Source organism: Chromobacterium haemolyticum DSM 19808 (assembly GCF_000711885.1).
Lineage (GTDB): Bacteria > Pseudomonadota > Gammaproteobacteria > Burkholderiales > Chromobacteriaceae > Chromobacterium > Chromobacterium haemolyticum.
Genome location: NZ_KL543995.1, coordinates 58010 through 172053 on the forward strand (window position 1 = coordinate 58010; position 114044 = coordinate 172053).

Here is a 114044-nt window from a genome sequence, read left to right on the forward strand (position 1 = left end):
GGAAGAAGTGCTGGAGCCGAAAGTCGTCGAATCAGAGGTTCCGCATCTGGACGCTGCGTTTGCGGAACCGGCGGAAGCGGATGCGGTGGCAGAGTTTGTGCGGGACGAGGCGTTGGAGCCACAAGTTGCTGAACTGGATGTTCCGCAGCTGGACGCTGTGTTTGCCGAGCCGGCGGAAGCCGAAGCGGCTGCGGAGCCTTTGTTGGAGGACGTGCTGGGGCCGCAAACCACCGAAACGGCGGCCATGCCGGAGCCGGTAGCGGCCGAGCCGGAAATGTTCTTGGAGGATGTCGAGCCCGAGTCGCTGGCTCCGGCTATGGCCGAGGGCGAGATACCCGAACTCACGGTGTTTGAGTCCGAGTCCGAGATGGGTGGAATGGGGGCCGCGGAGTTGGCGGCGGGAGCCGGGGCGCTGGCAGCCGCAGGCTTGGCGCTTGCCGTCGGCGCGGAGTCGTCGGCGGGCGAGGCGGAACAGGGGCCGGTCTCCGAGGCGGCGACGGCGCGCGGCGTGGAGGTCTTGAAGGTGTCCGAGGTGGCTTCGGCCGCCGCGGCCGCCGCGATGATGGCGCCTCAGGCGGTGAATGCGCCGCCGGGCACGGTGGCGGTGATAGACGAACAGGCCTTGCTGCAGTCCATGTATGAAAAAATGCTGCCGCGGATGAAGGTGGAACTGTCGCTGTGGTTGCAGGACGCTTTGGAGCTGCAGGCCAAGCAGATGCTGTCGGGCGTAATGCATCAGCTCAAGGAAGATTACGAGATGCTGTTTGGCGAAGCCTTGAAGGAGAGCCTGCGCCAGACAATCAACTCTTTGGGCAAGATTGAAAAGGATGGGAAACGCGATGAGTGATCGATTGTCGCATATCGTCACCAGGACCGGCGACGACGGCAGCACGGGTCTGGGGGACGGCAGCCGGGTGGGTAAGGACAGCTTGCGCATCCGCGCGTTGGGCGAGGTGGACGAATTGAACTCGGTGCTGGGAGTGTTGCTGGCGGAAACGCTGCCGGACGAGGCCAGAGCCTGGCTGTCCGAGACCCAGCACGATTTGTTCGATCTGGGCTCGGAGCTGGCGGTGCCCGGCTACAGCGCTTTGGGCGCCGAGCACGTGCAGGCGCTGGAGGCTGTAGTGGCCTTCCTCAACGAGGATTTGCCGCCGCTGAAAGAGTTCATCCTGCCCGGAGGCTGCAGGGCGGCCGCACTGTCGCACCAAGCCCGATCGGTGTGTCGTCGCGCCGAGCGCGCAGTGGTGGCGTTGGCGCAGCAGGACACGGTGTCAGACGCGGCGCGCCGCTATCTGAACCGCCTGTCCGACCTGCTGTTTGTGCTGTCGCGTTATCTGAACCGGCAGGCAGGGGAACCGGACGTGTTGTGGCGGCCGGGGCGCAAAACTGGCGAAGTCTAAAAACCTGTTCACGATCTGCCGCGCGTTGCGGAGCGTTACACGCTGAGTACGCGTTCGGCAAAAAAAAGGCAATCCTTTGGGATTGCCGTTTTTTGTGAGGGTGGCGTCAGGCCACTTCCGAGACCCGCGGCCGGTAAGGGCTATTCTGCAGCAGGGACTGGGTGGTCTGGTACTGAGTGACCGCTAATTGGCCGCTGGCATTCTGTTGCTGGGAACGGGCCACCGCATTGTTGTTGGTCTGGTTGGTCTGCTGTTCCGCTTGATTGTTGGCGGCTTGCTGCTCATTGGCCGCCGGCACCGTGGTCGGACGCGGAGGCGTCGCCGGCGGCGCGCTGGCGGCGCGATTGGCGCTTGTCGTTTCCGCGGCGCGCTGTTGAGCCCGCGGGGTGTCATTGGCCGCGGCGGCCGGAGCGGCTGAGCTGGCCAGGGCGGCGGTTTGGGCCTGTTCCTGGCTAACCCGTTGCTGGTCGCCGTTGCGGATTTGCGCGGCATTGGCCTGCGCGGTGTTCAACTGACGTTGCAGTTGCTGCTCGACGCGGGCTGTGTCGGGGTTTTGCCGGACCGCGGTCTGGCTGACGTTTTGCTGTGAAACCGCAGGGGTGGCGGACCGCGGTTCTTCCAGCGTCTTTTGCTCAGGCCGCGTGTTCTGCAGCGATTGCAATTGCTGCAGAGAGTTGAGGCTGCCTATGCTGCCGGTGCTTGCCATATCGCTCTCTCCAAACCGTGGTTGCCGTTGCCCAGGACGGTATAGAGCCCAGTTGCCCTATATCGCTGATTCTAGAATCTTTTTCGGTGGATTGCCGAATTTTTTCTGGTCCAATGGTCAGGTTTGTGGCAGTAATACCAAATCCAACATGCGTTCGGCCAGCTGATCCACGCTCAGCGGGCCTTCGGAGCGGTACCACTGCACCGACCAATGCAGGCTGCCCAGCAAGGTGCGGCGCAGCAGCGCGGTGTCGGGTTTGACCAGTCCGGCGGCGGCGGCCTCGTCCAGCGCTTGTTGCCAAAGCGCTTCGTAGCGGTCACGCAGCACGATCAGGCCGGGCCTGGCGGCAGCGGACACGCTGCGCCATTCGTACAGCATCACTTCCAGCGCCGCCTGATTGTCCCCCAGCAGAGAATTGAGATGGACGCGGAACAGCGCGGCCAGCTTGGCTCGTGGCGATCCGGCTTCGTCCAGGGCGCGCTTTAATTGCTCGGTGGTGCTGGTGATGCCCAGGGCCATCACCGCGACCAGGATTTCTTCCTTGGTGCGGAAGTGGTAGAACAGGCTGCCGGATTGCATGCCGACCGCGTTGCCCAGGTCGCGCACTGTGGTGCGTTCGTAGCCCTGGTCGCGGAACAGTATCGCCGCGGCGCGGATCAGTTCCATGCGGCGGCTGTTTTCTTCGACGGGTGCGGTATTGTCTGTGCTCATTATTGTGTTTTTTCTTGGGAGTGGACGGGCAGCAGCGGAAGCGCGGCTTGCCAGACCCGATCCGGCTCCATTTTTTCCAGGCAATCGGTATGACCGTAAGGACAGGTCCGCTCGAAACAGGGGCTGCAGTCCAGGTTGAGGGAGACGATGGCGGCCCGCGTCGACAACGGCGGCGTGAAATCGGGGCTGGAGGAGCCGTACAGCGCCACCAGCGGTTTGTCCAGCGCCGCAGCCACATGCATCAGGCCGGAATCGTTGCAGACGGCGAGCCGGGTCAGGCCGATCAGGTCTATCGCTTCTTCCAGGCCGGTGGCGCCGCAAAGGTTGACGGCCAGGCCGCCGGAGAGGCGGCTGATGTCGTCGCCCACTTCGCGGTCCTTGCCGGAGCCGAACAACCATACCGCGTAGCCGGCGGCGTCGAAGCGGCGCGCCAGCTGGGCGAAGTGTCGGGCCGGCCAGCGTTTGGCCGGGCCGTACTCGGCGCCGGGGCAGAAGGCGACCGCAGGGCGGCTGGCGTCGAGCTTAAGTTTGTCCAGCGCCGCTTGCTGGCTGGCATTGGTCAGCGCCAGCCGAGGATGGCTGAGCGGCCGCGGCAGCGGCGCGCCTTTGTCTTCGGCCAGCGCGCAAAAGCGTTCCACCATCATCGGCAGCGCCTGTTCGTCCAGTTCGCGCGCGTCGTTGAGAATCCAGTAGCGCGATTCGCCTAGGAAGCCGGTGCGCAAGGGGATGCCGGCGAACAGAGGGATCAAGGCGGATTTCAGCGAGTTGGGCAGCACGATGGCTTGGTCGAAGCGTTCGGCCGCCAGCTGGCGGGCCACCTTCCAGCGTTCGCCCAGGCGCAGGGCGCCGTGGCCGAAGGGGTTGAGGTGGGCCTTGGCCACTTCCGGCATCCGCGCCAGCAGCGGCAGGGTCCAGGCCGGCGCGAATACGTGCAACTCTAGATTGGGGTGGCGTTGGTGCAGCCTTTGGTACAGCGGTTGCGCCATGACGCTGTCGCCGACCCAAGAGGGGCCGATGACGAGGATTTTCTTCTTCATTGCAGATGTTCCGATTGCAAACCGAAACCGGGTCGCGGCGGCCCGGCTTGGGTTTGCAGACGGAGGCGGCCGGGCAAGCAAAAAAGGTGCGGCTCGCGCCACACCTTAGCTGCGTTGCCGGCGCGGGGCCAGGCTCAGTGGTGGCCGCCTGCCGGACCGTTCAGTTTGTAGCGGGTGCCGCAATAGGGGCACAGCGCTTCGCCGGTCTTGTGCACGGGCAGGAACACGCGCGGGTGGGAGTTCCAGGACACCATGTCCGGCATCGGGCAATGCAGCGGCAGGTCGTGCTGGGTGACTTCGATCACGCGTTGAGTGTTTTCTTTCTGTTCAGCCATTCTGTATTCCTTGCGGAGCCGCCGCGCGGGCGGCTCGTCTTGCTTAGTTGACGTAGGTCAGCCAGTGCTGGTGTTCGGCATCCAGTCCTTTGACGATGTCGAAGTAGCGCTTCTGGATTTCGGCGGTGATGGTACCACGATTGCCGTCGCCGATCGCGCGTCTGTCGAGCTCGCGGATAGGGGTGACTTCGGCGGCGGTGCCGGTGAAGAAGGCTTCGTCCGCGCTGTAGACTTCATCGCGGGTGATGCGCTTTTCTATCAGTTCCAGTCCCATTTCCTTGGAGATCTGCACCACGGTGTCGCGGGTGATGCCTTCCAACGCGCTGGTCAGGTCAGGAGTGTACAGTTTGCCCTTGCGGATGATGAAAATGTTTTCGCCGGAACCTTCCGCCACGAAACCGTCCACATCCAGCAACAAGGCCTCGTCGTAGCCGTCGGCGGTGGCTTCGTTGTTGGCCAGGATGGAGTTCATGTAGTTGCCGTTGGCCTTGGCCTTGCACATGGTGATGTTGACGTGGTGGCGGGTGAAGGAGGAGGTCTTCACGCGGATGCCTTTTTCCAGGCCTTCGTCGCCCAGGTAGGCGCCCCAGGGCCAGGCGGCCACGATTACGCGGACATCGTTCTTCAGCGGCGCCACGCCCAGTTTTCCGGAACCGTAGAAGGCCATGGGGCGGAAATAGCAGGACTTGAGGCCGTTGGCTTTGACCACGTCCAGGTGAGCCTGGCTGATCTGTTCCGGCGTGAACGGCAGCGCCATGCCCAGGATCTTGGCGGAGCGGAACAGTCGCGCGGTGTGGTCTTCCAAACGGAAGATGGCCGGACCCCTGGGGGTTTCGTAAGCGCGCACGCCTTCGAACACGCCCATGCCGTAATGCAGGGTGTGGGTCAGAACGTGGGTGGTGGCGTCGCGCCAGTCCACCAGTTCGCCGTCATACCAGATTTTTCCGTCACGATCAGCCATCGACATCTTGGTGTTCTCCAATATTGTGTTTTCGCTTTGCGGATAGGGTCGGATCTTGTCCGACCGTATCCAATGAGTTTATCTCGCCCTTATGACGCTGTGAACCGTTTGTCAGGAAAAATTGAGCGCTTGCTCGAATACGAGCCGCCACAGCGATCGGCATAGGCTGTAGTCCTGCTGCAAAGCCGCGTCCGGCGTCACGGTCTGCTTTTCGTTGAGCCGGGCGGCGTGCTGGAGCCGGCGATAGTGACGATAGGCGTTGCGCGCCGCTTCGGCGTCGGCGGCGGGGATCAGTCCGGCCTCGGCTGCTGTGGCCAACAAGGCGATATTGCCGGCGTTGGCGGTCAGCGCCGGGAGCGCGTGGGCATGGGCCAGGATCAGGTATTGGACGATGAATTCGATGTCTATGATGCCGCCGCGCGCGTTTTTCGGGTCTTCGTCGCGGGCGGGGTGGCTGTCCAGCATGCGTTGGCGCATCGCCAGCACTTCGTCGCGCAGCACGCTAAGCTCGCGCCGGCGGGTAAGGATGGCGTGGCGTTCCTGTTCGAATTGGGCGCCGACGTCTGCGTCGCCTGCCACGTAGCGGGCGCGGGTCAGCGCCTGGTGTTCCCAGACCCATGCCTGCTGTTCCTGGTATTGGCGGAAGGCATTGACCGAGCTGACCAGCAGGCCGCTGGCGCCGTTGGGGCGCAGCCGCAGGTCGATGTCGTAGAGCACGCCGGCGGCGGTGGCGCTGGTCAGCCAGGTGGACATTTTGCGCGCCAGCCGCGAGTACAGTTCGGCGGCGTCCGGGTGCTCGTCGTCGTAGAGGAAGATCAGGTCCAGGTCCGAAGCGTAGCCCAGCTCTTTGCCGCCCAGCTTGCCGTAGCCGATGATGGCGAAACGCGGCGTGTCGCAGTGGCGGCTGGGGATGTCTAGCCAGGCGTGGCGCAGCGTGGCGGCCAGCACGATGTCGGCCAGCAGCGAAAGCTGGTCGGACAGCGCCTCCACCGTCCACATGCCGGCCAAATCCTGCGCCACCAGGCGGAAGGATTGCGCGTGCTGGAAGTGGCGCAGCGCGTCCATCTTGGCTTCCACGTCGCCGTCGGCCTGGCGCAGCTGTTGTTCCAACTGTTCCGCCAGTTGTGGCCAGTCCGGCGTGGCGTAGAGCACGCGCGCGTCCAGCAGTTCGTCCAGCAGGATGGGATGGCGGGTCAGGTAGCCGGAGACCCAGGCGCTGGACGAATAAAGCGAGGCGAGCCGTTGCAGGGTTTGCGGGTATTCGGTCAGCAGCGCCAGGTAGGATGCGCGGCGGCTGATCGCCTCCATCAAGGCGATGATGCGCGTCAGCGTGGCATCGGCGTTGTCGAAGCGGGAGGCGACCTCGATCAAGGCGGGCATCAGCTGGTCGAACTGCTTGCGGCCGTTTAACGGCATCTGCTGGTAGCGCTGTCCTTGGGCCAGGCTTTGCAACTGGCGCGCCACTTGTTCCGGTTCGGCGAAGCTCATCCGCCGCAGCCGCTCCACCGGCAACTCGTCTGCGATGTCGCGCCACAGATCGGCCAAGGGGTGGTCGGTAGCGCCCTCGGTGGGCAGGATGAACACTTGCTCGAAGTGGCGGGTGACTTTGCGGCGCTGCTGGTTAAGCCGGTTCATGAACTGGTCCCAGTCGGCGCAGCCCATGCTGGCGGCGATGCGGGCGCGGTTGTCGGCGCCGGCGGGCAGGGTTTGGGTTTGCTGGTCGTCCAGGTATTGCAGCCGATGTTCCAGATTGCGCAGGAAGGCGTAAGCCTGCAGGAGTTCGTCGACGGCGGCGGGCTCCAACAGCCGCAGCTCGCCCAGCCGGCGCAAGGTTTCGCGGGTGCCGCGCAGTTGTAGGCTGCGGTCGCGGCCGCCGCGTATCAGCTGGAATACTTGTGCGATGAATTCGACTTCGCGGATGCCGCCCGGTCCCAGTTTGATGTTTTCAGCCCTATCGCGGCGGGCCACTTCGCGGCGGATTTGCGCGTGCAGGTCGCGCATCGCGCCGTAGGCGCTGTAATCCAGGTATTTGCGGTAAACGAAGGGGCGCGCCGTGTCGGCCAGCGCCGCCGCGTCGCCGCTGAGCGGCCTGGCCTTGATCCAGGCGTAGCGTTCCCATTCCCGGCCCTGGCTCAGCAGGTAGTTTTCCAGGGCGGCGAAGCTCATCGCCAGCGGGCCGGAATCGCCGTAGGGCCGCAGCCGCATGTCGACGCGGAATACCTGGCCATCGGCGGTGACGTCGTTGAGCAGGGCGATCAGCCGCTTGCCCACCTGGGTGAAGTATTCGTGGTTGCTGATGGAGCGGCCGCCGCGGGAGGCGCCGTCGGTGTCGCCGCTTTCCGGGTAGATGAAGATCAGATCGATGTCGGAACTGACGTTGAGCTCGCCTCCGCCCAGTTTGCCCATGCCGATGACGATCAGTTGCTGAACCTCGCCGCTGTCCTCGCCTATCGGCTCCCCGTAGTGGGCGAGGCCGGCGCGCGCGGAGGCCAGGGCCCGTTGGACGGCGAAATCGGCCAGCGCGCTAATGGTGGATACCACCTCGTCCAGATCCGCCAGGCCGTTGAGGTCGCGGCAGATCAGCCGCGCCACCACCGCCTGCCGCAGCCGCCGCAGCGCCGGGGCCAGTCTTTCGGCATCGGTCAGCGCTTCCCAATCGGCGAAGGCGTTCATCTCCGCGGCGTCGAAGCGGTGGCTCAGCCGGCTTTCCAGCCTGGCCAGCTCGGCGGGCTGGGCGGTCAGCAAACGTTGCAGATAGTGAGAGAACTCGCGGCTGCGGGCAATGGCAGCGGCCGTGTTTGCTGGCATAATAGGCCCCTACGGCATGTCAATTCTTGATGGCCACATTGTAACGGTTTGCCGCATTTGGAAAAGCTATTCTCCGTTCTGTCCCATATCCATGTGGTCAAGGTCCTGAAACGGACCTGTGCGCTGTTGGGAATGGCCGTCGCCACCGCCTTGACGCTGCTGCTGGCGGCTTTTTGCGCGTTCACTTTTTGGTTATTGCCCAATCTGAACCAGTTTCGCCAGCCGCTGGAGCGTTATCTGAGTCAGTCGCTGGGACGGCCGGTGCAGGTGGCGGCCCTGTCCGGTGAGTGGCTGACCGTCGGTCCGCGCTTTGAACTGGGCGGTGTCACCATCGCCAATCCGCAGGACGGCAAGGCGCTGACCTTGCTCCAGGTATCGCTGGAACCGTCGTGGCGTTCACTGCTGGCGCTGGAGCCGCGCTTGTCCAGCGTGGTGGTCAAGGGGCCGGCGGTAGAACTGCTGCGTTCGCGGCAGGGCGTGATCTATCTCAACGGCTTCGACCTGAGTTCCGGCCCCGCGGGCAGCGGTCTTGGCAACTGGCTGCTGCGCCAGTCCAGCCTGGAGATCATCGATGCGCGGCTGAGCTGGCAGGATGAACTGCTGGGGCTGCCGAGGCTGGACCTGAGTCAGGGCCAGCTCAAACTGAGCGCGGGTCTGTTCGGCCACGGACTGAAGCTTTCCGGCCAGCCGGCGGCGTCACTGGGCAAGGGTTTCGATTTGACCGCTGCCTGGCGCGGCGACGACATCGCCGCCTGGCAGCAGTGGTCGGGCTCGATCAAAGTGGCGCTGGACGGCGCCCGGGCGGGTTCGTGGACGCGCTATTTGCAGCAGCTGGGCATGCTGCGCAGCGGAGAGGGCAGCGGCACGGTGGAAATGTCCTTCTCCGACGGCGCCATCGACGCCTTGAAAGCCAGCGTCAACGTCCACGACGCCGCCTACACGCCCCCGGATTCGCACGAACTGGTGTTGCCGCGTCTGCAAGGCGAGTTGCAACTGACGCGTCAGCTCAGCGGCAGCTATAAGGTCAAGGCCAGCCGGCTGAGCCTGGCCAGCGCCAGCGGGCTGGCTTTCGACAACTCCAATATCGACGGCGAGTGGCGCTACGGCGAGCAGGGCTTCGGACAACTGACGCTGGACAACGTCGACCTCAGCCATCTAACGCCCTTCATCCACGCGCTGGGCGCTGATCGCAACCCGCTGTTCGCGCGCTTTTCGCCCAGCGGCGCCTTGCGCGATCTGACCGTCAGCTGGAAAGGCGCGCTGGAAGCGCCCAGGGCCTTCAAACTCAAGTCCCGTTTTGAAAAGCTGGCCTGGCAGCCGTTTGACGAACTGCCCGGCGTGGCCGGGGTCAGCGGCGCGATCAGCTTTGATGAAAAGGGCGGCCGTTTGCAGTTGGATACCGGGAAGTCCCAGGTCAGCTATCCGTCGGTGTTCGTCTCGCCGCTGGCTTTCGACAAGCTGACCGCCGATGTGGGCTGGCAGCGGCAGGGGCAGGCGGTGGCTTTGGACTTCCGTCAGGTCGCCTTCTCCAACGCGGATCTATCCGGCAGCCTGCAAGGCAGCTATCGGCATCAGGGAGGCGGCGCAGGCATCGCGGATCTGCGCGCCAGCATCGCCGGGGTGCCGGCGGCCAGGGTGGCGGAGTACCTGCCGCATGAAGTGGGCGAGCACACTTTGCGCTGGCTGCGCCAGGCCTTGCAAGGCGGGCAGCTGCGTCAGGCTACGATGAAGCTGCGCGGCGATCTGGACCAGTTCCCTTTTGCGGGCGGCAAGGGCGGCGAGTTTCTGGTGGAGGCCGAGGTGGAACGGGCGCGCCTCAGTTACCAGCCCGGCTGGCCTCGCATCGACGACATCGACGCCCAACTGCTGTTCCGCAACGAGCGGATGGAAGTGAACGCGCGCCGCGCCACGACGGTGGGCGTGCCGCTGAGCGGCGTCAAGGCGGTGATAAACAATCTGGGCGCCGACGTGCCGATGCTGGCGGTGGAGGGCCGCGCGGCCGACCGCCTGCAGCGCATGCTGGCCTTCACCACGCAAAGCCCGGTAGACGGCTGGCTGGACGGTTTTACCGGCCAGATCGAAGCCGGCGGGAATGCCAGCCTGGACCTGAAGCTGGCGATACCGCTGGCGGGCGAGCAGGGCGTGGGGGTGCGCGGCGATCTTCATTTCGCCGACAACGCCCTGCAATTCAAATCCTTGCCGATTCCGCCGCTGAGCAAGGCCCGCGGCCGGTTGACCTTCACCGAGCGCGGCGTGGACAGCCCCGGCCTGCAGTTCAGCAGCTTCGGCGGCGCGTTCCAGTTGAAGGCCAGCACCGGAGCCGACAAGCGCATGCGTTTTGAACTGGCAGGCCAGGCTGATTCTCGCCAAGTATTGAAGCAATATCTGCCAGCCCTGGCGGAGCAAGCGGCGGGCAAGTCCGGCTATCGCGCGCAGTTCGTCGTCAAGCAAGGTCTTGAGAGCCTGACGGTGGCCTCGGACCTGCAGGGCACCGCCTTCGACTTGCCGCCGCCCTTGGCCAAGGCCGCGGCGACGGCTTTGCCGCTGCAACTACAGTTGCGGCCGCAGCAGATGCGCGGCGCGCAGACCCTGCGGCTGGATTTCAGCCTGGACGGCATGCTAGGCGGACGCTTGCGTTTGAACGAGCACGGCGACTTGCAGGCCGGCGCCTTGGGCGTGGGACGCGCGCCGGGCGAGCCGGCGGCGTCCGGGCTGACGGTGCGGGTGGCGCAGCCCAGGGTGGTGTTGGATGATTGGTTGAAACTGGCGGACGGCGCAGCGCAATCCAGCGGAGGCGGCGGGCCGGGAGCCTTGTCGGCTTTGCCTGCCTTGCAGCTGGAGTTGGAAACGCCGGAGTTGGTATTGCCGGGCCTGAGCCTGCACAAGGTCAATGCCCGGCTGGGCAACCGTGAATTGTCCAAGGCTTGGACCATACAGCTACGCTCTAACGAGATGAGCGGCGACGCCAGCTATCGGCCGGAAGGCAACGGTTTGTTGCAAGCCAATCTGAGCCGGCTGGCCTTGACGTTGCCGGCGGACAAGAAGGAGGGCGCGACCGAGGCCAAGTCCGGCGGCGAGACCTCAATGCTGAACCGCAGGCTGCCAGAGATGAAGGTACGCGTTGGCGAATTGGTGTTGCAGGGGCGCTCGGTGGGGCGGCTGGAACTGGAAGCGCGTCGCGACGGCAGCGTCTGGCAGATGGCGCCGTTGCGGCTGACGACCAACGACGGCACGCTGAAAGCCACGGTGCGTTCGGATGCGCGCGGCGCCGGCAATGTCGACGCCCGTTTTGAATTGAATGTCAGCGACGCCGGCAAGCTGCTGGCGCGGCTGGGCCAGGGCGAGATTTTCCGCAACGGCCAAGGCTCGCTCAGCGGCCGCTTGAATTGGCCCGGGGGCTTGGGCGATCTGGATTTGGCCAAGGTGTCCGGCGAATTGGCGCTAGACTTCAAGGATGGGCGCTTCGCCAAAGTGGACCCGGGTGTGGTCAAGCTGTTGGGCGCGCTCAGTTTGCAATCGCTGCCGCGTCGCATCCGTTTGGACTTCACCGATGTGTTCAGCGACGGTTTCGCCTTTGATAGCCTGAAAGGCGAGGCGCAGGCGCGGAACGGCCTGTTCACGTCTCCCAAGGTGGAAATGAAGGGGCCGGGCGCCGACGTGGCGATTTCCGGAGAGCTGGATCTGGGCAAGGAAACCCAGACGCTGAAAGTTCATGTGATGCCGCGCTTGGCGGAAAGCGTGGCGTTGGCGGCGGGCGCGGCCTTGCTCAATCCGGTGGTGGGCATCGCCACGCTGGCGGCGCAGAAAGTGCTGCGCGATCCGGTGGGACGCATCTTGTCGGTGGATTACGAAGTGAGCGGTTCGCTGCGGGATCCTAAAGTGGTGCGCACGGCGATCGGTCCGATACATCAGAACAAAGGGGGAAAACCATGAAGCAAAAATTCCTGGCGGCGGCGGTGCAGATGGTGTCCGGCTCCGACGTGACGGCCAATTTGCAGCGCGCCGCGGATTGGGTCGCGGAAGCCGCCGCCAAAGGCGCGCGGCTGGTGGTCTTGCCCGAGTACTTTTGCCTGATGGGAAAACAGGAAACCGACAAGGTGGCTGTGTGCGAGGCCTACGGCGACGGCCCCATCCAGCGGGCGCTGGCGCGGATGGCGAGCGAGAACGGCGTGTGGCTGGCGGCCGGCACCGTGCCCTTGCGCAGCCCGGAGCCGCAGAGGGTGCTGAACACCACCTTGCTGTTCGACCCGAATGGCGAGGTACGGGCCCGCTACGACAAGATCCACCTGTTCGGCTTTTCCGGCCTGGGAGAGACGTATTGCGAATCCAATACCATCCGGCCGGGCGAGCAGCCGGTGAAGGCGGACCTCGGCTTTGCCGAGATGGCCTTCGGTATCTGCTACGATCTGCGTTTCCCCGAGCTGTTCCGCCAGCTGTCGCCCTATGATCTGATGATTCTGCCGGCGGCCTTCACCGCCACCACCGGCGAGGCGCATTGGGAGCCGCTGCTGCGCGCGCGCGCGATCGAGAACCAGAGCTATGTGCTGGCCTCCGCGCAGGGCGGAGAACACGACAACGGCCGCAAGACCCACGGCCATTCGATGATTATCGATCCGTGGGGGCGCGTGCTGGCGGAAATAGACAAGGGCGAGGGCGTGATCCTCGCCGAAATAGACCCGACATTGATCCAGTCGGTGCGCACCCGCCTGCCGGCGCTGGCGCACCGCGTACTCGCGTGAAAGAACCCGACATTATGCAAGATGCTTTCTCCGCGGCAGACAGCCTGCTGCTCAAGCCTTACGGCCTGGACGAGGCGGCTTTGGAGGCCACGCTGGCGCGCATGCGCCACCACGCCATCGATTACGCCGACCTCTATTTTCAATACACCCGCAGCGAGGCCTGGAGCCTGGAAGAGGGTATCGTCAAGTCCGGCAGTTTCAGCATTGATCAAGGCGTGGGCGTGCGCGCCGTGGCTGGCGACAAGACCGCCTTCGCGTATTCCGACGCCATCAGCCTGGAAGCGCTGAGCCGTTCCGCCGACGCGGTGCGCGCCATCGGCCAGGCGGGCGGCGACGGTTCCGCCGGACGGCAAACGCTGCGAGCGCCTAAACCGCTGTATCCGGCGCTGGACCCTTGTCACAGTCTGGAGGCGGCGGCCAAGGTGGCCTTGCTGGAAAAGGTGGAACGGATGGCCCGGGCGCTGGACCCGCGGGTGATCCAGGTGATGGCCGGCATGGCCAGCGAATACGATGTGGTTTACGTGGCGCGCCACGACGGCGTGCGCGCGGCTGATGTGAGGCCGCTGGTGCGGGTGTCGGTGATGGTGATCGCCGAGCAAAACGGCCGCCGCGAGCAGGGCTCCAGCGGCGGCGGCGGTCGCTTCGACCTGGCCTACTTCGACGACGAGGTGTTGGAGCGCTACGCGCGCCAGGCGGTGCATCAGGCCTTGACCAACCTGGACTCGCGTCCGGCGCCGGCGGGGCAGATGACCGTGGTGTTGGGCCCGGGCTGGCCCGGCGTGCTGTTGCACGAGGCGATAGGCCATGGTCTGGAAGGCGACTTCAACCGCAAGGGCACTTCCGCCTTCTCCGGCAAGATCGGCCAGCGTGTGGCGGCGCCGGGCGTCACGGTGGTCGATGACGGGGTCATGGAGGAGCGCCGCGGCTCGCTGGCGATAGACGACGAGGGCAATCCCACCCAGCGCACCGTGCTGATAGAGGACGGCGTGCTTAAGGGCTATATGCAGGACGCGATGAATTCGCGGCTGATGCAGGTGGGCGCCACCGGCAATGGCCGCCGCGAGTCCTACGCCCATATTCCGATGCCGCGGATGACCAACACCTATATGTTGGCCGGCCAGCACGATCCGCAGGAAATCATCGCCTCGGTCAAGGATGGCCTGTACGCGGTCAACTTTGGCGGCGGTCAGGTGGACATCACCAGCGGCAAGTTCGTGTTCTCGGCGTCGGAAGCCTGGCGCATCGAAAACGGCAAGCTTAGCTACCCGGTCAAGGGCGCTACCCTGATAGGCAACGGTCCCGACGTGCTCAACTACGTCAGCATGATAGGCAGCGATCTGCAGCTGGATCAGGGCGTGGGCGTTTGCGGCAAGGAAGGGCAGAGCGTGCCGGTGGGCGTGGGCCAGCCCACGCTGCGCATAGACGGCGGGCTGACCGTGGGCGGCACCGGCGGCTAAGAACCTGCGTAAACAGCTTCTTTGAGAAAGGCGAAGCGCTGGAGCTTCGCCTTTTTTTACGCCTATTTTCAAATTGAACAAGCAGATCATACAAATATAGAGCCAATTATCAAATCCCATGGCCGGCGACACAATGTGCTGGTCCGGTGTCGCTGTGTTGGCGACGCCGCAATCGGGAGACGATGATGAAAGCTTTGACCTTGGCGCTGGGCTTCGGCCTGGCCTTGTCCGCGGCCTTCGCCGGCGCGGCGGAAAACCTGCCGCAGCCCGCGAGAGTGTGGGCTGACCGCCCGGCCGGCAGCGCGGCGGCGATGAAACTGGCCGCGCTGCGCTACGCTGCGTTCTGGAACAGCGGCGATCCGCGCTACGCCGAGCTGGCGTTGGACCCCGACTTTGTCGACCGCACCTTGCCCGCTGGCCGCCAGCAGGGCGTGGCCGGCCCCTTGCAGGCTTCGCGCCAGTTCCGCGCCGCGGTGCCGGATTTGAAGGTGGACGTTACCGATATGGTGCTGGCCGGCGACCGCGTCGCGTTGCGCCTGCATTTCCAGGGCCATTTCAGCGGCCGCTTCGGCGACGTGCAAGGCCAGGGCCAGCCGGTGGAATTCCAGGCTTTCGACCTCTACCGGGTCAAGAACGGCCGCATCGCCGAGAACTGGCACCTGGAAGACAATCTGACCCTGATGCAGCAATTGGGCGTGGTGAAGCCATGAACGCGGCGGCCTTTTCTTTCCACGGCCAGACCGTGGCGGTGCTGGGCGGCGGCTCCGGCATCGGCCGGGCGGTGGCGGACGCGGCCGTTGCGGCCGGCGCTCGGGTCTATGTGCTGGGGCGTACCGTCCAATCCGAGGAGGACCGCGAGGGGATTCAGGCGGACATGACCGACAGTCTGACATTGGCCCGGGCCTTCGCAGACATCGGCCGCATCGATCACTTGGTGCTGACCGCCGGCGCGCGGGTTGGCGCGCCGGCGCTGGCCGAGCTGAGCGAGGTAGCGTTGCGGCAGACTTTCGACGTCAAGCTGTTCGGCAGCCTGCTGGCGGTGCGCGAAGCCTTGCCTTATCTGACGGAGCGGGCGTCGGTGACCTTCACCTCCGGCTTGTTGGCGCGCAAGTATTCCAGCGGCGGCTTGCTGAAGAGCACGGTCAACGCCGCGCTGGAGGCGGCGGCCAAGAATCTGGCCAAGGAACTGGCGCCGCGCCGCGTCAACGTGGTCAGCCCCGGCGTGGTGGACACCGAGTTGTGGGGCGAAGCCGGCTCGGCCGCGCGCCAGGCGACGCTGGCGCGCATCGGGCAGGGCCTGCCCGTCGGCCGCGTCGGCCAGCCGCCGGAACTGGCGCAAGCCTATCTGTTGGCGATGACCAATGGTTTCATCTCCGGCTCGGTGCTGGACGTGGAGGGCGGGGCCTTGTTGTAGGCCGCGCCGAAGAGAACAAGAGGACTTGAGATGTCCGATACCCTACCCATCAATCGTCGCCAGTTCCTGGCCGGCGCGGCCGCGGGCGGCACCGCGCTGATGCTGGCGCACGGCGCGGCGCTGGCGGCGACTGGAGCAAGCAAGATGACGGCAAACACAGCAAGCGGCGGCGCCTTCTGGCCGAACGGCGCGCGCCTGGCGATTTCGATTTCCATGCAGTTCGAGGCCGGCGCGCAGCCGGAGCGCGGCGCCAGCGGGCCGTTTCCACCGCTGGACCCCAAGTACGCGGACTTGCCGATGCAAAGCTGGTACGACTACGGCGTCAAGGAGGGCATTCCGCGGTTGTTGGACCTGTGGGATCGCACCGGCGTGAAGGTGACTTCGCACATGGTGGGGCAGGCGGTGGATCGCAGCCCGCAGCTGGCGCGCGAGATCGTGGCGCGAGGCCATGAAGCGGCGGCGCACGGCCAGACCTGGGAACCGCAGTACTCGATGACGCCGGAGCAGGAAGAGGCGGCCTATCGCGCCAATATCGCCAGCATAGAGCGCGCCACCGGCGCGCGTCCGGTGGGCTTCAACGCCTTCTGGCTGCGCGGCACGCCCAATACCCTGGGCATTCTGCAGCAACTGGGCTTTCTCTATCACATCGACAACGTCAGCCGAGACGAGCCGTTCACGGTGCCGGTCAAGGGCAAGCCCTTCGTGGTGGTGCCTTATACCTTGCGCAACAACGACATCGTGCGTTTTGATTCGCCGGCTTTGAGCAACGAGGCTTACCTGTCCGATTTGAAGGCTGAGTTTGACGTGCTGTATGCAGAGGCCGGTTCGCGGCGGCGGATGATGTCGATCAGCACCCACGACCGCATTTCCGGCTCGCCGGCGCGGGTCAAGGCCTTGGAGCAATTCATCCGCTACGCGCAGAGCCATGCCGGCGTCGCCTTCATGCGCAAGGACGAGATCGCGCGCTTCGCGCTGCAGGCGGACAAGGTGCCGGCGGACTGAGCCGCCGAACCATGAGACGCACCCTAAAACCGCGGAACGGCCATTGGCCGCGCCGCGGTTTTTTTACAATTGGGAGCCGGCCTCCGGCAGCAGGGCGGTAGCCGGCAGCGCCGACAGCCGCTCGCGCAGGAAGTCGATCAGCCGGCGGATGCGCAGCGGTTGGCCGCGCTGGACGGGGTAAAGCAGGTGCAGCGGCGCGCTGTCGGTGAAGTACTCGTCCAGCACCGTGAGCAGGCGGCCTTGGCGCAGATCGTCGGCGATGTCCAGCAGCGATTTGTAGGCGAAGCCCTGGCCTTGCAGCGCCCAGCGGCGGATCACCTCGCCGTCGTTGCTCTGCTGCGCGCGTTCCAGCCGCAGCGCGCGGCGCTGTCCGTGCTCGCGGTAAGGCCATTCATGCATCGGCCCGTCGCCGGTGACCAGGGTCAGCGTCGGCAGTTCGGCCAGCTGCCGCGGATGGCGGGGCGTGCCGGTGCGCGCGAGCAGCGCCGGCGCGGCGCAGACCACGCGGCGGCTGGCGGCCAGTTCGCGCGCGATCAGGCTGCTGTCCGCCGGCTGGCCGTAGCGGATGGCGATGTCGATGTCTTCGCCGATCAAATCGGCCGGGGTGTCGTCCAGTTGCAAGGCGAAATGCACCGCCGGATGCAGGCGGCGGAATTCGTCCAGGCAGTCCAGCAAGGCGTGTCGGCCCAGATCCGACGGCGCTGACAGCCGGATCAGGCCGCTGAGTTCGCTTTGTTCCCGCTGCAGCCTGTCCTGGCCTTGCTGCAGGGTGTCCAGCGCGCGCTGGCAGTGGTCGCGGAAGATTTCTCCTGCCTCGGTCAGCCGCAGTTGGCGAGTGGTGCGTTGGAACAAGCGGCTGCCCAGCGCCGCTTCCAGCCGCTGGATGCAGGCGCTGGCGGCGGCGGGGGATAGGCCCTGCTTGCGGCCGGCGGCGGAGAAACTGCCCAGTTGGGCGGCGTCAAGGAAGAGGCGTAGGTCGTTGAGTCTATCAAGCATGTGAATGGCCCAGGCGCGGGAGCGCCCGGGCAGCGAGGGGTCTAGATGGTTTCAGTATTGGCCAGCAGCCATTCGCGCGCCGCGCCGTCCACCAGCGGCAGCAAGCGCGCGCGCACCTCGGCATGGTACTGGTTCAGCCAGTCCACCTCGGCGCGGGACAGCAGGTTGAAGTCCAGGCAGCGGGTGTCGATAGGGCATAGGGTCAGGGTTTCGAAGCGCAGGAAGTCGCCGAATTCATTTTGCGACGAGGCCACGTTCAGCACCAGGTTCTCTATGCGCACGCCCCAGCGGCCGGGCCGGTAGACGCCGGGTTCGATCGAGGTGACCATGCCTTCCTGCATCGCCATATTGGCGTCCGGCACCGCGCGGGAAATGCTCTGCGGGCCTTCGTGAACATTGAGGAAGTAGCCGACGCCGTGGCCGGTGCCGTGGCCGAAGTCGATGTCGTGCTGCCACAGCGGCGCGCGCGCCAGAGCGTCCAGCATCGGCGACAGGGTGCCGCGCGGGAAATGCGCCATGGACAGGCCTATGGTGCCTTTTAGAACCAGGGTGAAGTCGCGCTTTTGCTCGGCGGACGGCGTGCCGACCGCCAGCACCCGGGTGATGTCGGTGGTGCCGCCCAGGTATTGACCGCCTGAGTCGATCAGCAGCAGGCCGTCGCCCTTGATTTCGCTGTGGGCGGCCTCGGTGGCGTGGTAGTGCGGCAGTGCGCCGTTGGCGTTGAAGCCTGCGATGGTGCCGAAACTGGGCGACACGAAGCCGGGGCGACGCGCGCGCGCGGCGGTGATTTCCGCGTCTATGGTCAGCTCGGTGACGCGGCTGCGGTTAACTTCGCTTTCGAACCAGGCGAAGAACTCGCACAGCGCCGCGCCGTCCTGCTCCATCGCACCGCGGATGTGAGCGGCTTCTTCCGGCGTTTTGCAGGATTTGAACAAGGTGCTGGGATTGATCGCCTCGATCACGCGGGCTGCCGGATTAACCGCCTGGCGCAAGCCCAGGGTGACGCGGCGCGGGTCCAGCAGCAGGCTGGCGCCGGCCGGCAGCGCGCCGAGCGCCGGCTTGGCCTGGGCGTAGGGCTGGACTTCGACGCCGTCGGCCGCCAGTTGGGCGCGCAGTTCGGCGGAAACCTTGCCTTCGCCGACGAAGAGGATGGCCTGTTGCCGGCCCAGCAGCGCATGGCTGATGAACACCGGGTTGTAGTTGACGTCGCTGCCGCGCAGATTGAAGCTCCAGGCGATGTCGTCCAGCGTGGACAGGAAGTGCCAATCGGCGCCGGCTTCCGCCATGGCGGCGCGCAAGCGCGCCAGCTTGTCCGCGCGGCTTTGCGGCGCGAACGCCGCCTCATGTTGATACACCGGCGCATCCGGCAGCGGGGGGCGCTGCGGGTTGATGACGTCTATCAGATCCAGGTCGGTGCGCAAGCGAGCGCCAGCCTGTTCCAGCGCGGCTTGCAGCGCTTTGGCAGCGGCCAGGCCCAGCGAATCGCCGTCCACCGACAGCGTCTGGCCGGCGCTCAGCGTCTTGGAGATCCAGCCAAGGTGGTCGGCGCTGGCTGCGCTGACGATCTTGACCAGCTGAATGCCGCTGCCGGCCAGTTCGGCTTCGGCTTGCACCCAGTACCGGCTGTCGGCCCAGACGCCTGCGAAGTTGTGGGTGACGATCAGCGTGCCCATGGAGCCGGTGAAGCCGGACAGCCATTGGCGGGCTTGCCAGCGCGCCGGCAGATACTCCGACAGGTGGGGATCGGACGAGGGCACCAGACAGGCGTCGACTCCGGCGTTCTTCATGGCGGCGCGCAGGGCGGCGATGCGTTGCGGAATGGTGTCCAGTTGAGGGGTTGCGAGGGTGTTCATGCCGGCTCCGGGGGATGTATGCCATGCATTCTGTGGCTAATGAAACCGAGGCGCAAGAGTATGAGCATAGCTGATGATTGCCATGTCATTTTAGGCGGGGGCGGGCGTGGGGCGCCCGCCTTCGCTCAAGTCTCGCTGTTGTCGAATTGAACCGTGGGCACGGCTTTGCGCAGGCCGCGCGTCAGGCACAGCAAATACGCCATGCCCGCGGCGAGCCAGCCCAGGCCGATTTGCAAGGTGAGCGCGGACAGGCTGGTCCACAGCCAGAGCGTCAAGGCAAATCCAATCGCCGCGGGCGAGCCATAACGCATCCAGGCGCTAAACGGATGCGGCTTGCCATCCAGCAGATAGGTTTTGATCACCGCCAGGTTGACCACCGAGAACGCCACCAGAGCCCCGAAACTGATCAGGGAGGCCAGGGTGGCCAAATCGATCACCAGCGCCAGCGTGGAACAGAGGGATACCACGAGTATCGACCAGATCGGGGTGTTGAAGCGTTGTGACAGGCCGGCAAAGATCCGGTGCGGCAAGACACGATCCCTGCCCATGCTGTACAAAATGCGCGAGACCGAGGCTTGGGAGGCCAGTGCCGATCCAAAGGCGCCGGCCACATAGCTGGCGGTGAAAAAACTGACGAAATAGGGGCCGGCGATGCGCCGCATCACCTCATTGGCGGCTGAGTCCACATGCTGGAATCTGCTGCCGGGGAAAGCCAGCTGGCTGATGGCCGCCAGCAGGATGAACAGCAGTCCCGCTCCTATTGTCGTGACGATGATGGCCCGCGGGATGTCGCGGCGCGGTTCCCGCGCCTCTTCCGCCAAAGTGGACACCGCGTCGAAGCCTAGAAAGGACAAACACAGAATGGCCGCGCCGGCCAGCACCGGCGCCATCCCGATGGCGCTGCCGTCCCCCTGCCAGGGCGCCAGCAGATCCACGCTGGTCTGAGTCATGATCTGCCGGGCCGCCAGCCCGACAAACACCAGAACAAAGACTAGCTGCGCGGCTATCAGCGCATTGCCGAAACGCGACACTGATTGAATGCCCAGCACATTCAACACCGTGACCAGCGCGATCATCGTCACGATAAAGCCCCAGGCCGGCACTTGAGGAAAGCTTTGATGCAGGTAGATGCCGATCACCAGATAATTGATCATGGGTAAAAACAGGTAATCGAGCAATAAAGACCAGCCGGCCAGAAAGCCCGTCATCGGACCAAAGCTTTTACGGGCATAAGAATAGGCCGAGCCTGCAACCGGGTAGCGGTCGACCATGCGGCTATAAGACAGCGCGGTGAAAAAAATGGACAGCAAGGTGAGCAGATAAGCCAAGGCGGTGCGGCCGCCGGTGACTTGAGTGACCACGCCATAGGTGGTGAATACGGTCAAGGGCACCATATAGACCAGGCCAAACAAAGTCAGCGCCGGCAGCGATAACACTCGGCGTAGCGATCCGGCGTAGGGAAGGGGCTGCGCGGGCTCCGTTACGGGGAACGGGGGATATCCTGCCATCATGATTCTCCTTTAGCGCCGCACACAAAACCGCGCAGCGTACCTGAGCCAAGGCGCGCCGACGCCGGCAGTACCAGGCGTACGACAAGTCGGCGCAACTCAGGATCAGGGGTTTTGTCAGCGGGTCTTATTGCCGGCAACTTCTTTGAGCCTGCAGGGAGTCTGCTGCGCGTCGTTAACAGGCTCTTGGGGCCGGCTATTGTTGTCTATGCAAGCCGCTTGATCTCCATGCGGGTTACCGTAGCAAGGCTTTCTCCGCGGCTTTGATGGCTTGCTCGAAGGTATTCGCGATGAGCTCGGCCTGCTCCATGCTCAGCGTCAAGGGCGGAGAAATGATGAAAGTGTCCGCCAGATTGCGTATCAACACCCCGTGTCGACGGCAGTAATCGGAGATATACGCGCCGAAGCCCAGGTCCAGATCAAAAGGCTGTTTGCCGACGGGGTCGGCCACCAGTTCCACGCCTATCATCAGGCCCAGGCCGCGGACATCGCCCATATGGGGATGCTTGCCCTTTATGCTTTTCAGGCGCTCCAATAAATGACCGCCTACCTTGGCCGCGTTTTCCGTCAGGTTTTCCCTTTCGATGATCTCCAGATTGGCCAGCGCCGCCGCGCAGGCCAGCGGATGGCCGGCATAAGTGTTGCCGTGATAGAAGGCCGCTGGGCTGAACTGGCGGGCGTCGCTGGAGTGAAATGCCGACTCCACTCTTTGATTCATCAGGGTGGCCCCCAGCGGGATGTAGCCGCTGTTGATTCCCTTGGCGAATACCATGATGTCCGGCTTCACCCCCCAATGCCGGCTGCCGAACAGGTTTCCAATGCGGCCGAAACCGGTGACCACTTCGTCCGCGATCAGGAGCACGCGATAGCGGTCGCACACCTCGCGCACCAAGGGCCAATAATTGGGGGGCGGGACAATGACGCCGCCGGCGCCTTGCACCGGCTCGGCAATGAAGGCCGCCACGGTGCCGGGGCCCTGATGGAGGATTTCCCGCTCCAGCAATTGCGCGCATAAGCGGCCTAGGGTTTCTGAATCGTCGGTGTAGGGGTTGCGGTATAGATGGGGGGTGTCCACTTGGCTGAAGCCCGCCAGCAAGGGTTCGTAAGCCTGGCGATAAGCGGTGCTGCCGTTCGCCGACAAGGCTCCCAGGGTGACGCCGTGGTAAGCCTGCTTCAGCGAGATGATTTTATGGCGCTCAGGCTCGCCGCATTGCCGCCAGTACTGGCGGGCCAGTTTAAACGCCGCTTCATTGGCTTCCGAGCCGCCGGAAGAGAAAAAGGCGGCGCTCATGCCTTCGGGCTCGGTCATCCGGCATAAACGCTCAGCCAGCGCCATGGCCGGCTGCGTGGTGGTGCCGCCAAAAATCGAATAAAAACCCAGCTGGTTTAATTGTTGGGTGATGGCCTCCTTGATTTCTGGATGGTCGTGCCCGACGTTGACATTCCACAAGCCGCCTTGCCCATCTAGATAGCGTTTCCCGGCTTGATCGAAGACATGGCAACCCGAAGCGCGATCGATCCGCAGCGGCGGATGCGCGGCAATATGGCTGGCATTGGCGAAGGGATACAAAAGATGGCCGGTAGGATGGCGATTTGCCGTGCTGGTCATGATGTTTTCTCCTCGGTTTTACGTTGCGGCGCCGGCTTGTTCCGATGGTCGGCGTTCTGTTGTCCTATTGCTCCTGGTTCAGCGTCATCCACACCCCCTTGGTCTGGGTGTAGGCCAGCAAGGCGTCAAAGCATTTGTCGCGGCCATTGCCGGACTCTTTCCAGCCGCCGAACGGCAGTTGCATATCGCCGTCCATATAGCTGTTGACGTAGACCATGCCGGCTTCTACCTCGCGCGCGAAGCGATGCGCATGGTTGAGGTTTTGGGTCCAGATGCCCGCCGCCAGGCCAAAGGGGCTGTCATTGGCGATGGCGATGGCCTGGTCCAAGCCGGATACCGGCATCACGCAGGCCACTGGGCCGAAAATCTCTTCTCGCGCTATGCGCATGCCGTTGTTCACGCCGGCGAACACGGTGGGGTTGACGTAGGCGCCGTGGTCCAGATGGCGCGGGGTGTCGCCGCCCAGCAGGCATTGCGCACCGGCTTGCCGGCCCAGCGCAATGTAATCCAGCACGCGCCGCTGCTGGCCGCGGCTCACCAGTGGGCCCATGCTGGTGGCGGGGTCCAGCGGGTCTCCCGGGATGTGATGCGCGCGCGCGGCGTTTAGGAAGGCTTCGAGAAAATCGGGAAGAATGCTTTGTTCCACCAGCAGGCGGGAGCCGGCGCAGCAGATCTGGCCTTGATTGCCGAATACGCCCATGGCCGCCCAACGCGCGGCGGCCTCCAGGTCCTGGACATCGGCCAAAATCACATGGGGGGATTTGCCGCCGCACTCCAAGGACAGTTGCTTCATATTGGACTGGCCCGCGTAGCACAGCATCAGCTTGCCCACTTCCGCCGAACCGGTGAAGGCGATCTTGTCGACATCCTGATGCAAGGCCAACGGCCGGCCGCAGCCAGGTCCATCGCCGGTCAGCACATTGAGTACCCCGGGCGGGGCGCCCGCCTCAATGAAGAGCTTGGCCAGCCATAAAGCGCTGAGCGGAGACTCTTCCGCCGGCTTGAGCACCACGGAGTTGCCGGCCGCCAGCGCCGGCGCGATCTTCCAGCAGCTCATCAGCAAGGGGTAATTCCAGGGCACCACGCAAGCCACCACGCCCAAGGGTTGGCGCAGCACAAAGCTATGGATGTGGCTGGCGGTTGCTCCCACCGTGCCCAGTACCTTGTCGATGGATTCCGCGGTAAAGCGCAGGCACTGCACGCTCAGGGGCAAGTCCACCGTCAGCATCTCGCTAATTGGCTTGCCCATGTCCAGGCAGTCCAGCAAAGCGAAAGTGCGTTGATGTTGTTCGATCAAATCGGCGAGCCGATTGAGGACGGCCATACGCTCCCGCGGCGGTCGTCTGGACCAGACGCCGGACTGAAAAGCGCGCCGCGCGGAATTGACGGCGATATCCACGTCCTGGCCATCGGCGCTGGGCAGCTTGGCCAGGGTCTCGCCATTGCTTGGATTGACGCTGGCGAAGCGCCGGCCGGAACGCGCCTGACGAAAGTCCCCGTCAATGAACAGCCCCTGTTCCAAGGGCAGTGCCTTGGCCAGGGCGCGCCAGTCGTCGGCTAAGAGAGGTTCAGCGGACATATTCGGCTCCTGAGTCTAATAAGTGGGGAAAGGCGCCCAGCGATTCAAACTGACCGGCCAGCGACAGCAATTGCCGGTCCGCCCCGCGCGCGCCGATGAATTGCAGCCCAACCGGCTTGCCTTCCGAGCTCAGGCCGCAGGGGACGACGCAGGCGGGATGCTGGCTTAGATTGAGCGGGAAGCTGAAACCCGCCCACTCTGTCCAGGCAGCGCCATCGCCGGCCGGCTGTCGCGAGGCGATGGGGAAGGCCGTCAAGGGGGTGGCCGGCGCTAGCAGCAGATCGAACCGGCTCATCGTCTGGTCCATGAAGGCGCCAAATTCGGCGCGCCGGGTTTGAGCCGCAACCAAGTCCGCCGCGCTCAGGGCCAGGCCGCGCTCGGCTATTGCGACAAAGCCAGGGTCCAGTTGCCCGCGCAGAGCCGGCTCCACCATGGACAGCCGGTTGGCCGCGCCGCTGAACCAGTGCTTTTGGAAAACATCGAGCAGATCGATATCGGGAAGTTCGAATGGCTGGATCTCCACTCCCAATGAGCGCACCAGATCCAAGGCCCGCTCTATGACCGCGGCCACTTCCGCTTGCAGCTGGCCGCAGGCCGGGATGGACCAGTAAGCCACTCTGGCCCGGCTTAGCGCCAAGGGAGGGAAAGAGGGCTCGCCGCCGATGGGCTGATGCCAGTCACGCAAGTCGCGTCCGCTCATCGCGTCCAGCATGGCGCTGACATCGCCGACGCAGCGCGCAATCGGCCCGATATGCGCCAAGGTGCCGAAGGCGCTGCCGGGATAGGCCGGCACCCGGCCAAAGCTGGGTTTGTGTCCAACCAGACCGCAGAAGGCCGCCGGGATGCGAATGGACCCGCCGCCATCCGTCCCTAGGTGCAATACGCCCGCTCCGGCCGCGGCGGCCACGGCCGCGCCGCCGGAAGAGCCCCCCGGCGTCAGTTCAGGTCCCCACGGATTGCGCGTAATCCCGTGAAGCGGATTATCGGTGACGGCTTTCCAGCCGAATTCCGGCATGGTCGTCATGCCCAGCAAGACGGCGCCGGCGGCGCGCAAGCGAGCAACCGACGGAGCGTCGCTGCCGCAAACCGCCGCGCTGCTGCTGCGGCTGCCATAGCGCACGCTCCAGCCTTGCACTTGAACGATGTCCTTGATCGTGGCGGGCACGCCATCGATGGGAGACAAGGGACGCCCCCGCCGCCAACGCTCATCGGCCGCGGCGGCGGCGTCGAGCGCGCCGGCGCTGTCGATAAAAGCGAAGGCGTTGTAACGGTCTTGGACCGCCGACGCCCTGGCCAGCGCCGCTTCCGCGACTTCAAGCGGAGAAAGGCTTGCCGCGGCGTAGCGGCTGGTCATGTTTTGCACGTTCAGCCGGCAGAGCGGCGACGCGTCCGACAGCGGGAGTGTGTGGATGGATGACATACTAAGCCCCCAAGGTAAGGTGCGGCGTGGCCGCTATGGCATGACTGGGCGGTGGTGTTGTTTTGTGATGATGGTAAGCAAACGAGGCGGCGCGGAAAAACGCATTTTTCGCGGCAAGTTGCGCTGTTTTTATGTGTAAGAGCCTGTTACGCCGCTGAAGCACGGCAGACTTTCAACAGGCTCCCAAATGCCAGCTTAGGGGAGGGGACATGAATATTTCGATTAGACAAATACGTTATGTCTATGAAGTGGCATTGACGGGAAGCATCGCGGCGGCGGCGGAGGCGATACCGATTTCCAAATCCGCCTTGCTGAGCGCCATCATTCATGTGGAAAACCAAATAGGGTTTCGGATTTTTGAACGCCGCCCGGCGCGTGGCGTAAAAATCACTCCGGCGGGCAAGCAGTTCATGCTGGCGGCGCAGGATATGTTGGAAGCGAAGTCGGCGTTTAATCGTTGCATCGCCAATCTGACGCGGCCGGGGACCGTTCAATTGCGGATTGGCTGTTTTGAGCCGTTTGGCGCCTTGTTCATGCCGGATGTGCTGAAACGTTATATACAGGGTCAAGGCGAAGTCGACATCCAGCTGCGGGAAGGAGACCAGTCGCAACTGCGCAGCTGGTTGGCGGCCGACGAGGTGGATTTGATCGTAACCTACGATATCGGCTTTCATTTGGACGAGGAGGTCAGCCGTATCTGCAAGGTGCCCTGTCATGCCTTGCTGTCGATACAAGACCCGCTGGCGGAGCAAGAGGCGGTCTCGTTGGCGGATTTGGCGCTTCGGCCGCTGGTGTTGCTGGATTTGCCGCAGACGGCGGCGTATTTGTTGGCCTTGTTCGAAATATCGCCTTGTCAGCCTCATGTGCGCTTCAGGACGCGTTCGTATGAAACCGTGCGCGCGGCGGTTTCCGCGGGATTTGGCTGTTCCATCCTGAATATGTGCCCGTCCGGCAGCGCCACTCGGGACGGGCCGGAGTTGATACGACGGCCGTTTGCCGATTTCAGCTCCGCGCCCACGCTGATTGTGCAAGATAAACATGGCCGGGAAAAACCCGCTTTCATCCAGGACTTTATTACCGCGACGCAGCAGCATTTTCGCCAATTGGGGCCGGAGGGTTTCGCCGTGGCGACCCCGGCTTTGGCGGCGACTCTTTTTCAGGTTTGAAGTATTCATTCAACCATTTAGAGCCGCTGACAAAACCTTGCGGAGAACCTGAGCCAAGGCGTGCCGACGCTGGCATTACTTGGGTACGGCAATCCGGCGCACCGCGGCATCAGAGGTTTGTTAGCCGCTCTAAAAAGCGATTGGAAACCGTCGCCCATGCGCAGAGCTTGACGCCCGGATGGGTATTTTATCTCCATGGCAAGCCCGGATGAGGGCTATACTGGAGCCGGCATCGGCACCGCCGATGCATGCCAAGGAGCTGATCATGAGTAAATCAAGACACAGCAGCAAGGAAGCCAAGAAGCAGCCATTGATGACCCCCAAGGAAAAGCGGGCGGCCAAACATCAGAAGAAACACGGGCCGGACGGGGCGCCCATTATTGTCCCCCACTAAGACGAGCGCTGCGGCGATGCGGCTGGCTTGATGTGCTGAGCGCCTCGCTGGTTTTGATCCCTGCGCTGTTTTCCTTCACGGTCCATCCGACCGTCTACGCCGGCCAGCGGGCCGGCCAATCGTCCAGACCTCCTGCCATCGCGGCCAGGAGGTTTTTGTTTGGCGGGGGCGGTTTCAGGGCGTGGACATGTGCCCGGGTCGGAATATGCCGTCTTGATTTTTTGCGGCGGGAACGATAGCTTTACAGGCTTTGTTCGGGTCCAGTCGCCGTGAGCGCGGACTTAGCACCTGTTTACGATCTCGCGAGCAATGGCGAGACAAGGCGATAACGGCTGAAAAGCGGAGTGTACACATGGTACATGATCATTTTGAAGCCGCTTTCAACGCCGTATCGCCGACGCGTAGCAGATCGTAAACAGGTTCTTAGAGCACGGGAGCAAACGATGCAGCAGGCATTCGAGGTGACGGGCTATCACGCCCATGTCTATTACGACGCAAAGCAGCAGCCGGCTGCGCGGCGGCTGCGCGAGGCGGTGGCGCAGCGCTTCGAGGTGGAGTTGGGGCGCTGGCGCGAGCAGGCTTACGGGCCGCACCCGGTGGGCGCTTACCAGATCGCTTTCGCGCCGGCTTTGTTTGGCCAAATCGTGCCGTGGCTGATGTTGAACCGGGAGGGGCTGAGCGTGCTGCTGCACCCGCTGACTGGCGACGATGTAGAGGATCACAGCGATTTCGCCATGTGGCTGGGCGCGCCGCTGGAACTGAATATGGCATTCCTGCTCCAGCATGGCGACAATGCGCGCTCAGGCTGAACCTGCCCGCGAGTACAAAAAAACCCACCGGAGCCGGTGGGTTTTTTGTTTGCGCGAAACGGCTTAGCGACGTTCCACCGCCAGCGCCACGCCCATGCCGCCGCCGATGCACAGCGTGGCCAGGCCCTTCTTGGCGTCGCGGCGCTGCATTTCATGCAGCAGGGTGACCAGCACGCGGCAGCCGGAAGCGCCGATCGGATGGCCCAGCGCGATGGCGCCGCCGTTGACGTTGACCTTATCCGGGCCCCAGCCCAGTTCGCGCGCCACGCCCAGCGCCTGAGCGGCGAAGGCTTCGTTGGCTTCCACCAGGTCCAGTTCCTCCACCTTCCAGCCGGCTTTGTCCAGCGCCTTGCGGGTGGCGGCCACCGGGCCTATGCCCATGATTTTCGGCGCGCAGCCGGTCAGCGCGTAAGCCTTGATCGCGGCCAGCGGCTTCAGGCCCAGCTGGTCGGCCTTCTGCGCCGACATCAGCAGCACCGCGGCGGCGCCGTCATTGATGCCGGAAGCGTTGCCGGCGGTGACGGTGCCTTCTTTCTTGAATGCGGCGCGCAGTTTGGCCAAGCCTTCGGCGCTGGCGTCGTGCTTGATGAACTCGTCGTTGTCGAAAGCGACCGGATCGCCTTTGCGCTGCGGCACCAGTACCGGGGTGATCTCGTCCTTGAACTTGCCGGCTTTCTGCGCGGCGGCGGCGCGTTGCTGCGAGGCCAGCGCCAGCGCGTCCTGCTCTTCACGGCCGATGCCGTACTTCTCTGCCACGTTTTCGGCGGTGATGCCCATGTGATAGGCGTTGTAGGCGTCGGTCAGGCCGTCGTTGACCATGGTGTCGATCAGTTGAGCGTTGCCCATGCGGAAACCATCGCGCGAGCCGGGCAGGATGTGCGGCGACAAGGACATGTTTTCCTGACCGCCGGCGATGACGATGTCGGCGTCGCCGTTGGCGATGGCTTGAGCGCCCAAGTGAACGGCGCGCAGACCGGAGCCGCAGACTACGTTGAGAGTGGTGGCCGGAGTGGTGACGGGCAGGCCGGCCTTGATCAAGGCCTGGCGAGCCGGGTTCTGGCCGCTGCCGGCGGTCAGCACTTGTCCGAGAATGACTTCGCTGACGTCTTCCGGTTTCAGGCCGGTTTGAGCCAGCAGCGATTTGATGACGGTGGCGCCCAGTTCCGGGGCCGGGATCTTGGCCAGCGCGCCGCCAAAGCTGCCGATGGCGGTGCGGGTTGCTGCGACAATCACGACTTCCATGTTTTTCTCCGTCTCTCTTCAATGTGACCGCGAAGGTCGGTGTGTCGGCCAACGCGCCGCCGGCGTTGGAAGCGGTAGGCGGTGCGTCTTTGGAATGACTGACAAAACTCGGTTTTACGGCTGTGGCAAGGCGCATCGGCTTGGGCGGTGTTCTAGTTTCTTGACCCTATCCCGCCGACGCGTTGCCGATCGTAAACAAGCGTTTACTGCAGGCTGGCCACCACGCTGGGCATGGCCTTGGCCAGCACATAGCTGCCCGGCGCCGCTTGCAGCGGCGGGAAGTCTTTGCTGCCCAGGCTCTTGGGCGCGGCGACTTTCTTGCCGGATTGCGGAGCCAGCCAGGCGTCCCAGTCCTTCCACCAGCTGCCGGGGCGGCTTTCCGCGGTTTCCAGCCAGGCGTCCGCGTGTTCCGGCAGCTTGTCGTTGACCCAGTAATTGCGCTTGTCCTTGGTCACCGGGTTGATCGAGCCGGCGATATGGCCGGAGGCGCCCAGCACGAAGCGCCGGGACGGCGCGCCGGTCAAGTAGTGAATGCCGGAGTAGGCGGAACTCCACAGCACGATGTGGTCTTCGCGCGCGGCGAAAATGTAGACCGGGATGTCGATCTTGGAAACGTCGATGGGCACGCCGCACAAGGTGATGGAGCCTGGTTTGGTCAGCGCGTTGTTCATGTAGAACTGGCGCAGCATGAAGGTGTGCATCGGCAGCGGCAGGTCCACCGCGTCGTTGTTCCAGTATAGAAGGTCGAACGGCGCCGGCGTTTTGCCCAGCAGGTAGTTGTTGACCACGTAGTTCCACACCAGGTCGTTGGCGCGCAGGCTGGCGAAGGTGCGGCCAATTTCCTTGCCGCTGATGATGCCGCCGGCGGCGATTTTGGCTTCGCGGCTGGCCACCAGGTTCTCGTCGATGAAGTAGGAGATCTCGCCCGGCTCGGCGTGGTCTATCAGCGAAGTCATGAAGGTGGTGGAGTCGAAATACTTGAGCCCGCGGGCCTGCAGCACGCACTGGGTGGTGGTCAGGATGACGCCGCCGACACAGAAGCCCAGCGCGTTCATGCTGTCCTGCTTGCTGATCTTGCGCACGGTTTCCGCCGCGGCGATCACGCCTTTCTCGATATAGCTTTCCCAGGTGAAATGCTTCATCTCCGGTTCCGCCGAGCGCCAGCTGATCAGGAACACGCGGTAACCCTGGGCCACGAAGTGGCGCACCATGGAGTTGTCCGGCTGCAGGTCCATCAGGTAGTACTTGTTGATGCAGGGCGGCACGATCAGCAGCGGCTTTTCGTAGACTTGGCCGGTGGTGGGGGTGTACTGGATCAGTTCGATCAATTCATTGCGGAACACCACTTGGCCCGGGGTGACCACGATGTTCTTGCCGATCTCGAACTGACTTTCGTCCGACATCGAGATGTGCCCCTTCTGGAAGTCCTCCAGCATGTTCTTCATGCCGTCGACCAGGCTTTCACCCTTGGTCTCTATCGCCCGTTTCATTACGTCCGGGTTGGTCAGCATGAAGTTGCTGGGGGAGACCGCGTCCAGGTATTGGCGGGTGGCGAAGGCCAGCTTGTCCTTGGCCTCTTCCTCCAGCTGGGCGTTGTCCACCAGCTCCGTCATCCACTTGCTGGTGAGCAGATAGCCCTGCTTGAGGAAGTGATAGAACGGGTGTTCGTCCCATTCCGGAGAGGCGAAGCGGCGGTCGCCCTTTTTCGCCGAGGCGTCGCCGTTGGCGGCGGGCGCCTGGCCCAGGAACTGAGACCACAGATTCATCTGCTGCTGATACAGGCTGCTTTGCCAGGCGAACAACTGACCGGCGTTGCTGAGCATGGCGCCCCAGGCGTTGGCCAGCGGCAATTCAGCATTTCCAGGTTGCGGGGGCAGCGGCAGGTTGTTGACGAACTGCTGCATCCATTGTTGGTTGGCCTCGGATAGGCTGGCGAAGAAACTATCCAGCGGGTTTGTACTTTCTTGGGTCAAAGCTGTCTCCTGAAACGTGCCGAAGCGTTATCGAAGCTTTCCTGCATTGGACCGTGTAACAAAGTGTGCGGTCGCAAGGTACGCCATGACTGTAACAGGGTTGCATGACATTTTCACCGGGAGGAGGACGATAAGGCGCGTCGAAAGTCGCATCTTGTTGCCGCAGTGCACAATCTGCCTAGCTGTCCTTTCGGCCTGGCATGCCGGGAGGATGGAAATTATGGGATAATCGCGAAGATTAAATTGACGTTGGACTGAACGGGAAAGGATGGTCATGTCGGCATTCAAGGCGCGCTTGGGCGAAGAGGACGTCGCGGTGGGCAACATCTTCTGCATTGGGCGCAATTACGCCGCGCACGCGGCGGAGTTGAACAACCCGCTGGAAGACGAGCCGCTGGTGTTCTTGAAACCGACTTCGGCGCTGGCCGGTGAGGGCGTGCCGTTGCGTCTGCCCAACTATTCCAGCGATGTGCACCACGAGTGCGAACTGGTGTTGCTGATAGGCAAGGGCGGCCGCGATATTGCGGAATCGGAAGCGCTGGATCATGTGGCCGGCTACGGCATCGGTCTGGACATGACGGCGCGCGATGTGCAATCGGCGGCCAAGAGCAAGGGCCATCCCTGGACCAAGGCCAAGGGCTTTCCCACCGCCGCCTGCCTGTCCCGGCTGACACCGGCGGCTCAGGTGGCCGACCCGCAGCGGCTGAGCTTCGAGTTGCGCGTTAACGGGGAGCTGCGTCAGCAAGGCGATACCGGGCTGATGTTGTTCCCTGTGGCGGCCATCATCGCCTATCTGTCGCGGATCTACGGCCTGCAAGCCGGCGATCTGATCTATACCGGCACGCCGGAGGGCGTGGCGGCGGTGCGTTCCGGCGACAAGCTTAGTTTGAAGCTGGATGGATTGGCCTCCGCCGAATGGAGCGTGCTCTAGATGGCGGCCTCGGGCGAGGACGCTGGCAAGGTCCGTCTCGACAAATGGTTGTGGGCGGCTCGTTTCTTCAAGACCCGGCAACTCGCGCACGAAGCGCTGGAATTGGGGCGGGTGCAGGTCAACGGCGACAGGGTCAAGGCGTCGCGGGTGGTCAAGGAGGGCGACCAACTGGTGATGCGCATCAATCAGCTGGAGTACCGAGTCGAGGTGCTGGCGCTGAGCACCCAGCGCCGCCCGGCGCAGGAGGCGCGGCTGCTCTACCGCGAGGACGAGGCTTCGCAACGCGCTCGCGAGGAGCAGCAGTTGCTGTTGAAAGCGGAGCGCGCCAGTTTCCCGCACGGCGATGGGCGTCCCACCAAGAAGGCGCGGCGGGAGATCGGCAAGTTCAAAGGGCAGTTCTGAGAGCCTGTTCAAAGTCCGCTGCGCTATTCCGCGCGCTGTTTTACGTTTTCAACCAGGAGTCCGCTTAAGGGCCGAGCTTCACATCATGCCGTCTTCCGCGTCACCCGTTGTATCCCTGTTGCCGTTCAGCCTGTTCTATTTCAGCTATTTCGCCTTTCAGGGCCTGTTCAGCCCGTTCTGGGGGCTGTATCTGGAGTCGCTGTCCTTCTCTGCCTGGCAGATCTCGGTGTTGATGGCCTTGTCCACGTTGGCGCGTATTGTCGCGCCGGGCTTCTGGGGCTGGTTGGCGGATCGGCGAGGACGCCGGCGCACCATCATCTTGACGACTTCTCTGTTGTCGGCGGCGGCCTTCCTGCTGGTAGGGCTGGACCGCGCCTTCTGGTGGGTGTTCGTCAGCCTGGCCGTGTCGCATTTTTTCTGGGCGGCGGCGCTGCCCCTGGTGGAGGCCAGTACAGCCCACCTGACACGCGCGCAGCCGGGGCGTTACAGCCGGGTGCGGGTCTGGGGCTCGATAGGTTTTGTTTGTTTGGCGATGAGCGGCGGCTTGCTGCTGGACCTCATCGGCATCGGCAATCTGCCGTGGGCGCTCTGCGCGTTGTTGGGGCTGGTGGCGGCGGCGGCCTGGCGGGTGCCGGAGGTGGCCGCTGAACGCAAGAACGGGCAGTCGACATCAATGGCCGCTACGCTGCGGCGGCCTGAGGTGATGGCCCTGTTTGGCTGTTGTTTCCTGATGGCCTTCGCTCACGGGCCTTACTACACCTTTTTTTCCATCGGCTTGAAACAGGCGGGCTACGAGCAAGGCGCGATCGGCATGCTGTGGGGCCTGGGCGTGGTCAGCGAGGTGGCGGTATTCCTGCTGATGCCCAAGATCATGGGGCGCGCCCGCCTGGAAACGCTGATGCTGTTGTCGCTAGCGGCGGCGGTGCTGCGTTTCGCGCTGATCGCCGCCGCCGCGCAGCTGGCGTGGGTGGCGATCAGCGCGCAGTTGCTGCACGCGCTGACTTTCGGCCTGCACCACGCGGCCTCGGTGGGGCTGATCCATCGTATGTTCGACCCACATCATCACGGTCGCGCTCAAGGCTTTTACATCATCGCCTCGTTTGGCGTCGGCGGCAGCGCCGGCGGTCTGATCGGCGGGCTGGTGTGGCCGCATGGCGGCATGGCGACGACGTTCGCGATGTCGGCCGTTGCCGCCGCGCTGGGCGTGTTGCTGTGCCGGCGCTGGTTGCGGCCGGCGGCGTTTCAGGCCGGCTGATCCAATATGGGCACGATCTGCTGCGCGTTGGCGATACAGTGTTGAACACGGTTTCGAATTTCTCAGCCGTTTTCGTCTTGTCTCGCCTTAGCTAGCCAGATCGCGAGCTGGCTTTAAGAGCTCAGGCGGCACGAAATAGCAGCTGTCGCCGTCAATGCCGGGCAGTTCGATCCGGCCCTGATAACGCAGGCCGATTTTCTCCAGCACGCGGATGGACGCCTGATTGTGCGGCGCGGTGATGCCGACCACCACTTCGTGCCCCAACTGCTCGCGGCCATGTTCTATGGCGGCCTGCGCGGCTTCGCTGGCGTAGCCGCTGCCCCAGAATTGTTCCAGAAAGGCGTAGCCGATGTCCGGATAGGCCAGGCCTTCGCGCTTGACCAGACCGCAGATGCCGACTGGAACGCCGTCCTCCAACCGCTCCACCAGCAACAGGCCGTGGCCGTGCTTGCGGTAGCTGGCTTGCGGGCCCTCCTCGATATAGCGCAGCGCGCCGAGCAGGTCGTGGGCGTTTTTGTCGCCGATATTGGCGATGAAGGCCGGCTCGTTCAGCAGCTTGAGCATGAAAGGGGCGTCGCTGGCGTGCAGCGGGCGCAGTTGCAGTCTGGCGGTGGCGATGTGATGCATGGCGGGTTCGTGTTTCACGGGATAAGGTCGTAAAAAAAGCCGACGGCGCGCAAGCGCCATCGGCTTTGATGCTAACAGGCCAGCGGCTCAGCACTCAACAATATTCACCGGCACTTCGATGACGTTGATGGCCAGGCCGCCGCGAGCGGTTTCCTTGTACTTGGTGCTCATGTCCATGCCGGTGTCGCGCATGGTCTTGATCACCCGGTCCAGCGACACGAAATGCTGGCCGTCGCCGCGCAGCGCCATGCGCGCCGCGTTGATGGCCTTGACCGAGGCCATCGCGTTGCGTTCGATGCAGGGCACTTGCACCAGGCCGCCCACCGGGTCGCAGGTCAGACCCAAATTGTGTTCCATGCCGATCTCGGCGGCGTTTTCCACCTGTTCCGGGGTGCCGCCCAGCACTTCGGCCAAGGCGCCGGCGGCCATCGAGCAGGCCGAGCCCACCTCGCCTTGGCAGCCTACTTCGGCGCCGGAGATGGAGGCGTTGAGTTTGAACAGCACGCCGATGGCGCCGGCGGTGAGCAGGAAACGCACGATGCCGTCGTCGCTGGCGCCGGGCACGAAGCGGGCGTAATAGTGCATCACCGCCGGGATGATGCCGGCCGCGCCGTTGGTGGGCGCGGTCACCACGCGGCCGCCGCCGGCGTTTTCCTCATTGACCGCCAGCGCGTACAGATTGACCCAGTCCATGACCGTCAGCGGGTCGCGCAGCGCTGCTTCCGGCGAGGCCAGCAGTTTGCGGTGCATGTCGGCGGCGCGGCGTTTGACTTTCATGCCGCCGGGCAGGATGCCTTCGCGCTCGCAGCCGCGCTTGACGCAGTCCTGCATCACTTGCCAGATTTTCAGCAGCTCGGCGCGCACTTGTTCCTCGCTGCGCCAGGCCAGTTCGTTCTCAAGCATGATCTGGCTGATGGACTTGCCGTGGCGCTGGCACAAGGCCAGCAATTCCGCCGCGCTCTTGAACGGGTGCTTGAGCTCGGTGACCCCCGGCGGGGTAAAGCCGGCGTCGATGGCGGCCTCGTCGACCACGAAGCCGCCGCCCACAGAATAATAAGCGCGCTTGGACAGGCTGGCGCCGGCGGCGTCGAAGGCTTCGAAAATCATGCCGTTGGGGTGATAAGGCAGGGTTTTCTTCTTGTGCAGGATCAGGTGCTCGCCCTCGACGAAGGACACGGTGTGTTTGCCCAGCAGCGCGATGGCCTTGCTTGCGCGAATGGCGGCCAGCATGCCGTCCACCGCGTCGGTGTCTACCAGGTCGGGTTGCTCGCCCTGCAGGCCCAGCAACACCGCAACGTCGGTGCCGTGGCCCTTGCCGGTCGCGCCCAGCGAGCCGAACATTTCGGCGCGCACACTGGCGGTTTGCGTGAGCAACTCGTCTTTTTCCAGCCGGGCGATGAATTGGCGCGCGGCGCGCATCGGTCCAACTGTGTGGGAGCTGGATGGGCCGATGCCTATCTTGAACAAATCAAAAACACTGATGGCCATAATGCTTCTCTTTAAGGGCTGTGTCCCGGTAACCGGGTTGTTGTGAGGATGGCCTGGGCCGTCCTTATTATTGTCGTTGTCATGGTTTCGCATGGCTGGGGCGCCGGGCGTGCCAGCGCTCCGCCATCTTGCGGCAGCCGGGCAATCTAGACAAGCTGGAGGCCGCTGTCAATTTAGAATTATAGAGTCAGGACTAAGTTGCGTTGGGGGTTCGGCGAGTTGAAACCGCTTCGCATTCGGACGGCATGGGCCGGGCGGGCGGGAGGCCCTTTGCGCAAGGCGAGGAGGGGGCAGGGCATGAAAAAGCCCGGGCGAGCCGGGCTTGGGGTTTAGACTGCGGCGGCGGTGAAGCGGCGGCGCAGATGCTGTGGTTTTTCCAGCTCGTCGACGATGGCCACGGCCAGGTCTTCCACGCTGATGTCAGCCGGCTTGTCGCCGTTGAACAGCAATTGATCGCCGCCCAGCCGGTATTTGCCGGTGCGCTCGCCGGGATGGAGGAAGGCCGGCGGCGAGACGAAGGTCCAGTCCAGCGTGCTTTCCTCGCGCAGGCGACGCAATGCTTCGCGCACGCCCAGCGCGCCTTCTTTCCATTCCGCCGGAAATTCCGGAGTGTCCACCAGTTGCACGCCGGGCGCCACTTCCAGGCTGCCGGCGCCGCCCACTTCCAGGAAGCGCTTGACGCCGGCTTGCTTGACGCCGGCGACGATGGCGTCGTGGCCCTTCACCGCCAGCGCCTGGATATCGGCCTTGTCCCAGCCGGGGTTGAAGGCGCTGACCACGGCGTCGTGGCCGGCTACGGCGGCGGCGATCTGGCCGGCTTGGTAGGCGTCGGCGGCGACGCCGCTCAACTGCGGGTGTTGCGGCAGTTTGGACAGATTGCTGACGATGGCGCTGACTTGATGGTTGCGGGACAGCAATTCTTGCAGGATGGCCGAGCCGACAAAGCCGCTGGCGCCGATCAGTGCGATTTTCATGGGGATTCCTTTTCGCGATAAACAGGGGGCCGAAAACCCTGACGTAATGGTTTTACGAGGGCCCCAAACATAATGAAGTTTGATGGCGTTCAGAATAGCAGCTTGATTATAGAGCGATAATCCAGCAAAAATAGCATTGATAGTTTAGTTGGGCTTAATAAATGGATGCATTACGACGCATGGCGGTTTTCGCCATGGTGGTGGATAAGGGGTCGATGAACGGCGCGGCCCGCGAGCTGGGCATGACGCCATCGGCGGTGAGCCAGCATATCAGCAAGCTGGAGCAGCAGCATGGCGTCAGTCTGCTGCACCGGACTACCCGCAAGTTGACGTTGACCGAGGCGGGCAGCCTGTTCTATCAGGGCTGCGCCGACATGCTGGCGGCGGCGCAGCTGGCCGAGCAGCGGCTGCTGGAGCTGCGAGACGCGCCGGTGGGCGAGCTGCGCATCGCCGCGCCCACAGGCTTTGCCGGCGCCTTATTGAGCGAGGCGCTGACGCCTTTATTGAGCGCGCACTCGGGTCTGAAGTTGCGGCTGTTTTTCCACGATGAGATGATAGACCTGGTGGACAACCGCATCGATCTGGCGCTGCGCGCCGGAGTGCTCAAGGACTCCAGCCTGGTGGCGCGCCATCTGGCGGACTGGCCCAATGTGCTGTGCGCGTCGCCGGCTTATCTCGCCCGCCAGCCGGCGATCACGCGGCCGGAGCAATTGTCCTCGTTGCAATGGGTGGCTTTATCGGATCGCAAACTGGGTTGGTTGGCGTTCGAGCATGCGGATGGAAGCCGCTTTACCCTTGAGCCGGACGCGAGGCTGGTCAGCAACAACATCGTCGCCGCGCGCCAGTTCGTGCTGGCCGGCATGGGGGTGGCGGTGCAGCCGGAGCCGGAGATACGGCAAGAGTTGGCCGACGGTCGCTTGCTGCGGGTATTGCCGGAGTGGAGCCTGCCGCCGCTGGCGATCTACGCGGTGACGCCGCGCCGCGATATCCAGCCGGCGAAAGTACGCTATGCGATTGAGGCGCTGCGCGCCAGCCTGTGCAAATGAAAAACGCCGCCGGCAAGGCCGGCGGCGTGATTGGAACGGCAGTCGTTCAGGATCAGAAAGCGATCTTGAAGCCCACGCCGAATGCTTGCGGGTCGTTGCCGGCGGTCAACGAAGCGTTGCTGGCGCCCAGATTGCTATCGTATACCGGGTTGTTGGCGAAGTTGGCCTTGGCTTTGGCGTTGTTGCTGATCTTGGTGTAGTAAGCCAGCACCTGGGTGGTCTTGGACAGATTGTAAGTGCCGCCCAGAGTCCACTGCTTGGCCTTGAAGTCGTCGCCGTTGACGCCGGCGCCGACATTTTTCAAGGTGCCCAACTGGCCGTAGGACAGCTTGACCGAAGCCGCGCCGAAGTCCTGACCCAGAGCGATCAGCCAGTCGTCTTGCTTAACTTGGCCGCCGCCTACCTGGTCGTAAGTGCCCCACTCGTAGTTGCCGCCGACAAAGGTGCCGGTGTCGAACTTATAGCTGGCGGCCAGGCCGTAGAAGGTGACGTTCTTGCCGGAGTTCAGCGACAGGACCGCAGGGCTGGAGTTGTTGTACGAGTTGGTATTGGCGATAACGGCGGTATCGTACTGGCGATCCCAGGCGGCGGCCAGGTTCAGGCCTTGCCAAGTGTAGCCCAGGCCCAGGGAGATGCGTTTGGAGTCGTTGCCGGACACGCGGCTCTCGTCCACGCCCCAAGACGCGCCCAGCTTGAAGCCGGCCCAGCTCGGGGAGAAGTAGTGAACCGAGTTGGCCAAGCGGGCTTCGCCGCGGCTGTTGACCGAGCTGCTGCCGAAGTTGTCGGCGGTGGTGTTGACCATCAGGTCGGTGCCCAGCGCGCTGTTGCTGCTGCCGGTGAACATCTTGTAAGCGGAGTCGTGTTGACCCAGGACTACGCGGCCGAAGTCGCCGTTGTCGAGACCGATGAAGGTGTTGCGGGTGGCGAAGGTCGCGCTCTGACCCTTGTCGTTGGTGCCGCCTTGTTCGAAGTTGCGCAGGCTGTTTTCCACCTGCCAGATTGCCTTGGTGCCGCCGCCGATGTCTTCAAAACCCTTGAAGCCGATGCGGGAGTTGTGGTCGACGATGCGGGTGCGGCTGCTGTACTCGGAACCGCCGGAGCCGGTGGCTTTGGACGATTCGATGCCGCCGCTCAGGAAACCGTAGATGGTCACGTCAGCGTGGGCGACAACGGGCAAGGCGAACATCGCGGCAACCAGAGCTGCCAGATTTTTCTTTTGCATCATGAATACTCCAAGTCTGTTTTGCTTTAATTAATCCGGGTGTCGGCTCCATGTCGCGCAAGGTTTCTTAACAAACCAAACTGCGGTGTCGCCACAACACTTGTCTTAGTTTAGCCACAAAATATGACGTGGATGTTGCTAATCTGTTGCTTAAAGATAAATCGGACAGGTGTGGTGTTGTAATTACGCCAAGAATTGGTTCGGGTAGACCTCGTCCAGCAGGGTGCGGCAATCGACGATGCGCAGGTCGTTGTCCTTGGCGAAATCCATTAGAAAGCAAAACACCTGGGGGCTGATTTTTTCCAGTTTCTTATCCACCGCCACACAGCGCACGCCATCCAGCATCATCGGGCGGACATGGGCGTGGTAGTGCAGCTTTTGATCGTCGAAGGAGGCTAGGATGCCGGCCAGGCGTTCGGCCCAGTCGCTGGGGCGAAAGGTGCGCCCTTCGGAAGTGATGCCCTGGATGACTATTTCGTATGGATTGCAGATCATGGCGGTGGACCGGAGTGTTTGCTTTTGGTTTAGCCTGTTTTTTATCGTCTGCTAAGCGATTTGCGCTTAGCGTTTTATGTTCAGGCGTTTTGTTTGTTGCTGAATATTTAGTATTTTACCCGAAAATCAGATGCGCTTGAATGGCGGCAGCGAGGCGAGCAGCCGCTTGCCGTAGCTTTGTTTTTGCAGCCGGTTGTCCAAAATGGTGACGCGGCCGTAATCGCGCTCGGTGCGAATCAGGCGGCCGACGGCCTGCACCAGCTTGATCGAGGCTTCCGGCACCGTCAGTTCGATGAAGGGGTTGCCGCCGCGTTTCTCTATCCAGCGAGACAGGGTTTTGCCCACCGGGTCGTCCGGCATGGCGAACGGCAGCTTGGCAATAATCACATGCACGCAGCTTTCGCCGGGCAGGTCCAGCCCTTCGGAGAAGGAGTCCAGGCCGAAAATCACGCTGGGCTCGCTCTGTTTCAGTCGTTGATGGTGTTGTTCGATCAGCAGGCTCTTGGGGATTTCGCCCTGAATCAGCAGCCGCTCGCGCAGCGCGGCCGGCAGGCCGGCGGCGACGTCTTGCATTTGTTTGCGGGAAGAGAACAGCACCAGGGTGCCGACCGGCTCCTTGAGGTCGATCAGTTTGGGCAGCCATTCGACGATTTCGCGGGTATGACCGCCGGCGTCTTTGGGGCTGGCCAGCATGGGGGGTAGATAAAGCTCGCCCTGTTCACCGAAGTTGAACGGGGAATCCAGCGCCACACAGCTGACTTCCGGCATCCACTTGAGGCCGGTTTGCGACAGCAGCAGTTCGAATTCGCCTAGCGAACGCAGCGTGGCCGAAGTCAGGATGGCGCCGGCGGCGCGGCGCCACAGGTTGGCGGCCAGGCTGGCGGCGGCGCTGACAGGCGATGCGGAGAACAGGTAGTCCCCCTTGCCTTCGGCGCGGCGGGTGATCCATTTGGCGATGGGCGGGCTGGTGGGCTCTGTTTCCTTCTCGAACAACTCCCACACCGCCAGCAACTGCTCGGCGCGCGCGGTGAGAAAGCCTAGGTCGGAAGCGGTCTTGTCGACTTGCGCCGCCTCGCCGCCCTTGTCCTTGCGCGCTTCGCCCAGCGCGTCGGTGAGCTGGCTCAGCTGCTTGAACAGGGAGCGCGCCGAGGTGGCCATATTGGCGGTGGGGCCCTGGAAGCGTTCCGGGAGCACGCCGTCTTCTATCAGCCAGGTGGGTTCCAGATTGTCGCTGGAGGCGGCCAGCGCGTCTTCGCCTTCCAGCAGCCACAGCCATTCGGTCAAGGTTTCGCTGCAAGCGCTGGCGGCTTCAATCGCCTGACTGACGATGTCCACCTTATTGGTCAGCGCTTCCACGCGGATGGCGGCGGCGGCCACTTTGTCCAGCCAGGACATGGCTTGAGCCAAGGAGTGTTCGGCGGAAAACTGGTTGACCGCCTTTTTGGCCAGGTGGTGCGCCTCGTCGATACAGTAGTAACTTTCTTCCGGCGCCGGCAGGATCACGCCGCCGCCCATGGACACGTCGGCCAACATCAGGTCGTGATTGGCCACCACCACGTCCACGTTTTCCAGCACGTCGCGCGCCAGGTAGAACGGGCATTCCGGCCGGTTCGGACAGGCGGCCTTGAGGCAGCCGTGGCGGTCGTTGGTGACGCGGGACCACAAACCGTCGTCTATCACGCTGTCCCAGGCGTCGCGGTCGCCGTTCCAGCGGCGGTAGTAGAAGGCATCGGCCAGCTGGCGCAGGGTTTCGATTTCGCCGGCCTCCGGCTTGCGGTCCCACAGCGCCAGCGTCGGGTCCAAGTCCAACAGCTGGCCCTGGGCGTTTTCAGCGGTTAGCGCGTAGATGCGTTGCGGGCACAGGTAGCGGCCGCGGCCCTTGGCCAGCGCGAAGGTGAGCGGCAGGCCGCTGTTCTCGACGACGAAGGGCAGGTCGCGGTTGACCAGCTGTTCCTGCAAGGCGACGGTGGCGCTGGTGACCACCAGTTTTTTGGCGCGGGATTTGGCCATCACGCCCCCGGCCAGCAGATAGGCCAGGCTTTTGCCAACCCCGGTGGGGCCTTCGATTACGGTGATGCTTTCGCCGGCGCGTTCCGGCCAGTCGTCGCCTTCCTTGTCCTTGCTGCGCGACAGGGCGTTGGCGATTTCCGCCAGCATGCGGCGTTGCGCGGCGCGCGGGCGAAAGCCCGGCAGGTTGTCGGCTATGGTCCGGTAATGGTCGCGAATGGCGTCTTTTTCAGCAGGGGTCAGCATGGCGGCGATTGTACCGCAAGGGGGCGGCCTTGTCTGGCCGCGCCGAGCTTGCGTTGAATATGGGGAAACCCTGATGTGCGACTGCAAAATGACGCCGACGCACGGATGTGGATAGGATAGGCAAATATAAAAACAAGCGAAATTGCGCGAGCGACTTAGGCAGACAAATCCATTAATAACAGCGCAAAGCAACATCAACAGGAGAAACCCAATCATGACACCCGTTAGCCGAGTGCTGGTGGTCAGCGACGACGCCAAATGGCAGGCCGATGTGCTGGCCGGACTGGGCGCCGCCGCGGTCCGGCTGGAAAACCCTTACGGTCTGACCTTCGTCGGCGTTGCGCGCAGTCAGGACGCGCTGGATTTGATCGCCCGCGATGGCGACGTTCAGGTCGTGCTGGTGGACAAGCAGTTGCAGGAAAAGGGCGTCAGCCAGCCGGCGGCCCAATTGGCCAACCGCATCAGCGCCTTCCGTCCGGAAATTTCACTCTACGTTTTGTTGTTCGACGATGACGAGCGCGCGTTGGTGGAGGACCTGGCCAGCCACGCGGTGGACGGTTACTTCTATCGCGACGAGCTGGATTTTCACGGCTGGTTCCGCATTCTGTCCGCGGAGCTGGCGGAGAAGTCGGCGACGCCGTTCTACGACAAACTCAAGCAATACGTGCGCATGGCCAAGGATTCCTGGCACACGCCCGGGCATTCCGGCGGCGATTCCTTGAAAGGCAGCCCCTGGGTGGGCGATTTTCATGATTTCGTCGGTGAAAGCATGCTGCGCGCCGATCTGTCGGTGTCGGTGCCGATGCTGGATTCGCTGCTGCACCCGACCGGCGTGATCGAGGAGGCGCAGATGCTGGCGGCCAAGGCCTTCGGCGCCAAGCGCACTTACTTCGCCACTAACGGCACCTCCACCTCCAACAAGGTGATCTTTCAGACCCTGCTGGCGCCCGGCGACAAGTTGCTGTTGGACCGAAACTGTCACAAATCGGTGCACCACGGCGTGATCCTGTCCGGCGCGCTGCCGGTGTATCTGGATTCCTCCATCAACAAGCAGTTCGGCATTTTCGGCCCGGTGCCCAAGGAAACCATCTTCGCCGCCATCGATGCCAATCCCGACGCGCGGGTGCTGATTCTGACTTCCTGCACCTACGACGGCCTGCGCTACGACCTGAAGCCCATCATAGAGGCCGCGCACGAGCAGGGTATCAAGGTCATCGTCGACGAAGCCTGGTACGGCTTCGCCCGCTTTCATCCGGCGTTTCGGCCTACGGCGCTGGAATCCGGAGCCGACTATGTGACCCAGAGCACGCACAAGGTGCTGTCCGCGTTCTCCCAGGCCAGCATGATTCACGTCAACGATCCCGGCTTCGACGCCCACCTGTTCCGGGAAAACTTCAATATGCATGCGTCGACCAGCCCGCAGTACAACCTGATCGCCAGCCTGGACGTGGCGCGCAAGCAGGCGGTGATGGAAGGTTACCGGCTGCTGGATCGCACGCTGAAGCTGGCGCAGGAGTTGCGCGACAAGATCAACTCCACCGGCGCCTTCCGGGTGCTGGAGCTGTCGGATTTGCTGCCGGAGGAGGTGCGCGAGGACGGCATCCAACTGGACCCCACCAAGCTGACCGTGGACATCACGCAGTCCGGCTTCACGGCGGACGAGCTGCAGCAGGCGCTGTTCGAGCGCTACAACATCCAAGTGGAGAAATCCACGTTCAGCACCATCACGCTGCTGCTGACCCTGGGCACCACCCGCAGCAAGGTATCGCGGCTATATGACGCGATGCTGCGCCTGGCCAAGGAAAAGCGCCCGCCGCGGCCGCTGGGGCGGATGCCGGAGATACCGCGGTTTTCCCGGCTGGCCAGCTTGCCGCGCGACGCTTTCTACGAGGCCGGCGAGCGACTGCCGCTGCTGGACGACGACGGCCGTCCCAACGCGGCGCTGGTTGGGCGCGTCTGCTGCGACCAGATTGTGCCCTATCCTCCCGGCATTCCGGTGTTGGTGCCCGGTCAGGTGATAGACGACACTATCCTCGCCTATTTGGCGCGACTGCAAAAAACCCAGAAATCCATAGAAATGCACGGTTTGGCCGAAGACGGCGGGGAGTTTTTGCTGCGGGTGCTCAAAGAAGGGGAGCTGGCGCAACTGCCGGGACGCGCCTTGTTCAAATGAATGCTTGTCAGACAGGCTGATTTCCGATAAATATAACTCTTGTCGCAATTATGTAAATCATGCGCTTTGCGTAGACATGTTTGCGACGCCTGTGAATGACTTGAGACCAGCGTGTAGTAATGTGCCATCGCGCATGAAGGACACTGAAACGGTGTCGAACGCGCGGTGGCTTTTTTTTTGAAATGGAGCACCATGACGTCCCCTAGGCATTACCTGCAATTCAGCGACCTGACCCACGAGGAATATCGCCACCTCTTTGAGCGCAGCAAGGTCCTGAAGCGACGACGTAGCGACGGCCAGTTGTACCAGCCGCTCGTCGGCAAGGTGATGTCCATGGTGTTCGAGAAGAATTCCACCCGTACCCGCGTGTCTTTCGAGGCGGGCATGGCGCAACTGGGCGGCCACGCGATGTTCCTGGATTCGCAAAGCTCGCAGATGGGCCGCGGCGAGCCCATCGAGGATACCGCCCGCGTGCTGTCCCGGATGAGCGACATCATCATGATCCGCACCTACGAGCAGGCGCTGGTGCAGCGTCTGGCCGCGCACTCCAAGGTGCCGGTGATCAATGGCCTGACCAACGAGTACCACCCGTGCCAGATCCTGGCTGACATTTTTACCTTCATCGAGCAGCGCGGCTCGATAAAGGGAAAAACCGTGGCCTGGATAGGCGACGGCAACAATGTCTGCCGTACCTGGCTGCAGGCGGCCAAAATCCTGGGTTTCAAACTCAAGGTGGCCACGCCGGTGGGCTTCGAGCTCAAGGCTTTGGATGGTCAGCACTACGGCCCCGAGCATTTCGAACCCAGCCATAGCGCCAGCCACGCGGCGTCCGGCGCGGATTTGGTGACCACCGATGTGTTCACCAGCATGGGTTTCGAGGCGGAGAAAGAGGCGCGCCTGGAGGCCTTCCGCGACTATCAGGTGACGCCGGAGCTGATGAAGCTGGCCAAGCCGGACGCGTTGTTCATGCACTGTTTGCCGGCGCATCGCGGCGAGGAAGTGGCCGCGGCGGTGATAGACGGGCCGCAGAGCGTGGTTTGGGACGAGGCGGAAAACCGCATGCACGTGCAGAAGGCGCTGATCGAGTTCCTGCTGCTGGGCCAGCGTTACGACTGAACTCATGATGCGGGCGAGCGCCCGCCGTTCGAACGATTCGGCGAGACCGCGCAGCGCGGGCCGAATCCGGTAATTAATGGATTTGAAAGAATACAAAATGTCTGACATCAAGAAAGTGGTATTGGCGTACTCCGGCGGTCTGGATACTTCGGTGATTCTCAAGTGGCTGCAAGACACCTATCAGTGCGAGGTGGTGACTTTCACCGCCGACATCGGCCAGGGCGAAGAGGTGGAGCCGGCGCGTAAAAAGGCGGTGTCGCTGGGCATCAAGCCGGAAAACATCTTCATCGACGATCTGCGCGAGGAGTTCGTCCGTGACTTCGTGTTCCCGATGTTCCGCGCCAACGCCATCTACGAAGGCGAATACCTGCTGGGCACCTCGATTGCGCGGCCGCTGATCGCCAAGCGCCAGATTGAAATCGCCAATCAGGTGGGCGCCGATGCGGTGTCGCACGGCGCCACCGGCAAGGGCAACGACCAAGTGCGCTTCGAACTCGGCTATTACGCGCTGAAGCCGGACGTCAAGGTGATCGCGCCGTGGCGCGAATGGGACTTGCTCTCGCGGGAAAAACTGCTGACTTATGCCGAAACCCACGGCATCGACATCAGCAAGAAGAAGGGCGGCGGCAGCCCGTACTCGATGGACGCCAACCTGCTGCACATCTCCTACGAAGGCACGGTGCTGGAAGATCCGGCGGCGGAGCCGGAAGAAGATATGTGGCTGTGGACGGTGAGCCCGGAGAACGCTCCGGATCAGGCCGAATACATCGAGCTCAGCTATGAAAAGGGCGACATCATCGCCATCAACGGGGTGGCGATGAGCCCGGCCCAGGTGCTGACCGAGCTGAACCGCCTGGGCGGCAAGCACGGCATCGGCCGGCTCGACATCGTGGAAAATCGTTACGTGGGCATGAAGTCGCGCGGTTGCTACGAAACTCCGGGCGGCAGCATCATGCTCAAGGCGCACCGCGCGATCGAGTCCATCACTCTGGACCGCGAAGTGGCGCATCTGAAGGACGAACTGATGCCCAAGTACGCCCAGCTGGTCTACACCGGCTACTGGTGGAGCCCGGAGCGTCAGATGCTGCAAGGCATGATCGACGCCTCCCAGGCCACGGTCAACGGCTGGGTGCGGCTGAAACTATATAAGGGCAATGTGATCGTGGTGGGCCGCGAATCCAAGACCGATTCCTTGTTCGATCCCACCATCGCCACCTTCGATGAAGACGGCGGCGCCTACAACCACGCCGATGCGGCAGGCTTCATCCGCCTGAACGCGCTGCGGATGCGGATTGCCGGCAACGCCAAACTGAAACGCGGCTAAAGCTCCGCGCTTGGTCCGAAAAGCCCCCGCTGGGGGCTTTTTTTAATGAAAACTCGATATGGAAACCAATAATCGATCCAACGCCTGGATTCCCTGGGCCTTTGTGCTGCTGTGGAGCACCGGCTTCATCGGCGCCAAGTTAGGCCTGCCTTTCATCGGCCCGTTCACCTTTTTGGCGATACGGATGGGGCTGACCCTGCTGTGCTTCGGCGCGCTGATCGCCTGCTTCCGTCCCGCCTGGCCCGGTCTGGCAGCGGCCAAGCACCAATGGGCATGTGGCGCCATGCTGCACGGCCTCTATCTGGGTGCCAGCTTCGCCGGCATCAAGCTGGCGGTGCCGGCCGGCATCACCGCGCTCATCGTCGGCCTGCAACCAATACTGACCGCGGTGTTGAGCTGGTTGATGGGCGAGCAGCGGCTGAGCCGGATGCAGTGGCTTGGTCTGGCGATAGGCTTTGGCGGCGCGCTGCTGGTGGTGTTGGGAGGCAAAGGCTTGCAGCTAGGCGCCAATCCGGGTCTGTGGCTGACAGCGCTGGCCTTGTGCGCAATCACCGCCGGCACCCTTTACCAGAAGCGTTTTGGCCAGGGTGTGCATCCGCTGACCGGCGCCTTCCATCAATACCTGGCGGCCTTCCTGATCACCGGCGCGTTGGCCCTGAGCCTGGAGCGCGGCGCGGCCATCCATTGGAACGCGCAGCTAGCGCTGGCCTTGGGCTGGAGCGTGTTGGCGCTGTCTGTGCTGGCCATCCTGCTACTGATGCGGATGCTGAAGGACGGCGAAGTCAGCAAGGTGGCCAGTTACTTTTATCTGACGCCGGGCCTGGCTGCGGTGCAGGCATGGTGGCTGTTTGATGAACAGCTGAGCGCGTTGGCGGTGGGCGGCATGTTGTTGGCCGCGCTGGGCGTCGCCCTGGTGTTGCAGCGGCTGCGCTGGCGTCGATAACCGTGCGCGGGCATTGAGCCAGCGGGCGATGGCGAGTATCTTATTACGGTTAGGCGGAGCTGAGATTCAAAGCCTCCGCCGGCTCGTTATCGGCTGTGGACGCAAAGGAAAACAAGTGTCGGAAGAACAATTCACCAATATCTCGATGATCGTGTGCTTGGGCGGCCTGATCATTTTCATGGGCTTCATCATCTGGGACCTGGGCAAGAAGGCTCAGGCCGGCAAGATGGGCATGTTCATCCTGTTTCTGGTGCTGGGTTTCGGCGTGTCCGGCTTCCTGTTCAAGAACGTGCTGGTGGAGTTCCTGATCCAGAAGTAAGAACCTGCTTACGATCTGCTGCGCTTCGTGAAACTTGGCACGGTGAGTACCACTTCGAAATGCTCATGTACCATCTATGCATTCCGCTTTCTCAGCCGCTTTCTCAGCCGTTTTCGTCTTGTCTCGCCCTTGCTCGCGAGATCGTAAACACGTTCTAAGGCTCGCGATACCGCGAACAGCCGGCAAGCAGGCTTGCCGGCTTTTTTATGGCATCCGGAGAACCCCTGGCTTCTAGTGGCCGCGGCCCAGAATCAGCTTCAAGCCCAGCAGAATGAATACGCTGCCGGCGGCGCGGTCCAGCCACTGACTGGCGCGGCGGCTCTTGGCCAGCCATTGGCCGATGGCGCCGGAGAAATAGCCGAGGAAGCCGAAAATCAACGCGCCTTGCAGCGTGAAGACCAGGCCGAGCACGGCGATTTGCAGCCCGGCAGGGCCTTGAGCCGGGTTGACGAATTGCGGCAGGAAGGCGAGGAAGAACAACACCACCTTGGGGTTGATCGCATTGGCGATCAGGCCTTTGCGGAAGGTGGCGGTCAAGGGGGTGGCGTCCTGATTGGCGGAGGCCCGGAAGTGGGCGCCGGGGCTGCGCAGGGCCTGCCAGCCCAGATAGATCAAGTAGCCGCCGCCGGCAAACTTCAGCAGGGTGAAGGCCAGCGGCGAGGCGGCGATCAGCGCGCTGACGCCAAGCGCGGCCAGCACCGTGTGGTTCAGGCAGCCCAGCGCGCAGCCCAGGCCGAAAGCCACGCCTTGGCGGCGGCCGCGGGCAATACCCTGGCTCAGCACCATCAGATTGTCCGGACCGGGCGACAGCGTGATCAGCATGGCGGCGGCGGTGAAGGCGAGCAATTGTTCCGGGGTGACGAGCATGGGCTTCTCTGGCGGTGGTTCGTGTCCGGATGATTCCGTATTTGCCGTCGGGAGACAAGCGCTTTGTCCTGCCGCGCCGGTCTCCCGTTTGGACTTGGCGTTCAGCCGGCCTCGTCAAGCGCGCTTTCGATTTCGCGGATATGCGCCTGATGGCCTTGGATACGCTGGCCGGTGGGCGGCCCCTTGAATTGTTTGCGCACGCCCAGCGCGAACCAGAACAACGCCAGCATCAGCAGCAGCGCGATGGTCAGGTAGAGCACTTTCTCGTTGGGCGGCTGCATGCCGACGAAGACCAGCACCGCGCCGCCCAGCGTGGCCAGCGCGGCGATGGGTTTGGAGGCTCTGCCCAGATTGAACGGTCCCTTATGGGTCCAACTGCGGCCTTCGGCGAATAGCCCGGCGGCGGAGGGCAGGATGTAGGAGATGTACAGGAACACCGCCGCGCCGGTGGACAATACCAGGAAGGCGTCGCCGTACAGGGTGACGGCGATGGCCAGCACGGCGCTGACCCAGATCGCCGGACCCGGAGTGCGGTGCTGCGGGTGCACCTGGCGCAGCCAACGCGAGGCCGGCAGGCCGCCGTCGCGGGCGAAGGCGTACATCATGCGCGAGGTTGAGGTCAGGCAGGCCAGGCCGCACAGATAGTTGACCAGGAAGATGCCTATGCCCAGCGCCGCTTTCAAGGCCGGCGGCAGCGCGTTCAGCAGCAAGTCGAAAAAGCCCATTCCGGCTTTGACCCCGGCGCTCAGGTCCGGCAGCACCAGCACGAAGGCGCAGATCATCAGATAGCCGAATACGCCGGACCACAGCACGGAGCGCAAAATGCCCTTGGGCACGTTGCGCGCCGCCTCGCGGGTTTCCTCCGAGGTGTGAGCGGAGGCGTCGTAGCCGGTCAGGGTATAGACGGTGAGCAACAAGCCTGCCAGGAATACCATCACGGTGTTGTCCATCCGTGGCCAGGCGCCGCCGTCGGCGCCGCTGAAGTTGTGGAAGGTCCACAGTCGGGAGAAGTCCAGCGGTCCGGGCGCATAGATCAGCAGCGAGACTACCAGCGCCAGGGTGACGATGAAAATCAGATAGCCGGACAGATCGGTCAGCCTGGTGGTGAGTTTGATGCCCAGGTGATTGAGCCAGGCCTGGCTCAGCGCCACCACGGCGAGGAATGCGGTCTGATGGCCCCAGCCCAGGTGTTCCGGATTGAGGCCCAGCAGCGGCGCGACCAGAGTTTTGAAGAAGGGATCGTAAACGCCGAAGTTGACAGCGGCGGTGACGAAGATCAGCCCCAGCAGATTGATCCAGGCGGTGGTCCAGCCCAGGCCCTTGCCGCCCAGGATGGACGCCCAGTGGTAGAGCCCGCCGGCGGTAGGGTAGGCGGAGGCGATCTGCGCCATCGCCGCGGCGACGATGGCGGCGAACAAGGTACCCACCGGCCAGCCTATGCCGATGGCCGCGCCGCCGCCGGCGCTGAGCCCGGCCGGGAAGGCGGTAATGCCGCCGGCCAGCACGCAGATGATGGAAAAGGAGATGGCGAAGTTGGAAAAGCCGCTCATGCGTCGGGACAACTCCTGAGCGTAACCCATGCTGTGCAACAGTTTTTCGTCCTCGCCGACGGGCGCGGACTCATGCCGGACTGGTTCCATGATGTTCCTCTCTCATTGTGTATGTCTGTGGTTTTCCGCCTGGGCGCGCGTACGCGCCGGCGCCCGAACGGCGGCGGAGGCCGGCCGGGTCCTGGCCCGGTGACCCGGGCTTCGTGTCTATGTCTGGGGCGAGGTGCGGCTACGCTCAGCCGGGCGGCGGACCGCCGCTCATGGTGACTAGCGCGTCGAACAGTCTTTGCTGTCCGTCGTCGCGCTCGGCGGAGAGTTCGGGGTGCCATTGCACCGCGATCAACTGGGGGAAACCGGCGATTTCTATCGCCTCGATCACGCCGTCAGGCGCCCAGGCCACCGGCACCACTCCCTGGCCGGGGCGGTCTATCGCCTGGTGGTGCCAGGACTGGGTGAGGACTTCGGTGCCGATCAGGCCAGCCAGGCAGGAGCCGGCGGCGACGCGCACCGGGTGAGGGGTTGGTGCGCGCGGCGGCGCGCGATGGGGCACGGCCTCGCCCACCACGTCCGGCAGGTGCAGGTGCAGGCTGCCGCCCAGCACGGTGTTGAGGATTTGCAGGCCGCGGCAGATTGCCAGCGTCGGCAGTTTGCGTTGCAGCAGCGCGCGCGCCAGCGCGGTTTCAGTGGCGTCGCGCTCCGGGCTGAGGTTGTAAATGGTGGGATGGCCGCCGCCGTCGAAGCGGGCGGGGTCGATGTCGCCGCCGCCGATCAGCACCACGCCGTCCAGCTTGTCCAGCCAGCTGTCCACCATGTCGGGGCCCAGCGCCGGCAACTGCACCGGCGCGCCGCCGGCGCGCGCCACCGCCGCCACGTATTCCTGCGGCGTGTGGTAGCCGTGCTCGGGCGCCGCCGGATAGGTGGTTAGGCCGATCAGCGGGCGCCTCATCACAGCCTGCCTTGCTGCGCGGCGAGGAAGATCGCGCGGTAGTCGTCGGCGGACAGCGGAAGCGGGTTGCCGCCGTCGCTGGGGTCGGCCTTGGCCATGCGGCCGATGTCGGCGGCGGCGTCCGCGCCGATGCCGATCTCCGCCAGGGTGTGGGGAATGCCCAGGCCGGCGCGCAATTGCAGCACCCAAGCCAGGAAACCGTCGAAGCCGGCGTCGGCCAGGCCCAGGTAGCGGGCGGCGGCGGCTAGCCGTTCGGCTATCGCCGGCCGGTTGCGCACCAGCACATAGGGCAGCAGCACGGCGTTGGCCAGGCCGTGATGGGTATCGAACACCGCGCCTATGGGGTGTGCCAGCGCGTGCACGCCGCCCAGGCCTTTCTGGAAGGCGGTGGCGCCCATGATGGAACAGGACAGCATCTGGGCGCGCGCCTCCAGATTGCCGCCATCGGCGTGGGCCGCAGGCAGCCAGTCGTGCGCCAGCCGCATACCTTCCAGCGCCACGCCCTGGGCGATGGGGTGGTAGAACGGGGAGCAGAAGGCTTCCAGATTGTGCACCAGCGCGTCGACGCCGGTGGCGGCGGTCAGGGCCGGCGGCAGGCCGGCGGTCAGTTCCGGGTCCGCCAGCACCAGCTTGGGCAGCATGGCCGGGTGGAAGATGATGACCTTGCGGTGCGCGGCCTCGTCGATGATCAAGGACGCGCGGCCCACCTCGGAGCCTGTGCCGGCGGTGGTGGGCACCGCCAGCGTGGGCGCGACGCCGGCGGGGTCCACGCGAAGCCAGTTGTCGCCCACATCCTCGAAGTCCCACAGCGGGCGTTTTTGTCCGGACATCAGCGCGATGGCTTTGCCCACGTCCAGCGCGCTGCCGCCGCCGACGGCGACCACCCCGTCGTGGCGGCCGTCGCGGAAGGCGGCGACGCCGGCGTCTACGTCGCGGCCCACCGGGTTGGGGCGCATATCGCTGAACAAGGCCGTCTCCAGGCCGGCGCCGCTCAGCAGGGACTGCAGCCGCGCCAGCATCGGCAGCCTGGCGAGGCCGGGATCGGTGACCATCAGCGGGCGGCGCATGCCCAGTTCGCGGCACAATGCCGGCAGTTCGGCGGCGCGGCCTGCGCCGAAGCGGATGCTGGTCGGATAGTTCCAGTTGCCTTGCAGTTGCATCGCCTTACCCCTTGAGATGGAAAGATTTGACCCGGGTCAGTTGCTGGTAGCCCAGCGTGGACAGGGACACGCCGCGGCCGGTGTCTTTGACTCCGGTCCAGGCCAGCGCCGGGTCAAGGTAGTCGCAGCGGTTCATGAACACGGTGCCGGTTTCCAGTTGTTGACCGAGATGGACGGCGGCGTCGCGGTCCGCGGTCCAGATCGAGGCGGTCAGGCCGTAGGCGCTGTCGTTCATCAGCCGCAGCGCCTCCTCGTCGGAGTCCACCGCCATGATGCCGATGACCGGGCCGAAGCTCTCCTCGCGCATCACGCTCATGGAGTGGTCCACGTCCACCAGCACCTGCGGGGCCAGATAGGCGCTGCCGGGCGCGTCGGCGGCGAAATGACCGGCCGGAATCAAGGCGCGCGCGCCGGCGGCCAGCGCCGCCTGGATCTGTCCGCGGACGAAGTCGGCGGCGCCGGCGCGCACCATCGGTCCCAGATTGGTGTCCGGGTCCAGCGGATGGCCGAAGCGATAGGTGCGGGTCAGTTCGACGAAGCCATCGACGAAGTCGCGGTAGCGCCCGCGTTGCACATAGATGCGTTCGATGCCGCAGCAGGACTGGCCGGAGTTGAAAAAGGCGCCGTCCACCAGATTTTCTATCGCCGCCGGCAGGTCGGCGTCGGCGCGCACATAGGCCGGATCCTTCCCGCCCAGTTCCAGGCCGACGCCGATGAAGCGCTCGGCGGCCGCCCGCTGCACCGCGCGGCCGCCGCTCACCGAACCGGTAAAGGCGACGAAGTCGATTTCGGGCGCCGCGGTTAGTTTCAAGGTGGCGGCATGGTCCAGCTCCAGGGTCTGGAACACGCCGATGGGCAGACCGGCGGCGGAGCAGGCCTGGCGGAATAGGTCGGCGATCAGCGGGGTTTGCGAGGAGTGCTTGAGCAGCACGCAGTTGCCGGCGGCCAGCGCCGGCGCGATGGTGTTGACGGCGGTGAGGAAGGGGTAGTTCCATGGCGCCAGCACCAGCACGGTGCCCAGCGGTTCGCGGCGCAGCCAACGCTCAAAGCCGGGCTTGGGCGCGGGGTGGAGATCGGCCAACGCTTCCTCGGCGATATCCAGCATATGGCGGGCGCGTTCGGTCAGGCCGCCGATTTCGCCAGGGGACTGGCGGATGGGGCGGCCGATCTGGCGGGTGATGGCGTCGGCGCAGTCGCTCTTGTGGGCGATCAGCCAGTCCACCGCCTGGTTGATCAAGGCCTTGCGTTCGGCTAGCGGGGTGGCGCGCCAGCCCGCCTGGGCGGCGCGGGCGGCGTCCAGCGCGGCCTGGGTCTGGACCGGGCTGGTATAGCTGCGCTGTAACAGCACGGAGCCGTCCAGCGGGGTGATGACGGAGTAGTTTGCGCTCATTTAAATGATCTCGAAGTAGCGTTTCAATTCCCAGTCGGTGACGTGGCGCTGGAACTCGCGTTCTTCCCACTCGCGGGTGGCGGCGAAGTGGTCGACGAAATCGTCGCCGAACCAGTCGCGGGCCGCGGCGGAGGCGCGCAGCGCCTGAGCGGCTTCCCACAAGGTGCGGTGCAGTTTCAGGTGGGGCGGGGCATCCAGCAGATAGCCGTTGGCGCTGACAGGTTCTTCAGGCTCAATACGGTGTTCGATGCCGTAGAGGCCGGCGGCCAGGCCGCTGGCCAGCGCCAGATAGGGGTTGCTGTCGGCGCCCGGCAGCCGGTATTCGACGCGTTGCGACTTGGCGCTGCCGGGAATCGCCCGGATGGCCACAGTGCGGTTGTCTACGCCCCACAGCGAGCTGGTGGGCGCCCAGTAACCGGGCACCAGCCGGCGGAAACTATTGACCGTGGGCGCGGCCAGACTCATGAACTCCGGCATCAGCCGCTGGATGCCGCCGATGAAATGACGCATCGCGTCGCTGATCGCGTGTTCGCGTCCCGGCTGGTGGAAGGCGCTGTCGCCGCCGTCGCGGCGGCGCAGCGAGATGTGGATGTGGCCGCCCTGGCCGGATTGCTCCTGGTGCCACTTGGCCATATAGCAGAGCATGCGGCCCTGTTTTTCCGCCAGCACCTTGGAGAAGGTCTTGAAACAGACGGCGTTGTCGGCGGCGCGCAGAGCGTTGTCCACGCACAGCGCGGCTTCCAGCGCGCCGGGGCCGGTTTCCTCGTGCAGGCCTTCGATGGGCATCTGCATCCGCTCGCACAGATCCAGCAAGGCGCGGTAGAAGTCGGTGTTCACCGAGCTGCGCAGGATGGAGTAGCCGAAGGCGCCGCTGCCCAGCGGCTTGGGGTGTTGATAGAGGCGCTGCTGCAACGCATCGTTGTCTTCGTCCACCGCCAGAAACTCGTACTCGAAACCGGCCAGCACGTCGAAACCCATGCCGCGGGCGCGCTCCAGCACCCGGCGCAGCAGGCCGCGCGGACAGAGGCTTTCCAGCCGGCCCACCACCTCGCCCTGGACGAAGATCATATCGCCTTCCAGCGGCAGGTCGCGGCAGGATTCGGGGATCAGCCGCACCTCGGCGTCGCCGTAGCCGCGGCCCCAGCCGGTGAGCAGGGTGTTGTCGTACAGCTTGTCGCCCACGTCCCAGCCGAACACCACGTCGCAGAAACCGAAGCCGCCTTCCAGCGCGCACAGGAATTTGTCGCGCGACATGTATTTGCCGCACATCACCCCGTCCATGTCCACCAGGCCCACCTTGATCTGACTCAGGCGGCGTTCTTCGATCAAAACCTTCAAATCCGCGATTGTCTTTACGTCGCGTGCTTCCATCGCTGTCTCTCCCTGATTGCCGCGGTCTAATGTCCCCGATACCGGCCGAGCGTTCATCGTCTGGCTTGCAACTATCTGTTTTGATAGCGGTTTGTGGCTGCCTTTTGGGCCGTCCCTGGTCGCCGTCATGTTGTTTGGGTAGTATTATTCGTTAAAAAAAAATGAATCAAGCCAAATTTGTAATAAATATTAGAATCTGGGGCGTAGTGTGGGCGCAATGACACAATGCCGTTTTTACACTGGCGCTGTTATGCTGCGCGGCACGATGTCAGTCGTGCATTGCCAAAGGGGCAACAGAATGAGCCAAAGCCGCTCGATCGCGGAACAAGTCCGCGCGCTGTTCGAAGCGCTGACCCCCACCGAACGCAAGGTGGGACGGGCGCTGCTGGCCAATTATCCGGTGGCCGGCTTGGAAACCATCGCGCAATGGGCGCAGCGCGCCGATGTCAGCGGGCCGACGGTGCTGCGCCTGATCGGTAAGCTGGGCTTCGACAATTACGCCGCTTTTCAGGGGGCCTTGCGCGCCGAACTGGAGCTGCGGCTGCAATCGCCGTTAATGCGCCACGACCCGGGGCAACTGCAGGGCGATCACGATTTTCTGGCCAGTCACGCGGAGCGCATCGCCGATTTGATGCGCCAGACCGCGGCTCAAGTGCCGCGCGCCGAGTTCGACGGCGCGGTGGACTTGCTGGGCGAACGCAAGCACCGGATCTGGCTGCTGGGCGGGCGGCTGACCGACCCGCTGGCGGCTTATCTTTGTCACCATCTGAAAGTGGTGCGGCCGGACGTGGTGCATTTGCGCGGCGTGCCGGCGAGTTGGGCGGATTCGCTGGTGGACATGGGGCGACAGGACGTACTGGTGATCTTCGACATCCGCCGTTATTGGGACGACGCGCTGCGCATCGCGGAAATGGCGGCTCAGCGCAAGACCAGCGTGCTGCTGTTCACCGACCAATGGCTGTCGCCGGTGGCGCGGGTGGCGCGCTACACCCTGGCGGCGCACACGGCCGGCCCGGCCGGCTGGGATAGCAACACACCGTTGATGATGTTGGTGGATGCGGTGATCGCCGCCTTGAACGCGCGGCATTGGGATCGCATCAGCGGCCGGCTCAAGGAGGTGGAAGCGATGCGGGCGCGGCTGGGCGAAGGCGAGGAGGGGGCGGTCGAGTGACAAGGGCGGGGCCAGCCTCTAAAATGGCGGCATCAAGCATTATTAGGAATATTTCATGCCGTCTTTCGATATCGTGTCCGAAGTGAACAAGGTGGAAGTGCGCAACGCCGTGGAGCAAGCCAATAAAGAAGTGTCCACGCGTTACGACTTCAAGGGCAGCGACGCCCGTATAGAGATCGGCGACAAGGAGTTGACCTTGTACGCCGACGCCGAATTCCAACTGGATCAGGTCAACGATATTCTGGTCAACAAGCTGTCCAAGCGCGGCGTGGATGTGCGCTGCATGGAGTACGGCAAACTGGAAAAGGTCAGCGGCAACAAGGTGAAGAAAGTGCTGACGGTGAAGGAAGGGCTGGAGTCCGATCTGGCCAAGAAAATCGTCAAGCTGATCAAGGACGCCAAGCTCAAGGTGCAGGCCAGCATCCAGGGCGAAGCGGTGCGCGTGTCCGGCGCCAAGCGCGACGTGCTGCAGGAGTGCATCGCGCTGATGCGCAAGGAAATCGCCGACGACAAGGAAAACGGCTTTCCGCTGCAATTCAACAACTTCCGCGACTGAACGCCGTTGTTAGATGTGAAAAAGGAGCCTGTCGGCTCCTTTTTTCATGGGCTGCGCCTAATAGGCGGCGGCGCGACGCAATTGCAGCCGCTCCCATACCAGCCGCGCCTGTTCCTCCTCGGCGGCGCCGGTGGGAGGCAACGGCAGCCGGCATTGCCCTACCGGCAGGCCCTGCACCCGCAGCATGGCTTTCACCGACATCGAAAACACCGAGGCGTCGGTGTTGGAGAAGGCGAAGGACTCCTGCAAGCCGGCGTTGACGCGCCGCGCCAGCGCCGTGTCGCCCTGTTCAAAAGCGGCGATCATGCGCGCGAACTCCGGCCCGGTCCAGTGGGTGGAGGTGCCGACCACACCCACAGCGCCCACGGCCAGCAAGGGAAGGGTCAGGGCGTCGTCGCCGGAATAGAGCGTGAAATGCTCGCCGGCCGCGGCTATTAGCGCGGCGGCCGCGGCCGGGTCGCCGGTGGCGTCCTTGAAGGCGACGATATTGTCCACTTCGCGGAACAGCCGCAGCAGCACGTCGGCGGCGATGCGGCGGCCGGTGCGGCCCGGCACGTCGTAGACCATCAGCGGCAGCCGGGTGGCCGCGGCCACCGCGCGGAAATGAGCCTCGATGCCGGCTTGCGGCGGGCGGTTGTAATAGGGGCCGACCACGAAGACGCCGGCGGCGCCCAGGTCGGAGGCTTCGCGGGTCAGCGCGATCGCGTGTTCGGTATGGCTGCTGCCGGTGCCGGCCAGCACGGGGATGGTCACGGCTTCGCTGACCGCGCGAACCAAGTCGCGCCGTTCCTGGTCGCTCAGCGTCGGCGCTTCGCCGGTTGTGGCCGCCACCACCAGGCCGTCGCTGCCGTTGGCCGCCAGATGTCTGGCCAGTTGCCGTGCCGCGTCCAGATTTAGCCGGCCGGCCTCGTCGAAGGGCGTGACCATGGCGGTCAGCACCTTGCCCCAATGTTCTGTCATTTTGCTTCCTTTGTTCTTCTTGGCCACCTTGACGGCGGCTGAGGCCGATTCTACTCCTTCTCGCGCAGCCTTTCCCGCGGTTTCAGCCCAGGCAGGCGTTGAGCGCCGCCTCCAACTCCAGGCGCAAGGCCGGCAGGTCGGCGGCGGACCCCTGGCTCAGCAAGGCTTGGGAGATTGCGCCGTAGCAGAGGCAGTGAGCCATGCGCGCCGCGGCGTCCAGACGCGGAGGCGGCTCCACGGCGCCGGCCAACGCGGCGCGCCAGATGTCCACGTATTGCTGGTAGTGGCGGCGGTAGGCTTCCAGCGAGGACACTCTCCGCTCCAACTGGAACAAAGCGCTCCAGGCCGCCGCCTGGCGTTGCACCGTGTCCAGTTGCAAGGCCAGCAGCGCGGCGGCGATCTCGCGGCGGTCCGTGCCGCGGCAGGCGGCGGCTTTGCGACGCAAAGCGTCGGCCAGGGCATGCACATGCTGGTGGATGCTCAGCGCGGCCAGGCCGTCCATATTGCGCACGTACTGATAAAAGGTGCCGACCGCCACGCCGGCGACGGCGGCCACTTCGCGCACCGTGGTCTTGGCGTAGCCGCGTTCCAGCAAAACCTGAACAAAGGCCTGTTGCAGCGCGATCAGGCTGGCGCGCGAGCGCGACTGGCGCGGCCGCCGGCGCGTGGCCGGCGCGGCCTGCTCAGCTTGCTGCGCCGCGGTAAGGGAAACCCGAACATGTCGCATCGCCGCTTTCCTTATACTTTCGTCATGGCCGCTGAGCGGCGCGAGGGAGACGGAACGATGATCTGGCAAACCCATGAAGTGAGCAACCAGTACGAAGAACTGGCGGATTACTCGCTGTACGACAGCGATCCGGCCTTGTGCGAGGTTCTGCTGCGCGCCGACGCCGGCTGGGCCGAGGCCGGGCTGCGCGCTTACGGCGAGCGCCTGGGGAGGGCGGATAGTTTCGAACTGGCGGAGCAGGCCAACCGCCATGTGCCGGAGCTGCGCGCTTTCGACCGCCGCGGCCGCCGCGTCGACCAAGTGGACTCCCACCCGGCCTGGCACCAGTTGTTGACGCTGTATCGCGAGCAGGGCCTGGTGAGCATGCCTTTCGACAGCGAACGGACAGGCCGCTGGAGCGCGACGATGGCCGGAATCTATCTGCATGGCCAGGTGGAGGCCGGCAGCCTGTGCCCGGCCACGATGACCCAGGCCGGCATCCCCTTGCTGCGGCGCGAGCCGGGGTTGTGGGCGTCGTTGGGCGACAAGCTGTTCAGCCGCGTTCACGACAGTCGCGATTTGCCGCTGGAACGCAAGACGTCGGCGTGGATAGGCATGGGCATGACCGAGAAGCAGGGCGGCTCCGACGTGCGCGCCAACACCACGCAGGCGACGCCGCTGGGCGCCGGAGGCCGAGGCGGCGAATACCGGCTGCGCGGCCACAAATGGTTCTGGTCCGCGCCCATGTGCGATGCTCATCTGGTGGTGGCCAAAACCGTCGACGGCGCGCCGTGCTGCTTTTACGTGCCGCGCTGGCGGCCCGACGGCGAGCGCAACGCGGTGCGGATCCAGCGTCTGAAGGACAAGGTGGGCAACCGCAGCAACGCCGGCTGCGAGGTGGAGTTTCAGGACGCCTGGGGTGTGTTGATTGGCGAGGAGGGGCGCGGTATTCCCACCATCATCGAGATGGCCGGCTACACTCGGCTCAACTGCGTGATCGGCAGCGCCGCGTTGTTGCGCCAGGGCGTGGTGCAGTCCTTGGCCTACGCGCGGCGGCGCATGGCCTTCGGCAAGCGCTTGGCCGAGCAGCCGCTGATGCGCGCGGTGCTGGCGGATTTGGCCTTGGAGAGCGAGGCGGCGCTGCAGGTGGCGGCGCGTCTGTCTGAAGCCTTCGAGCGCGATGACGCGCCGGCGCAGCGGGGGTGGAAACGCATCGTCACGCCTGCGGCCAAGTTCTGGGTGTGCAAACGGGCGGTGGAGTTCAGCGGCGAGGCGATGGAGGTGTTTGGCGGCAACGGCTATGTCGATGGGCCGATGGCGCGCGCGTATCGCGAAGCGCCGCTGAATTCGATCTGGGAGGGCTCGGGCAATGTGATGTGTCTGGATGTGATCCGGGCGCTGCAGCGCGAGCCACAAGCCTGGCAGGCTTTATTGGAGGATTTGGCGGTTCTGTCCGGCGGCGATCCGGCGCTGGCCGCGGCGCTGGCGCAATTGCGAGAGCTGGCCGCCAGGCCGGCCGAGCTGGAGCCCCTGGGCCGGCGCTTTGCACAATTGCTGGCGCTGACCGCGCAGGGCTGCCTGCTGACGCGTCATGCGCCGGCGGCCTTGGCGCAGGGTTTCGTCGCCAGCCGTTTGAGCGATGGGCAGTGGGGGCGGGTGGCCGGCGCGCTGGATGCGAATCGCTTGCAGGTCGACGCGATCTTGCAGCGCGCCTTGCCGGCCTGAGCCGGTCTCAGAACATGTTTGCGATCCGCGAGCAAGGGCGACGCAATCTCAGAGCACGTCGCCCGGCACCCGCACCCAGCCTTCCATCAACACCCGAGCGCTGCGGCTCATGACTGCCTTGGTTACCGTCCAGGCCCCGTCTGCCTGGCGGGCTTCTGCGCCGACGCGCAAGGTGCCGGACGGGTGGCCAAAGCGCACCATCCGACGTTTGCCGCCGCCGGCGGCCAGATTGACCAGGGTGCCGGGAATCGCCGCCGCGGTGCCGATGGCCACCGCGGCGGTGCCCATCATTGCGTGGTGCAGTTTGCCCATGGACATTGCCCGCGCCAGGAGGTCGATGTCGGCGGCGCGCACTGGTTTGCCGCTGGAGGAGAGGTAGTCGGCCGGAGGCGCGACGAAGGCGATCTTGGGCGTGTGCTGGCGGCTGGCGATGTCGTCCAGCGTCTTGATCAGGCCCATCTTCAGCGCGCCGTGGGCGCGTATGGTTTCGAAGCGCGCCAGCGCCGCCGGATCGGCATTGATCGCGTCCTGTAGTTCAGTGCCGCTGTAGCCGATGTCGGCGGCGTTGACGAAGATGGTGGGGATGCCGGCATTGATCAATGTGGCCGGGAAAACGCCGACGCCGGGCACGTCCAGCGTGTCCACCAGGTGTCCGGTGGGGAACATCGCGCCGCCGTCGCCGTCGCCCTCATCGGCCGGATCCAGGAATTCCAACGGCACCTCGGCGGCGGGGAAGGTGACGCCGTCCAGTTCGAAGCCGCCGGTCTCCTGCACTTGACCGTTGACGATGGGGACATGGGCGACGATGGTCTTGCCGATATTGGCCTGCCAGATGCGCACCGCGCACACGCCGTCGGCGGGAATGCGCGCTGGATCGATCAGGCCGCCGGCAATGGCGAAGGGGCCGACCGCGGCGGACAGATTGCCGCAGTTGCCGCTCCAGTCTACGAAGGCCTTGTCTATGCCGACCTGGCCGAACAGGTAGTCGACGTCGTGGCCGGGACGCGAGGAGGAGGACACGATCACGGTCTTGCTGGTGCTGGACGTGGCGCCGCCCATGCCGTCTATCTGCTTGCCGTAAGGGTCCGGACTGCCAATCACCCGCAGCAGCAGCGCGTCGCGCGCCGCGCCCGGCTGGCGCGCGGCCTCCGGCAGGTCCTGCAGCCGGAAGAACACGCCCTTGCTGGTGCCGCCGCGCATATAGGTGGCGGGGATGCGGATCTGGGCTGGGTGGTTCATGTGCTTGTTTTCCTGTGTTTGTGGCGGCTCTGTTATCGGTGCGCCGCTGTGTTCATTGTGTCCGGGCGCTTAGAACCTGTTCAAAGTCTGCGGCGCTTCGTGAAGCCTTGTACGGTGAGTACAAGCTCAAAATGCTCATGTACCCCTCGCACATTCCGCTTTTTCGCTAGTTTTCGCCTTGTCTCGCTCTTGCTCGCGAGGCTTTGAATCGGCGCTTAGCGCTTGCCAGATCGCTTCTAGGACGGCGTCCTGGTTATACAGAATATCGTTGTTCCAGAAACGCATGGCTCTGAAGCCTTGCGCCTGCGGCCAAGCGTCGCGCGCGGCGTCGCTGCGGCTTTCGTGATGCTTGCTGCCGTCCGCCTCTATGATCAGCTGCGAGCCGAAGTGGACGAAATCGACGATGTAGGGGCCGATCGGCTGTTGGCGGCGGAATTTCTCGCCGTTCAGCCGGTGGGCGCGGAGCTGCTTCCAGAGTCGCTGTTCGGCGTGGGTCATATTGCGCCGTAAGGACTTGGCGAAATCGAGCTGGCGCATACCCCTCTCCCCTTGAGGGAGAGGGGCCGGGGGAGAGGGGGTCAGCCTCCCGCGCCTTCCAAAAAGTCCTGAGCGAAACGCTGCAACACGCCGCCGGCTTCGTAGATCGACACTTCTTCCGCGGTGTCCAGCCTACAGGTCACCGGTACCTGCGCGGTGTCGCCGTTCCGGCGGTGGATCAGCAGCGTCAGTTCGGCGAGCGGCTGGCGTCGGCCTACCACGTCGTAGGTCTCGGTGCCGTCCAGCGCGAGCGTCTTGCGGTTGACGCCGGGCTTGAATTCCAGCGGAAGCACGCCCATGCCGATCAGGTTGGTGCGGTGGATGCGCTCGAAGCCCTCTGCGACGATGGCCTCGACGCCGGCCAGCCGCACGCCCTTGGCCGCCCAGTCGCGCGAGCTGCCCTGGCCGTAGTCGGCGCCGGCGACGATGATCAGCGGCTGCTTGCGCTCCATATAGGTTTCTATCGCCTCCCACATCCGCATGGTCTTGCCTTCCGGCTCGACGCGGGCCAGTGAGCCCTGTCTCACCGAGCCGTCTTCGTTCAACACCATTTCATTGAACAGCTTGGGGTTGGCGAAGGTGGCGCGCTGCGCGGTCAGGTGGTCGCCGCGGTGGGTGGCGTAGGAATTGAAGTCTTCCTCCGGCAGGCCCATCTTCGCCAGATATTCGCCGGCGGCAGAGTCCGGCAGGATGGCGTTGGACGGCGACAAGTGGTCGGTGGTGATGTTGTCGGGCAGCAGGGCCAGAGGGCGCATGCCGCGCAGCGTGCGCTCGCCGGCCAGCGCGCCCTCCCAGTAAGGCGGGCGACGGATATAGGTGGACTGCGGCCGCCAGGCGTACAGCGGGCTGGCCTTGGCGGCGGTGTCGCGGCGGATGGCGAACATCGGTTCGTACACCTGTCGGAAATGCTCGGGCTTGACCGCCTGGCGCAGCACCGCGTCTATCTCCGCGTCGTCCGGCCAGATGTCCTTGAGCCGGATCTCCTTGCCGTCGGCGACGCCGAGCACGTCTTTTTCGATGTCGAAGCGCATGGTGCCGGCGATGGCGTAGGCGATCACCAGCGGCGGCGAAGCCAGGAAGGCTTGCTTGGCGTAGGGGTGGATGCGGCCGTCGAAGTTGCGGTTGCCGGACAGTACCGCCGTCGTGTATAGGTCGCGCTCCACGATTTCCTGCTGGATCTTGGGTTCCAGCGCGCCGGACATGCCGTTGCAGGTGGTGCAAGCGAAGGCGACGATGCCGAAGCCCAATTGCTCCAGCTCGGACAACAGACCGGCTTCCTTCAAATAGAGTTCGACTGCCTTGGAACCCGGCGCCAGCGAGGACTTCACCCACGGTTTGCGAATCAGGCCCAGGCGGTTGGCATTGCGCGCCAGCAGGCCGGCGGCGATCACATTGCGGGGGTTGGAGGTATTGGTGCAACTGGTGATGGCGGCGATGATCACCGCGCCGTCCGGCATCAGGCCCTGGGCCTCTTCTGCGCGCGCCTGCGCCAGGTTCACGGCGATGCCGCGTTCGGCGAGAGCCGATACCGGCAGCCGCTTGTGCGGATTGGACGGGCCGGCCAGATTGCGGCTCACGCTGGACAGGTCGAAGCGCAGCACCCGTTCATACGCGACGTTTTGCAGCGTGTCGGCCCATAGCCCGGCGGTCTTGGCGTAGGTTTCCACTAAGCGCACCTGCTCGTCGCTGCGGCCAGTCAGCTTCAGATAGGCGATGGTCTGTTCGTCGATGAAGAATAGCGCCGCGGTGGCGCCGTACTCCGGGGCCATATTGGAAATGGTGGCGCGGTCGCCCAAGGTCAGCGCCGCCGCGCCCGCGCCGTAGAATTCCAGATATGCGCCCACCACCTTTTGCTGGCGCAGAAATTCGGTCAGCGCCAGCACCACGTCGGTGGCGGTAATGCCTGGGCCGGGTTTGCCGGACAGTTCCACGCCGACGATGTCCGGCAGCCGCATCCACGATGCGCGGCCCAGCATCACGTTTTCGGCTTCCAGACCGCCGACGCCGACGGCGATCACACCCAGCGCATCCACGTGGGGGGTGTGGCTGTCGGTGCCGACGCAGGTGTCCGGGTAGGCCACGCCGTTGTCGGCGTGGATGACCGGCGACATCTTCTCCAGATTGATCTGATGCATGATGCCGTTGCCGGCCGGGATCACGTCGACATTGTCGAATGCGTTCTTGGTCCATTCGATGAAATGGAAGCGGTCCTCGTTGCGCCGGTCTTCGATCGCTCGGTTCTTTTCGAAAGCCTGCGGGTCGAAGCCGCCGCATTCCACCGCCAGCGAGTGGTCGACGATCAATTGCACCGGCACCACCGGGTTGACCTGGGCCGGATCGCCGCCCTGGTCTGCGATGGCGTCGCGCAGGCCGGCAAGATCCACCAGCGCGGTCTGGCCCAGGATGTCGTGGCAGACCACGCGCGCCGGAAACCAGGGGAAGTCGCGCTCGCGCTTGCGATGGGCGATCTGCTCCAGGCATTCGCCCAGCAGCGCCGGTTCGCAGCGGCGCACCAGGTTTTCGGCGTGGATGCGGCCGGTATAGGGCAATTGCTCCCAGGCGCCGGGGAGGATGGCGTTAACGGCGGCGCGGGCGTCGAAGTAGTCGAGTCCGGCGCCGGGCAGGGGAATGCGGTAAGTGGTATTCATCATGTCTTGACCAATTTGAAAATCAGGGCGGGAGCGCGGCGGCCCCCGGTCCGGTCAGCGCTGTTCCAGCGGCACGAATATCTGGTCTTCAGGGCCAATGTAATTGGCGCTGGGCCGGATGATTTTGCCGTCCTGACGTTGCTCGATCACGTGCGCGCTCCAGCCGCTGGTGCGGGCGATCACGAACAAGGGGGTGAACATGGCGGTGGGCACGCCCATCATGTGGTAGCTGACCGCGGAAAACCAGTCCAGATTGGGGAACATTTTCTTGATGTCCCACATCACGGTTTCCAGCCGTTCGGCGATGTCGAACATCTTGCTGTTGCCGGCGGACTTGGACAGTTCGCGCGCCACATCCTTGATCACCTTGTTGCGCGGATCGGAAAGGGTGTAGACCGGGTGGCCGAAGCCAATGACCACTTCCTTGCGTTCCACGCGCGCGCGGATGTCCGCCTCGGCTTCGTCCGGGGTTTCGTAGCGCTGCTGAATGTCGAAGGCCACTTCATTGGCTCCGCCGTGTTTGGGGCCGCGCAGCGCGCCGATGGCGCCGGTGACGGCGCTGTACAGGTCCGAGCCGGTGCCGGCGATGACGCGGGCGGCGAAGGTGGAGGCGTTGAACTCATGTTCGGCGTACAGATTGAGGGAGGTGTGCATTGCGCGCACCCATTCCTGCGGCGGCTTTTCGCCGTGCAGCAGGTGCAGAAAGTGCCCGCCTATGCTGTCGTCTTCGGTTTCCACCTCGATGCGCTTGCCGTTGTGGCTGAAGTGGTGCCAGTACAATAGCATGGAGCCCAGGCTGGCCATCAGCCGGTCGGCGATATCGCGCGCGCCGGCCTGGTTGTGGTCGTCTTTCTCCGGCAGCGCGCAGCCCAAGGCGGACACGCCGCTGCGCATCACATCCATCGGGTGGGCGCTGGCCGGAATCGCTTCCAGCACCGCCTTCACCGCCGCCGGCAGGCCGCGCAGCGATTTCAGTTTTTTCTTGTAGCCAACCAGCTCGGCCTTGTTCGGCAGCTTGCCGTGCACCAGCAGGTGGGCTACTTCTTCGAACTCGCAGCGTCCGGCGAGGTCGAGGATATCGTAGCCGCGGTAGTGCAAATCATTGCCGCTGCGGCCTACTGTGCACAGCGCGGTGTTGCCGGCGGCGATGCCGGACAGGGCTACGGATTTCTTGGGTTTGATGCCAACAACGGTTTCGCTCATGCTTTTCTCCTTAATCGCAGACCTGCGGAATGATTATTTTTCGTAGAAAGCAGCCAGCCAGACGCTGTCCTGCCCCGGCGCGGTCCAGGCCACGCGGTGGCGGCGCCGCGCCGCGATGGACACGCAATCGCCCGGCGTCAGCCTGAGACGCTGGGGCGGGTCCTGGCATTCCAGTTCGGCCGCTCCGGACAGCAACAGCACCCATTCTTCTTCGTCCTGCTCATACCAGAACCCGTCCGGTGAAGAATGGCCGCGCGAGACGATGCGTTCGACGCGGAATCCTTTCGCGCCGCTGAATAAAGTCTGCAGCAACTCTTCCGGCAACTGGGCCGGAATGTCGTCGAACAGATTATTCGGCACCATGGCCTTCCTGGCGGAACAGCGCGTCCAGCTTTTGTTCGTAGGCGTGATAATCCAGGTGGCTGTAAAGCTCGGCTCGCGTTTGCATTGCGTCCAGCACCGCTTGCTGGCCGCCGTCGCGGCGAATCGCGCCGTAGACGCCGAGCGCGGCCTGGCTCATCGCGCGGAAAGCGGACAAGGGATAGAGCACCAGCCCGACGCCGTGTTCGCCCAGCTCGCGGGTGTTGAACAGCGGGGTGGCGCCGAACTCGGTGATATTGGCCAATACGGGCACCTTCACCGCTTCGGCGAAGCGACGGTACATCGCCAGCTCGGTCATCGCCTCCGGAAAGATCATGTCTGCGCCGGCCTCGACGCAGGCGACGGCGCGCTCGATGGCGGCGTCCAGCCCCTCGACCGCCAGCGCGTCGGTGCGCGCCATGATCACGAAGTCGTCGTCGCGACGCGCATCCACCGCGGCCTTGACGCGGTCCACCATCTCCGCTTGGCTGACGATGGCTTTGTTGGGGCGGTGGCCGCAGCGCTTCTGCTGTACCTGATCCTCTATGTGCACCGCGGCGGCGCCGGCTTTTTCCAGGCTGCGGACCGCGCGGGCGATGTTGAAGGCGCCGCCCCAGCCGGTGTCAATGTCCACCAGGAGCGGCAGTTCGGTCACGTCGGTGATGCGGCGCGCGTCGATCAGCACGTCTTCCAGCGTGGTGATGCCCAGGTCCGGAATGCCGCAGGAGCAAGCGGCCACGCCGCCTCCGGACAGATACAGGGCTTTGAAGCCGGAGTGCTCGGCCAGCCGGGCGGCGTAGGCGTTGACCGCGCCCACTACCTGCAAGGGCTGTTCTTGTGCTACCGCCTGACGGAAGCGTTGGCCGGGTGTGCTCATCGCGTTGGATTCCTTTATTGCGGGCAAAGCCAAGGCCCGGAAGGGCTTGCGCCGGAAGCGAGAAGACGATTCCGGGAACTATTGGCTTTGATTGTTATCGCTATGTCATTCAAGCAAGTGCTTGGTAGGAGTGTAAGGGCTGGTTTGCGCGCTGGCAATACGGTTAAAACAAATGTTCAAGTTTTGTTCGAGGTCTGTTATGTTTCGCAGCTGAATCGCGTGGGGGAACTCATCGCAAGCGCGGTGGTCTAGTCACAGTCCACATAAACGACCACAAACACGACCAGTGGGCAAATCAGGGAGCATAACAACGACATGAGTGATCGGGATCTCGATCAACAGTTGGTGGAGCGTGCCCAGCGAGGTGAAAAAAGAGCTTTCGATCTGCTTGTTGCCAAGTATCAGCGACGTCTCGCCAGGTTGTTGTCGCGGTTTATCCGCGACGGCGCTGACATCGAGGATGTGACGCAAGAAGCGTTTGTCAAAGCGTATCGTGCCTTGCCGTCGTTTCGTGGCGAGAGCGCGTTTTACACATGGCTGTACAGAATCGGCATCAATACTGCCAAGAATTTCCTTAGCGCCTCCGGACGTCGTCCGGTGGTCAACAGCGAGATAGAGGACGAGGACGGTGAAAGCTTCGACATGGCGTCGCAGCTGCCTGACCTGAACACGCCCGAAACCGAGCTGATGAACAAGGAGATTCTGGCAACGGTCAATGCCGCCGTGGAGGCTTTGCCGGAGGAACTAAGAACCGCAATTTCGCTCAGGGAAATGGACGGTCTATCCTACGATGAAATCGCCAAGGTGATGGATTGCCCGATAGGCACCGTGCGCTCGCGGATTTTCCGGGCGCGCGAGGCGATTGCTGCCGAGCTCAGGCCTTTGCTGGATACGGCCAAGAACAGAAGGTGGTAGGTATGAAAGAAACGATATCCGCGATGATGGATGGCGAACTGGACGACACTGACATAGCCAGAGCCATCGCTTCCATTTCATCTGACAAGCAACTGGATGCCGCCTGGGGCGAGTATCACTTGATTGGCGACGCAATGCGCGCCAACCGCATGGTTGCGCTCAATGTGCGAGAGCAGGTCGCCAGCCGGCTGGCGGACGAGCCCACGGTGCTTGCGCCGCGGCGCTGGTTGCGCCCGGCTCGCGCCCGCACCGCCGGCGCGGTGGCGCTGGCCGCCAGCGTCAGCTTTGCCGCCGTGGTGGGCTGGCAGCAGCTGACGCATCGCGGCGAGCCGGCCTCGTTGGTGGCGGACAAGGGCGTTCCGGTGCAAGTGGTCCAGCCGGCGCAAGCCAGCCAGCCCGAGCGCGACGACCCCTATCTGCTGGCTCATCAGGAAGTCACCTCCGATCAAGGCAATATGAAAGTATCCTACGGAAACGGAGCTCGCCGTTAAATGCGTGTAATTCCTCTGATCAGCTTGATGGTTGTGGCGGCGGCGCCTGCCGCCCATGCAGAGGATGACTGGCAGCTGCTGCGCAATGTGGCGGCTGCCGGACGCCAGCAGGCGCTGAACGGCACCTATCTGCACCAGATGAACGGCACGCTGGAAACCTTCCATATCGTCAGGGAGGGGCAAGGCGACGCCATGCGGGAAAAGCGGACCTCGTTGGACGGGCCTTCCCGCGAAATTGTCCGCAAAGGCAATGAGTTGGCCTGTTTCGCGCCGGACAAGAAAGCCTTGAACGCGGCCAAAATCAGCGCGATGCGCTTGTTTCCGGCCTTGCTGCCGGAAGACATGAGCGAGATCAATCAGTCGTATTCGCTCAAGCACGTCGGCAGCGACCGTGTGGCTCAGCGCGATTGCAATCTGCTGGAACTGCGGCCCAAGGACAGGCAGCGTTACAGCCTGCGCATGTGCGTGGAGCCGCTGACCTCCTTGCCGTTGAAAATGGTGACCCTGTCGCCCAAGGGCGAAGCGGTGGAGCAGTTTACTTTCACCGACTTAGACCTGACCGGCCCCAAGGATAAGCGCGCCTATCGACCCAAGTTCGCGCAGAAATTCCTGTTGCGTTCGGGTGGCGCCTCCATGCCGCAGGCCGGCGCGCAGGTGGACAACGATGTGTCCGGCCTGCCCAATGGCTTCCACCTGCTGCGTTCGGTACAGCGCAGCTTGCCGGGTCAGGCGGGCAAGTCCGTGCGCCACATGGTGTATTCCGACGGCCTGGTGATGTTGTCGCTGTTTGTCGAGACGCAGCCGGAAGGCGCGCGTCTGGAGCGCAGCAGCAACCTGCACGGCGCCATCAATATGGCTACCGGCCCGCAGGGCAGCTATCAGCTGACCGCGGTGGGCGACATGCCCGAGCCGGCGATGATGGGGCTGTTGAAAGGGTTGAAGGTCAGCCTTAAGCCATGATGGCCAACCCCGTCGACGTTTCCGCAAGCCCGTCCGGAGGCCTGGTCTCCGGCGGCGCGCTTGCACGGAGCGGCCCGGATGGGGTTCGAGCCGGCGTCTTGTCGCCGGCTCGCCTGTTTTTTCTGGCGGCGAATCTCGCGGCTGCGTGCCTGGCGCGCGGTCGATTCGACGCCGAAATCCGTCAGCCGGCATTCGCCGGCACGTCTTAAACCACAACACATCAAGATGGAGCGCTCATGCCGGTTAAAAAACTGATTGTTTCCGCCATGCTGGCGGCCTCTATTATGGCGGGCTCGGCGCCCGCTGCAATGGCCGCGGAACTGCCTGACTTCAGTCAGATCGTCTCTAACGAGGGCAAGGCGGTGGTCAATATCAGCACCAAGTCCACGGTGCGCGAGGTCAGCAACGATTTGCCCGAGGGCATGAGCGGCGACCCGTTCTTTGAGTTTTTCCGCCGTTTCGCGCCGCCGCGCGCCCAGGAGCGGCAAGAGTCGTCGCTGGGTTCCGGCTTCATTATTTCCGCCGACGGCTATGTGTTGACCAATGCCCATGTGGTGGCCCGCGCCGATGAAATTACCGTCAAGCTGACGGACAAGCGCGAGTACAAGGCCAAGGTGATAGGCTCCGACGCCCGCACCGACGTGGCATTGTTGAAAATTGAAGCCGACAAGCTGCCGGTGGTGCGCCGCGGCGACGCCAATACGCTGAAAGTGGGCGAGTGGGTGCTGGCCATCGGCTCGCCGTTCGGTTTCGAGAATACCGCTACTTCCGGCATCGTCTCCGGCAAGAATCGCATGTTGCCGGATGAGACTTTCGTGCCCTTCATTCAGACCGACGCCGCGATTAATCCCGGCAACTCCGGCGGCCCGCTGTTCAACGCCAGGGGCGAGGTGGTGGGCATCAATTCCCAGATATTCAGCCGTTCCGGCGGCTTCATGGGTATTTCCTTCGCCATCCCCATCGACGTGGCGATGGATGTGGTTGGCCAGCTGAAAGCCAAGGGTCATGTCAGCCGCGGCAAGATCGGCGTGGTGATTCAGGAGCTGAGCCAGGACTTGGCCGCCTCCTTTGGCCTGGCCAAACCGGCCGGCGCCTTGATCAACGCGGTGGAACCCAACGGTCCGGCGGCCAAGGCCGGCGTCAAGCCGGGCGACATCATCCAGCAGGTGGACGGCAAGCCGGTGGAGTCCGGTTCCGATCTGCAGCGGCTGATCGGCAGCATCCCTCCCGGCAAGCCGGTAACCTTGGGGCTGTGGCGTACTCGCGCGGCCCTCTCCGTCAAGGTGGTGCCGGTGGAGCAGCAGGACCAGGATCCGAGGCTGGCGCAGCGTGAATACCGCGGTTCGCAGCAGGAGCGGCCGGCCGAGCAGAGTTTCTCCCAGATCGGCCTGCGGCTGCAGGTGTTGAACCCGGCTCAGTTGCAGCGCGCCGGCATCAAGTACGGCTTGTTGGTGCGCGGCGCCAATAATGTGGCGATGCGCGCCGGCATTCAACCGGGCGACGTGATCGTGGGCATCGGCAGCGAACCGCTGGCCAATGTCGAGCAGCTGAAGTCCGCGCTGTCTGCGGCCAAGAAGGGGTCGTCGATCGCGTTGCAAGTGCTGCGTCAGGGGGTTACCCAGTTCATCCCGTTGCCGGTGGGCGACGGTAAGTGAAGCTGACGCTGTATTTTCGCGAGTACTGCAGCTTGTGCCATCAGATGCTGGCCGAGCTGCAGCCTTGGCGCGAACGTTATGGCTTTGAGCTGGATGTGGTCGATGTCGACGCCGACCCGGAGCTTGAGCGGCGCTTTAACGAGCTGGTGCCGGTGCTGATGGAGGATGAGACCGAAATCTGCCATTGGCGTCTGGATCAAGCCGCATTGGCTGCACATTTGGGCGAAATCGGCTAAAATCCGCGCCAGTGTGAGTTTATGTCGGGGGCACTTGGGTGCCCCCGCTTGCTGGATGGGCTGTTAACGGCTTTAGAGGTCGCAATCCTGATGATGAGCCGCTTTCATCAGGCCCGCGGCTTCCATCGGCAGTTCCGGGCACGCTAGCGTGCCCTTATCTTTTGCTGGATATCATGAAAAACATTCGAAATTTCTCGATCATTGCCCATATCGACCATGGCAAATCGACCCTGGCCGACCGCTTCATTCAATTCTGTGGCGGCCTGGAAATGCGCGAAATGAGCGCCCAGGTGCTGGACTCGATGGACATCGAGAAAGAGCGCGGCATCACCATCAAGGCGCAGACCGCGGCCTTGAGCTATAAGGCTCGCGACGGCCAGGTCTATAACCTGAACCTGATCGACACCCCGGGGCACGTGGACTTTTCCTATGAAGTGTCGCGCTCGCTGTCCGCCTGCGAGGGTGCCCTGTTGGTGGTGGACGCCTCGCAAGGCGTGGAAGCCCAAACCGTGGCCAACTGCTACACCGCCATTGATCTGGGCGTGGAAGTGGTGCCGGTGCTGAACAAGATCGACCTGCCGGCGGCCGAGCCGGAGCGCGTCAGCCAGGAAATCGAAGACATTATCGGCATCGAGGCGGCGGACGCGGTGCGCGCTTCGGCCAAGTCCGGCATCGGCATCGAGGACATTCTGGAAACCATCGTGACCAAGGTGCCGCCCCCGGTGGGCAAGGCCGAAGGTCCGCTCAAGGCGCTGATCATCGACTCCTGGTTCGACAACTACGTCGGCGTGGTGATGCTGGTGCGCGTGATCGACGGCTCGCTGAAGCCCAAGGACAAGATCAAGTTCATGGCCACCGGCGCTGAACATTTGTGCGAGCAGGTGGGTGTGTTCACGCCTAAATCCGTTCAGCGTCAGAGTCTGAACGCGGGCGAGGTGGGCTTTGTCATCGCCGGCATCAAGGAATTGAAATCGGCCAAGGTCGGCGACACCATCACCCTGGTGTCCAAGCCCGCCACCGAGGCGCTGCCGGGCTTCAAGGAAGTGCAGTCCCAGGTGTTCGCCGGGCTGTATCCGGTGGAAAGTCATGACTACGAATCGCTGCGCGACGCGCTGGAAAAGCTGCAACTGAACGATGCTTCGTTGAAGTACGAGCCGGAAGTGTCGCAGGCGTTGGGCTTTGGCTTCCGCTGCGGCTTCCTCGGTCTCCTGCATCTGGAGATCGTGCAGGAGCGTCTGGAGCGCGAATTCGACATGGACCTGATCACCACCGCGCCCACGGTGAACTACGAAGTGGTGATGAAGGACGGCACGGTGGAAGTGGTGTCCAACCCGTCGCGGATGCCGGAAGCCGGCAAGTACGACGAGTTGCGCGAACCCATCATCACCTCCACCATCCTGGTGCCTCAAGATTATGTCGGCGCGGTGATGACGCTGTGCAACCAGAAGCGCGGCGTGCAGCGTAATATGCAGTACATGGGCCGCCAGGTGATGCTCACCTACGATCTGCCGATGAACGAAGTGGTGATGGACTTCTTCGACAAACTGAAGTCCACCAGCCGCGGCTACGCCTCGCTGGATTACGAGTTCAAGGAATTCCAGAGCGCTGATCTGGTCAAGCTGGACGTGCTGGTCAATGGCGAGAAGGTCGACGCGCTGTCGCTGATCGTGCACCGCGCCTCCAGCGTTTACCGCGGCCGCGAACTGGTCTCCAAGATGCGCGAACTGATTCCGCGCCAGATGTTCGACATTGCGGTGCAGGCGGCCATCGGCGGCCACATCATCGCCCGCGAGACGGTCAAGGCCTTGCGCAAGAACGTGTTGGCCAAGTGCTACGGCGGCGACATCACCCGTAAGAAAAAGCTGCTGGAGAAGCAGAAAGCGGGCAAGAAGCGCATGAAGCAGGTGGGCAACGTGGAAATTCCGCAGGAAGCATTCCTGGCAATTCTTCAAGTAGGGGACAAATAAGTGGGCGGAAATCTGTTCTGGGTGTTTGTCGTGGCGGTGGCGATCGGCGGCATGCTGATCGCTTTTGGCGGCAAGAAGCAAGAGGGCGCCAAGGATTGGCCGCAGGCGGTGCAGTGGGGCTACCTGGCGGTGCTGATCGGCGGTTTTGGCTTGCTGTCCAACTACATGAGCTTCACCGCGGTGATGCTGGTCTTTGTGCTGATCACCGGCGCGGTATGGCTGGCGGACAAGCTGGTGTTGGCCAAGCGCCGAGCCGCCGAGACCCCGGCCGGTCATTTCGTCGATTATTCGCGCGGTTTCTTTCCCGTGATTCTGGTGGTGTTCCTGCTGCGCTCTTTCATTGCCGAGCCGTTCCAGATCCCCAGTAGTTCGATGCGTCCGGGCCTGGTGGTGGGCGATTTCATTCTGGTGAACAAATTCACCTACGGCCTGCGCGTGCCGGTGTTGAACACGGTGTTCGCCTCGGTAAACAAGGTGGAGCGCGGCGACGTGGTCGTGTTCAATTTTCCGCCCAATCCCAAGGTCAACTACATCAAGCGCGCCATCGGCCTGCCGGGCGACGTGGTCGAGTATCGCGACAAGCGTCTGACCGTCAACGGCAAGCCGCTGCCGGACGCAGACGACGGCAACTACGAGTATCTGGAGCAGGGCCTGATGATGGTCAACGCCAAGCGCTACAAGGAAACCATGGGTCAGCGCACTTACTCGGTGCTGAACAACGAAGGCTCGCCTACCGTAGCCTTGAGCCAAGTGCAGGACTTCCCGTTCCGCGACAACTGCCGCTATGATGACAATGGTTTTGTCTGCAAGGTGCCGGCCGGCCATTACTTCATGCTGGGCGACAACCGCGACAACAGCCTGGACGGCCGCTACTGGGGCTTTGTCGACGACAAGCTGATGGTGGGCAAGGCCTTCATGATCTGGATGAACTTTGGCGACCTGTCGCGCATTGGCAAAACCATTCACTGATAAACGCAAGATCGCAAGCTCGGAGCGCATTATGCATTTCAGCCGTGAGAAGGGCCTGTCGCTGTTTTCCGTGTTGCTGGTGATGATCGTGCTGGGCGCGGTCCTCGTACTGGGCATGAAGGTAATGCCGGTGTACTCGGAGTATGCCGAGGTGCGCCAGGCTATCACCGCCTTGTCCGCACAGAGCAATGTCGGCGAGTCTTCGATTCGCCGGGATTTCAACCAGCGGGCCGGCGTGGCCGGCATCGCCTCGATCAAGGGTGAAAACCTGGTAGTGGTGGCCGGCGGTAATTTTGTGTACATCCGCGCCGCTTATCAGCGCGAAGTGCCTTTGTTCTCCAATATCAGTCTGCTGTTCAAATTCGACACCCAAGCGGGCCAGCCCCCGCAATAAGCCAAGTGATACCAACCGACAATAGATTCCGGCGCCTGTGTCAGGCGCTGGATTACGCATTTCAGAAGCCGGAGTTGCTGCGTCAAGCCTTGACGCACCGCAGCTACGGCGCCGGCAACAACGAGCGTTTTGAATTCGTGGGCGACAGCATTCTCAACTACACGGTCGCCCGCATGCTGTTTGATCAATTTCCCAAACTGACCGAGGGCGAGCTGTCGCGGCTGCGCGCCAATCTGGTCAACCAGAATACCCTGGCCGAGATTGCCCACGAGCTCAAGCTGGGCGATTACCTCTACTTGGGCGAGGGCGAGCTGAAGAGCGGCGGTTTCAACCGGCCATCCATTCTCGCCGACGCGCTGGAAGCCACCTTCGCCGCGGTCAGCTTCGACTCCGATTTCCTGCGCGCGGAGCAGGTTGTGCGCCGGCTCTACGCTGAACGCGTATCGTCCATCGACACCACTCGTCAGGCCAAGGACGCCAAGACCCGCTTGCAGGAAGCGCTGCAGGCGCGCAAGCTGGCCTTGCCCAAATACCGGATACTGTTGCAAAGCGGCGAAGCCCATGAGCAATGGTTTCGCGTGGAGTGCGACTTGGGCGAACTGGCGATAGGCTCCACAGGCGAAGGCGGCAGCCGCCGCGCCGCCGAACAGCAGGCCGCCGAAGCGGCGCTGATCCTGCTGGAACAAAAACTCGCTGCGAGTAAGAAACGTATATGACTGAGATCCAATACCACTGCGGCTTTGTCGCCATCGTCGGCCGTCCCAACGTCGGCAAATCCACGCTGATGAACCATCTGATCGGTCAGAAAGTCAGCATCACCTCGAAAAAAGCGCAAACCACGCGCCACCGCGTCACCGGCATCCACACCGAGAACAATGCCCAGTTCATCTTCGTAGACACCCCTGGCTTCCAGACCTTTCACAAGGGCGCGCTCAACGAGACCTTGAACAAGAGCGTCAAGGATTCGCTGGGCAACGTCGATTGCGTGCTGTTTGTGCTGGAGGCGATGCGCTTCACCGGCGCCGACCGCGAAGTGATGGCCTTGCTGCCCAAGCGCAAACCGGTGATCTTGGTGGTGAACAAGCTGGACAAGGCCAAGGACCGCGACGCGTTGCAGGCTTTCATCGCCGAGGTACAGGCGGAATTCGCCTTTGCCGGCGTTGAGGTGGTCAGCGCCAAACACGGCCAGCGTTTGAGCGAGCTGCTGGAACAGGTGCGTCCGCACCTGCCGGAATCGATGCCGCTGTATCCGGAGGACATGGTTACCGACAAGAGCGAACGCTTCTTGGCCGCCGAGATCGTTCGCGAGAAGCTGTTCCGCTATCTGGGTGAAGAGCTGCCCTATGAAATGAACGTGGAAGTGGAGATGTTCGAGATGGACGGCGACTTGCGCCGCATCCATATCGGCGTGCTGGTGGACAAGGAGAACCAGAAGCCCATCGTTATCGGCCGCGGTGGAGAGAAGCTGAAGAAAATCTCCACCGAGGCGCGGATGGACATGGAAAAGCTGTTCGACGGCAAGGTTTTCCTGCAAGTCTGGGTCAAGGTCAAGTCCGGCTGGGCCGACGACGTTCGTTTCCTGCGGGAATTCGGCCTGGACTGAAGCTCTCATGCACTATCATTTGGCGCCGTCCTGTTGGACGGTGATTTTTTCTCTGCAGCAAGGCCAGGAGATGCCCGGCAGCCGCGAGCTGCTGGAACGCATCGTCCGACTGGCGGCTTGCCAGGCCGGCTTTCTTGGCCTGGAACGCGGCGAGCCGGGGCGGGACACCGTGTCCTACTGGGACAGTGTCGAGGCCATCGCCGCCTGGCGTCAGTGCGCAGAGCGCCTGATTGCGCAGCGTTACGGGCCGGAAGCCTGGTATCGGGTGTTCGCCTTCAACGTGAGCGCAGCCGCCGCATGTCCGCGGCCGTCGGCCGGGGGCGCCTGATGAGTCAGCCGGGCAGGGTAGATCGCCAACCGGCCTATGTGCTGCACGCGCAGCCCTACCGGGAAACCAGCTTGCTGGTGGAGGTCCTCAGCCGCGACCATGGCCGTTTCTCGGTGGTGGCGCGCGGGGCGCGGCGACCTCGGGCCGATCTGCGCGGCCTGCTGCTCCCGTTCCAGCCCCTGACCCTGTCTTGGTTCGGCAAGGGCGAGCTGCGCACCCTGCACAGCGCGGACTGGGACGGCGGCGTGCCGCAGTTGTCCGGCCTGCCGCTGATCTGCGGTTTTTACCTGAACGAATTGATGATGAAGCTGACCGCGCGCGACGACCCCGAACCGCGCGCCTTCGCCGTCTACGACGCCGCGGTGCGCGGCCTGGCGCGCCAAAGCGGCCTGGCGGCGGTGTTGCGCCGTTATGAGCTGAGGCTGACCCAGGTGTTGGGCTACGCGCCCAGCCTGCTGCGCGATGGCGACGGCGCGGAGGTGGACGCGAGCGTCAGCTACTGGTGTCAGGGCAACGCCGCGCCGGAGCGCGACGCCGGCCAGAGCCTGGAGCGCGGGCTGCGGCTCAGCGGCGCCAGCCTGTTGGCGATAGAGGCCGACGACTACGCGGAGGCGTCCACCCGGCTTGAAGCGCGGGCGCTGATGCGAGTATGGTTGACCGCTTTATTGGGCGAGGAGCCGCTGGCTTCGCGCGAGCTATTGCAAGCCGTCAATTCCTTGTCGGATTGAGGCGAACCTAATCGGGAGTGAATATGATTCTGTTGGGCGTAAACATCGATCACGTCGCCACCTTGCGCCAGGCGCGCGGCACCCGTTATCCCAGCCCGGTGGAGGCTGCGCTGGTGGCGGAAACCGCCGGCGCCGACCTGATCACCCTGCATCTGCGCGAAGATCGCCGCCACATCCAGGACGCCGACGTAGTGGCGATGCGCCAGACGGTCAAGACCCGGGTCAACCTGGAAATGGCGATGACCGAGGAAATGCTGGCCAATGCGCTGGCGGTGAAACCGGAGGACGTGTGCCTGGTGCCGGAAAAGCGCGAGGAAGTCACCACCGAGGGCGGCCTGGACGCCATCGGCCACTTCGCCGATGTGAGTCGTTATACCCGCAGCTTGCAGGAAGCCGGCATTCGCGTGTCCATCTTCATCGACCCGGACCGCGCGCAGATTCAACGCGCCTGGGACGCCGGCGCGCGCGTGGTGGAGTTGCACACCGGCGCTTACGCCGACGCCCATGACGCCGCGGCGCGCGACGCCGAACTGGCGCGCATCCGCGATGCCGCCGTTTTCGCCGCCGAGCTGGGCATGGTGGTCAACGCCGGGCACGGTCTCAACTACCATAATGTGCAGCCGATCGCCGCGATTCCGCAGATCGCCGAATTGAACATCGGCCACGCCATCGTCGCTCAGGCGCTGTTTGTCGGCTTCGCCGAGGCGGTGAAGGAGATGAAGGCGCTGATGGCGGCCGCTCGCGGTTAAGCGCTGTGCCCACCGTCGTTACCCACGCCTTGGCCGGCGCCACGCTGGCCGGTCTGTGCGTGCCGCGGCCGCTGCGCGCGCCCGGCATGGCCGGGTGGCTGTTGCTGTGCGGCGCGGCGGCGATGCTGCCGGACCTGGACGTGATCACTTTCAAGCTGGGTATTCCCTACGCCAGCCCCTGGGGGCATCGAGGCATCTCTCATTCGCTGACGCTGGCCTTGATCGCCGGCGGCCTGCTTGCCGCCTTCGGGCGGCCTTGGTGGCAGCGGCTGGAACTGGGGCCGCTGCGCGCCTTCGTGGTGTTGTGCCTGGCGGTGTCGTCCCATGCGCTGTTGGATATGTGGACCGACGCCACCCATGGCCCGGCGTTGGCGATGCCCTGGCACCAGGGGCGTTTCTTGTTCGACTGGCGGCCGATCGAGGGCTCGCCGTTGACGCCCAGCCGTTGGCTGGGCGCTAAGGGTCTTCGGGTGTTGAGCTCGGAGTTGCTGTACGTCTGGCTGCCTTGTCTGCTGCTGTGGATGGCCCGAGCGGCTTGGTTGCGAGGACGCGGGGAGGGCGGGCGATGATTTACGGCATTGGCACTGATCTGGTGGAAATCGAGCGCATGCGCGCGATGTTCCAGCGCTGGGGCTTCAAGCTGGGGCGGAGGATGCTGGCGCCGGCCGAGCAAGCGCCTTTTGCCGACAGCGCCGATCCGGCGCGCTTCCTGGCCAAGCGTTTCGCGGTGAAGGAGGCCTTGGCCAAGGCCTTGGGCACCGGCGTGCGTGCGCCGGCGCTGCTGACGGCGATCTGGGTCGAGCATGATGAATGGGGTAAGCCGCTGTTGGCGCTTAGCCCCGAATTGGAAGATTTTTTAAGCCAGCGCGGCGTGGGCGCGCGTCATCTGTCTATCAGCGACGAGCGTGGTCACGCGCTGGCTTTTGTGGTGCTGGAGCGCTCCGCGCCCGGCTAGATAGAAAGCAAACCGATGCAGCAGACTCAACAGAGCGCGGCCTTGCCGCGCGGGCCGGTGATGGCGGGCGTGGCCGGCCTGCGGCTGACGGACGAAGAGAAGCGGCGCTTATCGCACCCGCTGGTGGGCGGGGTGATCCTGTTCCGCCGCAATTTCCAGGACATTGAACAACTGAAGGCGTTGACCGCGGAAATCCGCGCGCTGCGCAGCCCGCATCTGCTGATTGCGGTAGATCACGAAGGCGGCCGGGTGCAGCGCTTCCTCGACGGTTTCACCCGCTTGCCGCCGATGCAAGTCCTGGGCCGGATGTGGGAGCAAGACCGTCCGGCAGCGCTGGCGCAGGCGGAGAATGTCGGCTACGTGCTGGCGGCCGAGTTGTCCGCCTGCGGCGTCGACTTGTCCTTCACTCCGGTGCTGGACCTGGATTGGGGGCGCTGCGCGGTGATTGGCAACCGCAGCTTCCACCGTGATCCGGCCATCGTGGCCGAGCTGGCCGAAGCGCTGCAGCGCGGTCTGGCGCGCGGGGGCATGTCCACCTGCGGCAAGCATTTCCCCGGCCATGGCTTTGTCGAGGGCGACAGCCACCACGTGATGCCGGATGACGGCCGCAGCCTGGCCGAACTGGAAGCGGACGACTTGGTGCCTTTTGGCCGCTTGGCGGCGGCGGGCATGGGCTCGGTGATGCCCGCCCATGTGTTGTACCCGGCGGTGGATGCGCAGCCAGCCGGTTTCTCGCGGGTCTGGCTGCAGGATGTGCTGCGCGGCCGGCTGGGTTTCGACGGCGTGATCTTCTCCGATGCTTTGGACATGGAGGGGGCGGCCGGCGCCGGTGGCTTCGTGCAGCGCGCCGACGCGGCGCTGGCCGCCGGTTGCGATATGGTGCTGGTTTGCAATGATCCCCGGCAGACCGATCTGATTCTGGCCAATCTGCGGGCGCCGGCGCAGCCGGACTTGGCGCGGCGGCTAGAGCGCATGGCCGGCAAGGCGGCGGATTGGGCGGCGGAACTGGCCGGCCCGGCTTTCGCCGCGGCGCGCGCCCAGGTGGAGCGTTTGAACATGCCGGCGGACGCGATGCGCGGGCCGGATGTGGGCGAGGCGAATTAGAGCCGTCGACAATGATCGGCGGAAAGACGGCCCGGACGCATGGACGCCCGGGCCGTTGTCGTTTGGAAAGGGCGTTTAAACAAACTGCACAGGCACGTAGAAGTCGCGTCCCGGACGGCTGACCAGCACTTGCGGCTGGCCCTGGATCACCGCGCGGAAGGCGCGCGGCAGCCGGCGCCAATCCATGAACTTCATCTTGATGCTGTCGTATTGCGCTTGAGTGTGTTCCATGGTGTTCTCCCGAAGGTTCAGTCCACTTTGTGGATGACGTTAGTGACGACGCCCCAGATATGGAAGGCGGCGTCTTCCGGCACCGGAATCGGCTGAAATTCCGGGTTTTCCGGCAACAGGCGGATGCCCTTGGCGGTTTTTTCCAGCCGCTTCACCGTGAGTTCGCCGTTGAGCGCCGCTACGACAACTTTGCCGTTGCGCGCTTCCGCCGCGCGGTCCACCACCAGCAGGTCGCCGTCGTGAATGCCGGCGCCCAGCATGGACTCCCCCTTGACCGTGACGAGGAAGGTGCTGCCCGGCCGCGGCGCCAGCCGGGCGTTGAGGTCCACGTCGTCTTCCTTGAGGTCGTCCGCCGCCACCGGCGAACCGGCCGGCACGCTGTTGGCGAACAGCGGCAGCGATAGTTCGCTGAGGTGGCGCGCCAGCGTGCGCACGTCGTCGGCTTGGGCGTTGTGGGCGGTGCGCCAGCTGCGGTAATCGTGCAGCCAGTCTTCCAGCACCGGCTTTAGCGGTTCCGGCACGCGGATGGCTACGGTCTTGTCGCCGCCGTAACTGGACTTGCGGCCGGCACCGCTGCGTTTGCCCCCGTGGCTCATGGCTAATCCTCTGTAATGCAAGCAGATTTGATTGTGTACATTATCAAACGACAGGGCAAGTTTTTTTTGCGAGTGGCGGCGGCGAGCGCAAAAAAAGCCCGCTGACGCGGGCGGGTTTCGGCGAGCGGGCGGCGCCTTCAGAGCCGGTAGAAGCAACGGGCGCAAACCGCGCGGTAGCGGGCGTTGCCGCCGATTTCCACCTGAGGGCCTTCCTTGACGCGGCGGCCGTCGGCGTCGATGCGGATGTGCATGGTGGCTTTTTTGCCACATTCGCAAATGGTCTTGATCTCTTCGATTTCGTCGGCCAGGGCCAGCAGCATGCCGGAGCCGGGGAAGGGTTCGCCGCGGAAGTCGGTGCGCAGGCCAAAGCAGATCACCGGAATGTTGCGGGTGTGAGCCAGCTCGTGCAGCTGATGCACTTGTTCCGGCGTGATGAACTGGGCTTCGTCTATCAAGATGCAGGCGGTCTGTCCGAAGTCCTCGGCCAGGAAGTTCAGTTCCGGCGAGAAGGTGCGGGCGTCGCGTTGCAGATTAAGGCGCGAGGTGATTTTGCCGAAGCCGTAACGGTCGTCCATGGCGCTGGTGAACAGCGCCACGGTCTTGCCCATGGATTCGTAGTTGTTGGCGATTTGCAGCAACTGGGTGCTTTTGCCGCTGTTCATCGCGGCGTAGCGGAAAAAGAGTTTTGCCATCGATGCGTTCTCGGTGGGGCTTAAAGGTCGCCGCCGGTTTCCAGCACATAGCTGGCGCCGGCGTCTTGCGCCAGATGCTGGGCGAGGTAGGGCAGCACTTCGCGCAGCGTCTGCGGCAGCGTCCACGGCGCGTTGAGGATGAACATGCCGCTGCCGTGCATGCCGAAGCCGTCGCTGGACGGCTTTTGCACGTGCAATTCGGCGCGCAGCCAATTCTTGGCGCCCAGCTTCTTCATTTCCTTGGGCAGTTCCTTCATCTCCGCGCGCTGCAGGCAGGGATACCAGACGGCGTAGACCCCGGTGGCGAAGCGCTTCAGGCTTTCTTTCAGAGCGGTGATTACGTGCTGGTAGTCGCGTTTGTCCTCGTAGGGCGGGTCGATCAGCACCAGGGCGCGGCGCGGCGGTGGCGGCAGAATGGCCTTGATCGCCTCGAAGCCGTTGGCCTGCTGGATTTGCACGCGGCGGCCGGCGTCGGCGAAGGTGTCGGCCAGCAACTGGTGATCGGTGGGGTGTAGTTCGAACAGGCGCAGCTTGTCGCTGGCCGGCATCACTTCCGCCGCGCACCACGGCGAGCCGGGGTAGAGCTTGAGTTCGCCGTCGGCGTTCAGCGTGCGCACTACCTCGACGTAGTTGGCGACCGCTTCCGGCAGATCGTCGCGCCGCCACAGCCGGGCGATGCCGGATTCGAATTCGGCGTTCTTGGTGGCGTAGCCTTCCACCAGCGAGTAAGCGCCGGCGCCGGCATGGGTGTCGATATACCAATAGGGCTTGGCTTTCTGGCCCAGGTAGTTCAGGAGTTCGATCTGGATCAGATGCTTGAGCACATCGGCGTGGTTGCCGGCGTGAAAGGCGTGGCGGTAACTGAGCATGGCTGCGGGATATGGCGTTTGTCAGCCGCGGATTGTACCGGATTCGGCGTGGCCGCGCAGCGCGTCCTCCAGCGCGGCGCGCCAGCCCAGCTGTTCCGCCAGCTGCATGAAGTCGTCCGCCGGCGGCGCTTGCAGCAAGAGCGGCTGGCCGCTGTCCGGGTGGCTCAGTTGCATGGCGACGCAGGCCAGCAGCAGGCGCCGGCTGCCGAAATGTTCGGCGAACATGCGGTTGTGCCGGCCCTTGCCGTGGGTGGCGTCGCCGATGATGGGGTGGGCGATGTGCTTCAGGTGGCGGCGCAACTGGTGGCGGCGGCCGGTGTGCGGCGTCAACTCCAGCAGGCTGTAACGGCTGCTGGGGTAGCGTTCCACCTCTATCGGCAGTTCGATGCGCGCCAGCGTGCGGTAGTCGGTGACGGCGGCCTGCGGCGCGGTGTCCACGGTCTCGCCTATCCATTCCAGGTCGTCCGGGCGCCGGCTGAGCGGGTAGTCGATATGGCCGGCGTCGTCGGTGTGGCCGCGGACCACGGCGATATAGCGCTTGTCCACCTGCTGGCGTTCGAATTGCCAGCTCATCTCGCGGCACATGTCCTTGTCCAGCGCGAACAGCAGCACGCCGGAAGTCCCCTTGTCCAGCCTGTGCACCGGGTAGACGCGCTGGCCGATCTGGTCGCGCAGCAACTGCACGGCGAAGCGAGTTTCGTTGCGGTCCAGCGCGGTGCGGTGCACCAGCAGGCCGGAGGGCTTATGGATGGCGATCAGGCGGTCGTCGCGGTAGAGAATGGGCAGCATGGAGCGGGTGGAAACGGGTGGGGAGGCCGGCATTGTAGGCGCTGGCGGGCTGCTTTGGAAGGCGGGCGATGCCGCTGTGCTGTAGTTTTATGTCTTGTGCTTCGATTACGCGAAAACAACAAGGTTTTGGCATGCTATTGGCGTTTTTGTGCGCGGGCTCGGGCTTTGCCGGCTTTCGTTGCGACATGATATTTCAAAGTAGAGAGGAAGTTGTTTACAGTCCATGGGTGCGTCATTACAATTCGGCGCGCTCAAACAAGAATGACAGGGCGGCGTCTGTGCCGATTGCGATCCCGTTTGCCACGGGATTGCGGCAGGACCGCATCCGCGCAACCTGGCGTGTAGTTGCGACGCTACATGACGAGAGGCTGGCGGACGCTTTGCTTCGCTGCACGGCACGGGAACCACAGGGGGTGATCGGCGTGCGGGTTGACCAACAAACTCCATAGAGTCATAGAGATGAAAATCCAGCTGAAACGAATGAGCTTTGCCGTAGCGGCAGCGGTGCTGTCCACCTCCGCCTTCGCCAAAGAGTTCTCGCCCGCCGTGGTTTACGACATGGCAGGCAAGTTTGACAAGAGCTTCAACGAATCCGCGTACAACGGCGCCGAGCGTTTCAAGAAGGAATTCAAGATCAACTACCGCGACGGTCAGATCGCGTCCGAAGCCCAGAAAGAGCAGCTGCTGCGCAATATGGCGCGCCGCGACGCCGACATCGTGGTGGCGATCGGCTTCTCCTTCACCCAGGCGGTGGAAACCGTTGCCAAGGAATTCCCCAAAGTCAAGTTCACTCTGATCGACGCGGTGGCCAAAGGTTCCAACGTGCAGAGCATTGTGTTCAAGGAACAGGAAGGCGCCTTCCTGACCGGCGTGGCCGCGGCGATGGCGTCCAAGAGCGGCAAGGTGGGCTTTGTCGGCGGCATGGACGTGCCGCTGATCCGCGCCTTCGGCTGTGGCTATGTGCAGGGCGTCAAGTTCACCAACAAGAACGCCAGCGTGATCCAGAACATGACCGGCACCACTCCGCAGGCCTTTAACGACCCGGCGCGCGGCACTGAGCTGGCCAAGAGCCAGTTCGACCGCGGCGTGGACGTGGTGTTCGCCGCGGCCGGCGGCACCGGCCTGGGCGTGCTGCAAGCCGCCAAGGCCGCCGGCAAGTACTCCATCGGCGTGGACAGCAACCAGAACCACCTGTACCCGGGTTCGGTGCTGACTTCCATGGTCAAGCGCGTAGACGTGGCGGTGTTCAACACCTTCAAGGACGCCAAGAACGGCTCCTGGAAGCCGGAAGTCAAGATTCTGGGCCTGAAGGAAGCCGGCGTGGATTGGGCACTGGACGCCAACAACCGCAAAGTGATCACTCCGGCGATGGAGAAGAAGATCAACGCGGCCAAGGCCGACATCATCGGCGGCAAGATCAAGGTGGTGGATTACCGCTCCAACAACAGCTGCCCGGTGCAATAAGCTGAGTTGAGTTTTCCCTGATCCGTTTCGGGGACGCAGGCACGATGAACTTCATCGTGCCTGTTTGTTCATGCCGGAGCGGAATCAGACTGACCCTAACCAGGGAATATGAATAAGCATGACCGAGTTTGCCATTGAGCTGGCGGGCATCAACAAGAGTTTTGGTGCCGTCAAAGCCAACCGCGACGTCTCGATGAAAATCGCCAAGGGCACTGTCCATGGCGTCATCGGCGAAAACGGGGCCGGTAAATCCACGTTGATGAGCATTCTGTACGGCTATTACCAGGCCGACAGCGGCGCCATCCGGGTGAACGGCAAGGAAGCGCCGATCCGCAACAGCCAGGAAGCCATTGAGCTGGGAATCGGCATGGTGCATCAGCATTTCATGCTGGTGGACACCTTTACCGTGCTGGAGAACATCGTGCTGGGCGCCGAAGGCGGCCTGGTGCTGAAAAAAGGGCTGGACGAGGCCCGCGAGCATCTGAAAGAGCTCAACCGCAATTACTCGCTGGAGGTGGATCCGGACGCGCTGGTGGGCGATCTGGGCGTGGGCCTGCAGCAAAGGGTGGAAATCCTCAAGGCTTTGTACCGCGGCGCCGACGTGCTGATCCTGGACGAGCCCACCGCGGTGCTGACGCCGCAGGAGGCGGACCACCTGTTCCACATCCTGCGTTCGCTGAAGGCGCAGGGCAAGACCGTGATCCTGATCACCCACAAGCTGCGGGAGGTGATGGACATCACCGACGGCGTCAGCGTGATGCGCGCCGGCACCGTGGTGGCCAACGTCGCCACCTGCGACGTGGACAAGGAAAAGCTGGCGGACCTGATGGTGGGCCGCAAGGTCAGCCTGAAAGTGGACAAGGCCGAGCGCGAGCCGGGCGCGGCGGTGCTCAGCGTCAAGAATCTGTGTCTGACCGACGCGCGCGGGGTCAAGCTGCTGGATCAACTGAATTTCGAAGTGCGAGCCGGAGAGATCGTCGGCATTGCCGGCGTGTCCGGCAACGGCCAATCCGAGCTATTGGAAGTGCTGGCCGGCATGCAAGAGCCTAGCGCCGGCGAGATGGCCTACAAGGGCGAGGATTTGCTGCGCCGCCGTTGCGGGGCTCAGCCGCGTGCCGCGCTTTACCGCAAGCTGGGCATTGCCCACGTGCCGGAAGACCGCTCGCGCGAAGGCCTGGTCAAGGCTTTCTCCAGCTATGAAAACGCCATCCTCGGCTATCACGGCGAAACCGGCCTGGGCCGCGGGCCGTGGTACTCGCGCAAGCGGCTGTTGGCGCGCACTCGCGACTTCATCCAGCAATTCGATATTCGTCCGGGCAACCCGCTGCTGCGCGTGGGCCTGCTTTCCGGCGGCAACCAGCAGAAAGTGGTGCTGGCGCGTGAAATCCACGCCAACCCCGACCTGCTGCTGATCGGCCAGCCGACGCGCGGCGTGGACATCGGCGCGATTGAATTCATTCACAAGCGGCTGGTGGAACTGCGCGACGAGGGCAAGGCCATTTTGCTGGTCTCAGTTGAACTAGAAGAAATCCTGGCGCTGGCCGACCGCATCCTGGTCATGGCCGGCGGACAGATCACCGGCGAAGTGGCGGCCAAGGACGCCGACACCATTTCGCTGGGCCTGCTGATGGGGGGGCACAAGCATTGAAATTCGGACAACCTTCCACCTTGCCGCGCTGGGCGCAGCTGACGGTGCTGCCGGCGCTTAATCTATTGGCGGCCTTGCTGGTAACGGGCCTGGTCACCTGGTTGATAGGCGAAGACCCTTGGGAATGCCTGAAGCTGCTGATCAACGGCGCTTTCGGCTACGGCGAGGGCATAGGCTACACCCTGTTCTACACCACCGGCTTCATCTTCACCGGCCTGGCGGTGGCCACCGCCTTCCACGCCGGTCTATTCAATATCGGCGGCGAGGGCCAGACCTACCTGGCCGGCCTGGGCGTTACTCTGGTGGTGCTGGGCTTCGACCACAGCCTGCCGCCGGCGGTGCTGGTGCCGCTGGCCATTCTGGCGGCGATGGGCTTCGGCGCGGCCTGGGCATTTGTGCCGGGCTGGCTGCAGGCCAAGCGGGGCAGCCACATCGTGGTGACCACCATCATGTTCAACTTCATCGCTTACTCCTTGATGTTGTACCTGATCAGCCATCATTTGATCGAAGCCGGTTCCCAGAACCCGACCACGCGCGAATTCGGCCAGGCGGCCTGGATTCCCGCCATCCATGAGCTGGCGGCGCGCTTTGGCGTGGAGATTCCCACCTCGCCGCTGAACCTGACTTTCGTGATGTCCTTGCTGGCCGCCGCGCTGTTCTACCTGGTGGTGTGGCATAGCCGCTGGGGCTTCGAACTGCGCACCGTGGGCACCAGCGAACCGGCCGCCCGCTACGCCGGCATGAGCGTCAGCCGCGTCATCATTATCGCCATGTGCGTGTCCGGCGCGCTGTCCGGTCTGGCCGCGGTCAACGAGCTGATGGGCTCCGCCCACCGGATGAACGTGATGTTCACCAACGGCGTCGGTTTCGTCGGCATCGCCGTGGCGCTGATGGGCCGAAACCACCCGGTGGGCATTATCTTGTCCGCGCTGTTGTTTGGTGCCTTGACGCAGGGCGGCTCCGATCTGTCCTTCGAGAAGCCGATGATCACCCGCGAGATGATCATCTTCATTCAGGGTCTGATCATCCTGTTCTGCGGCGCGCTGGAAAACCTGTTCGAGCCGTTCATCGCCGGCCTGTTCAAGCGCAAGGACGACAAATAATGGAAATCTTCTTCAGTCTGCTCGATTCCACGCTGCGCGTGGCCACACCGTTGATCCTGGCCGCGATGGCCGGCATGTTCTCCGAGCGCTCCGGCGTGGTGGATATCAGCCTGGAAGGCAAGATGCTGGTGGCGGCTTTCGCCGCCGCCGCGGCGGCTTTCGCCACCCACAACCCGTGGATAGGCATGGCCTGCGGCATTGCCGCCTCGGTGGCGATGGCGATGATCCACGCTTTTGTGTCGGTCACGTATAACGGCAACCAGCTGATTTCCGGCATGGCGCTCAACACCGTCGCCTCCGGCATCACCCCGGTGTTGGGCCTGGCCTGGTTCCAGCAGGGCGGCAACACCCCGCAGCTGCCGGACGAGGGGCGTTTCCACGAGATCGCGCTGCCGTTCGCCCATGAGCTGCGCGACGTGCCGCTGCTGGGCCAGCTGTACAGCAAGCTGCTGTCCGGCCATAGCATCCTGGTGTATCTGACCTTGTTCTTGATTGTGCCGCTGGTGACCTGGGTGCTGTACAAGAGCCGCTTTGGTCTGCGTCTGCGCGCGGTGGGGGAGAACCCGCACGCGGCGGATACCGCCGGCATCTCGGTGGCCAAGGTGCGCTACACCGCCTTGTTCTGGGGCGGCGTGCTGTGCGGCATTGCCGGCACCTATCTGTCCGTGTACCAGACCGGCAGCTTCATCAAGGAAATGACCGCGGGCAAGGGCTTCCTGGCGCTGGCCGCGCTGATTTTCGGCAAGTGGAAACCGCTGCCGGCGGTGCTGGGCTGCCTGGTGTTCGCTTTTGCCGACGCCATCCAGATCCGCCTGGAAGGCGTGGCGCTGCCAGGCATCGGCCAGATCCCGTCGCAAGCGATCGCGGTCATCCCCTATGTGCTGACTGTGTTGCTGCTGGCGGGCTTCGTTGGCCGGGCGGTGGCGCCCAAAGCGATAGGCATACCTTTCGTCAAGAGCCGTTAACCGGCTTTTGAGACAGGCTAGAAACCGCCAGCGGGCTTTGCCCCTGGCGGTTTTTTGTTTTATATCGCATACGGGAACCTTGCCGTCGTTTGTTATTCATAGTGATTCCCAATATCAATTGCCATTGTATTGCCTGGCGGTTGTTCAGAAAATTTGAATCTTTTGCGCTAATAATTTCGCTATGACGGCAATGGCCGCGCTTTTATGATTAACCGGCATGACAGGTTTTAATTTGCCGCTCATTTGTAATAAGGAATTCGATGCAACGCTACAGTCCCACACAGATTGCCTTGCACTGGCTGATTGCGCTGTTGATCATTGCCGCCCTGATCATGGGCTGGTACTTCAACAGCATGCAGATCACATCGCCGGCCAGCTTCAAACTCAAAGCCTCTTTGATCGCCTGGCACAAATGGGTGGGCATCAGCGTGCTAGCGCTGGCCGTGCTGCGCCTGATCTGGCGCGCCCGTCGCGGCGCGCCGGCGCCTTTGCCGGGGCAGCCGGCCTGGCAGCTTAAAGCCGCCGGGCTGATTCATTTGTTGTTGTACGCCTTGATGCTGGCGATGCCGCTGGTGGGCTGGCTGATGAGCTCCGCCAAAGGCTACCCGGTCGTGTGGTTCAACTTGGTGCAATTGCCGGACCTGGTGGAAAAGAACGAGGCGCTGGGCCATGTGCTGGGCTGGAGCCACGCGCTGATGGCGTACGCCATCGTCGCCATCGTCGGCCTGCACGCGCTGGCGGCCTTGAAACATCATTTTATCGATCGCGACGCCACGCTGGCGCGGATGCTGCCGTCCTGTCGCAAAGGAGATCCTCAAGCATGAAATTTCTGACTTCTCTCGCCCTGAGCGCCGCCGTGGCGCTGGCCATGGCGCCGGCTCAGGCCGCGCAAACCCTGAACGCGGCCAAGAGCACGCTGGGCTTTACCTTCAAGCAAATGAACGTGCCGACCGAAGGCCGCTTCAAGAGTTTCGCCGCCAACGTCAGTTTTGATGCGGCCAAGCCGGAGGCCACCAAGGCGGTGTTCACCGTGGACCTGGGCAGCGTGGACGTGGGCAGCGCCGACGGCAATACCACCGTGCGCGGCGCGTCCTTCTTCAATATCGCCAGCCTGCCCAAGGCGACTTTCACCGCAAAAACGGTCAAGGCCTTGGGCGGCGGCAAGTTCGAAACCCGAGGCACCTTGAGCCTGAAGGGCATTAGCCGCGAGGTGGTGTCCACCTTCACCGCCGCCAGCGCAGGGAATGAGACCACGCTGCAAGGCAGCTTCCCGCTGAACCGTCTGCAATTCAAAGTGGGCGACGGCGCTTGGGACGACACCGAAGCGATCGCCGACCTGGTGACCGTCAAATACAAATTCGTTCTGACCGGCAAGTGATCTTGCCTTTCCTTACCCTGGAGAAAACCGACGTGACGACCAAAATGAAAACTCTGTTTGCCGCCGTGATGACGTTGGGTGTGCTGGGCAGCGCGCAAGCCGCCCCGGTCACTTACGAAGTGGACAGCTCGCACACTCATGCCGGCTACTCGCTGAGCCACCTGGGCTTCTCTACGCTGAGCGGCCGCTTCAACGACACCAAGGGCACCGTGGTGCTGGACCAGGCCAAGAAAACCGGCTCGGTGGACATCGTGATCAAGACCGCCAGCCACGACAGCGGCTGGGCTGCGCGCGACAAGCACATCGCCAGCCCGGATTTCCTGGACGTTGAAAAGTACCCGACCATCACGTTCAAATCCGACAAGTTCACCTTCAACGGCGACAAGCTGGCGGCGGTGGACGGCCAACTGAGCCTGCACGGCGTGACCAAGCCGGTGACGCTGACCGTGACCAACTTCAAGTGCGTGGATTCCCATCCGATGGCCAAGAAGCCGTGGTGCGGCGCTGACGCTACCGCCACCATCAAGCGCAGCGAGTTCGGCGTTGGTGCTTACGTGCCGGCGGTGGGCGACGATCTGCAATTGACCATTGCCATCGAAGCCGGCAAGAAGTAAGCGGATTCGATAAAGCGCCGGAACCCGTGTCCGGCGTCAAAAAAACCCGAGTCGAAGGACTCGGGTTTTTTCATGCCGGCGACACCGTTCAGGTCAGGCTTAGCACGATGGGGGCCAGCCAGTCGGACAGCCACATCACCAACAAGGGGCTGATCACGGTCATGCCGCCGAACACCGTCCAGGGCAGGCGCGCTTCCGGCTGACGGCGCATCACGAACAACAGCGCGCGGTAACCGGCGTAGCTGACGACCATGATCAGAGGCGGGGCCATCAGGTAGGACAGCAGCGGCCGCCAATCCAGCAGCCGCGAAAACGCGACGATGCCAAGATGCAGGCTGAGCTGGCTGGCCATCAGCGCCGCCAGCTGCGGCTGGCGTTCGGGGAAGGCCAGGCCAAGCCGGCTGACTTTCAGGCTGCTGGCGGACCATAGCACGGCCGTGATGCCCAGCCAGGCGTAGGCGTAGCAGAAGGGCAGCAGCACCGGCGACAAGGCGGTGAGGAAAGGGTCCGCGCGGAAGATCAGCGCCAGGATGAAGAAAGACGACGCGAAGCACAGCTGGGCGATGCCGTCGCGGCTGGCGATCAGCCGCCACAGAATGTGCAGATAGAACAGCGCGACCAGGGAGAGCAGAAACCAACCAGTGGGCGTTGCCGTCATTGAACCTCCAACACGCGAGTCAGCGCGGCTGACACTTGCTCGCCTATCTGGGCCAGGTAGTGGGTGTGCATGTCGAAGGTGAAGCGTTGCGGATCGTCCGACGCCAGGGCCAGCAGGCCGAAGGCCTGGCCCTGGCCGTCGCGCAGCGCCAGTTGAGCGAAGGACTGCAGCACGGGCGCGGCGGGGAACCAGGCCAGCACGTCGTCGTTGACGTAGGGGCCGCAATAGGGCGCGGAGAGATTGCGCGCCAACGCGGCCACCTCGCTGCGGGCGTCGTAGGCCGGGCCGGCGGATTCCGCCGCCGGATGCCATAGCCGCAACGCCACGCGCTTCAGCTTGAAATGCTCGGCGAAGCAGGCGGGCAGGGCGTTCAGCACGTCTTGCAGGCTCCGGCAGGCCTGAAGCGTCAGCCCCAGTTGATGAGCGCTGGCGATGATGCGGTCGTTGGCTTCGCTGTGGCGGATCAATTGCTGCAAGCGGGACTCCAACTGCCGGTTGCGGTCCTTCAGGTCCAGCATTTGGCGTTCCGCCAGCGAGACCACCACGCGGTCTTGCGGCGCGCCGCCCGGCTTCAGGCCAAGCCTTTCGGCGTGATGGGCGAGAAAGTCCGGGTGTTGGTCCAAAAACGCCAGCACATCATCTGTCTGCATAATTCATAACCCCTTACGGCTGTGTTGTTGTTGCGAGCCCGCTGCCGCTCTGAGCCGAGCGGGCCGTTAAATCTCGATTTCGCCCTGGAACACTGTGACGGCGGGGCCGGTCATGGTTACCGCGGCGTCGTCGGCCGGCCATTCCACCGTCAGTTCGCCGCCGCGGGTGTGCACCCGCACGCGCCGGTCCAGCAGGCCGCGGCGGATGCCGGCCACCACCGCCGCGCAGGCGCCGGTGCCGCAGGCCAGCGTTTCGCCGGCGCCGCGTTCGAACACGCGCAGGCGGATTTCATCGCGCGCCACCACCTGCATGAAGCCGGCGTTGACCCGTTCCGGAAAGCGGGGATGGTTTTCGATGGCCGCGCCGAGGCGCGTCACGGGAGCCAAGGCTACATCTGCGACTACTTGCACCGCGTGGGGGTTCCCCATCGACACCACGCTGACCGACAAGGTCGCATCCTCGACTTGCAAATCGTGGCACACCGCCTCGCGCTCGGCCTGGAACGGAATCTCGTCCGGAGCGAATCGCGGCCGGCCCATGTCCACCCGCGCTTGTCCTTCTCCCAGGTATTCCGGCGCGATCACGCCCTTGGCGGTTTCCACCTGGATTCGCGATTTGGCGGTCAGGCCGCGGTCGGACACGAACTTGGCGAAGCAGCGCGCGCCGTTGCCGCATTGTTCCACCTCGCCGCCGTCGTTATTGAAGATGCGGTAGCGAAAATCGTTGTCCGGAGAGTGTGGAGGCTCCACCAGCAACAACTGATCGAAGCCGATGCCGAAGTGGCGATCGCCCAACTGACGGATACGTTCCGCGTTCAAGGGGACGGTTTGACTCACGCCGTCGACAACCATGAAGTCGTTGCCGAGGCCGTGCATTTTGGTGAAGTGCAATTTCATTGGCGCGCCAGATTCTGCGTGAACAATCGGCCCGTTGCCGGGCCGGCGGTCGGGCGGGGAGCCGTGCGCGCCAAAGCGCGGACGGGGCTCCGCCGCCAATAAGGCAGGTTAGCACAGTGGCGTAGATAGAGGTACAGGCGCGCGCTCAGGCGCTGGCCAGCGGCTTGCCGGGCGCGGCTTCGGTACCGGCGTAGGCCTGCAGGGCCGCGCTGGACGCGGCGGTTTGCGGCATGGCCTCGTCGCCTGTCTGGACGGCGGCGGCTTGCGCGTCGGCGGCGGCGGTCTGGCTGATATCGTCGATCAGCGAGCCGGACGAGGACGCTAGCGCATCTTGTCCGGTGGCCAGCTTGAGGGTGTCTTCGGCGGCGTCGCCGGGCTGGCTGAGCTTGAGCTGCATTTGCATCAGCAGCAGCCGTACCAGCGTGGCCATGTCCAGGCGGGGGCGGCCAGCCTGCGCCGGCTGTTGAGCCGGCTCAGGAGTGGCCGGCGCGGTCGCGGAGGGGGTGAAGGCGGCATCTGCCGGCGCTGTCGTCGCTTGAGCGGGGATGGGCGGCTGGAAGGAAGTGGAGTGAACTTTCATATCAGTGTGCGCAAGAGTCAATGAAACAGGCCCGGCGCAGGGCCGGGCCTGGGAAGATGGCGGGCTCAGCAAGCGCTGCTATTAGCCTGGTAGGCATTCAGCGCAGCCTGAACCTGGCCGCCGCCATGATGATGATGGTGGCGATGATGAGCGGGCTGGCTCTGTTGCGAGTTAGCCTGCAAGTCCTGCTGCAATTGCTGATAATCCTGCCGCGCCTGATTGAGGTTGCTGCTGCTCAGGTCCTGACCCAGATTGCTGAACAGCGCGCTGGGCGAAGTGGCCGCCGAGGCGCCGGTCAGCGCGCTCAGCGCGTCGTCGGTATCGCCGTCGCTGGCGCCGCCGAGGCTGCTCATCTGCAACTGGCTCAGCATCTGATTGAACAGCAGGGTCATGTCGTTGCCGGCGCTGGCGGAGCTAGTGCTTGAACTGCTGCCGGCGCTGGCGACGCTGCCGTCGGTCTGCATGGAATTGATCAGGCTGGCGAAATCCTGGGTGCTGCCGCTCTTCGCGCCGGTGCCGCTGACTGCGCTCGCGTTGGGCAAGTTGGACTGCAGGCTGGCGAGCGCCTGCTGCGCGCCGCTGAGATTGCCTTGCCGCACATCGTTGATCATGGCCAGGAAATCTTGGTGGCGCTGCTGGTGAACGGCCCGCCGTTGTTGCCAGGCGTTGCCGCTGGCGTCGATGCCGCTTGTGTTGCTGACTGACATGGATAATCTCCCGCAAAGTCTATGGTGGAGTGTCGGTCGTGAGCTTCACGGAGCAGCTCGACTCCCATTCGCCGCCCCGGTTTCGACGTTTGCCGGCACGGGCGGCAATCCATGCCGCTGTGGCGGACAGGATTGCCGCAAGGCGGCGGGTTTAGCCTGTTATCGCGTCAAAACAAGGGTTTGGCTAGCGGGTAGATGCAAGCGGCGTGCCAGCGGGCAGGCGAGATTCTGTTAATTTCCATTAGGTGTCCTGCTGGGCATGGATGGTCTTGATATAAACAAATCAGCCCTCTAAATTGCCGGGATGCCGCCATGCGTTTTGCCATTACCTTGTCCGACCGCTTCAAGCCGGTACTGGACGTCTTCCTGCATGCCGGCTGGCAGCCGTTGAAGCTGTTCTGTACCCCGGTGGACCATCGCATGCATCACCACAAAGAGTCATTGGAGGCGGCGGAGCGCTTGGGCGTGCCGGTGCAATTGTCGCGGATGCGCGAACGCGATTTGCTGGAGCTGGCCGAGCAGGACTGCGAAGCCTTGCTGGTGGCCAGTTACAACTGGCGGGTGCCGGACTGGGAGCCTTATCTGAATTACGCGGTCAACTTCCATCCGTCGCCGCTGCCCATCGGCCGCGGGCCTTACCCCATGGTGAGGGCGATTCTGGACGGTCATCGGCAATGGGGCTGCAGCTGCCACCAATTGACTCGGGAAATGGACGCCGGCGATGTGCTGGCGCAGGAACAGTTCGCGCTGAGGCCGGACGAAACCCATGAATCGCTGGACGCGAAACTGCAACTGGCGCTGTACCGGCTGGCCGGGCGGGTGGCCGGCGACTTCGCTTCTTTGTGGGAGCAGGCGCAGCCGCAAGGAGAGGGCAGCAGCTACTGGCCGCTGTGGAGGGACGAAGAGAGGATGCTGGATTTCAATCTGTCGGTGGAAGACATCATGCGCCGCGTCCGGGCCTTTGGCGATTTCGAATGCATGGCCACGGTCAACGGCGTCATCGTGCACGTGCACCGCGCCCAAGGATGGCGCGAGAGCCACGCCTACCCGCCGGGGTCCTTGATTTTGTCCAATGCGCTGAGCCTCTTGGTGGCCGCCGCCGACGGCATGGTGCTGATCAGCGAATGGAGCTTGAACCCGCCCGGCGGCGTTAGCGGCCGCTTGCGTGGGTGAGGCGCGGCCCTTCGGCCGCGCCTGTTCACATCTTATTTCTTCACGTTAAAGGCTTCCAGCGCCGCCCGCGCCGCGGCGGCGATCACTTCGTCGCTGTGCTTGGCTTCTTTCTTGGCGTGCTTGGTGTAGACCGCCAGCACGATGGGCGCGCGCTTGGGCGGCCAGATCACCGCGAAGTCGTTGGCGGTGCCGTAGACGCCGCAAGTGCCGGTTTTGTCCCCCACTTCCCAGCCGGCCGGCACCGCGGCGCGGATTCTGGCGTTGCCGGTGGTGTTGCCCTTCAGCCAGTCCGCCAGCTGTTGGCGTTGCGGTTCCGGCAGCGCCTTGCCCAGCGCCAGTTTTTGCGCGCTTTCCGCCACCGCTTTGGGCGTGGAGGTGTCGCGCGGGTCGCGGGGGATGGCGGAGTTCAGTTCCGGTTCTAGGCGATCCAGGCGGAAGCTGGCGTCGCCGATGGAGCGCATGAAGGTGGTCAGCGCGGCGGGGCCGTTGATTTCCTTGAGCAGCAGATTGGCCGCGCCGTTGTCGCTGTATTGCACGGAGGCGGCGTTGAGCTCGGCCACGGTCATGCCGCTTGCCTGGTGTTTGGTGGTAATCGGGGACCAATTAGGCAGAGCCGCCTTGCTGTAGCGGATGCGTTTGTCCAGCAGGCCGGGCTTGTCTTGGCTTTGCGCCAGCACTCCCGCCGCCAGAAAGCCTTTGAAAGAGCTGCACAGGGGAAAGCGTTCGTTGGGACGGTTGGCCACGGTGGCGCCGGAGCCGGTGTCGATGGCGTAGACGCCGATGCTGCCGCCAAAGTCGCGTTCCAGTTTGGCCAGCTTGTCGGCGGCGACGGAGAGCGGATCCGCCGCAACGGCCTGGGTTAGCGGCGCGGTTAGAGACGCTAATAAAATCAGATGCTTGAACATGGTTTTGCTCCTTTTGCCTGGTTGGAAAGTGTGGCGCTATCCTGATGGCGAAGGGGTAGTCTGTAAATCGCGAAAACTGTAACTTGTGTAACTTTATGAGGCGGACCGGGGATTGAGGCGGGGGCGTTAGAACCTGTTTTCAACGTTGTATCGGCGACGCGTAGCGGATTGTAAGCAGGTTTTGGAGGCGGAGAGTTCATGCCGGCTTGAGCCGCTTGCGCGTTGGGCGATGGAGGACTAGCCCGGCGTGCTGGACAATGTTCGCGAGAAGGCGGCCACGGCCTTGAACCATGCCGTGTGAGAGGGAGGGCGCGGGCTGATCTTGCAATCTCGCGACCCACGGTGAAACGGCGCGCTGCTGGAGCAGGCGAAGCCCAGAAACCGCTGTGGGGTATCGCCTACGGCTCCTCCCGCCCTGCGTGCGGCCGCGAGCTACGGAACGGGCGTCGTCTCCTGCCAACCGCCGCCCAGCGCGGAGATCAGCGCCACGCTGCTGGCGTATTGCCGGTTTTTCACGTTCCACAGCGTGGTTTCCGCGTTGATGCGGCCGCTTTGCGCGCTCAGCACATTGAGGTAGCTGACAGTGCCGGCGCGGTATTGATTCAGCGCGATGGTTTCGGCGCGCCGGGCGGCGTCGAGCGCGGCTTGTTGGGAGGCTGCTTCCTCGCCCAGCAGTCTTTGCGCGGCCAGATTGTCTTCCACGCTCTGGAAGGCGGACAGCACGGTCAGGCGGTAGCCGGCCACGCTGGCGTCGTAGGCGGCGATGGCTTGTTCTTTCTGGGCGCTGCGCAGGCCGGCGTCGAACAGGCTGAGCGCCAGCGCCGGGCCCAGCGACCAGACGCGGTTGGGCAGGCTGACCCAGTCGGCGAAGCTGGCGCCGCGGTAGCCGCCGCTGGCGGACAGGGTGAGGGTGGGGAAGAAGGCGGCCTGGGCCACGCCGATTTGGGCGTTGGCCTGCGCCACCGCGCGTTCCGCGGCGGCGATGTCCGGGCGGCGCTCCAGCAGTTGCGAGGGCAGGCCGGCGGGGATGCTGGGCAAGCGCGGTTCGGTGCCGGCCGCCGGCAGGCTGAAGCTGGCCGGCGTCTGGCCCAGCGCGGCGGCGATGGCGTGCTCCAGCTGGGCGCGGGTCAGTTGCTTGTCCGCCCGCTGCGCCTGAGCGCTTTGCCATTGGCTTTCGGCTTGGGCCACGTTGGCGTCGGAAACGATGCCGGCCTGGTATTGATTGCGGGTCAGCTTCAGCGTTTCCGCCAGCGCTTGTTCATTGGCCTGTAGTTGCCGCAGTTGCAGGTCGGCGACGCTGATCTGCAGATAGGCGGTGGCCAGCTGCGCCTGGGTGCTGAGGCGTATCGCCGCCAGTTGCGCGGCGCTGGCTTGGGCTTTGGCGGAACCGGCTTCCACCGAACGGCGCAGGCCGCCCCACAGGTCCAGTTCCCAGCTGGCGTTGGCGCTCAGATTGTAGCTGGTGGAAGCGGTTTGGCCGGGGGCGTTGACGCCGCGGCTTTGGCCTGCGTTGAGCCCCAGGCTGGGGAACAGCCCGGCTTCGGCCTGTTTCAGTAGCGCCTGGGTCTGACGGTATTGCGCTTCGGCCTGGGCGATGCTGGGGTTTTGCCGGTTCAGGGTGTCCATCAGCTGGTCTAACCGCGGGTCTTGATAGATGCGCCACCAGTCGCCGCGGGGCAGGGCATCCTGCGGTTGGGCGCTTTTCCAGCGGCCATCCTCTTTATAGGCCGCCGGCACGTCCAGCTTGGGTGTGACATAGTCCGGGCCCAGCGCGCAGCCGGCCAACAGCAGCGCGCAGGCCAGCGTAAGGCTTAGTGTTTTCATGGGTTTCATTCCTCGGCTCCGCGGTTCAGCGCGGCGCGCGCGGGCCGCCAGCGGCGGCACCACAGCCGGAAGCGGTCCAGATACAGGTAAACGACGGGGGTGGTGTACAGGGTCAGCAGTTGGCTGAGCAGCAGGCCGCCAACGATGGAGATGCCCAACGGAGTGCGCAGCTCGGCGCCGTCGCCGCGGCCCAGAGCAAGCGGCAGCGCGCCGAACAGCGCGGCCAGCGTGGTCATCATGATGGGGCGGAAGCGCAGCAGGCAGGCCTGGCGTATCGCCTGTTCCGGCGTTTGTCCCTGTTCGCGCTCGGCGCTGAGCGCGAAGTCTATCATCATGATGGCGTTCTTTTTGACGATGCCGATCAGGAGCAGCACGCCTATCAGCGCGATGACATTGAATTCGCCGCCGGTGGCGATGATGGCGAGCAGGGCGCCGACGCCGGCCGAGGGCAGGGTGGAGAGAATGGTGACGGGATGCACCACGCTTTCGTAGAGCATGCCCAGCACGATGTAGACGGCGATCAGCGCGGCCAGGATCAGCAGCGGCTGGCTGTCCAGCGAGGCCTGGAAGGTTTTGGCGCTGCCCTGGAAGCTGCCGTGGATGCTGCTGGGCAGGCCGACGCCGGCCAGCGCCTGGTTGATGGCGTCGGTGGCGTCGGACAGCGCGGCGCCCGGCGGCAGGTTGAAGGAGACGGTGGCGGCGGCGAACTGGCTTTGGTGGTTGACCGACAGCGCGGTGTTGCCGGGCGCCCAGCGGGCGACGGCGGACAGCGGGGTGGGCTGGCCTCCCGGCGTTTGCAGGAAGATGCTGTCCAACCCGTCCGGCCCTTGCCAATATTGCGGAGCCACTTCCATCACCACGCGGTATTGGTTGAGCGCGTTGTAGATGGTGGAGACCTGGCGCTGGCCGAAGGCGTCGTTGAGCGCGGCGTCCACCTGGGCTTGGGTCAGGCCCAGCCGCGCCATGGCGTCGCGGTCGAAGACCAGCGTGGTTTGCAGGCCTTTGACTTCCTGGTCGGTGTTGACGTCGGCCAACATGGGCAGCTTCATCAGCGCTTGCTGGACTTTGGGCGTCCATTCGCGCAATTGGGTCAGATCGTCGCCTTGCAGGGTGTATTGGTACTGGGCGTTGCTGGCGCGGCCGCCGATGCGGATGTCCTGCACCGCCTGCAGGAAGAGCTGGGCGCCGGGTTCGCGCGCCAGGGTTTTGCGCAGGCGGGCGATGACTTGGTCCGAGCTTTCCTTGCGTTGGCTCAGCGGTTTGAGGCTGACGAACATATTGGCGCTGTTGCGCTGGCCGCCGCCGGTGAAGCCGAGCACGGTGTCCACCGCCGGGTCACGGCTCACCACGGTGATGAAGCGCTGCAGCTTTTGCTGCATGGCCTGGAAGGAGATGTTCTGGTCCGCGCGTATCATGCCGTTGAGCCGCCCGGTGTCCTGTTGCGGGAAGAAGCCCTTGGGCACCGCCAGGTAGAGGTAGACGTTGAGGCCTATGGTGGCGGCCAGGATCAGCATCATCAGCGGGCCGTGGCGCAAGGCCCAGTCCAGGCTGCGGCGGTAGCCGTCCAGCATGGCGTCGAAGACGCGCTCGCTCCATTGAAACAGCTGGCCGGGCGGCCGTTCTTCGCGCGGTTTGAGCCAGCGCGCGCAGAGCATGGGCGTGGTGGTCAGCGAGACCAGCAGGGATACCAGGATGGCCACGGACAGGGTGACGGCGAATTCGCGGAACAGCCGGCCGATGACGCCGCCCATCAGCAGGATGGGGAGGAAGACGGCGATCAGCGAGACGCTCATGGACAGCACGGTGAAGCCGACTTCGCGCGCGCCGCGCAAGGCGGCCTGCATCGGTTTCATGCCGCCTTCGATGTGGCGGGCGATGTTTTCCAGCACCACGATGGTGTCGTCGACGACGAAGCCGGTGGCGATGGTCAGCGCCATCAGGCTGAGATTGTTGAGAGAGAAGCCGGCCAGATACATCACGGCGAAGGCGCCCACCAGCGATACCGGCACGGTGATGGCGGGGATGGCGGTGGCGCGGCCGTTGCGCAGGAACAGGAAAACCACCAGGATCACCAGGGCCACCGAGATCAGCAGCGAACGCTCCACTTCCCGCAGCGAGGCGCGGATGGTGGGGCTGCGGTCCATCACCACTTGCATCTTGATGGCGGCGGGGATGGAGGCTTGCAGCTGCGGCAGCAGCGCCTTGACCCGGTCTATGGTTTCGATGATGTTGGCGCCGGGCTGGCGGAACAGCATCAGCATCACCGCCGGCTGCTGGCCCAGGAGGCCGGCGTTGCGCAGGTCCACTACGGAATCCTTGACCTCGGCCACGTCGGCGATGCGCACCGCGGCGCCGTCTTTGTAGCTGACGATCAACGGCAGGTAGTCGCTGGCCTTGGTGGCTTGGTCGTTGGCCTGCACCTGCCAGTGTCGTTCGTCGTTTTCCAGAAAGCCCTTGGGCCGGTTGGCGTTGGTGCCGGCGATGGCGGCGCGCACGGTTTCCATGCCGATGCCGTAATGATTGAGCTGGCGCGGGTTCAGCTCCACCCGTACCGCCGGCTGCGCGCCGCCGCCCACGTTGACGTCGCCTATGCCCTCCACCTGGGCCAGCTTCTGGCCGAGGATGGTGTCGGCTGCGTCGTACATTTGGCCGCGGCTCAGGCTGTCCGAGGTCAGCGCGATGATCATGATGGGCGCGTCGGCGGGGTTGACCTTGCGGTAGGTGGGGTTGGACGGCATGCCGGTGGGCAGCAGGGAGCGCGCGGCGTTGATGGCGGCCTGCACGTCGCGCGCGGCGCCGTCGATGTCGCGGTCCAGCTCAAACTGCAAGGTGACGCGGGTGGACCCCAGCGAGCTGGACGAGGTCATTTCCGTGACGCCGGCGATGCGGCCCAGCGCTCGTTCCAGCGGAGTGGCCACGGTGGCGGCCATGGTTTCCGGGCTGGCGCCGGGCAGGCGCGCGCTGACGGAGATGGTGGGGAAATCCACTTGCGGCAGCGGCGACACCGGCAGCAGCTTGAAGGCCAGCAAGCCGGCCAGCAGGATGGCCAGGGTCAGCAGGGTGGTGGCCACCGGGCGGCGGATGAAGGGGGCGGAGGGGATCATGCCTCGCCCTCGGCGCTCAGTGCCGGCTTGGCCTTGCGGCGGAGGCGGCGCGCCAGCCGGTCAAAGGCCAGGTAGATCACCGGGGTGGTGAACAGGGTGAGCACTTGGCTGAGCAGCAGGCCGCCCACCATGGCCACGCCCAGCGGCTGGCGCAGCTCTGAGCCCATGCCGCCGCCCAGCATCAGCGGCAACGCGCCCAGCAGCGCGGCCATGGTGGTCATCAGGATGGGGCGGAAGCGCAGCAGGCAGGCCTGGTAGATGGCGTCGCGCGGGCTCATGCCGTGTTCGCGTTCGGCTTCCAGCGCGAAATCTATCATCATGATGGCGTTTTTCTTGACGATGCCGATCAACAGAATGATGCCGATGATGGCGATCACCGACAGATCGTTGCCGGACAAGAGCAGAGCCAGCAACGCGCCGATGCCGGCCGAGGGCAGGGTGGAGAGAATCGTGATGGGATGAATATAGCTTTCGTACAGCACGCCCAGCACGATGTACATGGTGACGATGGCGGCCAGGATCAGCCACAGAGTGTTGGACAGCGAGGCCTGGAAGGCCAGTGCCGCGCCCTGGAACTTGGTGTCTATGCTGGCCGGCAGGCCCAGCTCGGCCTCTGCCTGGCGGATGGCGTCCACCGCCGCGCCCAGCGAGGCCCCGGGGGCCAGGTTGAAGGACACGGTGGCGGTGGGGAATTGCCCCAGGTGGTTGATGGCGAGCGCGGCGGGGCGCTCCTCTATGCTGGCCACCGCGTCCAACGGCACCGGGCCGCCGTTGGCGGTGGGCACGTACAGGCTTTTCAGCGACAGCGGGTCTTTCTGGTGCTGAGGGTCCACTTCCAGCACCACGCGGTATTGGTTGGTCTGGGTGAAAATGGTGGAGATCAGCCGCTGGCCGAAGGCGTCGTACAGCGCGTTGTCGATGGCGGCGGTGCTGACGCCCAGCCGCGCGGCGGTGTCGCGGTTGATGTTGACGTAGGCCTGCAGGCCCTTGTCTTGCAAGTCGCTGGCCACGTCGGCCAGCTGCGGCAGCCGGCGCAGCTTTTCCACCAGTTTGGGCGTCCAGGCGGACAGGTCCTCGGCGCTGGTGGCTTGCAGCGTGAACTGGTACTGGGTGCGGCTGACGCGGGAATCTATGGTCAGGTCCTGCACCGGCTGCAGATAGAGCGCCATGCCCGGCACCGCGTCGGCCTGGTGTTGCAGCCTGCTCAGCACGGTGCGGATATCGTCGCGCTGTTCCTTGGGTTTGAGGTTGATCAGCAGCCTGCCGTTGTTGAGCGCGGCGTTATTGCCGTCCACGCCGATGAAGGAGGACAGGCTGTCCACCGCCGGGTCTTTGAGCAGCTGCTGCGCCAATGCTTCCTGCTTGCGCGCCATGGCGCTGAAGGAGATGGACTGCGAGGCCTCGCTGACGCCCTGGATGGCGCCGGTGTCTTGCAGCGGAAAGAAGCCTTTGGGCATGGCCAGATAGAGCGCGGCGGTCAGCGCCACGGTGGCCAGCGCCACCAGCAGGGTGAGCGTCTGCCGCTCCAGCACCCAGGTCAGCATGCGGCCGTAGCGGGCGATCACACGGTCGAAGAAGCGGCCGCTGGCGTGGTAGAAGCGGCCTTGCTTGTCTTCCGGCACGTGTTTGAGCAGGCGCGCGCACATCATCGGCGTCAGCGTCAGCGAGATGAAAGCCGAGATCAGGATGGACACCGCCAGGGTGACGGCGAATTCGCGGAACAGCCGGCCCACCACGTCGCCCATGAACAGGAGCGGAATCAGCACGGCGATCAGCGAGATGGTCAGCGAGATGATGGTGAAGCCTATCTGCTTGGAGCCCTTGAGCGCCGCGGCCATCGGCGTTTCGCCGTCTTCGATGTAACGCGCGATGTTTTCTATCATCACGATGGCGTCGTCCACGACGAAGCCGGTGGCGATGGTCAGCGCCATCAAGGTGAGGTTGTTGATGGAGAAACCGGCCAGGTACATCACGCCGAAGGTGCCCACCAGGGACAGCGGCACCGCCACCGCGGGGATGACAGTGGCCGGCACATTGCGCAAAAACAGGAAGATCACCATCACCACCAGGGCGATGGCCAGCATCAGTTCGAACTCCACGTCCGCCACCGAGGCGCGTATGGTCACGGTTCGGTCGCTCAGCACCTTGACGTCCACCGCGCCGGGCAGGGTGTCGCTTAGCTGCGGCAGCAGGCTCTTGATGCGGTCAGCCACCTGGATCACGTTGGCGCCGGGCTGGCGCTGCACATTGAGAATGATGGCGGGAGTGGCGCCGGCCCAGGCGGCCAGGCGGATGTTTTCCGCCGAATCCACCACTTGGGCCACGTCGGACAAGCGGATGGGCGCGCCGTTGCGGTAGGCGATGATGACGCCGCGGTATTCATCGGCGGATTTGAGCTGATCGTTGCCGTCTATGGTGGAGGCCTGGTGCGGGCCATCGAAGCTGCCCTTGGCCTGGTTGACGTTGGCGCTGGCGATGGCCGTGCGCACGTCTTCCAGCGTCAGGCCCAGCGAGGCCAGCTGGCGCGGATTGGTCTGGATGCGCACCGCCGGGCGCTGGCCGCCGCTGATGCTGACCAGGCCCACGCCGGGCACTTGCGACAGCTTCTGCGCCAGCCGGGTGTCGACCAGGTCTTCCAGCTTGGTCAGTTGCAGCGTGGGCGAGGTGACGGCAATGGTCATGATGGGGGTGTCCGCCGGATTGACCTTGCTGTACACCGGTGGATTGGGCAGGTCGGACGGCAACAGGTTGCCGGCGGCGTTGATGGCCGCCTGCACTTCTTGTTCGGCCACATCCAGGCTGAGTTCCAGGCCGAACTGCAGTGTGATCACCGAGGCCCCACCGGAACTGGTGGACGACATCTGCGACAAGCCGGGCATCTGGCCAAACTGGCGTTCCAGCGGAGCGGTGATGGAGGAGGTGATCACTTCCGGGCTGGCGCCTGGGTATTGGGTGACCACCTGGATGGTGGGGTAGTCCACCTCCGGCAGGGCGGACACCGCCAGCATGCGCCAGGCGGCTAGGCCGGTAAGCAGAATGGCCACCATCAGCAAGGTGGTGGCCACCGGCCGCAAAATGAACAGGCGCGAGGGATTCATGCCGTTTCTCCGCGCTTATTGCGCCGCCGAGGCGCGGCGTTTGCCGGCCGCGCCGCTGCCGTCGCGTTTGTGGCGTCCGTTTTTGCCAGCGGCCTGGGCGGCCTGGAGGTTTTGCGCGGCGCGGTCCACCACCGTGACCTTGGCGCCGTCGCGCAGTTTGTCCAGGCCGTCCACCACCACGCGCTGGCCGGGCTTCAGGCCTTGTTCGATGACGACGATGTCGCCGACGCGCGCGCCGGCGCTCACCTGGTTCAGGCTCACGCTGCTATCCGCGTTGACGGTATAGACATAGCTGCCCGCCTTGCCCAGCTGCACAGCGGCGGCGGGCACGGTGACGGCGTTTTCCTGTTCGCCCAGGCTCAGGCGCACATTGACGAATTGATTGGGGAACAGGGCCTCGTCGGCGTTGGCGAAGCGGGCCTTGAGGTTGACGGTGCCGGTGCTGGTGTTGAGCTGGTTGTCTATGGCCTGCAATTTGCCGTCGGCCAGCTTGTTGCGGTTGTCGCGGTCCCAGGCTTCCACCGCGAGGCCGGCTTGGGCGCGGCTGGCCCGCAATACCGGCCCCAGGCTGACTTCCGGCACGGAGAACAGCACGTTGATGGGCTGGGTTTGGGTAATCACCACCAAGCCGTTGGCGTCGCTGGCGTGGACGATGTTGCCCGGGTCCACCTGGCGCAGGCCGGCGCGGCCGGACACCGGCGCGGTGACGCGGCTGTAGCTGAGCTGCAGCCGGGCGTTGTCCACCGCGCCCTGGTCCAGCTTGACCGTGCCCTGGTACTGGCGTACCAGCGCCGCCTGGGTGTCCACTTGCTGTTTGGCGATGGAGTTCTGTTCCAGCAGTTGGCGGTAGCGGTTCAGATCCAACTGGGCGTTTTGCAGCAGCGCCTGGTCGCGCAGCAACTGGCCTTCGGCCTGGGCCAGCGCGGCCTGGAATGGCCTCGGGTCCAATTCCGCCAGCAACTGGCCTTGTTTGACCGGCTGGCCTTCTTCGAAATGCAATTTGTCCAGCTGGCCGTCCACGCGGCTGCGCACGGTGACGGTGTAAGTGGAATTGACGGTGCCCAGCGCGCTGATCTGCAAGGGGACGTTCTGCCGCTGCGCGGCGGCCACGCCCACGGCCGCCGGCGGCGCGGCGCGGCGTTGGCCCGCGGGGTCCGCGGCCGTGTGTTGCCGCCACCACCAGCCGCCCAGCGCGAGCGCGACGATAAGGCCCCAGCACAGCGGAGAGCGGTAAAAAGGGCGGCGAGGGGCGGCGGATTGGGTCACGGCGGGGCTCCAGGAGTGCGGCGTTGGAGCGGCGAGGGCCGCTCCGGATCGTTCAAAGGCGACCGCCGACATGGATGGGCGGTGAGGGGCGCCGCAGCAGGCCGAGGGTCGATGCTTACGGCATTATGCGCTCCTTGTTTGAACCGGGCTTTGCTTGCGCCGGCGATTGTATGTCGAATTGTTGCAAGACTTGTCGAAATGTAAGGTGCGGGCGGGTGGCGGCGAAATGCCAGGCCAGTTGTTGCGCGCGCTGGCGATAGGACGGTTTTGACAGCATGCGCCGCAATAGAGGCGGCAGCCGGCCGGTTTCGATGTGGTGGCGGCGCAGCATGACGCCGGCGCCGTAGGCTTCGATATGCCGCATTGCCAGCAGCTGGTCCATATTGGACGGGATGCCGATCACCGGGCGGCCTTGTTGCAGCGCCTGGTAACTGGTGGGGCTGCCGCCATTGCAAATCACCAGGTCCGCGCGGGCGGCGGCGGCCTCGCCGGGCAGGAAGTCGGCGCTGAACAGGCCGGAGCGCTGCGGCAGCCGCTGGCGGCGGCCGGTGCTCGCGATGACTTGCAGCCCTTCGCCCAGCAGTTGATCTATCAGGGTGGGCAGCAGGGCCAGATTGCCGGAGGAACCCAGCGACAGGTAGACGGTGGGGCGGTCTTGCAGTTGCGGCCACCAGTCCGGCAACGGGCCGCCCGGCGACCAGGTGACCGGGCCCAGATAGTGGTGGTGGGCGGGCAGCGGGCCCAGCGGCACCAGCTCCGGCGAATCGTAGTACAGCACTTGATCGCCGTGGCTCCAGGCTTCGAAGCAATTGGCGAACGGGGCCAGGCCGTAATGGGCTCGGGCGCGGTTGAGCGAGCGCGCCAGCAAGCGGGTGGCCAGCGGGGTGATCCAGCGCATCAGCGGCGTCATCACGGGCAGGCGGTGCAGATTGATCTTGGCCAGCTCCGGCACCGGCAGCGGCTCCGGCCGGCGGTGGGGGCTCCAGTAAGCGTTGATCAGGTTGATCAGCGGTTTGCCGGAGAGCGCGGCGCTGATGCCCAGCGAGTGGCGGAAGTCCCCGACGATGATGTCCGGGTCCAGGCGTTCGATCAGGCGCAATTCTTCTTCGGCGTATGCGATGATTTCCTCGCGGCGGTACAAGGCCTTGCCGTTGTCCACGGCGTGAAGAAAATCTTCGCAGCTCTTGGTGAGCAGCGGATGGTAATGGATGTCCTGGCGTTGGTAGAGGTAATCGAAGCGCGGCGCGGCGGCCAGATGGATATCGTAGTCCGAGGCGGGCAGCGCGGCGGCCAGCGTATAGGGGCGGGCGACATGGGCCAGGGTGACGGCCTCGCCGACGAAGAGGATTTTCTGCTTGCGTGGGTTCATGGCGGTTCTTGGGAGATGGGAGAGGGAGGCAAGGCCGTCCGGCGGGGCCGGACGGCGCGGGGCGGGCCTTAGAACGTGTTTACGATCTCGCCCTTGCTCGCGAGTCTTTGAACCGGTTCTTGGCCTTTGTGGACCTGGACACGCCACAGTTCGCGTCCGCGCGAGGCGCGTGTCATCGCGCGGCGGCCGTGCAGGCTGTTGTAGTTGTCGATCAGCACTAGATCGCCGTCGTGCCAGTCGTGCTCAATCAGGTTTTCCGGCGCGTAAGCCCGTTCCAGCAATTCTTGGACCAGGTTGGGGTAGTCGTCGGCGCGTTCTTCCACGTCGACAAAGAACTTTTGCAGTTCGGAGTTGCTGTTCTCCTGGAAACGCAGCACCGCTTCGCCGGTGTCCGGGTGGGTTTCCACCAGCGGATAGACGCGGGCGTCGCCGCCGAAATAGGTGAACTTGGTGTGGTAACGGATTTGCAGCCGCTCCCATTCGGCCAGCGTGGCCGTCGGCACTTGGCGCAGGATGTTGCGCGCGTCCACCAGCGTGGTCTGGCCTTCGCCGTGTTGCGGCGCTGTCTTGCAATACAGCGCGAACAGGCTGGCGCTGAAGCGCGGGTTCTTGCGCACGAACTCATTGTCGGCTGGCAGCATGCTCAAATCCCAGTGCAGCGGCAGCTCCTCGAAGGAGTGGACGAAGCCGTCGGCGTCTTCCTCCGGCTTGACCTTGTGCACCGCGCCGAACTGCCAGATGTAAGGGGTGCCGAACTGGGCGCTGAAGTCGATCAGATTGCCCTCGTCCTCCACGGCGAAGCCGCGCAGCGCGACGAAGCCGAAGAGCTGAGCCAAGCGGGTCAAGGCCGGGCGCGGCAGCGACAGGCAGTTGGCGCCGGGGCGGCGGTTTTCGATCAACAGGCCGAAGCGGCCGGCCAGCATGACCGATAGTTCGCAACCTTCCCATTCCGCGCCGGTTTGTTCCAGGTAGAGCCAGGGGTGGCCGGCGAAGCTCACCGCCTTGGCGCGGCGCGCGTCCTGCGCCTGGCGCTTGGAGACCAGCTCGCCGCGGCCGGCCAGGTTCAGCAGGTAGACGCGGTGCCAGGGCAAGGCCGCCTCGGCTTGGGCCGGCGACAGGCGGATGGGGAATTTGCCGCCGGGCGAGCCGGATGGGTGGATGGTCAACCGGATGGCTTCCGGGAAGTGTTCGGCCAGCATCGCGTCCAGCGCGATGCCGCGCCAGGCCAGGCGCAGCGCTCGTTGCGGCCAGTCTTCGGCCTCGGCGATGCCGCGCGCCGCATTGTCTTCGCGCAGCAGGCCCAGCCATTGCGGCTGACGTCCGGCCTGGTTTTCCGGCAGCGGCTGGGAGAAGTCCGCGGCCGCGGCGGGCAGGTAGCGGCGCAGCACGCTTTCCGCGCGGTCTCGCTGGCGGTCGAAGCCGGGCTGGACGCTGGCGTAGTCATGCCAGCGCAGCACCGGGCTGGCGTAGAGCGCGCGCAGCCGGCGGTGGTAGTCGTTGGCCGTGTCGCGCGGGATGTCCAGCAGGTCGTGGAAGCTCAGGCCGTCGCTGAACAGCTCCAGCGCGCAACCGGCCGGGTAGACGCGGCCGACGGCGCGGCACAGTTGGTCCAGCTGTTCCAGCGCCGCGTATTCGGCGTAGTCGGGGCGGTCGGACGCGGTTTTGTCGCGGGTGTTGGGGGATTTCAGCGGAAAGCCCGGCAGCAGCAGTTGCAGCGGCTGTTGCCGGCGCACGAAGCGCTCCACTTGAGCGCTCAGCGCCTGGCGGTAGGACTCAAGCTGCGGGTGGTCCGCATCGCCCTGGAAGGCGTCGAGCAAAATGGAGACGATGGAAGCGACAAGGGGTTCGTTTTGCATGGCGATACTCGAGATGAACAATAAGGGGAGGGGCTTCAGGCGGCGGTGGCGATGAAGTGGCTTGGCCGGCCGTCGACAAAGACCAAGGCGGACTGGTTTTCGTCGATGTCGCTGCGCTTTTTCAACATCACGCCGTGCTCGTGCTTGATCGCGGCCGCGTGCCAGGGCGTCAGCCAGGCATCGACGCTGTCCACCAGCCGCACGCCGATCTTGGACGACACGCGAAATTGCGGATGGATGGACAGGCGCAAGCTGTCTGGAAACGCGCGTTCCAGCAGCCGGCTCCAGGCGTTGCTGCGCTGAATCACTCGATAGGCGTTGGCGCGCGCCATTTTCTGCAAACTGGTCTTGCTGTGGCCGGCAAAGCGCTCCATGCCTTGCGCGTCCTCGAACAGGAAGCGGGTAATGCCCTGGTACATCGCGCGCATCGCAGGTTCGTCCTGGCATTGGCGTTTGATCTGCTCGATGGAGTCGCTGTAAAGAATCAGCAATTCTTCGCGCTGCGAAACCAGGTCGCCGATATAGCTGAAGTGATCTTTCAAGTCGTAAAAGCGAAAGCTGTCTCCATGGCGCTGCCGCGCATAGCGAATCAAGTCGTCCATATAGGCGGCGACTTCCGCGTCCGGGATATACACCACGTCGGAAAAACAATATCCGTCCGAACAAATGGCGACTTGAGCGCCCGGCGGGTAGATGCTTTGAATGTCTCTGCAAAGCTGATGCAGATTATCCATCGCGTGGCGCTCGGCCAAATCGGGCATCGCGCCCAGGGTTTTATTGCGATTGGGCGATTTGCCGGGGAAGGCAGGCAGAATCATTTGCAGCGGCTGGCGGCGGGTTACGGCGGCTTGAATCTTGGGAAGGTGAGGGGCCATTTCCGCGTCCAGATCTTCCGTTGCGGTTAGATCCTCCGGGTGAATGCGGCGCAGTTTGAAAACCAGCCCCAGTATTTGCCGGGCCAGATCCGCCGCGGAAACTCCAAATGGGTGAAAAACAGGGTCGACAATGGCGTTCATGGTTTATCTCAATTGGTTGTGGAATCAAAAGCGATGGAATTGCCACTTGCCCGCGTTCATACGCGAGCGTTTTGCTTATCGTTATGTGGTAACCAAAATAATGGAAAGAACACGATTTGCTTTTAGTAAGCGTGGCCATTTTATGGCAGATGCCGAGAGTGGGCGAACAAATTAGCCGCTATAGAGTTATGAGCAATCGTTATATTGATATGGCGAAGGGATTGAACGAATAAGGAGGGGGCGGTTTTTTATTCGATTGGATTAGTATTTTATTCAGTGCGGGGGTGTGAAAATTGTAAATACGATTGTGACGGTGTGTGATGTTTTATTTGTTTTAATTTGGATTAAATTTAAATTTATCTTTGTATGACAAGGTTTTATTTGTCATTTTTGCAAATGAGATTCATTACTGTTTGTAAACGGGGCAAGACGGCTGTCGACTGTGAGTTTTCCCATGAAACCACGGTGCGACGACTCGGTCGCGCCGCGCTTTAAACCGCGTGCTGGAGCGGGCGGGACGGGTGAAAACTGTATGATTCCTGCGACAGATCCATCGCGAGGGGCTTGCGGGGGCGCGTCACAGGCTCTTGGTCGCAGTCCAACCGGGTGCGATATTCCTTTGCGAACATGACATTTTCGTTTTTTAAGCCCCAAAGCCATGTTTGACTAGTCAACAGTCGTGGTTGCTGTCATTCTTTTGCGTTTCGATTACGACTGCCTGTCGTTGCGACAACAGGCCGCCGGCTGGCCGCAGCGAGCCGAAAGCAATGTCGCCGAGCAGGCGCACTTGAGACAAAGAGATGGAAAAAAAACAAGAGAGCCAAGAGCTTAGGCGCACCTTGCAGGCGCGCCACCTGTCGATGATCGCCATCGGCGGCTCCATTGGCACCGGCCTGTTCCTGGCCTCCGGCGCCACCGTGGCGTCGGCCGGCGCCGGCGGCGCCTTGATCGCCTACGCCCTGATCGGCCTGATGGTTTACTTCCTGATGACCAGCTTGGGCGAAATGGCCGCCTTCATGCCGGAGTCCGGCTCCTTCCAGGTTTATGGTTCGCGCTTCGTCGATCCGGCCTTTGGTTTCGCCCAGGGTTGGAACTACTGGTACAACTGGGCCATCACCGTGGCGGTGGAGTTGGCCGCGGCCGCCATCATCATGCATTACTGGTATCCGGCGGTGCCCGGCATCGTCTGGAGCGCCGGCTTCCTGTTGATCATCTTCGTGCTCAACTATTTCTCGGTGAAGGGCTTTGGCGAGGCCGAGTTCTGGTGCTCGATGCTCAAGGTGGCCACCATCGTCGCCTTCATCATCATTGGCTTTTTGATGATCTTCGGCATCATGACCGACCCCAACCCGCAGCGCATCGCGCCGGGTTTGTCAGTGATGCAGCAGGGACAAGGCCCGTTTGTGGGCGGCCTGGCCGCTTTCGTGGGCGTGGCCATGATCGTGGGTTTCTCCTTCCAGGGCACGGAGTTGATCGGCGTCGCCGCCGGAGAATCCGCCAATCCGGGCAAGACCATCCCGCGCGCGGTGCGGCAGATTTTCTGGCGCATCCTGATGTTCTACATGCTGTCCATCCTGATCATCGGCCTGATCCTGCCGTACAACGATCCGCTGCTGCTGAAGAATGATATGAAGGACGTGGGCGCCAGCCCGTTCACTCTGGTGTTCAATCGCGCCGGCTTCGCCATGGCGGCCAGCCTGATGAACGCGGTGATCCTGTCCGCCATCCTGTCCGCCGGCAACTCCGGCATGTACGCGTCCACCCGCATGCTGTACACCATGGCGCGCAACAAGATGGCGCCCAAGCGCTTTGCCGAGCTGTCCAGCAACGGCGTGCCGCGCAATGCCTTGTACGCCACCAGCGTGATCGCCGCGCTGTGCTTCTTGACCTCGCTGTTTGAAACCAACGCGGTCTATCTGTGGCTGCTGAATTCCTCCGGCATGACCGGCTTCATCGCCTGGTTGGGCGTGGCCATCAGCCACTACCGCTTCCGCCGCGCCTATGTGAAGCAGGGCCATGATCTGGCCGACCTGCCTTACCAGGCCAAGTGGTTCCCGCTGGGGCCGCTGTTCGCCTTCGCCCTGTGCCTGCTGATCATGCTGGGCCAGAACTACGAGGCCTTCATAGGCGGACATATCGACTGGAGCGCGGTGATCGCCACCTACCTGGGCATTCCGCTGTTCCTGGCGCTGTGGCTGGGCTACAAGTTCAAGCACAAAACACGGATGGTGGCGCTGGAAGAGATTGATTTCAGCGAGGCGCTGGTCAAGGCTCGTTCCTTGCGCCAAGAGAACGAGAACGGCAAGCTGGCCGCCGCCACGCGCTGATCCGTTGTGAATTCTGCCGGCCTTGGGGCGGCAGTGAGTCAAACAGCCCGGCATTGCCGGGCTGTTTTTCGTAAGAGACTGATTGTTATGGATTCCGCGCGGGAAAGAGGCGCGCGCTCGATGCGCCGGAACCGGGGAGGGGCGCCGGAGTCCGAGCGAGAGCCGGTTGCAATATTGATGAATTGTGTAATATGGCGGCTGGCGCCGTGCCCGCGGCCGTTCTCGATCTGAATTTGATGGTTTCGGAGTCATTCCACCATGCAGTTGCTGACAATATTCATAACAAAGTTTCTGTTTGTGATGGCAGCCTTGCTGCCGATCATGAATCCTCCGGGGCTGGTGCCCATCTTCATCTCGATGACGGCGCGCAATACGCCGCAGCAGCGCCGTTACCTGGCGCGCCGCATCGCCATGTATTGCGCCTTGCTGCTGCTGGGCAGCATGTTCACCGGCGGCTATGTGCTGTCTTTCTTCGGCGTATCGCTGCCGGTGGTGCAATTGTCCGGCGGCCTGCTGATTACTTTCGCCGCCTGGCGCATGCTCAACGACGCGCCGCCGGAGAGCAGCCCCACCTCCACCGATCAGCCCATACAGGCGGAAAACCACGACGCGCTGAAGCAGCGCGCCTTCTATCCGTTGACCTTTCCGCTAACGGTGGGGCCGGGCTCCATCTCGGTGGCCATCACCATGGGCGCTTCGCTGACCGATACCGGCAAGGGCATCGTCAAATACGCGATCTCGCCGCTGGCCGGCGGCTGCGCGGTGCTGGTGTGCAGCGTGCTGGTCTATCTGTGCTACCGCCACGCCGACAAGCTGCTGCGTTATCTGGGGCAGACCGGCTCGGTGGTGTTTCTGCGGCTGTCCGCCTTCATCCTGCTGTGCCTGGGGGTGCAGATCATGTGGGACGGCTTCGGCGCCTTGATTGTCCAATTGGCGCAGGACGTGCTGCCGCACAAGTGAGCGGGATGATTGGACATCTTTTGATGTGAGGCAAATGCCGCATAGGCCAAAATAAGCATACTGCGCTTATGACAAATGTCTTAAGAACAGGAGCTTGCCATGGCGACCAGCGCTTTCTTCATCCCCTGCGTCAATCTGATGGGGGCGGGCTGTCTGCAACAAGCCGTTGAGACCATGCGCGGTTACGGCTACCGCAAAGTATTGATGGTGACGGACACCGGCTTGGTGAAAACCGGCCTGGCCGGCCGCGTCACGGAATTGCTGGGCGACGTCGGCATCGCCACCGTACTGTTTGACGGCGTGCACCCCAATCCCACCACCGCGAATGTGGGCGCCGGCCTCGCGCTGCTGCGCGAGCACGATTGCGACGCCGTGGTGTCGCTGGGCGGCGGCTCGCCGCACGACTGCGCCAAGGGCATCGCGCTGGTGGCCGCCAACGGCGGCAAGATCCAGGATTACGAGGGCGTGGACAAGTCCGCCAAGCCGCAACTGCCGCTGGTGGCGATCAACACCACGGCCGGTACCGCCTCGGAAATGACCCGCTTCTGCATCATCACCGACGAGTCCCGCCACATCAAAATGGCCATCGTGGACAAGCACACCACGCCGGTGCTGTCGGTCAACGATCCGGAAACCATGGCCGGCATGCCGGCGTCGCTGACCGCGGCCACCGGCATGGACGCGCTGACCCACGCGGTGGAGGCTTACGTTTCCACCATCGCCACGCCCATCACGGACGCCTGCGCCTTGAAGGCGGTAACGCTGATTGCCGGCCACCTGCGCCGCGCGGTGCGCCACGGCCTGGACATGGAAGCGCGGGAGCAAATGGCTTACGCGCAGTTCCTGGCCGGCATGGCCTTCAACAACGCCTCTCTGGGCTATGTGCACGCGATGGCGCACCAGTTGGGCGGCTTCTACGATCTGCCGCACGGAGTATGCAACGCGGTGCTGCTGCCACATGTGCAGGCTTTCAACGCCAAGGCGGCCGGCCAGCGTCTGGCCGACGTCGGCGCGGCGCTGGGCGTGGCCGCCAACGCGGAAGCGGCGATCGCCGCCATACGCCAATTGGCCGCCGATGTAGGCATTCCGGCAGGATTGACGCAGTTGGGGGTCAAGGAAGAGGATATTCCGGAGCTGGCCGCCAACGCCTTGAAGGACGCTTGCGGCCTGACCAATCCGATCCAGGCCAGCCATGAAGAAATCTGCGCGATCTTCAAGGCCGCGCTGTAATAGCATGGCCGCGGTGCAAAACACCGCGGCTTAAGACCCGCTAACAAAACCCCTGATCCTGCGTTGCG

Annotated in this window: 100 protein-coding genes and 2 pseudogenes; 50 read left to right on the plus strand and 52 right to left on the minus strand. The window is 63.9% G+C overall.

Features of this window, described 5'->3' with window-relative positions:
• A pseudogene (locus BR71_RS19960) lies at positions 1-847 on the plus strand (hypothetical protein); the annotation flags it as partial.
• A complete protein-coding gene (locus BR71_RS19965; RefSeq protein WP_043641532.1) occupies positions 840-1400 on the plus strand; it encodes a cob(I)yrinic acid a,c-diamide adenosyltransferase in 561 nt (186 codons plus the stop codon). The pseudogene BR71_RS19960 and the gene BR71_RS19965, both read left to right, overlap by 8 nt.
• Positions 1401-1506: 106 nt before the next feature.
• On the opposite strand, the gene BR71_RS24400 is transcribed toward BR71_RS19965, so the two are convergent.
• From BR71_RS24400 to glnE, 6 genes are all read right to left on the minus strand, one after another.
• Complete coding sequence (locus BR71_RS24400) at positions 1507-2106, minus strand: hypothetical protein (protein ID WP_043641533.1); 600 nt, start codon at positions 2104-2106, stop codon at positions 1507-1509.
• A 117-nt stretch (positions 2107-2223) separates the two neighbouring features.
• Complete coding sequence (locus BR71_RS19975) at positions 2224-2817, minus strand: TetR/AcrR family transcriptional regulator (RefSeq protein ID WP_043641534.1); 594 nt, start codon at positions 2815-2817, stop codon at positions 2224-2226.
• Positions 2817-3854, minus strand: coding sequence for a lipopolysaccharide heptosyltransferase II (gene waaF / locus BR71_RS19980; protein WP_043641535.1), 1038 nt, complete (start codon positions 3852-3854; stop codon positions 2817-2819). Before waaF ends, BR71_RS19975 begins: the two co-directional genes overlap by 1 nt.
• A gap of 134 nt (positions 3855-3988) precedes the next feature.
• The gene (locus BR71_RS19985; protein WP_019104039.1) at positions 3989-4189 is read right to left on the minus strand and encodes a zinc-finger domain-containing protein; all 201 of its coding nucleotides are present in this window, start codon (positions 4187-4189) and stop codon (positions 3989-3991) included.
• Between the two features lie 43 nt (positions 4190-4232).
• Positions 4233-5156 carry a branched-chain amino acid transaminase gene (locus BR71_RS19990; RefSeq protein ID WP_043641537.1) on the minus strand — a complete coding sequence of 308 codons (924 nt, stop codon included), beginning with the start codon at positions 5154-5156 and terminating at the stop codon, positions 4233-4235.
• 105 nt (positions 5157-5261) lie between these two features.
• Positions 5262-7958 carry a bifunctional [glutamate--ammonia ligase]-adenylyl-L-tyrosine phosphorylase/[glutamate--ammonia-ligase] adenylyltransferase gene (gene glnE / locus BR71_RS19995; RefSeq protein ID WP_043641538.1) on the minus strand — a complete coding sequence of 899 codons (2697 nt, stop codon included), beginning with the start codon at positions 7956-7958 and terminating at the stop codon, positions 5262-5264.
• 57 nt (positions 7959-8015) lie between these two features.
• On the opposite strand from glnE, the gene BR71_RS20000 reads away from it, so the two are divergent.
• The 6 genes from BR71_RS20000 to BR71_RS20025 all read left to right on the plus strand — a co-directional run bounded on the left by BR71_RS20000 (position 8016) and on the right by BR71_RS20025 (position 16570).
• Positions 8016-11891: a YhdP family protein gene (locus BR71_RS20000; RefSeq protein WP_156039070.1), complete on the plus strand. Its 3876-nt coding sequence runs from the start codon at positions 8016-8018 to the stop codon at positions 11889-11891.
• On the plus strand, positions 11888-12697 hold the full coding sequence (locus tag BR71_RS20005) for a carbon-nitrogen hydrolase family protein (protein WP_043641540.1): 810 nt from the start codon (positions 11888-11890) through the stop codon (positions 12695-12697). The genes BR71_RS20000 and BR71_RS20005 overlap by 4 nt, the downstream gene beginning before the upstream one ends.
• A 14-nt stretch (positions 12698-12711) precedes the next feature.
• Positions 12712-14154, plus strand: coding sequence for a metalloprotease TldD (gene tldD / locus BR71_RS20010; RefSeq protein WP_043641541.1), 1443 nt, complete (start codon positions 12712-12714; stop codon positions 14152-14154).
• A gap of 185 nt (positions 14155-14339) precedes the next feature.
• Complete coding sequence (locus BR71_RS20015; protein ID WP_043592127.1) at positions 14340-14864, plus strand: ester cyclase; 525 nt, start codon at positions 14340-14342, stop codon at positions 14862-14864.
• Entirely contained in the window at positions 14861-15568 is a 708-nt protein-coding gene (locus BR71_RS20020) for an SDR family oxidoreductase (protein ID WP_043641543.1), read from the plus strand. Before BR71_RS20015 ends, BR71_RS20020 begins: the two co-directional genes overlap by 4 nt.
• Positions 15569-15598: 30 nt before the next feature.
• A complete protein-coding gene (locus BR71_RS20025) occupies positions 15599-16570 on the plus strand; it encodes a polysaccharide deacetylase family protein (protein ID WP_043641544.1) in 972 nt (323 codons plus the stop codon).
• A gap of 63 nt (positions 16571-16633) precedes the next feature.
• Here the strand turns inward: BR71_RS20025 and BR71_RS20030 are convergent, their stop codons facing one another.
• The 6 genes from BR71_RS20030 to BR71_RS20055 all read right to left on the minus strand — a co-directional run bounded on the left by BR71_RS20030 (position 16634) and on the right by BR71_RS20055 (position 25535).
• Positions 16634-17566 (minus strand): LysR family transcriptional regulator, encoded by a 933-nt coding sequence (locus BR71_RS20030; protein WP_043641545.1) that lies wholly within the window; start codon positions 17564-17566, stop codon positions 16634-16636.
• Between the two features lie 41 nt (positions 17567-17607).
• Positions 17608-19395: an aminopeptidase P family protein gene (locus tag BR71_RS20035; protein WP_208854922.1), complete on the minus strand. Its 1788-nt coding sequence runs from the start codon at positions 19393-19395 to the stop codon at positions 17608-17610.
• A 149-nt stretch (positions 19396-19544) separates the two neighbouring features.
• Positions 19545-20927 carry an APC family permease gene (locus tag BR71_RS20040; RefSeq protein WP_208854918.1) on the minus strand — a complete coding sequence of 461 codons (1383 nt, stop codon included), beginning with the start codon at positions 20925-20927 and terminating at the stop codon, positions 19545-19547.
• A gap of 235 nt (positions 20928-21162) precedes the next feature.
• Entirely contained in the window at positions 21163-22536 is a 1374-nt protein-coding gene (locus tag BR71_RS20045; protein WP_043641548.1) for an aminotransferase class III-fold pyridoxal phosphate-dependent enzyme, read from the minus strand.
• Between the two features lie 64 nt (positions 22537-22600).
• The gene (locus tag BR71_RS20050; RefSeq protein ID WP_043641549.1) at positions 22601-24115 is read right to left on the minus strand and encodes an aldehyde dehydrogenase; all 1515 of its coding nucleotides are present in this window, start codon (positions 24113-24115) and stop codon (positions 22601-22603) included.
• On the minus strand, positions 24105-25535 hold the full coding sequence (locus tag BR71_RS20055) for an amidase family protein (RefSeq protein WP_052370913.1): 1431 nt from the start codon (positions 25533-25535) through the stop codon (positions 24105-24107). Before BR71_RS20055 ends, BR71_RS20050 begins: the two co-directional genes overlap by 11 nt.
• Before the next feature lie 209 nt (positions 25536-25744).
• Here BR71_RS20055 and BR71_RS20060 point away from each other — a divergent pair, with 209 nt between their 5' ends.
• The 3 genes from BR71_RS20060 (at position 25745) to BR71_RS20070 (ending at position 27904) form a co-directional block, all read left to right on the plus strand.
• On the plus strand, positions 25745-26701 hold the full coding sequence (locus tag BR71_RS20060) for a LysR substrate-binding domain-containing protein (protein ID WP_043641551.1): 957 nt from the start codon (positions 25745-25747) through the stop codon (positions 26699-26701).
• A gap of 265 nt (positions 26702-26966) precedes the next feature.
• Positions 26967-27095 (plus strand): hypothetical protein, encoded by a 129-nt coding sequence (locus tag BR71_RS25030; protein WP_254894653.1) that lies wholly within the window; start codon positions 26967-26969, stop codon positions 27093-27095.
• Positions 27096-27538: 443 nt separating this feature from the next.
• On the plus strand, positions 27539-27904 hold the full coding sequence (locus tag BR71_RS20070) for a DOPA 4,5-dioxygenase family protein (RefSeq protein ID WP_043641553.1): 366 nt from the start codon (positions 27539-27541) through the stop codon (positions 27902-27904).
• 63 nt (positions 27905-27967) lie between these two features.
• Here the strand turns inward: BR71_RS20070 and BR71_RS20075 are convergent, their stop codons facing one another.
• Together BR71_RS20075 and BR71_RS20080 are read right to left on the minus strand one after the other, a co-directional pair.
• On the minus strand, positions 27968-29146 hold the full coding sequence (locus BR71_RS20075; protein WP_043641554.1) for an acetyl-CoA C-acetyltransferase: 1179 nt from the start codon (positions 29144-29146) through the stop codon (positions 27968-27970).
• 203 nt (positions 29147-29349) lie between these two features.
• Positions 29350-31050, minus strand: a complete 1701-nt coding sequence (locus BR71_RS20080) for a PHA/PHB synthase family protein (protein ID WP_370551762.1) — start codon at positions 31048-31050, stop codon at positions 29350-29352.
• Positions 31051-31393: 343 nt separating this feature from the next.
• Here BR71_RS20080 and BR71_RS20085 point away from each other — a divergent pair, with 343 nt between their 5' ends.
• The 3 genes from BR71_RS20085 to BR71_RS20095 all read left to right on the plus strand — a co-directional run bounded on the left by BR71_RS20085 (position 31394) and on the right by BR71_RS20095 (position 33707).
• Entirely contained in the window at positions 31394-32050 is a 657-nt protein-coding gene (locus BR71_RS20085) for a fumarylacetoacetate hydrolase family protein (RefSeq protein WP_043641556.1), read from the plus strand.
• Entirely contained in the window at positions 32051-32452 is a 402-nt protein-coding gene (locus BR71_RS20090; RefSeq protein WP_043641557.1) for an RNA-binding S4 domain-containing protein, read from the plus strand.
• An 85-nt stretch (positions 32453-32537) separates the two neighbouring features.
• The gene (locus BR71_RS20095; RefSeq protein WP_043641559.1) at positions 32538-33707 is read left to right on the plus strand and encodes an MFS transporter; all 1170 of its coding nucleotides are present in this window, start codon (positions 32538-32540) and stop codon (positions 33705-33707) included.
• 87 nt (positions 33708-33794) lie between these two features.
• On the opposite strand, the gene BR71_RS20100 is transcribed toward BR71_RS20095, so the two are convergent.
• The 3 genes from BR71_RS20100 to BR71_RS20110 all read right to left on the minus strand — a co-directional run bounded on the left by BR71_RS20100 (position 33795) and on the right by BR71_RS20110 (position 36796).
• A complete protein-coding gene (locus BR71_RS20100) occupies positions 33795-34352 on the minus strand; it encodes a GNAT family N-acetyltransferase (protein ID WP_244269673.1) in 558 nt (185 codons plus the stop codon).
• Positions 34353-34421: 69 nt separating this feature from the next.
• On the minus strand, positions 34422-35822 hold the full coding sequence (locus BR71_RS20105; protein WP_043592134.1) for an L-serine ammonia-lyase: 1401 nt from the start codon (positions 35820-35822) through the stop codon (positions 34422-34424).
• A 329-nt stretch (positions 35823-36151) separates the two neighbouring features.
• Positions 36152-36796, minus strand: coding sequence for an NAD(P)-dependent oxidoreductase (locus tag BR71_RS20110; RefSeq protein WP_043641560.1), 645 nt, complete (start codon positions 36794-36796; stop codon positions 36152-36154).
• 161 nt (positions 36797-36957) lie between these two features.
• Between BR71_RS20110 and BR71_RS20115 the strand changes: the two genes are divergently transcribed.
• Positions 36958-37842, plus strand: a complete 885-nt coding sequence (locus BR71_RS20115; protein WP_043641561.1) for a LysR family transcriptional regulator — start codon at positions 36958-36960, stop codon at positions 37840-37842.
• 52 nt (positions 37843-37894) lie between these two features.
• On the opposite strand, the gene BR71_RS20120 is transcribed toward BR71_RS20115, so the two are convergent.
• The 3 genes and pseudogenes from BR71_RS20120 to dinG form a co-directional block, all read right to left on the minus strand.
• Positions 37895-39067 (minus strand): porin, encoded by a 1173-nt coding sequence (locus BR71_RS20120; RefSeq protein WP_244269674.1) that lies wholly within the window; start codon positions 39065-39067, stop codon positions 37895-37897.
• A gap of 207 nt (positions 39068-39274) precedes the next feature.
• Positions 39275-39559, minus strand: a pseudogene (locus BR71_RS20125) (DUF3579 domain-containing protein); the annotation flags it as partial.
• A 126-nt stretch (positions 39560-39685) separates the two neighbouring features.
• Complete coding sequence (gene dinG / locus BR71_RS20130; RefSeq protein WP_019102916.1) at positions 39686-41812, minus strand: ATP-dependent DNA helicase DinG; 2127 nt, start codon at positions 41810-41812, stop codon at positions 39686-39688.
• A gap of 214 nt (positions 41813-42026) precedes the next feature.
• Here dinG and BR71_RS20135 point away from each other — a divergent pair, with 214 nt between their 5' ends.
• The 5 genes from BR71_RS20135 (at position 42027) to BR71_RS20155 (ending at position 47687) form a co-directional block, all read left to right on the plus strand.
• The gene (locus tag BR71_RS20135; protein ID WP_039755757.1) at positions 42027-43985 is read left to right on the plus strand and encodes an aminotransferase class I/II-fold pyridoxal phosphate-dependent enzyme; all 1959 of its coding nucleotides are present in this window, start codon (positions 42027-42029) and stop codon (positions 43983-43985) included.
• Between the two features lie 192 nt (positions 43986-44177).
• On the plus strand, positions 44178-45101 hold the full coding sequence (gene argF, locus BR71_RS20140; RefSeq protein WP_043641563.1) for an ornithine carbamoyltransferase: 924 nt from the start codon (positions 44178-44180) through the stop codon (positions 45099-45101).
• Between the two features lie 97 nt (positions 45102-45198).
• On the plus strand, positions 45199-46425 hold the full coding sequence (locus BR71_RS20145; protein WP_043641945.1) for an argininosuccinate synthase: 1227 nt from the start codon (positions 45199-45201) through the stop codon (positions 46423-46425).
• Between the two features lie 58 nt (positions 46426-46483).
• Positions 46484-47368 (plus strand): DMT family transporter, encoded by an 885-nt coding sequence (locus tag BR71_RS20150; protein WP_043641564.1) that lies wholly within the window; start codon positions 46484-46486, stop codon positions 47366-47368.
• Between the two features lie 115 nt (positions 47369-47483).
• The gene (locus BR71_RS20155) at positions 47484-47687 is read left to right on the plus strand and encodes a DUF2788 domain-containing protein (protein WP_019099892.1); all 204 of its coding nucleotides are present in this window, start codon (positions 47484-47486) and stop codon (positions 47685-47687) included.
• A gap of 231 nt (positions 47688-47918) precedes the next feature.
• Here the strand turns inward: BR71_RS20155 and BR71_RS20160 are convergent, their stop codons facing one another.
• The 6 genes from BR71_RS20160 to BR71_RS20185 form a co-directional block, all read right to left on the minus strand.
• A complete protein-coding gene (locus BR71_RS20160) occupies positions 47919-48554 on the minus strand; it encodes a LysE family translocator (protein WP_043641565.1) in 636 nt (211 codons plus the stop codon).
• 101 nt (positions 48555-48655) lie between these two features.
• Positions 48656-50194 (minus strand): amino acid permease, encoded by a 1539-nt coding sequence (locus BR71_RS20165; RefSeq protein WP_043641566.1) that lies wholly within the window; start codon positions 50192-50194, stop codon positions 48656-48658.
• Between the two features lie 145 nt (positions 50195-50339).
• Positions 50340-51050: a gamma-glutamyl-gamma-aminobutyrate hydrolase family protein gene (locus BR71_RS20170; protein ID WP_043641568.1), complete on the minus strand. Its 711-nt coding sequence runs from the start codon at positions 51048-51050 to the stop codon at positions 50340-50342.
• Positions 51050-52210, minus strand: coding sequence for an iron-containing alcohol dehydrogenase (locus BR71_RS20175; protein WP_043641569.1), 1161 nt, complete (start codon positions 52208-52210; stop codon positions 51050-51052). The genes BR71_RS20170 and BR71_RS20175 overlap by 1 nt, the downstream gene beginning before the upstream one ends.
• Positions 52211-52214: 4 nt before the next feature.
• Positions 52215-53600, minus strand: coding sequence for an aldehyde dehydrogenase family protein (locus tag BR71_RS20180; RefSeq protein WP_043641571.1), 1386 nt, complete (start codon positions 53598-53600; stop codon positions 52215-52217).
• Positions 53601-54971 carry a glutamine synthetase family protein gene (locus BR71_RS20185; RefSeq protein WP_043641573.1) on the minus strand — a complete coding sequence of 457 codons (1371 nt, stop codon included), beginning with the start codon at positions 54969-54971 and terminating at the stop codon, positions 53601-53603.
• Between the two features lie 298 nt (positions 54972-55269).
• Here BR71_RS20185 and BR71_RS20190 point away from each other — a divergent pair, with 298 nt between their 5' ends.
• The gene (locus tag BR71_RS20190) at positions 55270-56142 is read left to right on the plus strand and encodes a MurR/RpiR family transcriptional regulator (protein WP_043641574.1); all 873 of its coding nucleotides are present in this window, start codon (positions 55270-55272) and stop codon (positions 56140-56142) included.
• 55 nt (positions 56143-56197) lie between these two features.
• Positions 56198-56698 carry a YajQ family cyclic di-GMP-binding protein gene (locus BR71_RS20195; protein ID WP_043641576.1) on the plus strand — a complete coding sequence of 167 codons (501 nt, stop codon included), beginning with the start codon at positions 56198-56200 and terminating at the stop codon, positions 56696-56698.
• A 57-nt stretch (positions 56699-56755) separates the two neighbouring features.
• Here the strand turns inward: BR71_RS20195 and dapA are convergent, their stop codons facing one another.
• Together dapA and BR71_RS20205 are read right to left on the minus strand one after the other, a co-directional pair.
• A complete protein-coding gene (gene dapA, locus BR71_RS20200) occupies positions 56756-57658 on the minus strand; it encodes a 4-hydroxy-tetrahydrodipicolinate synthase (protein WP_043641577.1) in 903 nt (300 codons plus the stop codon).
• 82 nt (positions 57659-57740) lie between these two features.
• Positions 57741-58385, minus strand: a complete 645-nt coding sequence (locus BR71_RS20205) for a TetR family transcriptional regulator (RefSeq protein WP_043641579.1) — start codon at positions 58383-58385, stop codon at positions 57741-57743.
• Positions 58386-58442: 57 nt separating this feature from the next.
• On the opposite strand from BR71_RS20205, the gene BR71_RS20210 reads away from it, so the two are divergent.
• Positions 58443-60089 carry an acyl-CoA dehydrogenase family protein gene (locus BR71_RS20210; protein ID WP_043641581.1) on the plus strand — a complete coding sequence of 549 codons (1647 nt, stop codon included), beginning with the start codon at positions 58443-58445 and terminating at the stop codon, positions 60087-60089.
• A gap of 48 nt (positions 60090-60137) precedes the next feature.
• Here BR71_RS20210 and prpF read toward each other — a convergent pair whose 3' ends face one another.
• From prpF to prpB, 6 genes are all read right to left on the minus strand, one after another.
• Positions 60138-61328, minus strand: a complete 1191-nt coding sequence (gene prpF, locus BR71_RS20215; protein WP_043641582.1) for a 2-methylaconitate cis-trans isomerase PrpF — start codon at positions 61326-61328, stop codon at positions 60138-60140.
• A gap of 135 nt (positions 61329-61463) precedes the next feature.
• Positions 61464-61865, minus strand: coding sequence for an endonuclease domain-containing protein (locus tag BR71_RS20220; RefSeq protein ID WP_081862767.1), 402 nt, complete (start codon positions 61863-61865; stop codon positions 61464-61466).
• 41 nt (positions 61866-61906) lie between these two features.
• Positions 61907-64513 carry a Fe/S-dependent 2-methylisocitrate dehydratase AcnD gene (gene acnD, locus BR71_RS20225; RefSeq protein WP_043641950.1) on the minus strand — a complete coding sequence of 869 codons (2607 nt, stop codon included), beginning with the start codon at positions 64511-64513 and terminating at the stop codon, positions 61907-61909.
• Positions 64514-64567: 54 nt separating this feature from the next.
• Complete coding sequence (gene prpC / locus BR71_RS20230; protein ID WP_043641583.1) at positions 64568-65716, minus strand: bifunctional 2-methylcitrate synthase/citrate synthase; 1149 nt, start codon at positions 65714-65716, stop codon at positions 64568-64570.
• Between the two features lie 33 nt (positions 65717-65749).
• Positions 65750-66079 (minus strand): cupin domain-containing protein, encoded by a 330-nt coding sequence (locus BR71_RS20235; protein ID WP_043641585.1) that lies wholly within the window; start codon positions 66077-66079, stop codon positions 65750-65752.
• Positions 66066-66953: a methylisocitrate lyase gene (prpB, locus tag BR71_RS20240; RefSeq protein ID WP_043641587.1), complete on the minus strand. Its 888-nt coding sequence runs from the start codon at positions 66951-66953 to the stop codon at positions 66066-66068. Before prpB ends, BR71_RS20235 begins: the two co-directional genes overlap by 14 nt.
• A gap of 315 nt (positions 66954-67268) precedes the next feature.
• On the opposite strand from prpB, the gene rpoE reads away from it, so the two are divergent.
• The 16 genes from rpoE to nagZ all read left to right on the plus strand — a co-directional run bounded on the left by rpoE (position 67269) and on the right by nagZ (position 80007).
• The gene (gene rpoE, locus BR71_RS20245) at positions 67269-67868 is read left to right on the plus strand and encodes an RNA polymerase sigma factor RpoE (protein WP_043641588.1); all 600 of its coding nucleotides are present in this window, start codon (positions 67269-67271) and stop codon (positions 67866-67868) included.
• 2 nt (positions 67869-67870) lie between these two features.
• A complete protein-coding gene (locus BR71_RS20250) occupies positions 67871-68359 on the plus strand; it encodes a sigma-E factor negative regulatory protein (RefSeq protein ID WP_043641589.1) in 489 nt (162 codons plus the stop codon).
• The gene (locus BR71_RS20255; RefSeq protein WP_043641591.1) at positions 68360-69319 is read left to right on the plus strand and encodes a MucB/RseB C-terminal domain-containing protein; all 960 of its coding nucleotides are present in this window, start codon (positions 68360-68362) and stop codon (positions 69317-69319) included.
• A 236-nt stretch (positions 69320-69555) separates the two neighbouring features.
• The gene (locus BR71_RS20265; protein WP_043641594.1) at positions 69556-70974 is read left to right on the plus strand and encodes a DegQ family serine endoprotease; all 1419 of its coding nucleotides are present in this window, start codon (positions 69556-69558) and stop codon (positions 70972-70974) included.
• Complete coding sequence (locus BR71_RS20270; protein WP_043641595.1) at positions 70971-71210, plus strand: glutaredoxin family protein; 240 nt, start codon at positions 70971-70973, stop codon at positions 71208-71210. The genes BR71_RS20265 and BR71_RS20270 overlap by 4 nt, the downstream gene beginning before the upstream one ends.
• A gap of 173 nt (positions 71211-71383) precedes the next feature.
• Positions 71384-73177, plus strand: coding sequence for a translation elongation factor 4 (gene lepA / locus BR71_RS20275; protein WP_043641596.1), 1794 nt, complete (start codon positions 71384-71386; stop codon positions 73175-73177).
• Entirely contained in the window at positions 73178-74146 is a 969-nt protein-coding gene (gene lepB, locus BR71_RS20280; protein WP_043641598.1) for a signal peptidase I, read from the plus strand.
• A 31-nt stretch (positions 74147-74177) separates the two neighbouring features.
• Complete coding sequence (locus tag BR71_RS20285) at positions 74178-74540, plus strand: DUF4845 domain-containing protein (RefSeq protein WP_019103643.1); 363 nt, start codon at positions 74178-74180, stop codon at positions 74538-74540.
• Positions 74537-75256 carry a ribonuclease III gene (gene rnc, locus BR71_RS20290; protein WP_370551764.1) on the plus strand — a complete coding sequence of 240 codons (720 nt, stop codon included), beginning with the start codon at positions 74537-74539 and terminating at the stop codon, positions 75254-75256. Before BR71_RS20285 ends, rnc begins: the two co-directional genes overlap by 4 nt.
• Positions 75253-76143, plus strand: a complete 891-nt coding sequence (era, locus tag BR71_RS20295) for a GTPase Era (protein WP_019103645.1) — start codon at positions 75253-75255, stop codon at positions 76141-76143. The genes rnc and era overlap by 4 nt, the downstream gene beginning before the upstream one ends.
• A gap of 7 nt (positions 76144-76150) precedes the next feature.
• On the plus strand, positions 76151-76471 hold the full coding sequence (locus BR71_RS20300) for an antibiotic biosynthesis monooxygenase family protein (RefSeq protein WP_052370917.1): 321 nt from the start codon (positions 76151-76153) through the stop codon (positions 76469-76471).
• Positions 76471-77199, plus strand: a complete 729-nt coding sequence (gene recO / locus BR71_RS20305) for a DNA repair protein RecO (RefSeq protein ID WP_043592270.1) — start codon at positions 76471-76473, stop codon at positions 77197-77199. Before BR71_RS20300 ends, recO begins: the two co-directional genes overlap by 1 nt.
• 23 nt (positions 77200-77222) lie before the next feature.
• The gene (pdxJ, locus tag BR71_RS20310) at positions 77223-77948 is read left to right on the plus strand and encodes a pyridoxine 5'-phosphate synthase (RefSeq protein WP_019103648.1); all 726 of its coding nucleotides are present in this window, start codon (positions 77223-77225) and stop codon (positions 77946-77948) included.
• Between the two features lie 5 nt (positions 77949-77953).
• Positions 77954-78517 carry a metal-dependent hydrolase gene (locus tag BR71_RS20315; RefSeq protein WP_052370919.1) on the plus strand — a complete coding sequence of 188 codons (564 nt, stop codon included), beginning with the start codon at positions 77954-77956 and terminating at the stop codon, positions 78515-78517.
• Positions 78514-78903, plus strand: a complete 390-nt coding sequence (acpS, locus tag BR71_RS20320; RefSeq protein ID WP_043641599.1) for a holo-ACP synthase — start codon at positions 78514-78516, stop codon at positions 78901-78903. The genes BR71_RS20315 and acpS overlap by 4 nt, the downstream gene beginning before the upstream one ends.
• Before the next feature lie 15 nt (positions 78904-78918).
• Positions 78919-80007, plus strand: a complete 1089-nt coding sequence (gene nagZ, locus BR71_RS20325; RefSeq protein WP_043641601.1) for a beta-N-acetylhexosaminidase — start codon at positions 78919-78921, stop codon at positions 80005-80007.
• A 75-nt stretch (positions 80008-80082) separates the two neighbouring features.
• On the opposite strand, the gene BR71_RS24585 is transcribed toward nagZ, so the two are convergent.
• The 5 genes from BR71_RS24585 to BR71_RS20345 form a co-directional block, all read right to left on the minus strand.
• Entirely contained in the window at positions 80083-80238 is a 156-nt protein-coding gene (locus BR71_RS24585) for a hypothetical protein (RefSeq protein ID WP_167604380.1), read from the minus strand.
• A gap of 17 nt (positions 80239-80255) precedes the next feature.
• Complete coding sequence (locus BR71_RS20330) at positions 80256-80834, minus strand: LexA family protein (RefSeq protein ID WP_019102594.1); 579 nt, start codon at positions 80832-80834, stop codon at positions 80256-80258.
• 137 nt (positions 80835-80971) lie between these two features.
• The gene (locus BR71_RS20335; protein ID WP_043592251.1) at positions 80972-81526 is read right to left on the minus strand and encodes a thymidine kinase; all 555 of its coding nucleotides are present in this window, start codon (positions 81524-81526) and stop codon (positions 80972-80974) included.
• 20 nt (positions 81527-81546) lie between these two features.
• Positions 81547-82395 carry a 23S rRNA (adenine(2030)-N(6))-methyltransferase RlmJ gene (locus BR71_RS20340; protein WP_043641603.1) on the minus strand — a complete coding sequence of 283 codons (849 nt, stop codon included), beginning with the start codon at positions 82393-82395 and terminating at the stop codon, positions 81547-81549.
• A 21-nt stretch (positions 82396-82416) separates the two neighbouring features.
• Positions 82417-83184: a tRNA pseudouridine(65) synthase TruC gene (locus BR71_RS20345; RefSeq protein WP_019102591.1), complete on the minus strand. Its 768-nt coding sequence runs from the start codon at positions 83182-83184 to the stop codon at positions 82417-82419.
• A 459-nt stretch (positions 83185-83643) separates the two neighbouring features.
• Between BR71_RS20345 and BR71_RS20350 the strand changes: the two genes are divergently transcribed.
• The 7 genes from BR71_RS20350 (at position 83644) to BR71_RS20380 (ending at position 90356) form a co-directional block, all read left to right on the plus strand.
• On the plus strand, positions 83644-84648 hold the full coding sequence (locus tag BR71_RS20350) for a BMP family lipoprotein (RefSeq protein WP_107732355.1): 1005 nt from the start codon (positions 83644-83646) through the stop codon (positions 84646-84648).
• 118 nt (positions 84649-84766) lie between these two features.
• A complete protein-coding gene (locus BR71_RS20355; RefSeq protein WP_043641605.1) occupies positions 84767-86296 on the plus strand; it encodes an ABC transporter ATP-binding protein in 1530 nt (509 codons plus the stop codon).
• Positions 86293-87399, plus strand: coding sequence for an ABC transporter permease (locus BR71_RS20360; RefSeq protein ID WP_039755570.1), 1107 nt, complete (start codon positions 86293-86295; stop codon positions 87397-87399). Before BR71_RS20355 ends, BR71_RS20360 begins: the two co-directional genes overlap by 4 nt.
• Positions 87399-88364 (plus strand): ABC transporter permease, encoded by a 966-nt coding sequence (locus BR71_RS20365; RefSeq protein WP_043641607.1) that lies wholly within the window; start codon positions 87399-87401, stop codon positions 88362-88364. The genes BR71_RS20360 and BR71_RS20365 overlap by 1 nt, the downstream gene beginning before the upstream one ends.
• Positions 88365-88624: 260 nt before the next feature.
• A complete protein-coding gene (locus tag BR71_RS20370; protein ID WP_019102586.1) occupies positions 88625-89188 on the plus strand; it encodes a cytochrome b in 564 nt (187 codons plus the stop codon).
• Positions 89185-89742, plus strand: coding sequence for a YceI family protein (locus BR71_RS20375; RefSeq protein ID WP_043641609.1), 558 nt, complete (start codon positions 89185-89187; stop codon positions 89740-89742). Before BR71_RS20370 ends, BR71_RS20375 begins: the two co-directional genes overlap by 4 nt.
• Before the next feature lie 44 nt (positions 89743-89786).
• Positions 89787-90356, plus strand: a complete 570-nt coding sequence (locus BR71_RS20380) for a YceI family protein (RefSeq protein WP_043641610.1) — start codon at positions 89787-89789, stop codon at positions 90354-90356.
• 88 nt (positions 90357-90444) lie between these two features.
• On the opposite strand, the gene BR71_RS20385 is transcribed toward BR71_RS20380, so the two are convergent.
• The 5 genes from BR71_RS20385 to BR71_RS20405 all read right to left on the minus strand — a co-directional run bounded on the left by BR71_RS20385 (position 90445) and on the right by BR71_RS20405 (position 93848).
• A complete protein-coding gene (locus BR71_RS20385; protein WP_043641611.1) occupies positions 90445-91014 on the minus strand; it encodes a hypothetical protein in 570 nt (189 codons plus the stop codon).
• A complete protein-coding gene (locus BR71_RS20390) occupies positions 91011-91664 on the minus strand; it encodes a DUF484 family protein (RefSeq protein WP_043641613.1) in 654 nt (217 codons plus the stop codon). Before BR71_RS20390 ends, BR71_RS20385 begins: the two co-directional genes overlap by 4 nt.
• Positions 91665-91730: 66 nt before the next feature.
• Positions 91731-92561 carry a diaminopimelate epimerase gene (dapF, locus tag BR71_RS20395; RefSeq protein WP_043641614.1) on the minus strand — a complete coding sequence of 277 codons (831 nt, stop codon included), beginning with the start codon at positions 92559-92561 and terminating at the stop codon, positions 91731-91733.
• Positions 92562-92706: 145 nt separating this feature from the next.
• The gene (locus BR71_RS20400) at positions 92707-93141 is read right to left on the minus strand and encodes a hypothetical protein (RefSeq protein ID WP_043641616.1); all 435 of its coding nucleotides are present in this window, start codon (positions 93139-93141) and stop codon (positions 92707-92709) included.
• A 65-nt stretch (positions 93142-93206) separates the two neighbouring features.
• The gene (locus BR71_RS20405; RefSeq protein WP_043641617.1) at positions 93207-93848 is read right to left on the minus strand and encodes a hypothetical protein; all 642 of its coding nucleotides are present in this window, start codon (positions 93846-93848) and stop codon (positions 93207-93209) included.
• A gap of 312 nt (positions 93849-94160) precedes the next feature.
• On the opposite strand from BR71_RS20405, the gene BR71_RS20410 reads away from it, so the two are divergent.
• The gene (locus BR71_RS20410) at positions 94161-95021 is read left to right on the plus strand and encodes a methionyl-tRNA formyltransferase (protein ID WP_043641619.1); all 861 of its coding nucleotides are present in this window, start codon (positions 94161-94163) and stop codon (positions 95019-95021) included.
• A gap of 32 nt (positions 95022-95053) precedes the next feature.
• Here BR71_RS20410 and blaCRH read toward each other — a convergent pair whose 3' ends face one another.
• The 8 genes from blaCRH to BR71_RS20450 form a co-directional block, all read right to left on the minus strand.
• Positions 95054-95926, minus strand: coding sequence for a CRH family carbapenem-hydrolyzing class A beta-lactamase (blaCRH, locus tag BR71_RS20415; RefSeq protein WP_043641620.1), 873 nt, complete (start codon positions 95924-95926; stop codon positions 95054-95056).
• 432 nt (positions 95927-96358) lie between these two features.
• The gene (locus BR71_RS20420) at positions 96359-97750 is read right to left on the minus strand and encodes an efflux transporter outer membrane subunit (RefSeq protein WP_244269675.1); all 1392 of its coding nucleotides are present in this window, start codon (positions 97748-97750) and stop codon (positions 96359-96361) included.
• A 5-nt stretch (positions 97751-97755) separates the two neighbouring features.
• Complete coding sequence (locus BR71_RS20425; RefSeq protein WP_043641622.1) at positions 97756-100854, minus strand: multidrug efflux RND transporter permease subunit; 3099 nt, start codon at positions 100852-100854, stop codon at positions 97756-97758.
• Positions 100851-103952, minus strand: a complete 3102-nt coding sequence (locus tag BR71_RS20430) for an MdtB/MuxB family multidrug efflux RND transporter permease subunit (RefSeq protein ID WP_043641624.1) — start codon at positions 103950-103952, stop codon at positions 100851-100853. The genes BR71_RS20425 and BR71_RS20430 overlap by 4 nt, the downstream gene beginning before the upstream one ends.
• A 15-nt stretch (positions 103953-103967) precedes the next feature.
• Positions 103968-105218, minus strand: a complete 1251-nt coding sequence (locus BR71_RS20435; protein WP_043641625.1) for an MdtA/MuxA family multidrug efflux RND transporter periplasmic adaptor subunit — start codon at positions 105216-105218, stop codon at positions 103968-103970.
• A gap of 115 nt (positions 105219-105333) precedes the next feature.
• Positions 105334-106587, minus strand: coding sequence for a glycosyltransferase (locus BR71_RS20440; protein WP_052370921.1), 1254 nt, complete (start codon positions 106585-106587; stop codon positions 105334-105336).
• A gap of 68 nt (positions 106588-106655) precedes the next feature.
• On the minus strand, positions 106656-108443 hold the full coding sequence (locus BR71_RS20445) for an L-tyrosine/L-tryptophan isonitrile synthase family protein (RefSeq protein ID WP_043641627.1): 1788 nt from the start codon (positions 108441-108443) through the stop codon (positions 106656-106658).
• A 35-nt stretch (positions 108444-108478) separates the two neighbouring features.
• Positions 108479-109459, minus strand: coding sequence for an isocyanide synthase family protein (locus tag BR71_RS20450; RefSeq protein WP_052370923.1), 981 nt, complete (start codon positions 109457-109459; stop codon positions 108479-108481).
• An 800-nt stretch (positions 109460-110259) separates the two neighbouring features.
• Here BR71_RS20450 and BR71_RS20455 point away from each other — a divergent pair.
• The 3 genes from BR71_RS20455 to yiaY all read left to right on the plus strand — a co-directional run bounded on the left by BR71_RS20455 (position 110260) and on the right by yiaY (position 113976).
• Positions 110260-111786: an amino acid permease gene (locus BR71_RS20455; protein WP_043641628.1), complete on the plus strand. Its 1527-nt coding sequence runs from the start codon at positions 110260-110262 to the stop codon at positions 111784-111786.
• 258 nt (positions 111787-112044) lie between these two features.
• Complete coding sequence (locus BR71_RS20460) at positions 112045-112746, plus strand: MarC family protein (RefSeq protein ID WP_043641629.1); 702 nt, start codon at positions 112045-112047, stop codon at positions 112744-112746.
• Between the two features lie 99 nt (positions 112747-112845).
• Positions 112846-113976, plus strand: coding sequence for an L-threonine dehydrogenase (gene yiaY / locus BR71_RS20465; protein ID WP_043641630.1), 1131 nt, complete (start codon positions 112846-112848; stop codon positions 113974-113976).
• Positions 113977-114044 lie beyond the last annotated feature (68 nt).

Bases quoted from the DNA above. Each gene is read 5' to 3' on its own strand.
- BR71_RS19990 (WP_043641537.1), bottom strand. From the start codon at position 5,156: ATGTCGATGGCTGATCGTGACGGAAAAATCTGGTATGACGGCGAACTG.
- BR71_RS20070 (WP_043641553.1), top strand. From the start codon at position 27,539: ATGCAGCAGGCATTCGAGGTGACGGGCTATCACGCCCATGTCTATTAC.
- acnD (WP_043641950.1), bottom strand. From the start codon at position 64,513: ATGAATACCACTTACCGCATTCCCCTGCCCGGCGCCGGACTCGACTAC.
- dapA (WP_043641577.1), bottom strand. From the start codon at position 57,658: ATGACAGAACATTGGGGCAAGGTGCTGACCGCCATGGTCACGCCCTTC.
- BR71_RS20440 (WP_052370921.1), bottom strand. From the start codon at position 106,587: ATGAACCCACGCAAGCAGAAAATCCTCTTCGTCGGCGAGGCCGTCACC.
- BR71_RS20220 (WP_081862767.1), bottom strand. From the start codon at position 61,865: ATGCGCCAGCTCGATTTCGCCAAGTCCTTACGGCGCAATATGACCCAC.
- recO (WP_043592270.1), top strand. From the start codon at position 76,471: ATGAGTCAGCCGGGCAGGGTAGATCGCCAACCGGCCTATGTGCTGCAC.
- BR71_RS20120 (WP_244269674.1), bottom strand. From the start codon at position 39,067: ATGATGCAAAAGAAAAATCTGGCAGCTCTGGTTGCCGCGATGTTCGCC.
- BR71_RS20235 (WP_043641585.1), bottom strand. From the start codon at position 66,079: ATGGTGCCGAATAATCTGTTCGACGACATTCCGGCCCAGTTGCCGGAA.
- waaF (WP_043641535.1), bottom strand. From the start codon at position 3,854: ATGAAGAAGAAAATCCTCGTCATCGGCCCCTCTTGGGTCGGCGACAGC.
- dapF (WP_043641614.1), bottom strand. From the start codon at position 92,561: ATGAAATTGCACTTCACCAAAATGCACGGCCTCGGCAACGACTTCATG.
- prpB (WP_043641587.1), bottom strand. From the start codon at position 66,953: ATGAGCACACCCGGCCAACGCTTCCGTCAGGCGGTAGCACAAGAACAG.
- argF (WP_043641563.1), top strand. From the start codon at position 44,178: ATGACGTCCCCTAGGCATTACCTGCAATTCAGCGACCTGACCCACGAG.
- BR71_RS20110 (WP_043641560.1), bottom strand. From the start codon at position 36,796: ATGAAAATCGCACTGATCGGCGCCAGCGGCTTTGTCGGCTCGGCCATC.
- BR71_RS20210 (WP_043641581.1), top strand. From the start codon at position 58,443: ATGATCTGGCAAACCCATGAAGTGAGCAACCAGTACGAAGAACTGGCG.
- era (WP_019103645.1), top strand. From the start codon at position 75,253: ATGACTGAGATCCAATACCACTGCGGCTTTGTCGCCATCGTCGGCCGT.
- BR71_RS20445 (WP_043641627.1), bottom strand. From the start codon at position 108,443: ATGCAAAACGAACCCCTTGTCGCTTCCATCGTCTCCATTTTGCTCGAC.
- BR71_RS19975 (WP_043641534.1), bottom strand. From the start codon at position 2,817: ATGAGCACAGACAATACCGCACCCGTCGAAGAAAACAGCCGCCGCATG.
- BR71_RS20420 (WP_244269675.1), bottom strand. From the start codon at position 97,750: ATGAAAACACTAAGCCTTACGCTGGCCTGCGCGCTGCTGTTGGCCGGC.
- pdxJ (WP_019103648.1), top strand. From the start codon at position 77,223: ATGATTCTGTTGGGCGTAAACATCGATCACGTCGCCACCTTGCGCCAG.
- BR71_RS20090 (WP_043641557.1), top strand. From the start codon at position 32,051: ATGGCGGCCTCGGGCGAGGACGCTGGCAAGGTCCGTCTCGACAAATGG.
- BR71_RS20400 (WP_043641616.1), bottom strand. From the start codon at position 93,141: ATGAAAGTTCACTCCACTTCCTTCCAGCCGCCCATCCCCGCTCAAGCG.
- BR71_RS20030 (WP_043641545.1), bottom strand. From the start codon at position 17,566: ATGCTTGATAGACTCAACGACCTACGCCTCTTCCTTGACGCCGCCCAA.
- BR71_RS20180 (WP_043641571.1), bottom strand. From the start codon at position 53,600: ATGAGCGCAAACTACTCCGTCATCACCCCGCTGGACGGCTCCGTGCTG.
- BR71_RS20175 (WP_043641569.1), bottom strand. From the start codon at position 52,210: ATGCAACTGCAAGGCAACTGGAACTATCCGACCAGCATCCGCTTCGGC.
- BR71_RS20425 (WP_043641622.1), bottom strand. From the start codon at position 100,854: ATGATCCCCTCCGCCCCCTTCATCCGCCGCCCGGTGGCCACCACCCTG.
- BR71_RS20390 (WP_043641613.1), bottom strand. From the start codon at position 91,664: ATGCAGACAGATGATGTGCTGGCGTTTTTGGACCAACACCCGGACTTT.
- BR71_RS20165 (WP_043641566.1), bottom strand. From the start codon at position 50,194: ATGGAACCAGTCCGGCATGAGTCCGCGCCCGTCGGCGAGGACGAAAAA.
- acpS (WP_043641599.1), top strand. From the start codon at position 78,514: ATGATTTACGGCATTGGCACTGATCTGGTGGAAATCGAGCGCATGCGC.
- BR71_RS20195 (WP_043641576.1), top strand. From the start codon at position 56,198: ATGCCGTCTTTCGATATCGTGTCCGAAGTGAACAAGGTGGAAGTGCGC.
- BR71_RS20340 (WP_043641603.1), bottom strand. From the start codon at position 82,395: ATGCTCAGTTACCGCCACGCCTTTCACGCCGGCAACCACGCCGATGTG.
- lepA (WP_043641596.1), top strand. From the start codon at position 71,384: ATGAAAAACATTCGAAATTTCTCGATCATTGCCCATATCGACCATGGC.
- BR71_RS20005 (WP_043641540.1), top strand. From the start codon at position 11,888: ATGAAGCAAAAATTCCTGGCGGCGGCGGTGCAGATGGTGTCCGGCTCC.
- BR71_RS20405 (WP_043641617.1), bottom strand. From the start codon at position 93,848: ATGTCAGTCAGCAACACAAGCGGCATCGACGCCAGCGGCAACGCCTGG.
- BR71_RS20330 (WP_019102594.1), bottom strand. From the start codon at position 80,834: ATGAGCCACGGGGGCAAACGCAGCGGTGCCGGCCGCAAGTCCAGTTAC.
- BR71_RS20095 (WP_043641559.1), top strand. From the start codon at position 32,538: ATGCCGTCTTCCGCGTCACCCGTTGTATCCCTGTTGCCGTTCAGCCTG.
- BR71_RS20265 (WP_043641594.1), top strand. From the start codon at position 69,556: ATGCCGGTTAAAAAACTGATTGTTTCCGCCATGCTGGCGGCCTCTATT.
- BR71_RS20385 (WP_043641611.1), bottom strand. From the start codon at position 91,014: ATGACGGCAACGCCCACTGGTTGGTTTCTGCTCTCCCTGGTCGCGCTG.
- dinG (WP_019102916.1), bottom strand. From the start codon at position 41,812: ATGCTGACCCCTGCTGAAAAAGACGCCATTCGCGACCATTACCGGACC.
- BR71_RS20345 (WP_019102591.1), bottom strand. From the start codon at position 83,184: ATGCTGCCCATTCTCTACCGCGACGACCGCCTGATCGCCATCCATAAG.
- BR71_RS20250 (WP_043641589.1), top strand. From the start codon at position 67,871: ATGAAAGAAACGATATCCGCGATGATGGATGGCGAACTGGACGACACT.
- blaCRH (WP_043641620.1), bottom strand. From the start codon at position 95,926: ATGTTCAAGCATCTGATTTTATTAGCGTCTCTAACCGCGCCGCTAACC.
- BR71_RS20255 (WP_043641591.1), top strand. From the start codon at position 68,360: ATGCGTGTAATTCCTCTGATCAGCTTGATGGTTGTGGCGGCGGCGCCT.
- BR71_RS20355 (WP_043641605.1), top strand. From the start codon at position 84,767: ATGACCGAGTTTGCCATTGAGCTGGCGGGCATCAACAAGAGTTTTGGT.
- nagZ (WP_043641601.1), top strand. From the start codon at position 78,919: ATGCAGCAGACTCAACAGAGCGCGGCCTTGCCGCGCGGGCCGGTGATG.
- BR71_RS20055 (WP_052370913.1), bottom strand. From the start codon at position 25,535: ATGTCATCCATCCACACACTCCCGCTGTCGGACGCGTCGCCGCTCTGC.
- BR71_RS20050 (WP_043641549.1), bottom strand. From the start codon at position 24,115: ATGTCCGCTGAACCTCTCTTAGCCGACGACTGGCGCGCCCTGGCCAAG.
- BR71_RS20190 (WP_043641574.1), top strand. From the start codon at position 55,270: ATGAGCCAAAGCCGCTCGATCGCGGAACAAGTCCGCGCGCTGTTCGAA.
- BR71_RS20375 (WP_043641609.1), top strand. From the start codon at position 89,185: ATGAAATTTCTGACTTCTCTCGCCCTGAGCGCCGCCGTGGCGCTGGCC.
- BR71_RS20205 (WP_043641579.1), bottom strand. From the start codon at position 58,385: ATGCGACATGTTCGGGTTTCCCTTACCGCGGCGCAGCAAGCTGAGCAG.
- BR71_RS20075 (WP_043641554.1), bottom strand. From the start codon at position 29,146: ATGGAAGTCGTGATTGTCGCAGCAACCCGCACCGCCATCGGCAGCTTT.
- BR71_RS20150 (WP_043641564.1), top strand. From the start codon at position 46,484: ATGGAAACCAATAATCGATCCAACGCCTGGATTCCCTGGGCCTTTGTG.
- BR71_RS20185 (WP_043641573.1), bottom strand. From the start codon at position 54,971: ATGGAAGCACGCGACGTAAAGACAATCGCGGATTTGAAGGTTTTGATC.
- BR71_RS20300 (WP_052370917.1), top strand. From the start codon at position 76,151: ATGCACTATCATTTGGCGCCGTCCTGTTGGACGGTGATTTTTTCTCTG.
- glnE (WP_043641538.1), bottom strand. From the start codon at position 7,958: ATGCCAGCAAACACGGCCGCTGCCATTGCCCGCAGCCGCGAGTTCTCT.
- BR71_RS19985 (WP_019104039.1), bottom strand. From the start codon at position 4,189: ATGGCTGAACAGAAAGAAAACACTCAACGCGTGATCGAAGTCACCCAG.
- BR71_RS20085 (WP_043641556.1), top strand. From the start codon at position 31,394: ATGTCGGCATTCAAGGCGCGCTTGGGCGAAGAGGACGTCGCGGTGGGC.
- rpoE (WP_043641588.1), top strand. From the start codon at position 67,269: ATGAGTGATCGGGATCTCGATCAACAGTTGGTGGAGCGTGCCCAGCGA.
- tldD (WP_043641541.1), top strand. From the start codon at position 12,712: ATGCAAGATGCTTTCTCCGCGGCAGACAGCCTGCTGCTCAAGCCTTAC.
- prpC (WP_043641583.1), bottom strand. From the start codon at position 65,716: ATGAGCGAAACCGTTGTTGGCATCAAACCCAAGAAATCCGTAGCCCTG.
- BR71_RS20160 (WP_043641565.1), bottom strand. From the start codon at position 48,554: ATGCTCGTCACCCCGGAACAATTGCTCGCCTTCACCGCCGCCGCCATG.
- BR71_RS25030 (WP_254894653.1), top strand. From the start codon at position 26,967: ATGAGTAAATCAAGACACAGCAGCAAGGAAGCCAAGAAGCAGCCATTG.
- BR71_RS20335 (WP_043592251.1), bottom strand. From the start codon at position 81,526: ATGGCAAAACTCTTTTTCCGCTACGCCGCGATGAACAGCGGCAAAAGC.
- BR71_RS20455 (WP_043641628.1), top strand. From the start codon at position 110,260: ATGGAAAAAAAACAAGAGAGCCAAGAGCTTAGGCGCACCTTGCAGGCG.
- BR71_RS20450 (WP_052370923.1), bottom strand. From the start codon at position 109,459: ATGAACGCCATTGTCGACCCTGTTTTTCACCCATTTGGAGTTTCCGCG.
- BR71_RS20380 (WP_043641610.1), top strand. From the start codon at position 89,787: ATGAAAACTCTGTTTGCCGCCGTGATGACGTTGGGTGTGCTGGGCAGC.
- BR71_RS20145 (WP_043641945.1), top strand. From the start codon at position 45,199: ATGTCTGACATCAAGAAAGTGGTATTGGCGTACTCCGGCGGTCTGGAT.
- BR71_RS20430 (WP_043641624.1), bottom strand. From the start codon at position 103,952: ATGAATCCCTCGCGCCTGTTCATTTTGCGGCCGGTGGCCACCACCTTG.
- BR71_RS20135 (WP_039755757.1), top strand. From the start codon at position 42,027: ATGACACCCGTTAGCCGAGTGCTGGTGGTCAGCGACGACGCCAAATGG.
- BR71_RS24400 (WP_043641533.1), bottom strand. From the start codon at position 2,106: ATGGCAAGCACCGGCAGCATAGGCAGCCTCAACTCTCTGCAGCAATTG.
- BR71_RS20080 (WP_370551762.1), bottom strand. From the start codon at position 31,050: ATGCAGCAGTTCGTCAACAACCTGCCGCTGCCCCCGCAACCTGGAAAT.
- BR71_RS19965 (WP_043641532.1), top strand. From the start codon at position 840: ATGAGTGATCGATTGTCGCATATCGTCACCAGGACCGGCGACGACGGC.
- BR71_RS20045 (WP_043641548.1), bottom strand. From the start codon at position 22,536: ATGACCAGCACGGCAAATCGCCATCCTACCGGCCATCTTTTGTATCCC.
- BR71_RS24585 (WP_167604380.1), bottom strand. From the start codon at position 80,238: ATGGAACACACTCAAGCGCAATACGACAGCATCAAGATGAAGTTCATG.
- BR71_RS20025 (WP_043641544.1), top strand. From the start codon at position 15,599: ATGTCCGATACCCTACCCATCAATCGTCGCCAGTTCCTGGCCGGCGCG.
- BR71_RS20115 (WP_043641561.1), top strand. From the start codon at position 36,958: ATGGATGCATTACGACGCATGGCGGTTTTCGCCATGGTGGTGGATAAG.
- BR71_RS20105 (WP_043592134.1), bottom strand. From the start codon at position 35,822: ATGGCCATCAGTGTTTTTGATTTGTTCAAGATAGGCATCGGCCCATCC.
- yiaY (WP_043641630.1), top strand. From the start codon at position 112,846: ATGGCGACCAGCGCTTTCTTCATCCCCTGCGTCAATCTGATGGGGGCG.
- BR71_RS20350 (WP_107732355.1), top strand. From the start codon at position 83,644: ATGAAAATCCAGCTGAAACGAATGAGCTTTGCCGTAGCGGCAGCGGTG.
- BR71_RS20020 (WP_043641543.1), top strand. From the start codon at position 14,861: ATGAACGCGGCGGCCTTTTCTTTCCACGGCCAGACCGTGGCGGTGCTG.
- BR71_RS20460 (WP_043641629.1), top strand. From the start codon at position 112,045: ATGCAGTTGCTGACAATATTCATAACAAAGTTTCTGTTTGTGATGGCA.
- BR71_RS20040 (WP_208854918.1), bottom strand. From the start codon at position 20,927: ATGGCAGGATATCCCCCGTTCCCCGTAACGGAGCCCGCGCAGCCCCTT.
- prpF (WP_043641582.1), bottom strand. From the start codon at position 61,328: ATGAACCACCCAGCCCAGATCCGCATCCCCGCCACCTATATGCGCGGC.
- BR71_RS20015 (WP_043592127.1), top strand. From the start codon at position 14,340: ATGAAAGCTTTGACCTTGGCGCTGGGCTTCGGCCTGGCCTTGTCCGCG.
- BR71_RS20370 (WP_019102586.1), top strand. From the start codon at position 88,625: ATGCAACGCTACAGTCCCACACAGATTGCCTTGCACTGGCTGATTGCG.
- BR71_RS20365 (WP_043641607.1), top strand. From the start codon at position 87,399: ATGGAAATCTTCTTCAGTCTGCTCGATTCCACGCTGCGCGTGGCCACA.
- BR71_RS20060 (WP_043641551.1), top strand. From the start codon at position 25,745: ATGAATATTTCGATTAGACAAATACGTTATGTCTATGAAGTGGCATTG.
- BR71_RS20410 (WP_043641619.1), top strand. From the start codon at position 94,161: ATGCGTTTTGCCATTACCTTGTCCGACCGCTTCAAGCCGGTACTGGAC.
- BR71_RS20285 (WP_019103643.1), top strand. From the start codon at position 74,178: ATGCATTTCAGCCGTGAGAAGGGCCTGTCGCTGTTTTCCGTGTTGCTG.
- BR71_RS20170 (WP_043641568.1), bottom strand. From the start codon at position 51,050: ATGAGGCGCCCGCTGATCGGCCTAACCACCTATCCGGCGGCGCCCGAG.